Origin of the sequence: Streptomyces sp. NBC_01618 (assembly GCF_045209435.1) — a bacterium.
Classification (GTDB): Bacteria; Actinomycetota; Actinomycetes; order Streptomycetales; family Streptomycetaceae; genus Streptomyces.
In genome coordinates this window covers 2,803,545-2,915,252 of the sequence record NZ_CP109297.1, presented here as the reverse complement: position 1 = coordinate 2,915,252, position 111,708 = coordinate 2,803,545, and the positions used below count along the sequence as shown (strand labels likewise).

The 111,708-nt window shown below is 69.3% G+C and carries 103 protein-coding genes, 1 tRNA gene, 8 pseudogenes and 1 riboswitch (2 of these 113 running past the window's edge); of the genes and pseudogenes, 68 read left to right on the top strand and 44 right to left on the bottom strand.

Features of this window, described 5'->3' with window-relative positions:
- Positions 1–564, bottom strand: partial view of an ABC transporter permease gene (locus OH735_RS13695; protein ID WP_406381764.1) — the 5' portion only. It extends 84 nt beyond the left edge of the window; 564 of the gene's 648 nt are visible here — the first part of the coding sequence; it begins with the start codon at positions 562–564; its stop codon lies beyond the left edge, outside the window.
- A 15-nt stretch (positions 565–579) separates the two neighbouring features.
- The gene (locus OH735_RS13690) at positions 580–1,053 is read right to left on the bottom strand and encodes an Lrp/AsnC family transcriptional regulator (protein ID WP_266746451.1); all 474 of its coding nucleotides are present in this window, start codon (positions 1,051–1,053) and stop codon (positions 580–582) included.
- Between the two features lie 134 nt (positions 1,054–1,187).
- On the opposite strand from OH735_RS13690, the gene hppD reads away from it, so the two are divergent.
- From hppD to OH735_RS13675, 3 genes are all read left to right on the top strand, one after another.
- A complete protein-coding gene (gene hppD, locus OH735_RS13685) occupies positions 1,188–2,333 on the top strand; it encodes a 4-hydroxyphenylpyruvate dioxygenase (protein ID WP_406381763.1) in 1,146 nt (381 codons plus the stop codon).
- Between the two features lie 218 nt (positions 2,334–2,551).
- Positions 2,552–2,752 carry a hypothetical protein gene (locus OH735_RS13680; protein ID WP_406381762.1) on the top strand — a complete coding sequence of 67 codons (201 nt, stop codon included), beginning with the start codon at positions 2,552–2,554 and terminating at the stop codon, positions 2,750–2,752.
- A gap of 651 nt (positions 2,753–3,403) precedes the next feature.
- Positions 3,404–3,967, top strand: coding sequence for a Uma2 family endonuclease (locus OH735_RS13675; protein WP_406381761.1), 564 nt, complete (start codon positions 3,404–3,406; stop codon positions 3,965–3,967).
- A 31-nt stretch (positions 3,968–3,998) separates the two neighbouring features.
- Here the strand turns inward: OH735_RS13675 and OH735_RS13670 are convergent.
- Positions 3,999–4,205 (bottom strand): annotated as a pseudogene (locus OH735_RS13670) (site-specific integrase); the annotation flags it as partial.
- Positions 4,206–4,322: 117 nt separating this feature from the next.
- Positions 4,323–5,894 carry a tetratricopeptide repeat protein gene (locus tag OH735_RS13665; protein ID WP_406381760.1) on the bottom strand — a complete coding sequence of 524 codons (1,572 nt, stop codon included), beginning with the start codon at positions 5,892–5,894 and terminating at the stop codon, positions 4,323–4,325.
- Positions 5,895–5,991: 97 nt separating this feature from the next.
- Between OH735_RS13665 and OH735_RS13660 the strand changes: the two genes are divergently transcribed.
- A complete protein-coding gene (locus OH735_RS13660) occupies positions 5,992–7,359 on the top strand; it encodes an FAD-binding oxidoreductase (RefSeq protein ID WP_406381758.1) in 1,368 nt (455 codons plus the stop codon).
- A 29-nt stretch (positions 7,360–7,388) separates the two neighbouring features.
- Here the strand turns inward: OH735_RS13660 and OH735_RS13655 are convergent, their stop codons facing one another.
- On the bottom strand, positions 7,389–7,865 hold the full coding sequence (locus OH735_RS13655; protein WP_406381757.1) for an SsgA family sporulation/cell division regulator: 477 nt from the start codon (positions 7,863–7,865) through the stop codon (positions 7,389–7,391).
- 212 nt (positions 7,866–8,077) lie between these two features.
- On the opposite strand from OH735_RS13655, the gene OH735_RS13650 reads away from it, so the two are divergent.
- Together OH735_RS13650 and OH735_RS13645 are read left to right on the top strand one after the other, a co-directional pair.
- Positions 8,078–9,808 carry an RDD family protein gene (locus OH735_RS13650; RefSeq protein ID WP_406381756.1) on the top strand — a complete coding sequence of 577 codons (1,731 nt, stop codon included), beginning with the start codon at positions 8,078–8,080 and terminating at the stop codon, positions 9,806–9,808.
- Positions 9,809–9,943: 135 nt separating this feature from the next.
- Complete coding sequence (locus tag OH735_RS13645; protein WP_406381755.1) at positions 9,944–10,717, top strand: RDD family protein; 774 nt, start codon at positions 9,944–9,946, stop codon at positions 10,715–10,717.
- A gap of 105 nt (positions 10,718–10,822) precedes the next feature.
- On the opposite strand, the gene OH735_RS13640 is transcribed toward OH735_RS13645, so the two are convergent.
- On the bottom strand, positions 10,823–11,188 hold the full coding sequence (locus tag OH735_RS13640) for a hypothetical protein (protein WP_406381754.1): 366 nt from the start codon (positions 11,186–11,188) through the stop codon (positions 10,823–10,825).
- Between the two features lie 371 nt (positions 11,189–11,559).
- Between OH735_RS13640 and OH735_RS13635 the strand changes: the two genes are divergently transcribed.
- Both OH735_RS13635 and OH735_RS13630 read left to right on the top strand, forming a co-directional pair.
- Positions 11,560–13,959: an immune inhibitor A domain-containing protein gene (locus OH735_RS13635; protein ID WP_406381753.1), complete on the top strand. Its 2,400-nt coding sequence runs from the start codon at positions 11,560–11,562 to the stop codon at positions 13,957–13,959.
- Between the two features lie 123 nt (positions 13,960–14,082).
- Positions 14,083–14,397: a hypothetical protein gene (locus OH735_RS13630; RefSeq protein ID WP_406381752.1), complete on the top strand. Its 315-nt coding sequence runs from the start codon at positions 14,083–14,085 to the stop codon at positions 14,395–14,397.
- 195 nt (positions 14,398–14,592) lie between these two features.
- Here OH735_RS13630 and OH735_RS13625 read toward each other — a convergent pair whose 3' ends face one another.
- Both OH735_RS13625 and OH735_RS13620 read right to left on the bottom strand, forming a co-directional pair.
- The gene (locus tag OH735_RS13625) at positions 14,593–15,177 is read right to left on the bottom strand and encodes a nicotinamidase (RefSeq protein WP_406381751.1); all 585 of its coding nucleotides are present in this window, start codon (positions 15,175–15,177) and stop codon (positions 14,593–14,595) included.
- 203 nt (positions 15,178–15,380) lie between these two features.
- Positions 15,381–16,709 (bottom strand): nicotinate phosphoribosyltransferase, encoded by a 1,329-nt coding sequence (locus tag OH735_RS13620; RefSeq protein WP_406381750.1) that lies wholly within the window; start codon positions 16,707–16,709, stop codon positions 15,381–15,383.
- Between the two features lie 78 nt (positions 16,710–16,787).
- On the opposite strand from OH735_RS13620, the gene clpS reads away from it, so the two are divergent.
- The 7 genes from clpS (at position 16,788) to OH735_RS13585 (ending at position 21,644) form a co-directional block, all read left to right on the top strand.
- Positions 16,788–17,102, top strand: a complete 315-nt coding sequence (gene clpS / locus OH735_RS13615; protein WP_266746437.1) for an ATP-dependent Clp protease adapter ClpS — start codon at positions 16,788–16,790, stop codon at positions 17,100–17,102.
- Between the two features lie 87 nt (positions 17,103–17,189).
- Positions 17,190–17,771 carry a DUF2017 domain-containing protein gene (locus OH735_RS13610; RefSeq protein WP_406381749.1) on the top strand — a complete coding sequence of 194 codons (582 nt, stop codon included), beginning with the start codon at positions 17,190–17,192 and terminating at the stop codon, positions 17,769–17,771.
- Between the two features lie 281 nt (positions 17,772–18,052).
- Positions 18,053–19,492: an amino acid permease gene (locus OH735_RS13605; RefSeq protein ID WP_406381748.1), complete on the top strand. Its 1,440-nt coding sequence runs from the start codon at positions 18,053–18,055 to the stop codon at positions 19,490–19,492.
- Between the two features lie 91 nt (positions 19,493–19,583).
- Complete coding sequence (locus OH735_RS13600) at positions 19,584–20,015, top strand: Mov34/MPN/PAD-1 family protein (RefSeq protein ID WP_406381747.1); 432 nt, start codon at positions 19,584–19,586, stop codon at positions 20,013–20,015.
- 156 nt (positions 20,016–20,171) lie between these two features.
- The gene (locus OH735_RS13595; RefSeq protein WP_384458230.1) at positions 20,172–20,297 is read left to right on the top strand and encodes a putative leader peptide; all 126 of its coding nucleotides are present in this window, start codon (positions 20,172–20,174) and stop codon (positions 20,295–20,297) included.
- A gap of 118 nt (positions 20,298–20,415) precedes the next feature.
- Positions 20,416–20,694, top strand: coding sequence for a MoaD/ThiS family protein (locus OH735_RS13590; protein WP_406381745.1), 279 nt, complete (start codon positions 20,416–20,418; stop codon positions 20,692–20,694).
- Positions 20,694–21,644, top strand: a complete 951-nt coding sequence (locus OH735_RS13585; RefSeq protein ID WP_406381744.1) for a PLP-dependent cysteine synthase family protein — start codon at positions 20,694–20,696, stop codon at positions 21,642–21,644. Before OH735_RS13590 ends, OH735_RS13585 begins: the two co-directional genes overlap by 1 nt.
- Positions 21,645–21,826: 182 nt before the next feature.
- Here the strand turns inward: OH735_RS13585 and OH735_RS13580 are convergent, their stop codons facing one another.
- The gene (locus tag OH735_RS13580) at positions 21,827–22,327 is read right to left on the bottom strand and encodes a type II toxin-antitoxin system PemK/MazF family toxin (protein WP_406381743.1); all 501 of its coding nucleotides are present in this window, start codon (positions 22,325–22,327) and stop codon (positions 21,827–21,829) included.
- Between the two features lie 177 nt (positions 22,328–22,504).
- Here OH735_RS13580 and OH735_RS13575 point away from each other — a divergent pair, with 177 nt between their 5' ends.
- Positions 22,505–23,257: an MBL fold metallo-hydrolase gene (locus tag OH735_RS13575; protein ID WP_406381742.1), complete on the top strand. Its 753-nt coding sequence runs from the start codon at positions 22,505–22,507 to the stop codon at positions 23,255–23,257.
- A 78-nt stretch (positions 23,258–23,335) separates the two neighbouring features.
- Here the strand turns inward: OH735_RS13575 and OH735_RS13570 are convergent, their stop codons facing one another.
- Together OH735_RS13570 and OH735_RS13565 are read right to left on the bottom strand one after the other, a co-directional pair.
- On the bottom strand, positions 23,336–24,601 hold the full coding sequence (locus tag OH735_RS13570; protein WP_406381741.1) for a PTS transporter subunit EIIC: 1,266 nt from the start codon (positions 24,599–24,601) through the stop codon (positions 23,336–23,338).
- A gap of 257 nt (positions 24,602–24,858) precedes the next feature.
- Positions 24,859–26,169, bottom strand: a complete 1,311-nt coding sequence (locus OH735_RS13565) for a PTS transporter subunit EIIC (RefSeq protein WP_406381739.1) — start codon at positions 26,167–26,169, stop codon at positions 24,859–24,861.
- 198 nt (positions 26,170–26,367) lie between these two features.
- Here OH735_RS13565 and OH735_RS13560 point away from each other — a divergent pair, with 198 nt between their 5' ends.
- From OH735_RS13560 to rdgB, 4 genes are all read left to right on the top strand, one after another.
- Positions 26,368–26,625 carry a glucose PTS transporter subunit EIIB gene (locus OH735_RS13560; protein WP_406381738.1) on the top strand — a complete coding sequence of 86 codons (258 nt, stop codon included), beginning with the start codon at positions 26,368–26,370 and terminating at the stop codon, positions 26,623–26,625.
- Positions 26,626–26,818: 193 nt separating this feature from the next.
- Complete coding sequence (gene rph, locus OH735_RS13555; RefSeq protein ID WP_406381737.1) at positions 26,819–27,556, top strand: ribonuclease PH; 738 nt, start codon at positions 26,819–26,821, stop codon at positions 27,554–27,556.
- Between the two features lie 102 nt (positions 27,557–27,658).
- Complete coding sequence (locus OH735_RS13550; protein ID WP_406381736.1) at positions 27,659–28,057, top strand: hypothetical protein; 399 nt, start codon at positions 27,659–27,661, stop codon at positions 28,055–28,057.
- Between the two features lie 21 nt (positions 28,058–28,078).
- Positions 28,079–28,681, top strand: coding sequence for an RdgB/HAM1 family non-canonical purine NTP pyrophosphatase (rdgB, locus tag OH735_RS13545; RefSeq protein WP_406381735.1), 603 nt, complete (start codon positions 28,079–28,081; stop codon positions 28,679–28,681).
- Positions 28,682–28,745: 64 nt separating this feature from the next.
- Here the strand turns inward: rdgB and OH735_RS13540 are convergent.
- Positions 28,746–28,829, bottom strand: a tRNA-Leu gene (locus tag OH735_RS13540).
- Between the two features lie 221 nt (positions 28,830–29,050).
- Positions 29,051–29,518 carry a thioredoxin-dependent thiol peroxidase gene (gene bcp, locus OH735_RS13535; protein WP_406381734.1) on the bottom strand — a complete coding sequence of 156 codons (468 nt, stop codon included), beginning with the start codon at positions 29,516–29,518 and terminating at the stop codon, positions 29,051–29,053.
- Between the two features lie 129 nt (positions 29,519–29,647).
- On the opposite strand from bcp, the gene OH735_RS13530 reads away from it, so the two are divergent.
- The 3 genes from OH735_RS13530 (at position 29,648) to OH735_RS13520 (ending at position 30,876) form a co-directional block, all read left to right on the top strand.
- Positions 29,648–29,968 carry a DUF3618 domain-containing protein gene (locus OH735_RS13530; RefSeq protein ID WP_406381733.1) on the top strand — a complete coding sequence of 107 codons (321 nt, stop codon included), beginning with the start codon at positions 29,648–29,650 and terminating at the stop codon, positions 29,966–29,968.
- A 76-nt stretch (positions 29,969–30,044) separates the two neighbouring features.
- The gene (locus tag OH735_RS13525) at positions 30,045–30,383 is read left to right on the top strand and encodes a co-chaperone GroES (protein WP_030923137.1); all 339 of its coding nucleotides are present in this window, start codon (positions 30,045–30,047) and stop codon (positions 30,381–30,383) included.
- A gap of 74 nt (positions 30,384–30,457) precedes the next feature.
- Positions 30,458–30,519, top strand: a riboswitch (guanidine-III (ykkC-III) riboswitch).
- 36 nt (positions 30,520–30,555) lie between these two features.
- On the top strand, positions 30,556–30,876 hold the full coding sequence (locus OH735_RS13520; protein WP_406381732.1) for a DMT family transporter: 321 nt from the start codon (positions 30,556–30,558) through the stop codon (positions 30,874–30,876).
- Here the strand turns inward: OH735_RS13520 and OH735_RS13515 are convergent.
- Complete coding sequence (locus tag OH735_RS13515) at positions 30,870–33,374, bottom strand: transglycosylase domain-containing protein (RefSeq protein ID WP_406381731.1); 2,505 nt, start codon at positions 33,372–33,374, stop codon at positions 30,870–30,872. The two genes, OH735_RS13520 and OH735_RS13515, sit on opposite strands and share 7 nt — an antisense overlap.
- Positions 33,375–33,543: 169 nt before the next feature.
- Between OH735_RS13515 and OH735_RS13510 the strand changes: the two genes are divergently transcribed.
- The 4 genes from OH735_RS13510 (at position 33,544) to OH735_RS13495 (ending at position 37,190) form a co-directional block, all read left to right on the top strand.
- Positions 33,544–34,344 (top strand): ABC transporter permease, encoded by an 801-nt coding sequence (locus tag OH735_RS13510; protein WP_406381730.1) that lies wholly within the window; start codon positions 33,544–33,546, stop codon positions 34,342–34,344.
- Positions 34,345–34,384: 40 nt separating this feature from the next.
- The gene (locus OH735_RS13505) at positions 34,385–35,230 is read left to right on the top strand and encodes an ABC transporter permease (RefSeq protein ID WP_406386546.1); all 846 of its coding nucleotides are present in this window, start codon (positions 34,385–34,387) and stop codon (positions 35,228–35,230) included.
- Between the two features lie 68 nt (positions 35,231–35,298).
- Positions 35,299–36,381 (top strand): ATP-binding cassette domain-containing protein, encoded by a 1,083-nt coding sequence (locus tag OH735_RS13500; protein WP_406381729.1) that lies wholly within the window; start codon positions 35,299–35,301, stop codon positions 36,379–36,381.
- 119 nt (positions 36,382–36,500) lie between these two features.
- Complete coding sequence (locus OH735_RS13495) at positions 36,501–37,190, top strand: DUF1707 domain-containing protein (RefSeq protein ID WP_406381728.1); 690 nt, start codon at positions 36,501–36,503, stop codon at positions 37,188–37,190.
- A gap of 123 nt (positions 37,191–37,313) precedes the next feature.
- On the opposite strand, the gene OH735_RS13490 is transcribed toward OH735_RS13495, so the two are convergent.
- Positions 37,314–38,564, bottom strand: coding sequence for an SGNH/GDSL hydrolase family protein (locus OH735_RS13490; protein WP_406381727.1), 1,251 nt, complete (start codon positions 38,562–38,564; stop codon positions 37,314–37,316).
- Positions 38,565–38,710: 146 nt separating this feature from the next.
- Here OH735_RS13490 and OH735_RS13485 point away from each other — a divergent pair, with 146 nt between their 5' ends.
- Entirely contained in the window at positions 38,711–40,096 is a 1,386-nt protein-coding gene (locus OH735_RS13485) for a DUF445 domain-containing protein (RefSeq protein ID WP_406381726.1), read from the top strand.
- 113 nt (positions 40,097–40,209) lie between these two features.
- Here OH735_RS13485 and OH735_RS13480 read toward each other — a convergent pair whose 3' ends face one another.
- Positions 40,210–40,512, bottom strand: a complete 303-nt coding sequence (locus tag OH735_RS13480; RefSeq protein ID WP_406381724.1) for a hypothetical protein — start codon at positions 40,510–40,512, stop codon at positions 40,210–40,212.
- A gap of 203 nt (positions 40,513–40,715) precedes the next feature.
- Here OH735_RS13480 and OH735_RS13475 point away from each other — a divergent pair, with 203 nt between their 5' ends.
- Genes OH735_RS13475 through OH735_RS13465 form a run of 3 tightly spaced genes read left to right on the top strand, consistent with a single transcriptional unit; the run spans position 40,716 to position 43,618 of the window.
- Positions 40,716–42,248 carry an MFS transporter gene (locus OH735_RS13475; protein WP_406381722.1) on the top strand — a complete coding sequence of 511 codons (1,533 nt, stop codon included), beginning with the start codon at positions 40,716–40,718 and terminating at the stop codon, positions 42,246–42,248.
- Positions 42,245–42,991 (top strand): TetR family transcriptional regulator, encoded by a 747-nt coding sequence (locus OH735_RS13470; protein ID WP_406381721.1) that lies wholly within the window; start codon positions 42,245–42,247, stop codon positions 42,989–42,991. The genes OH735_RS13475 and OH735_RS13470 overlap by 4 nt, the downstream gene beginning before the upstream one ends.
- A gap of 60 nt (positions 42,992–43,051) precedes the next feature.
- Positions 43,052–43,618, top strand: coding sequence for a hypothetical protein (locus OH735_RS13465; protein ID WP_406381720.1), 567 nt, complete (start codon positions 43,052–43,054; stop codon positions 43,616–43,618).
- A 70-nt stretch (positions 43,619–43,688) separates the two neighbouring features.
- Here OH735_RS13465 and OH735_RS13460 read toward each other — a convergent pair whose 3' ends face one another.
- Positions 43,689–44,036 carry a hypothetical protein gene (locus OH735_RS13460; RefSeq protein ID WP_406381719.1) on the bottom strand — a complete coding sequence of 116 codons (348 nt, stop codon included), beginning with the start codon at positions 44,034–44,036 and terminating at the stop codon, positions 43,689–43,691.
- A 358-nt stretch (positions 44,037–44,394) separates the two neighbouring features.
- Between OH735_RS13460 and OH735_RS13455 the strand changes: the two genes are divergently transcribed.
- A complete protein-coding gene (locus tag OH735_RS13455) occupies positions 44,395–44,739 on the top strand; it encodes a hypothetical protein (RefSeq protein WP_406381718.1) in 345 nt (114 codons plus the stop codon).
- A 19-nt stretch (positions 44,740–44,758) separates the two neighbouring features.
- Positions 44,759–45,292: a chloramphenicol phosphotransferase CPT gene (cpt, locus tag OH735_RS13450; RefSeq protein ID WP_406381717.1), complete on the top strand. Its 534-nt coding sequence runs from the start codon at positions 44,759–44,761 to the stop codon at positions 45,290–45,292.
- Positions 45,293–45,450: 158 nt separating this feature from the next.
- On the opposite strand, the gene OH735_RS13445 is transcribed toward cpt, so the two are convergent.
- Together OH735_RS13445 and OH735_RS13440 are read right to left on the bottom strand one after the other, a co-directional pair.
- Positions 45,451–46,281, bottom strand: a complete 831-nt coding sequence (locus OH735_RS13445) for a hypothetical protein (protein WP_406381716.1) — start codon at positions 46,279–46,281, stop codon at positions 45,451–45,453.
- 289 nt (positions 46,282–46,570) lie between these two features.
- Positions 46,571–47,014: a 2-hydroxyacid dehydrogenase gene (locus tag OH735_RS13440; protein ID WP_406381715.1), complete on the bottom strand. Its 444-nt coding sequence runs from the start codon at positions 47,012–47,014 to the stop codon at positions 46,571–46,573.
- A 152-nt stretch (positions 47,015–47,166) separates the two neighbouring features.
- Between OH735_RS13440 and OH735_RS13435 the strand changes: the two genes are divergently transcribed.
- Positions 47,167–49,944 (top strand): CDP-glycerol glycerophosphotransferase family protein, encoded by a 2,778-nt coding sequence (locus tag OH735_RS13435; protein WP_406381714.1) that lies wholly within the window; start codon positions 47,167–47,169, stop codon positions 49,942–49,944.
- A gap of 542 nt (positions 49,945–50,486) precedes the next feature.
- Complete coding sequence (locus tag OH735_RS13430) at positions 50,487–51,296, top strand: LPXTG cell wall anchor domain-containing protein (RefSeq protein WP_406381713.1); 810 nt, start codon at positions 50,487–50,489, stop codon at positions 51,294–51,296.
- 26 nt (positions 51,297–51,322) lie between these two features.
- Here the strand turns inward: OH735_RS13430 and OH735_RS13425 are convergent, their stop codons facing one another.
- Both OH735_RS13425 and OH735_RS13420 read right to left on the bottom strand, forming a co-directional pair.
- Positions 51,323–52,594 (bottom strand): MFS transporter, encoded by a 1,272-nt coding sequence (locus OH735_RS13425; RefSeq protein ID WP_406381712.1) that lies wholly within the window; start codon positions 52,592–52,594, stop codon positions 51,323–51,325.
- A gap of 86 nt (positions 52,595–52,680) precedes the next feature.
- Complete coding sequence (locus tag OH735_RS13420; protein ID WP_406381711.1) at positions 52,681–52,992, bottom strand: ArsR/SmtB family transcription factor; 312 nt, start codon at positions 52,990–52,992, stop codon at positions 52,681–52,683.
- Between the two features lie 252 nt (positions 52,993–53,244).
- Between OH735_RS13420 and OH735_RS13415 the strand changes: the two genes are divergently transcribed.
- Positions 53,245–54,279, top strand: coding sequence for a hypothetical protein (locus OH735_RS13415; protein ID WP_406381709.1), 1,035 nt, complete (start codon positions 53,245–53,247; stop codon positions 54,277–54,279).
- A gap of 320 nt (positions 54,280–54,599) precedes the next feature.
- On the opposite strand, the gene OH735_RS13410 is transcribed toward OH735_RS13415, so the two are convergent.
- A complete protein-coding gene (locus tag OH735_RS13410; RefSeq protein WP_406381708.1) occupies positions 54,600–55,580 on the bottom strand; it encodes an MBL fold metallo-hydrolase in 981 nt (326 codons plus the stop codon).
- A 129-nt stretch (positions 55,581–55,709) separates the two neighbouring features.
- Here OH735_RS13410 and OH735_RS13405 point away from each other — a divergent pair, with 129 nt between their 5' ends.
- Complete coding sequence (locus tag OH735_RS13405) at positions 55,710–56,342, top strand: AraC family transcriptional regulator (protein ID WP_406381707.1); 633 nt, start codon at positions 55,710–55,712, stop codon at positions 56,340–56,342.
- 228 nt (positions 56,343–56,570) lie between these two features.
- On the opposite strand, the gene OH735_RS13400 is transcribed toward OH735_RS13405, so the two are convergent.
- On the bottom strand, positions 56,571–57,710 hold the full coding sequence (locus OH735_RS13400; RefSeq protein WP_406381706.1) for a diaminopropionate ammonia-lyase: 1,140 nt from the start codon (positions 57,708–57,710) through the stop codon (positions 56,571–56,573).
- A 150-nt stretch (positions 57,711–57,860) separates the two neighbouring features.
- Here OH735_RS13400 and OH735_RS13395 point away from each other — a divergent pair, with 150 nt between their 5' ends.
- The 12 genes from OH735_RS13395 to OH735_RS13340 all read left to right on the top strand — a co-directional run bounded on the left by OH735_RS13395 (position 57,861) and on the right by OH735_RS13340 (position 68,813).
- Positions 57,861–58,766 carry a LysR family transcriptional regulator gene (locus tag OH735_RS13395; protein WP_406381705.1) on the top strand — a complete coding sequence of 302 codons (906 nt, stop codon included), beginning with the start codon at positions 57,861–57,863 and terminating at the stop codon, positions 58,764–58,766.
- A gap of 103 nt (positions 58,767–58,869) precedes the next feature.
- Positions 58,870–59,628 carry a LamB/YcsF family protein gene (locus OH735_RS13390; RefSeq protein WP_406381704.1) on the top strand — a complete coding sequence of 253 codons (759 nt, stop codon included), beginning with the start codon at positions 58,870–58,872 and terminating at the stop codon, positions 59,626–59,628.
- Complete coding sequence (locus tag OH735_RS13385) at positions 59,628–60,266, top strand: allophanate hydrolase subunit 1 (RefSeq protein WP_406381702.1); 639 nt, start codon at positions 59,628–59,630, stop codon at positions 60,264–60,266. Before OH735_RS13390 ends, OH735_RS13385 begins: the two co-directional genes overlap by 1 nt.
- Positions 60,263–61,153 (top strand): biotin-dependent carboxyltransferase family protein, encoded by an 891-nt coding sequence (locus OH735_RS13380; protein ID WP_406381701.1) that lies wholly within the window; start codon positions 60,263–60,265, stop codon positions 61,151–61,153. Before OH735_RS13385 ends, OH735_RS13380 begins: the two co-directional genes overlap by 4 nt.
- A 35-nt stretch (positions 61,154–61,188) precedes the next feature.
- Positions 61,189–61,527, top strand: coding sequence for a hypothetical protein (locus OH735_RS13375; RefSeq protein WP_406381700.1), 339 nt, complete (start codon positions 61,189–61,191; stop codon positions 61,525–61,527).
- 86 nt (positions 61,528–61,613) lie between these two features.
- On the top strand, positions 61,614–62,594 hold the full coding sequence (locus tag OH735_RS13370) for an LLM class flavin-dependent oxidoreductase (RefSeq protein ID WP_406381698.1): 981 nt from the start codon (positions 61,614–61,616) through the stop codon (positions 62,592–62,594).
- The gene (locus OH735_RS13365) at positions 62,591–63,559 is read left to right on the top strand and encodes a CoA transferase subunit A (protein ID WP_406381697.1); all 969 of its coding nucleotides are present in this window, start codon (positions 62,591–62,593) and stop codon (positions 63,557–63,559) included. The genes OH735_RS13370 and OH735_RS13365 overlap by 4 nt, the downstream gene beginning before the upstream one ends.
- Positions 63,556–64,395, top strand: a complete 840-nt coding sequence (locus OH735_RS13360) for a CoA-transferase subunit beta (protein WP_406381696.1) — start codon at positions 63,556–63,558, stop codon at positions 64,393–64,395. Before OH735_RS13365 ends, OH735_RS13360 begins: the two co-directional genes overlap by 4 nt.
- A gap of 38 nt (positions 64,396–64,433) precedes the next feature.
- Entirely contained in the window at positions 64,434–65,303 is an 870-nt protein-coding gene (locus OH735_RS13355) for an FAD binding domain-containing protein (protein ID WP_406381695.1), read from the top strand.
- Positions 65,300–65,797 (top strand): (2Fe-2S)-binding protein, encoded by a 498-nt coding sequence (locus OH735_RS13350; protein WP_406381694.1) that lies wholly within the window; start codon positions 65,300–65,302, stop codon positions 65,795–65,797. The genes OH735_RS13355 and OH735_RS13350 overlap by 4 nt, the downstream gene beginning before the upstream one ends.
- A complete protein-coding gene (locus tag OH735_RS13345) occupies positions 65,794–68,157 on the top strand; it encodes a xanthine dehydrogenase family protein molybdopterin-binding subunit (protein WP_406381693.1) in 2,364 nt (787 codons plus the stop codon). The genes OH735_RS13350 and OH735_RS13345 overlap by 4 nt, the downstream gene beginning before the upstream one ends.
- Positions 68,154–68,813 (top strand): SRPBCC family protein, encoded by a 660-nt coding sequence (locus OH735_RS13340; protein ID WP_406381692.1) that lies wholly within the window; start codon positions 68,154–68,156, stop codon positions 68,811–68,813. The genes OH735_RS13345 and OH735_RS13340 overlap by 4 nt, the downstream gene beginning before the upstream one ends.
- Positions 68,814–68,922: 109 nt before the next feature.
- Here OH735_RS13340 and OH735_RS13335 read toward each other — a convergent pair whose 3' ends face one another.
- Entirely contained in the window at positions 68,923–70,569 is a 1,647-nt protein-coding gene (locus tag OH735_RS13335; protein WP_406381691.1) for a PucR family transcriptional regulator, read from the bottom strand.
- Positions 70,570–70,723: 154 nt separating this feature from the next.
- Here OH735_RS13335 and npdG point away from each other — a divergent pair, with 154 nt between their 5' ends.
- The 3 genes from npdG (at position 70,724) to OH735_RS13320 (ending at position 73,288) form a co-directional block, all read left to right on the top strand.
- On the top strand, positions 70,724–71,392 hold the full coding sequence (gene npdG / locus OH735_RS13330) for an NADPH-dependent F420 reductase (protein ID WP_406381690.1): 669 nt from the start codon (positions 70,724–70,726) through the stop codon (positions 71,390–71,392).
- Complete coding sequence (cofC, locus tag OH735_RS13325; protein WP_406381689.1) at positions 71,389–72,045, top strand: 2-phospho-L-lactate guanylyltransferase; 657 nt, start codon at positions 71,389–71,391, stop codon at positions 72,043–72,045. Before npdG ends, cofC begins: the two co-directional genes overlap by 4 nt.
- A 118-nt stretch (positions 72,046–72,163) precedes the next feature.
- Complete coding sequence (locus OH735_RS13320; RefSeq protein ID WP_406381688.1) at positions 72,164–73,288, top strand: XdhC family protein; 1,125 nt, start codon at positions 72,164–72,166, stop codon at positions 73,286–73,288.
- Between the two features lie 271 nt (positions 73,289–73,559).
- Here the strand turns inward: OH735_RS13320 and OH735_RS13315 are convergent, their stop codons facing one another.
- The 3 genes from OH735_RS13315 to OH735_RS13305 all read right to left on the bottom strand — a co-directional run bounded on the left by OH735_RS13315 (position 73,560) and on the right by OH735_RS13305 (position 75,873).
- Positions 73,560–74,981 (bottom strand): purine-cytosine permease family protein, encoded by a 1,422-nt coding sequence (locus tag OH735_RS13315; protein WP_406381687.1) that lies wholly within the window; start codon positions 74,979–74,981, stop codon positions 73,560–73,562.
- 275 nt (positions 74,982–75,256) lie between these two features.
- The gene (locus OH735_RS13310) at positions 75,257–75,640 is read right to left on the bottom strand and encodes a hypothetical protein (RefSeq protein WP_406381685.1); all 384 of its coding nucleotides are present in this window, start codon (positions 75,638–75,640) and stop codon (positions 75,257–75,259) included.
- The gene (locus OH735_RS13305) at positions 75,637–75,873 is read right to left on the bottom strand and encodes a hypothetical protein (protein ID WP_406381684.1); all 237 of its coding nucleotides are present in this window, start codon (positions 75,871–75,873) and stop codon (positions 75,637–75,639) included. The genes OH735_RS13310 and OH735_RS13305 overlap by 4 nt, the downstream gene beginning before the upstream one ends.
- A 539-nt stretch (positions 75,874–76,412) precedes the next feature.
- Between OH735_RS13305 and OH735_RS13300 the strand changes: the two genes are divergently transcribed.
- Positions 76,413–77,963, top strand: coding sequence for a M20/M25/M40 family metallo-hydrolase (locus tag OH735_RS13300; protein WP_406381683.1), 1,551 nt, complete (start codon positions 76,413–76,415; stop codon positions 77,961–77,963).
- Positions 77,964–78,222: 259 nt separating this feature from the next.
- Positions 78,223–78,387, top strand: a pseudogene (locus tag OH735_RS13295) (IS5/IS1182 family transposase); the annotation flags it as partial.
- Here OH735_RS13295 and OH735_RS13290 read toward each other — a convergent pair.
- The 4 genes and pseudogenes from OH735_RS13290 to OH735_RS13275 all read right to left on the bottom strand — a co-directional run.
- Positions 78,384–78,658 (bottom strand): annotated as a pseudogene (locus OH735_RS13290) (transposase); the annotation flags it as partial. The pseudogenes OH735_RS13295 and OH735_RS13290 sit on opposite strands and share 4 nt — an antisense overlap.
- Before the next feature lie 430 nt (positions 78,659–79,088).
- Positions 79,089–80,612 carry a S8 family peptidase gene (locus OH735_RS13285; RefSeq protein ID WP_406381682.1) on the bottom strand — a complete coding sequence of 508 codons (1,524 nt, stop codon included), beginning with the start codon at positions 80,610–80,612 and terminating at the stop codon, positions 79,089–79,091.
- 170 nt (positions 80,613–80,782) lie between these two features.
- Positions 80,783–80,974: pseudogene (locus tag OH735_RS13280) on the bottom strand (hypothetical protein); the annotation flags it as partial.
- A 248-nt stretch (positions 80,975–81,222) separates the two neighbouring features.
- Positions 81,223–81,416 (bottom strand): annotated as a pseudogene (locus OH735_RS13275) (transposase family protein); the annotation flags it as partial.
- 131 nt (positions 81,417–81,547) lie between these two features.
- Here OH735_RS13275 and OH735_RS13270 point away from each other — a divergent pair.
- Complete coding sequence (locus OH735_RS13270) at positions 81,548–83,470, top strand: ATP/GTP-binding protein (RefSeq protein WP_406381681.1); 1,923 nt, start codon at positions 81,548–81,550, stop codon at positions 83,468–83,470.
- 145 nt (positions 83,471–83,615) lie between these two features.
- On the opposite strand, the gene OH735_RS13265 is transcribed toward OH735_RS13270, so the two are convergent.
- Together OH735_RS13265 and OH735_RS13260 are read right to left on the bottom strand one after the other, a co-directional pair.
- Complete coding sequence (locus tag OH735_RS13265; protein WP_406381680.1) at positions 83,616–83,807, bottom strand: DUF397 domain-containing protein; 192 nt, start codon at positions 83,805–83,807, stop codon at positions 83,616–83,618.
- Complete coding sequence (locus OH735_RS13260) at positions 83,807–84,652, bottom strand: helix-turn-helix domain-containing protein (RefSeq protein WP_406381679.1); 846 nt, start codon at positions 84,650–84,652, stop codon at positions 83,807–83,809. The genes OH735_RS13265 and OH735_RS13260 overlap by 1 nt, the downstream gene beginning before the upstream one ends.
- A 198-nt stretch (positions 84,653–84,850) precedes the next feature.
- Here OH735_RS13260 and OH735_RS13255 point away from each other — a divergent pair, with 198 nt between their 5' ends.
- The 6 genes from OH735_RS13255 to OH735_RS13230 all read left to right on the top strand — a co-directional run bounded on the left by OH735_RS13255 (position 84,851) and on the right by OH735_RS13230 (position 89,982).
- Positions 84,851–85,507, top strand: a complete 657-nt coding sequence (locus tag OH735_RS13255; RefSeq protein WP_406381678.1) for an ATP-binding protein — start codon at positions 84,851–84,853, stop codon at positions 85,505–85,507.
- Positions 85,504–85,878, top strand: coding sequence for a hypothetical protein (locus OH735_RS13250; RefSeq protein ID WP_406381677.1), 375 nt, complete (start codon positions 85,504–85,506; stop codon positions 85,876–85,878). Before OH735_RS13255 ends, OH735_RS13250 begins: the two co-directional genes overlap by 4 nt.
- A gap of 176 nt (positions 85,879–86,054) precedes the next feature.
- The gene (locus OH735_RS13245) at positions 86,055–87,038 is read left to right on the top strand and encodes a YDG/SRA domain-containing protein (RefSeq protein ID WP_406381676.1); all 984 of its coding nucleotides are present in this window, start codon (positions 86,055–86,057) and stop codon (positions 87,036–87,038) included.
- A 200-nt stretch (positions 87,039–87,238) separates the two neighbouring features.
- Complete coding sequence (locus tag OH735_RS13240; protein ID WP_266532010.1) at positions 87,239–87,841, top strand: transposase; 603 nt, start codon at positions 87,239–87,241, stop codon at positions 87,839–87,841.
- Positions 87,796–88,539 carry a transposase gene (locus OH735_RS13235; RefSeq protein WP_406386545.1) on the top strand — a complete coding sequence of 248 codons (744 nt, stop codon included), beginning with the start codon at positions 87,796–87,798 and terminating at the stop codon, positions 88,537–88,539. Before OH735_RS13240 ends, OH735_RS13235 begins: the two co-directional genes overlap by 46 nt.
- 288 nt (positions 88,540–88,827) lie before the next feature.
- The gene (locus tag OH735_RS13230; protein ID WP_397858525.1) at positions 88,828–89,982 is read left to right on the top strand and encodes a lipid II:glycine glycyltransferase FemX; all 1,155 of its coding nucleotides are present in this window, start codon (positions 88,828–88,830) and stop codon (positions 89,980–89,982) included.
- Positions 89,983–89,997: 15 nt separating this feature from the next.
- Here OH735_RS13230 and murF read toward each other — a convergent pair whose 3' ends face one another.
- The 7 genes and pseudogenes from murF to OH735_RS13195 form a co-directional block, all read right to left on the bottom strand.
- Positions 89,998–91,359: a UDP-N-acetylmuramoyl-tripeptide--D-alanyl-D-alanine ligase gene (murF, locus tag OH735_RS13225; protein ID WP_406381674.1), complete on the bottom strand. Its 1,362-nt coding sequence runs from the start codon at positions 91,357–91,359 to the stop codon at positions 89,998–90,000.
- A gap of 153 nt (positions 91,360–91,512) precedes the next feature.
- The gene (vanX, locus tag OH735_RS13220) at positions 91,513–92,136 is read right to left on the bottom strand and encodes a D-Ala-D-Ala dipeptidase VanX (protein WP_397858530.1); all 624 of its coding nucleotides are present in this window, start codon (positions 92,134–92,136) and stop codon (positions 91,513–91,515) included.
- Entirely contained in the window at positions 92,129–93,196 is a 1,068-nt protein-coding gene (gene vanA, locus OH735_RS13215; RefSeq protein WP_266532018.1) for a D-alanine--(R)-lactate ligase, read from the bottom strand. Before vanA ends, vanX begins: the two co-directional genes overlap by 8 nt.
- On the bottom strand, positions 93,189–94,175 hold the full coding sequence (locus OH735_RS13210; protein ID WP_266532020.1) for a D-isomer specific 2-hydroxyacid dehydrogenase family protein: 987 nt from the start codon (positions 94,173–94,175) through the stop codon (positions 93,189–93,191). Before OH735_RS13210 ends, vanA begins: the two co-directional genes overlap by 8 nt.
- Positions 94,176–94,493: 318 nt before the next feature.
- Positions 94,494–95,681, bottom strand: a pseudogene (locus OH735_RS13205) (IS30 family transposase).
- A gap of 258 nt (positions 95,682–95,939) precedes the next feature.
- Complete coding sequence (locus OH735_RS13200) at positions 95,940–97,031, bottom strand: ATP-binding protein (protein ID WP_397858532.1); 1,092 nt, start codon at positions 97,029–97,031, stop codon at positions 95,940–95,942.
- Positions 97,024–97,719, bottom strand: coding sequence for a response regulator transcription factor (locus OH735_RS13195; protein ID WP_266532024.1), 696 nt, complete (start codon positions 97,717–97,719; stop codon positions 97,024–97,026). Before OH735_RS13195 ends, OH735_RS13200 begins: the two co-directional genes overlap by 8 nt.
- A gap of 7 nt (positions 97,720–97,726) precedes the next feature.
- Between OH735_RS13195 and OH735_RS13190 the strand changes: the two genes are divergently transcribed.
- The 3 genes and pseudogenes from OH735_RS13190 (at position 97,727) to OH735_RS13180 (ending at position 99,759) form a co-directional block, all read left to right on the top strand.
- Complete coding sequence (locus OH735_RS13190) at positions 97,727–98,062, top strand: transposase family protein (protein WP_397858535.1); 336 nt, start codon at positions 97,727–97,729, stop codon at positions 98,060–98,062.
- Positions 98,002–98,151 (top strand): annotated as a pseudogene (locus tag OH735_RS13185) (IS5/IS1182 family transposase); the annotation flags it as partial. The gene OH735_RS13190 and the pseudogene OH735_RS13185, both read left to right, overlap by 61 nt.
- A gap of 231 nt (positions 98,152–98,382) precedes the next feature.
- Positions 98,383–99,759, top strand: a complete 1,377-nt coding sequence (locus OH735_RS13180) for an IS1380 family transposase (RefSeq protein WP_406381673.1) — start codon at positions 98,383–98,385, stop codon at positions 99,757–99,759.
- A gap of 162 nt (positions 99,760–99,921) precedes the next feature.
- On the opposite strand, the gene OH735_RS13175 is transcribed toward OH735_RS13180, so the two are convergent.
- A complete protein-coding gene (locus OH735_RS13175) occupies positions 99,922–103,062 on the bottom strand; it encodes a DUF3427 domain-containing protein (RefSeq protein ID WP_406381672.1) in 3,141 nt (1,046 codons plus the stop codon).
- Positions 103,063–103,152: 90 nt separating this feature from the next.
- Between OH735_RS13175 and OH735_RS13170 the strand changes: the two are divergent.
- Positions 103,153–103,302: pseudogene (locus tag OH735_RS13170) on the top strand (RidA family protein); the annotation flags it as partial.
- 657 nt (positions 103,303–103,959) lie between these two features.
- On the opposite strand, the gene OH735_RS13165 reads toward OH735_RS13170, so the two are convergent.
- Positions 103,960–107,391, bottom strand: a complete 3,432-nt coding sequence (locus OH735_RS13165; RefSeq protein WP_406381670.1) for a S8 family serine peptidase — start codon at positions 107,389–107,391, stop codon at positions 103,960–103,962.
- Between the two features lie 234 nt (positions 107,392–107,625).
- Between OH735_RS13165 and OH735_RS13160 the strand changes: the two genes are divergently transcribed.
- Both OH735_RS13160 and OH735_RS13155 read left to right on the top strand, forming a co-directional pair.
- Positions 107,626–108,177, top strand: coding sequence for a SigE family RNA polymerase sigma factor (locus OH735_RS13160; protein ID WP_406381669.1), 552 nt, complete (start codon positions 107,626–107,628; stop codon positions 108,175–108,177).
- Complete coding sequence (locus OH735_RS13155; protein WP_406381668.1) at positions 108,174–108,986, top strand: hypothetical protein; 813 nt, start codon at positions 108,174–108,176, stop codon at positions 108,984–108,986. The genes OH735_RS13160 and OH735_RS13155 overlap by 4 nt, the downstream gene beginning before the upstream one ends.
- Positions 108,987–109,168: 182 nt before the next feature.
- Here the strand turns inward: OH735_RS13155 and OH735_RS13150 are convergent, their stop codons facing one another.
- Together OH735_RS13150 and OH735_RS13145 are read right to left on the bottom strand one after the other, a co-directional pair.
- Complete coding sequence (locus OH735_RS13150; RefSeq protein WP_406381666.1) at positions 109,169–109,675, bottom strand: GNAT family N-acetyltransferase; 507 nt, start codon at positions 109,673–109,675, stop codon at positions 109,169–109,171.
- A 203-nt stretch (positions 109,676–109,878) separates the two neighbouring features.
- The gene (locus OH735_RS13145) at positions 109,879–110,880 is read right to left on the bottom strand and encodes an SEC-C metal-binding domain-containing protein (protein WP_406381664.1); all 1,002 of its coding nucleotides are present in this window, start codon (positions 110,878–110,880) and stop codon (positions 109,879–109,881) included.
- A gap of 78 nt (positions 110,881–110,958) precedes the next feature.
- Here OH735_RS13145 and OH735_RS13140 point away from each other — a divergent pair, with 78 nt between their 5' ends.
- Positions 110,959–111,708, top strand: the 5' portion of a protein-coding gene (locus tag OH735_RS13140; protein WP_406381663.1) for a class E sortase. 69 nt of this gene lie beyond the right edge of the window; the window shows 750 of its 819 coding nt (coding positions 1–750); it begins with the start codon at positions 110,959–110,961; the stop codon falls past the right edge of the window.

Below are 111,708 nucleotides of genomic sequence, written 5' to 3'. Positions count from 1 at the left end.
GAGCGTGCCCGCGAGCACCTGATTGATCGCGTTGGCGCTGCCCAGCGAGGCGATGCCGCGGAAGATCTCATTGCCCAGGCCCGGGCCGGACGCGTATGCGGCGATCGCGGCGATGCCCATCAGCATCTGGGTGGAGACCCGGATGCCGGTGAGGATCGGCGGCCAGGCGAGCGGCAGCTCCACCCGGAACAGCCGGGCGGGCCGCGACATCCCGATGCCCTTCGCCGCGTCGACGAGCGCCGGATCGACCCCGCGCAGCCCTACGATGGAGTTGCGGACGATCGGCAGCAGCCCGTACAGCGTCAGAGTGATCACCGTCGGCGGGACCCCCAGCCCGACCAGCGGGATGAGCAGACCGATCGCGGCGAGGGACGGAATGGTGAGGATCGTCGCCGTCGACGTGATCGCCAGCGACCCCGCCCATCCGCTGCGATAGGTGACGACCCCGATCAGGATGCCCAGCGCGGTGGCGATGACCATGCACTGGAATACCGCGCTCACGTGCTGGAACGCGTCGGTGAGCAGCTGTTGGTGCCGGTTGCCCAGATACTCCCAGAAGCTCACACGCCACTCCTCGGCTCAGTCGTCGTCCTCCGCGGCCTGCTCGACGAGCGGGATGACGCGCAGCGGGACCGGGTTCTCCATGACGATGGCCGTGGAGGCCCGGACGATGCCATCAAAACCGACAACCCGGTCGATCACCCGCTGAAGATCGGCGTTGGAACGCGCCACGAGCCGGCAGAGCATGTCGCCGTGCCCGGTGGTGGTGTGCAGCTCCAGCACCTCCGGAACACCGGCCAAGTGCGCCCGTACATCGGCCCCTTGACCCTGCTTGATCTCCAGCGTGGCGAACGCCGTGACCGGGTAGCCGAGCGCCGCCGGATCGACGGTCGGGCCGAATCCGCGGATGACTCCATTCGACTGAAGGCGGTCGAGGCGCGCCTGCACCGTTCCGCGCGCCACACCGAGCCGGCGCGAGGCCTCCAGGACGCCGATGCGGGGTTCGCGCGCCAGCAGTACGATGAGCCGGCCGTCCAGATGATCGATCGCCATGGTGCGCCTCCGGGGGGTCACTGTGGTGGTCATCATGTACAGATAGCCCGGCCATCATCCCTATCCGCTATGCAGATTGCCCAGCGGATTCGCGAACTGTTGCGCACCTTGCGAAGCGGCGAGAGCCTTCGGACATGACTGAGACTCTGCACACCACCCCCGACACTGCCCGGCAGGCCGACCCCTTCCCGGTGAAGGGAATGGACGCGGTCGTCTTCGCCGTCGGCAACGCCAAGCAGGCCGCGCACTACTACTCGACGGCCTTCGGCATGAAGCTGGTCGCCTACTCCGGACCGGAGAACGGCAGCCGTGAGACGGCGAGTTACGTCCTGACCAACGGCTCGGCCCGGTTCGTCCTCACCTCCGTCATCAAGGCGTCCACCGACCACGGCCGCTTCCTCGCCGAGCACGTGGCCGAGCACGGCGACGGCGTCGTCGACCTGGCCATCGAGGTCCCGGACGCCCGCGCGGCCTACGCGTACGCGGTCGAGCACGGCGCCCTCGGTCTCGCCGAGCCGCACGAGGTCAAGGACGAGCACGGCACGGTCGTCCTCGCCGCCATCGCCACGTACGGCAGGACCCGCCACACCCTCGTCGAGCGCACCGGCTACGACGGCCCGTACCTTCCCGGTTTCGTCGCCGCGGCCCCGATCGTCGAGCCGCCGGCCAAGCGTTACTTCCAGGCCATCGACCACTGCGTCGGCAACGTGGAGCTCGGTCGGATGAACGAGTGGGTCGGCTTCTACAACCGCGTCATGGGCTTCACCAACATGAAGGAGTTCGTGGGCGACGACATCGCCACCGAGTACTCCGCCCTGATGTCCAAGGTCGTCGCCGACGGCACGCTCAAGGTCAAGTTCCCGATCAACGAACCGGCCGTCGCCAAGAAGAAGTCCCAGATCGACGAGTACCTGGAGTTCTACGGCGGCGCGGGCGTCCAGCACATCGCGCTCGCCACGAACGACATCGTCGCCTCGGTACGCGCGATGCGGGCGGCCGGCGTCCAGTTCCTGGACACCCCCGACTCGTACTACGACACCCTCGGCGAGTGGGCGGGCGAGACCCGGGTCCCCGTGGAGACCCTGCGCGAGCTCAAGATCCTCGTCGACCGCGACGAGGACGGCTACCTGCTGCAGATCTTCACCAAGCCGGTCCAGGACCGCCCGACCGTCTTCTTCGAGATGATCGAACGCCACGGCTCGATGGGCTTCGGCAAGGGCAACTTCAAGGCCCTGTTCGAGGCGATCGAGCGCGAGCAGGAGAGGCGCGGCAACCTCTGAGCCCCCCGGCCGGGACAGCGGAACGGGCTCCCTCCGGGGAGCCCGTTTCTGCTGTCCGGGGGTCTCGGACATCCCTCGGAGCTCGGGCGGCCAGTCGGCTGCCGGCAGGGGGAGCGGTCCGGTGGCGGACGCCCACCGACCGCTCGGACCGGGGCCTCCGGTACGCCCGAGACTCCGGCCCTGGGTGCCCGGCCGGAGCGATGCACTACCGCGTCCGCTTGGCCTTCGTAAGGAAAGCGGCCTGTGTGGTGCGGGTGTGGCGCGGCGACCTGGTGTGCGTACACGGGACATGGCATGAGGTGGCGACACTCCGTTTCGACCGCTACGCCTCCGGCGGCTCGGCCGTGGTGCTCACCTTCACCTCCGGCTGCTCACTGCGCGTACCCGCCGACCGTCTGGTCCGGGTGTACCGAAGCTGAACCGGTTCGTGGCCGGGCCGGGCGTCGTCGAGGAACGTCCCGGCCCGGCCCGCGAGGGGCCCGCACCGTTCGCACGTGGCGCAGCCCACCCCGACCTGGAAGCCGCCCCCGCTACGCCACCGCTCCCGGCGAGCCGGTCCGGGCGGCATGGAAGGGAAGTCGCCGGAGGGCCCGCGCCTCGCGGGTCGTCCGGCGACTGAACCCGTCGCCCGCCGTCAGCGGCGACTCGGCGCCGCTGAAGCGCGCTACGGCTTCGCGGGTCCCATGCCCGGCGGGCCGCCCGGTCGATAATTTCTATGCGGTTTCAAGGCGGGCCCGCTGACGCGGACCCGCGCGCGGCCGGGACGCGGGCCCGGCCACTACGGCGCCGCCCCGCTCACCCGAACCCGGACCCCTGGCCGCGCAGAACAGCACCCAGAGCAGCCGGTCGACCGCAGGATCTCCGGACGCGCCAGCACTCGGCTGCCTAGGTCAGCCATGGGCGAGCCTTGCCGACGCCGTTCCGGCGGAGGGCTTCATGGCACGCGCGTTCGGGGTCTCGCTCGTGCCAGCGAGACCTGGTGTCGGGAGGTGGGAGCGCCCGTATGCTGGCCGTGTACCGCCTGTCGGGGTCACACCGCGGCTGCCGGGCGGACGAGGAGGTGAAAGGGAATGAGCGTTGCCATCGACCACACAGGGCCCTGGACCGTCGCCGACGTCCTCGCCCTGCCCGAAGACCGCACCATGCGCTACGAACTGCTGGGGGAATCCCTCGTAATGTCCCCCGCGCCTGGAGTTCGCCATCAGCGGGCTTCGTTCCGCCTCCATGTCGCCCTGGACGCGGCCGCCCGGGCCGTCGGCGCACCGGTGGAGATCCTGGAGGGCGTCAATGTCGTCCTGCCGTCGGGCCTGGTCGTTCCTGACTTGGTTGTGGCCGACGCCGGCGCGACCGCCGACGACCCCGTCACCGTCGACATCGAAGCGGTCCAGCTTGTCGTCGAACTCGTCTCCCCGGGCAACAGCACCATGGACCGGAAGGTCAAGCCCATGCTGTACGCCGAGGCCGCCATCCCGCACTTCTGGCGCCTGGAGTTCGACCCCGCCCCCATGCTCGCCATCTACGAGCTGCAGGGCGGCCGGTACGTGGAGCGGACGACTGCACTCTCCGGCGCGACCACGCACCTGGACGCCCCGTTCTCCATCGCAATCGACCCCGCTGGACTCGCACGGCAGTAGATGCCGTCTGACGGCAACGCTAACGGCAACGTCAGCGGACGACTGCCGCGGCGGGTGGGTCGTCAGGGTCGTCGTCCGTCGGGCTGAGCGCGTCGTTGAGGGTGTCGATGGCCTGGCGTTGGAGGCGGAGTCGGACGTCGGCGTAGACGGTGGCGGTGACGCCGATGTGGGCGTGGCCGAGGAGTTCTTTGATCACGACGAGGTCGACGCCCTGTTCCAGGAGCCGGGTGGCGGTCGAGACGGGCAGTCAGGGAAGCCGCCGGTGGGCCCGCGCCTCGCGGGCCCACCGGCAACTGTCGGCGTCGCCCGAACCCGTCGCCCGCCGTCAGCGACGACTCGGCGCCGCTGAAGCGCGCTACGGCTTCGCGGGCGCCATGCCCGGCGGGCCGCCCGCCGGAGGGCCGCCCAGCAGATCCAGGGCCTCCTTGGCCGCCGAGCCCTCCAGCGGTGAGAAGTGCGGGTTGGTGCGCAGGGCCTCCGTCAGGTTGCGGCGCGCCGGGTCGTAGTCCTTCAACGCCTGCTGGATCGCGCCCAGGTGGGACGCGTACGAGGCGATCCGTCCCCCCGTGGCGACCGCATGCGTCGCGTACGGCAGGGCACCGGACGAGTCGCCGGACAGGTGCAGCGCCCAGCCCAGCGCGTCCGCCACCGCCGCGCTGCGGTGCTGCCGGTCCCACTCCGCCTTCAGCACCTCCACCGCCACCGCCGGATCCCCGTGAGCGGCCTCGAAACGGCCGCGCAGGAGCGCGTTGTCCACACCGCCCTGGCCGTCGCCCCGCGCGAGAGCCTCGCGGAGCCGCGCGTACTGGCTTCGGGCATCCTCGTCCCGGCCCAGCGACTCGTACAACTCGCCCAGGTCCAGCAGGTATTCGGGCCGGGGCAGACCGGCCAGCGCCGCCTTGTAGTCGCGTTCCGCCTCGTCCGTACGGCCGAGCGCCGCCAGCGCTGCGGCCCGGCCCGCGAGCGACGCGTAGTGGTCGCGGTCGGTCCGCAGCGCCGCGCTGTACTGCGTGACCGCCTCCTGGGGCTCGCCCCGCTCCCAGGCCAGTTCGCCCAGCAGATGCAGGCACTGCGCCTTCTGGGCCGCAGTGGTGGCCCGGTCCGCCGCGTCCTGCGCGCCCGCCAGCGCGTTCTCGCGCCAGCCGCGGTCCCGGTACATCCGCGCCGAACGCAGGAGCGCCGCGGCGCCGGGGCGGAGCGCCGCGAACCGCTCCACCGCCGTGCGCGAGGCCTTGTAGTCGCCGAGGCCGTTGTACGCGTCGATCAGCGCCGGGTACACCGTCCACTGCTTCGGCTGCCGCGCCCGTACCGTCTCGCCCCACTTCTTCGCCAGGGCGAAGTCGCGCCGGGCATTGGCGAGCGTCGCGAGCCCCACCCAGGCCGTCGTGTTCCCGTTCTCACCCGGCTCGACGTTCAGCGAGCGCTTCAGCGCCTCCTCGGCCCGGCCGAAGTACGCCTCGTCCGCGGACCGCTGCCCCCACTCCACGAAGGCCGTGCCGAGCAGCGCCCACGACTTCGCGTCGGTAGGATGCGTACCCACCCACTGCTGCCGGTCCCCGATCAGCGCCGTCAGATCGGAGAGCGAGGCGGGATAGCCCATGTCCGACGCCTGCAGGGCACGCGAAACCGGACCCGGCGCGGGCGGCGGCGCGGACTTCTTCTCGTCCTCCGGCACGGCCACCACCGCGCCCGTCACCAGCACCGCACCCGCCACCACACCCATGGCCGCCCTGCGCAGCGTCGTACGCAGCGAGACGGGCGGCAGCTCGGCCGACGACGCCGGGTCCATAGGCGCCGGGTCCAGCGGCGCGGGGTCCATGGGTACGGGGTCGGTTCCTGCGAGCTCAGGGGGAGGGCCAGGGGGAGAGTCAGGGGGAGGCTTCGTCGAATCGACGGACTCCGGGGGCTCCTGCGGCATGACATCCATGCCGATCACTCTGCGTCAGTACGATGAGCACACCGCGTCTTGTGAAGGCTGCCGCAGACGGGTTCACACCAATGGGCCCGGGTGCCACGCTTTGATCATGAATGGTCTTCTCGAACAACTGCGTGCGGGGCTTCCGGCCGAGGCCCTGATCACCGATCCGGATGTCACTGTCTCGTACGCCCACGACATGGCGAGCTTCTGCGAGGCGGGCACGCCCGCCGTCGTCGTGCTCCCGCGCACGGTCGAGCAGGTCCAGCACATCATGCGCACGGCAACGGCCCTGCGCGTCCCGGTCGTCCCGCAGGGCGCCCGTACCGGTCTGTCGGGCGCGGCCAACGCCTCCGACGGCTGCATCGTGCTGTCCCTCGTGAAGATGGACCGGATCCTGGAGATCAACCCGGTCGACCGGATCGCGGTCGTCGAGCCCGGTGTCGTCAACGCGGTGCTTTCGCGGGCGGTCGACGAACAGGGTCTGTACTACCCGCCGGACCCCTCCAGCTGGGAGATGTGCACCATCGGCGGCAACATCGGCACCGCGTCCGGCGGGCTGTGCTGCGTGAAGTACGGGGTCACCGCCGAGTACGTACTCGGCCTGGAGGTCGTCCTCGCCGACGGGCGCCTGCTCACCACCGGGCGTCGCACCGCGAAGGGCGTCGCGGGATACGACCTCACCCGGCTCTTCGTCGGTTCGGAGGGCAGCCTCGGCATCGTCGTCAAGGCCGTGCTCGCGCTGAAGCCCCGGCCGCCGCAGCAGCTGGTGCTGGCTGCCGAGTTCCCGAGCGCGGCGACCGCGTGCGACGCGATCTGCCGGATCATGGAGCGCGGTCACACTCCGTCACTCCTCGAACTGATGGATCGTACGACGATCCGCGCCGTCAACAAGATGGCCAACATGGGCCTGCCCGACACCACCGAGGCGCTCCTGCTCGCCGCCTTCGACGCCCCGGACCCGTCGGCCGACCTGGCCGCCGTCGGCGAGCTGTGCACCGCGGCGGGCGCCACCGAGGTGGTCCCGGCCCAGGATGCCGCCGAGTCCGAAATGCTGCTCCAGGCCCGGCGGATGTCGCTCACCGCGCTGGAGACCGTCAAGTCGGCCACGATGATCGACGACGTCTGCGTACCGCGCTCGAAGCTTGGCGCGATGCTCGAAGGCACCGCCGCCATTGCCGAGAAGTACGGCCTCACCATCGGCGTCTGCGCGCACGCGGGCGACGGCAACACCCACCCCGTCGTCTGCTTCGACCACACCGACGCCGACGAGTCCCGGCGGGCCCGCGAATCCTTCGACGAGATCATGGGCCTCGGCCTGGAACTCGGCGGCACGATCACGGGTGAACACGGCGTCGGCGTACTGAAGAAGGAGTGGCTCGCGCGCGAGCTCGGTGAGGTGGGCGTCGAACTGCACCGGGGCATCAAGCAGGCCTTCGACCCGCTGGGGCTGCTCAACCCGGGCAAGGTGTTCTGACGGCCGGCGGGGAGCGCGCCCGCGCCTGCTCATGCGTCGCCGTCCTGCGACTCGTCCGGCCACCACAGGTCATTGAGCCACAGGTCGTCGGCCGGCAGCGGCGCGAGCAGCTCGGCGAGACCTTCGTCGATGCCGAGCCGCTCAGTCTCCGTGCCCGGCGGAACCAGCCGCAGGGTCTGCTCCAGCCAGGCGGCCACGGCGGCGGACGGCACCTCCAGCAGGGCGTCGCCGTCGGGCGAAGTCAGCGCCACGAAGATGACGTCGCACCGGTCGACCTCGGTCGGCCAGATCCGCACGTCCCCGTGACCGCACGGCCGGAACACGCCCTCGACGAGCAGATCGCGGGCGAACGTCCAGTGGACGGGGAAGTCGGAGCCGATGTGAAAGGCGACGTGCACGGCGTACGGATCCTCGGTGCGGTACGTCAGCCGGGCAGGGACGGGGATGCTGCGCTCGGGCGCCAGAACCAGCTTGAGCTCCAGCTCGCGCTCCACGACGGTGTGCATGAGTGCGTCCTTTCGGTGCCTGTGGGCCGGTCCCGCGACCGGTCCGCACAGGGAGAGAGCGCCCTCCACGCCAACTATGACGCGACTTCCGGAAAGAATTTCCGGGTGACCGAAAAGTGGACCAAACCCCTGGACCGGCCCAGGGGCGGGCGGGCGTCTGATAGATGTGGACCCGTTGTATTGAGGCCTCGAAGAGATACGGGACCACGGTGATGAGCGCCCCAACCCCGGCACCCGGTGACGAAAGCCCCCATGAGGGGTATTACCCCGACCCGTCCATTCCCGGATACGTCCGGTACTGGAACGGCGCTTCGTGGGTTCCCGGCACGAGCCGGCCCGCCCCGCAGCAGGGCGAGTCGATGCCCGGTTCGCCCGCCGGAGCGGCGGCCGAACCGCAGCCGAGCCCACAGCCGCAGCCGCAGCCGTCGGTCGCGGCGTCCGCGCCGGCCGACGCGCCGGTGGACGAGACCGGTCCGGTCTACCTCGACGAGGAGCCGCGCGCGGACAACCACCCGGAACCAGCCACCGCCTGGCAGGCCGACGCCTCCCGGCAGACCGGCTTCGGCGGGGAACGCGACCGACGGGTCTCCTGGGGCGGCACCGGTCAGCCCGGTACCGCCCGGAGCGAGCCGGGCCGGAAGGGCGACCAGGGCGGTCAGGGCGGTCAGGGCGGGGCGTCGGTGCCGGAGTCCGGCCCCGCGGCGGAGTCCGGACGGGATCCGCGTACGCCTGCGGACCGCACCCCCGCCGACCGTGCCCCGGCCGACCCGGTCCCGGCCGACCGCGCCCCCGCGCTCCGGACACCCGCCGACCGCGCCCCCGCGCTCCGGACACCCGCCGACCGCGCCCCCGCGCTCCGGACACCCGCCGACCGCGCCCCCGCGCTCCGGACACCCGCCGACCGCGCCCCCGCGCTCCGGACACCCGCCGACCGCGCCCCCGCGGACCCGCGTCGGCCGGCTTCCCCGGACCCGGCGGGCGGTGCGCTGCCCGCCATGCGCGACGCCGGGGGCCGGACCCCCGAGAACACCGTCGCGATCCGGGTCGACCGCCCGGGCCGCGCACCCGCTTCCCGGTCGACGGAGTCGACGCAACAGGCGCCCGCGGACGGGACGATGGCGATCCGCGCGATCGGCCCCGGCACCCCCGCGCAGACACCACCGCAGACGGCGGCCCAGCCCCCCGCGCAAACCCCCGCCCCGGCCCCCGCCCCCGCCCCCGCCCCGGCTCCTGCCCCCGCTCCCGGCCCCGGCGGTGCCACCCCCTGGGCGCAGCAGGTCCACCAGCTCGCCCAGCCCGACCAGATGGCCCGCCCCCAGCCCCGGACTCACCAGCCCCAGCAACCCCACCTCCCGCCCCAGTCCCAGCTCGGTGCGCAGGGTGGGCAGCCGGATCAGCCCGTCGTGCCCTGGAAGCCGCCGGTCGACGACCCCTTCCAGCGGCTCGCGCAGGCCCAGGCGTCGGCCAGGCCCGCCGGGCTCGGCAAGCGGTTCGCCGCGCGGCTCGTCGACACGGTCGTGCTGGGCGCGCTCGCCGGCGCGATCGGCTTCCCGCTCCTCTCGCGGGCGATGGACCACATCGACGAGAAGATCAACGCGGCGAAGCTGTCCGGTGAGACGGTGACCGTCTGGCTGGTGGACTCCACCACGGCCGGCCTGTTCGGTGCGGTGCTCGGCGCGTTCCTCGTGCTCGGTGTGCTGCTGGAGGCGCTGCCGACCGCGAAGTGGGGCCGTACGCTCGGCAAGAAGCTCTGTGGACTCGACGTACGGGACATCGAGTCCCACGAGACCCCGTCCTTCGCCGCCGCGCTGCGCCGCTGGCTGGTCTACGGCCTGCTGGGCGTCCTGGTGCTCGGGGTGCTCAACGTGCTGTGGTGCCTGTTCGACCGGCCGTGGCGCCAGTGCTGGCACGACAAGGCGGCGCACACCTTCGTGGCCGGCTGACCGCGCGGGCCCCGGGCAGCGGAGGGCACTCCTCCGGCTGACGGCCCATCGGGTGAGGCCCGGCGGAGGACGTCCCGTTCCCCCGAACGCACCTGAGCCGTTGCGGGCGCCCCCGGGCCGCGGTGCACTGCCCCCATGAGCAACGATCAGCCGACGTCCGGTCAGCCGCCCGAGGACGACCCGTTCCTCAAGAAGCCTCAGGCGCCTCAGGGGCCTCATGGGTCTCAGGGGGCGGAAGGGCCGCAGGGGCCTCAGTGGCCGCAAGAGCCGCAGGGGCCGTCGTCGGGCTCGCCCTACGGCGGCACCCCGCCGCCTCCGCCCGGGCCGCCGCCTGGGCCGCCCGGGCCGCCTCCGCCGCCCGGGCCGCCGCCGTACGATCCCGGTGCCTACGGCGGCGGTGGCCCGTACGGGGGCGTGGATCCGCTGGCCGGCATGCCGCCGCTGGGCGAGCCCGGCAAGCGGATCCTGGCCCGGCTGATCGACTTCCTGATCATCTTGATCCCGCTGTATCTGATCTCGCTGCCATGGGGCGGTGCGGTCGAGATGAACGACAACAGCAGCAACAACGGCGTCAACAATGTCTTCAGCCAGACGTACAGCGGGCACCAACTGCTCTGGTCGCTGATCGGTCTGGTGGCCTACGTCGCGTACGACACGTACTTCACGCACAAGGACGGCCGGACCATCGGCAAGCGGCTGCTGAAGCTGCGGGTCGCGATGCTCAACGACGGCCGGGTGCCGGACACCGGGACGGCGTTCCTGCGGGGCGTGGTGCTGTGGCTGCCGGCGCTGCTGTGCTGCCCGTGCCTGTGGTGGCTGATCAACATCGTGCTCATGTTCACGGACAAGCCGTACCGGCAGGGCCTTCACGACAAGGCGGCGAAGACGGTGGTCGTCCAGACCGACTGAGTCGCTGCCAAGCCCTGCTGCCTCGGTCTTCGTACCAGCTGCTGCCTCGGTCTCCGTACCGGCTCGGTCATCGAGCCCGTACGGAGACCGAGGCCGTATCCGTACTCAGCTCCGCAGGGAATGCTCGCCCAGCAGCTCGTCCACGCGCGCCGCGGCGCGCTGTCCGGCCGTGCGGGCCTGCGGGATCGGGGCCCGGGCGCCGTCGCGGGCGAGGCCCTCGGCCTCGACGGCGGCGGAGACCGGATCGTGGTTCGTGCGCGCCGCGGCCCTGGCCTTCGCGGACTTCGCTGTTTTCGCCCGGGAGGGGTGGGGTACGGTCACGGCCACCAGCAGGCCGAGCGCGAGCGCCGCGGTCCCGATGACGGCGACGCCGAGGCCCGAATCCGTACGGGAGAGCAGCAGCATGGCGAGGGTCGAGAAGACGACGGTGACCGAACCGTAGGAGAGCTGTGCGGCAGTGATACGCGGCATGGCGGTATCCGTCCTCGGGGCATCGGATGGGCAGTCTCTCGACACGCTCGCACTGTCAAGCGACTCTACGACGGTGGATGCCCGAGCGGAACCAGTAGTAAGCATCACCTAACCCACGGTACCGGTGCACGGGGGGCGCACGGAGTCATTCCGTGCTGCAACCCTCGGCCATGACGCTCCGGTTGACCGTACGGGGAGCGTTCGGATATCGGAAACGCGATCCTGCGTAGTGCACTTGCTCTCTTCAAGTCAAGGTCTGTCTTTTCTCTCGTAACTCCGGTCAAATGTCGTCACTTGTGACGCGTATCCGCGCGCGGCCTCTCCACACCACGCCAGGCCGCTGCCGCGGGCGCCGGGGAGGACTGCATCAAGTGACCACTAACAGACGGGCGCTTCGCGCCGCTGCGGTTGTCGTGGCCATGGCCGCGACTGCCGCTACGGCGTCAGCTTTCGCCACAGCCCAGGCGGATGACCACACGTCGGGGGCGAAGGCATCCGCGGTCGAGCGCCGCGATCCGGGTTCGGCCAAGGGCAACTCGCACGACCTGCAGGGCCCCTTCAGCAAGCAGCAGGACGCCCAGCGTCAGGCCGCCCTGGAGCAGGTCATGGCGGGCGACAAGAAGGTGTCGACGCGGAACGGCTCCAAGGTCGTCAAGCTCGACGACAAGAAGTACGTCGAACTCGGCCGCGAGAAGACCGACAAGATCTTCACGGTCCTGGTCGAGTTCGGCGACAAGGTCGACAACACGACCATGTTCGACCCGGACGGTGACGGCCCCGAGCCGGCCGTTTTGAAGTACGGCGGCACGCCCGGCCCGGCGCACAACAAGATAGCCAAGCCGGACCCCAAGAAGGACAACAGCACCGCCTGGCAGGCCGACTACAACCAGGCGCACTTCCAGGACCTCTACTTCGGTACGGGCGCCGGCAAGAACTCGCTGAAGACGTACTACGAGAAGACGTCCTCCGGGCGCTACTCGGTCGACGGCGAGGTCTCCGACTGGGTCAAGGTGCCGTACAACGAGGCCCGTTACGGGTCCAACTACTGCGGCTCGTCCAACTGCGCCAACGCCTGGGACATGATCAAGGACGGCGTGAACGCCTGGGCCGCCGACCAGAAGGCCAAGGGCCGTACGCCCGAGCAGATCAAGGCGGACCTCGCGCAGTACGACCAGTGGGACCGTTACGACTACGACAACGACGGCGACTTCAACGAGCCCGACGGCTACATCGACCACTTCCAGATCGTGCACGCCGGTGAGGACGAGTCGGCGGGCGGTGGCGTCGAGGGCGAGAACGCCATCTGGGCGCACCGCTGGTACGCGTACGGCACCGACGTCGGCGCGACCGGCCCGGCCGGCAACAAGGCGGGCGGCACCCAGATCGGTGACACCGGTCTCTGGGTCGGCGACTACACCGCGCAGCCCGAGAACGGCGGCCTGGGCGTCTTCGCCCACGAGTACGGCCACGACCTGGGCCTGCCCGACCTGTACGACACCACCAACCGCGCCGAGAACTCGGTCGGTTTCTGGTCCCTGATGTCGGCCGGCTCCTGGCTCGGCACCGGCAAGAACCAGATCGGTGACCTGCCCGGCGACATGACCGCCTGGGACAAGCTCCAGCTGGGCTGGCTCGACTATGCCGAGGCCAAGGCCGCGACGGACTCCACCCACGAGCTGGGCGTGTCCGAGTACAACACCAAGAACAAGCAGGCGCTCGTCGTCACGCTGCCCGACAAGGCCGTCACCACCCCTGTCACGAAGCCCGCCGAGGGCTCCAAGCAGTGGTGGAGCGACATGGGCGACAACCTGAACAACACCCTCTCCCGCTCGGTCGACCTGACCGGCAAGTCCAAGGCGTCCCTGGACCTCGCGGGCTTCTGGGACATCGAGAAGGACTACGACTACCTCTACACCGAGGTGTCGGACAACGGTGGCACCAGCTGGACCGCGATCGACGGCACGGCCGACGGCAAGGCGATCCCGCGCGACGCCAGTGACAAGCCGGCCCTGACCGGCGTCTCCGGCAAGTACCAGAAGCTCTCCTACCCGCTGGACGCCTACGCGGGCAAGAAGATCGACATCCGCTTCCGTTACTCCACCGACGGCGGCGCGGGCGGCATCGGCTTCGCGGCCGACACCATCTCGGTCAGCGCCGACGGCGCCGTGATCTTCTCGGACAACGCCGAGGGCGACGACAACGGCTGGACCGGCAAGGGCTTCTCCCGCGTCGGCGAGTCGTTCACCAAGGACTACCCGCAGTACTACATCGCGGAGAACCGCCAGTACGTCAGCTTCGACCAGACCCTCAAGGTCGGCCCGTACAACTTCGGCTTCTCCAAGACCCGTCCGGACTGGGTCGAGCACTACCCGTACCAGAACGGTCTGCTCATCTGGCTCTGGGACACCTCCCAGAAGGACAACAACGTCTCCAGCCACCCGGGCAAGGGCCGGATCCTGCCGATCGACGCGCACGCCAAGCCACTGAAGTGGGCGGACGGCACGGTCATCCGCAACAAGATCCAGCCCTTCGACGCAACCTTCAGCAAGTACCGGACCGACGGCTTCACGCTGCACAACGCCGACGTGCCGGTGCAGATCAAGTCGCAGCTCGGCATCCCGGTCTTCGACGACCACAAGGGAACCTACTGGTACGCGGAGAACGAGACCGGAAGTGTTCAGGTCGCTGACACGAACACCCGGATCACGATCGTCAGCGAGCCGCGCGACGGGTCGACGATGATCGTCAAGGTTGGTGCCTCGCACAAGTAATCCAGCATCACCGCAGGTCAGAGCTTGATCGGCCGTCGCCCTCTAGCGGGCGGCGGCCGATCGTGTTTAGGTGCGTCTTGTTCAGATCCTTATTGACGCGACGTCTCACGGGGGAGTGCGGACATGGCAGGCGGAGGGTTCGACAAGTTGCCGAACGGCAGTGTGGTCGTCGCGATCACCCTGACCGGCCCGACGGACGGAGCGGGTCCGGGCGCCCCGATCCGGGTCCTGGTGCACGCGGCCAACCGGGCCCGCGCGCTGACCCGGCTGCGCAATCTGGGCCTGCGCGCCGTCTACCTGCGGGGCAACGCCGAGCCGCCCACCCCGGACGAGATCACCGCCGTGCTGCACCACCCGGACGGGGTGCTCTGGCGAGCGAGACCGGAGCGGGCCCAGGAGCTCTGGCACCCGATCCGCGCCCTGCTCCGACCGGCCTGAGGCGCCGCGGGGGCGCGGGCGGCGCTGCGAGGGCGCGGGCGGCGGCGCGGCGCGGGGGCGCGGGCGGCGGCGCGGCGCGGGGGCGCGGGCGGCGGCGCGGCGTGGGCGGTGGCGCAGGCGGCGCTGCGGTGCGGGCGGCGCTGCGAGAGCGCGGGCCGGCGCTGCGGCGCGGGTCGTGCGGGTCGTGAGAGGGCTCTACACCACCGGCTTGCCGGAGAGCTTCACGCCCGCCCTGCGGAGCTCCTCCAGCGCCCGGTCCGTGGTCGCCTCGGCGACCCCCGCGGTCAGATCGAGCAGCACATGCGTGGTGAAGCCCGCCCGGACCGCGTCCAGCGCCGTCGCCCGCACGCAGTGGTCGGTCGCGATGCCGACCACGTCGACCTCGGTGACCCCGCGGTCCCGCAGCCAGTCCGCCGGCCCGACGCCGTTCTCGTCGAGGCCCTCGAAGCCGCTGTACGCCGCGGCGTAGGCACCCTTGTCGAACACCGCGTCGATCGCACCCGACGCGACCGCGGGGGCGAAATTCGGGTGGAAGCCCACCCCCTCCGTACCGGCGACGCAGTGCGGCGGCCAGGAGTGCTCGAAGTCGGGCTGGTCGGAGAAGTGGCTGCCCGGGTCGATGTGGTGGTCACGGGTGGCCACCACGTGGCGGTACCCGGCCGGGGCCTCGCCGATCAGGTCGGTGATGGCGGCGGCGACATCGGAGCCCCCCGGCACGGCGAGACTGCCGCCCTCGCAGAAGTCGTTCTGAACGTCCACGACGATCAAGGCGCGGTGCATGGCGGGTGTCCTTCGGTGGGGGACGGTCGTCGGTCATTGGGGGGCATATTCGAGCCTAGAGACTCGGGAGCGGCTTCGGGAGGGGACGTAATCAAGCGTCTTTGGTGATTGCGGCGATCAGGGACGAACCGGCCACGCAACGGCCCCGGTCACAGCCCCCTCACCCGCCCCGTTCCCGCTCACCGGACCCGATACCGGCTCCGTCAGATGTACTCCGTGGGAATGACGGGCTCCCCGCGGGACAGCTGCATCGCGGACATCGGCAGCCCCGCCCGCGCCGCCGTGTGCCGCTCGCGCGCCGCGTCCAACGGCTCGCGGGCGATCACCTCACCACCCCTGACCAGCTCGACCAGCAGCTGCCGCTCGGCCAGCTCCGCCGGTATGGGACCGGTGCCGATCACCTCCGCCTCGGCCACCCCGTTCTCGTCCAGCCGGCGTGCCGCCCACTTGCGACCGCCCACCGACGACTTCGAGCTGAGCGACTTCTTGGCGACCGGACGCAGCGGCTCCGCGGGGTCGGCGGACACGGCGCGGGCGACCATCTTGTAGACCATCGAGCAGGTCGGCTGCCCGCTGCCGGTCACCAGCTGCGTGCCCACCCCGTACGCGTCGACCGGGGCGGCGGCCAGCGAGGCGATCGCGTACTCGTCCAGGTCGGACGTCACCACGATCTTCGTTTCGGTGGCGCCCAGCTCGTCCAGCTGCTGCCGCACCCGGTGCGCGACCAGCAGCAGGTCCCCGGAGTCGATCCGTACCGCACCCAGCTCCGTCCCGGCGATCTCGACCGCCGTACGGACCGCCTCGGCGACGTCGTACGTGTCGACCAGCAGCGTCGTGCCCCGGCCCAGCGAGTCCACCTGCGCCCGGAACGCGTCGCGCTCGGTGTCGTGGAGCAGCGTGAAGGCGTGGGCGCTCGTCCCGACGGTCGGGATGTTGTAGCGGAAGCCCGCGGCCAGGTCGGAGGTGGTGTCGAAGCCGCCGATGTACGCGGCACGCGCCGAGGCCACCGCCGACAGCTCATGGGTGCGCCGTGCACCCATCTCGATCAGCCCGCGGCCGCCCGCGGCGGCGGACATCCGCGATGCCGCGGCGGCGATCGCCGAGTCGTGGTTGAGGATCGACAGGATCACCGTCTCCAGCAGCACGCACTCGGCGAAGGAGCCCTCGACCCGCAGGATGGGCGAGCCGGGGAAGTACACCTCGCCCTCCGGGTAGCCCCAGATGTCACCGCTGAAGCGGTAGTCGGCCAGCCAGGCGAGCGTGGGCCCGTCGACGACGTCCTGTTCGCGCAGGAAGTTGAGTATCTCGTCGTCGAAGTGGAAGTTCTCCACCGCGTCCAGCACCCGTCCGATGCCCGCGACGACGCCGTAGCGCCGCCCCTCCGGCAGCCGGCGGGTGAACGCCTCGAAGACCGAGTGCCGCTCGGCCGTACCGGCCTTCAGCGCGGCCTGCACCATCGTGAGCTCGTACTGGTCGGTGAAGAGCGCGGTCGACGGCACACCGACCCGTCGCCCAAGGTCCGCAGAATTCATGGTCCGGATGCTACCTCTATTTCGTCAGAGTGACGAGATCTCGGGTCGTTTGTGCGATGACCCCTCCCGAGTGGCAGCATGGGGTGGGTGAGCGTCGCCCCCACAGAGATCGAGCGTCCCGAATCGGCCGAGGACAGCCGCGTCGTCCCCGAGCCCGACGTCCCCTGGGTGACGCTGGTCCACAACGACCCGGTCAACCTCATGAGCTATGTGACCTATGTCTTCCAGGCCTACTTCGGCTACTCCAAGGACAAGGCCCACAAGCTGATGCTGGACGTCCACCACAAGGGCCGCGCCGTCGTCTCCAGCGGCAGCCGCGAGGAGATGGAACGCGACGTCCAGGCCATGCACGGCTACGGACTGTGGGCCACCCTCACCCAGGACCGCAACTAGTGCCGTGACCGGCCAGGCGTGCCCCGAGGGGCGCCGGACCGGTCCGATCCTCCTCTGCCCCGCCCGACCCACCATCGGAGAGAACCCATGGCCGGCCACTTCAAGGCCACCCCCGACGGCGGCGCGGCCGTCGCGCTGGACGAGGTGGAGATCGCGATCCTGCGCTCCCTCGCCGTCCAGCTGCTGGAACTGATCGGCCCCGGCGACGAACCCGCCGAGGGCGAGGACCCGCTCGCCGCGCTCTTCGTCGAGGGGCCCAGCGAACCGCCCGCCGACCCCGCCCTCGCCCGCCTCTTCCCCGAGGCGTACGGCAACGAGGACACCGAATTGCGCGCCGCGTCCGCCGAGTTCCGCCGCTTCACCGAGAACGATATGCGCGCCCGCAAGCGCGAGGACGCCCTCACCGTCGTACGCACCCTGGACGCCCTCGCGGCCGAGGGGGACGGCGGCGCCGTGCTCACGCTCTCCGCCGACGAATGCCGCAACTGGCTCGGCGCCCTCAACGACCTCCGGTTGACCATCGGCACCCGCCTGGAGGTCACCGACGACGAGGGCGAGGCCGACTCCCTCTACCGGCTGCCCGACAGTGATCCGCGCAAGCCGATGGTCATGGCCTATCTCTGGCTCGGCGCGCTCCAGGAAACCCTCGTGGAAACCCTTATGCCGTAGTTTCGCAGTTTTCCGTGGTGCCGTAGTTCCGCATTTTCAGGATCCGCACAGGTATCCCCGAGGTCGCGCTACGGGTGCTCGTGCACGCCATCGGCGTACGCGTCACCTGAACGGCCACCTTCACGGCGACCGGAAATTCCCGGTCGTTTTCCCCTGGGCGTAAGACCGGACCACGTCCGGCGCGTCACCCGTCTGCCTCCGACAAGTGTTCACGGTTGCCCGCGGACACCCACCCTGTTCCCAAGGGCAGGGCGCGGAAGGTGGGGAGAAAGGCGCGGCACATGACATCGGCGCAGGTGGACGAGGGACAGGACGGCCGACCGGCCGCGGCGGTCACGGACGCCGGCCCGGCGGGCGAAGGGTACCGGCGGGCCCTCGGCGCCCGGCAGATCCAGATGATCGCCATCGGCGGAGCCATCGGAACCGGCCTCTTCCTCGGCGCGGGAAAGGCGATCTCGAAGGCCGGGCCCAGCCTCGTCCTGGCCTATGCCGTAGCGGGTCTGGTGATCTTCTTCATCATGCGCGCCCTGGGCGAACTCCTCATGTACCGCCCGGTTTCGGGCTCCTTCTCGGAGTACGCCCGCGAATTCATCGGCCCCTTCGCCGGCTTTGTCACCGGCTGGACCTACTGGCTTTTCTGGGTCGTCACCGGAATCACCGAAGTCACCGCGGCCGCCCAGTACATGACCTTCTGGTTCGCCATTCCGCAATGGGTCTCGGCGCTGATCTTCACGGTCATTCTGTACGGGGTGAACCTGATCTCCGTAAAGCTCTTCGGGGAACTCGAATTCTGGTTCTCGATGGTCAAGGTGACCGCCATCGTCGGCATGATCCTCATCTGCGCCGGGATTCTCACCCTCGGCTTCTCCGACGCCGGGGACACCGCGTCCGTCACCCACCTCTGGGCCGACGGCGGCTTCTTCCCGCGCGGCATCAAGGGCACCCTGATGACCCTGCAGATCGTGATGTTCGCCTTCCTCGCCGTGGAACTCGTCGGCGTCACCGCGGGAGAGTCCAAGGACCCGAAGGCCGTCCTACCCAAGGCCATCAACACCGTGCCGTGGCGCATTGCCGTCTTCTACGTCGGCGCTCTCGTCATGATCCTCTCCGTGGTCCCGTGGACCGCGTTCAAGCCCGGCATCTCACCGTTCGTCGCCGCGTTCGAGGAAATGGGCCTCGTCGTCGGCGCCGGAATCGTCAACTTCGTCGTGCTGACCGCGGCCCTCTCCTCCTGCAACTCCGGCATGTACTCGACCGGCCGCATGCTCCGCGACCTCGCGCGGAGCGGCCAGGGCCCGCAGCTCTTCACCCGGCTCACCAGGAGCGGCACCCCGCTCATCGGCACCACGTTCTCCGCCGCCCTGATGCTCGTCGGCGTCTGGATCAACTACCAGTGGCCCGGCGACGCCTTCACCTACGTCGTCTCCTTCGCCACCATCTCCGGCATGTGGGCCTGGATCATGATCCTCTGCTGCCAGCTCCGCTACCGCGGCCTCGCCGACCGCGGCGTGCTCCCGCGGTCCACGTTCCGGGCCCCCGGCGCCCCGTACACCAGCGTCTTCGCGCTGGCCTTCATCGGCCTGGTCGTCGTGATGATGGGCATCGACGAGGACACCAGGATCTCGCTGTACTGCGCCCCGCTCTGGGCGCTCCTGCTCGGCGTCTCGTACATGGTGCGGGGGGCCCGCAACCCCGCGAACAAGGCCTTCGAGAAGAGCTGAGAGCACCCGCCACCCCACAGCCGTGTCCACCATGCGGGCCGCCCCGTACCACTCCTCGGTACGCGGTGGCCCGCATGCCTATCCTGGCGCCATGCTGACCATCACCCAGTCGCTCTACGACCAGATCGTCGCGCACTGCCGCGCCGACCACCCCGACGAGGCGTGCGGCGTGGTCGCGGGCCCGGCCGGAACCGGCCGGGCCGAACGGTTCATCCCCATGCTCAACGCCGCCCGCTCGCCCACGTTCTACGAGTTCGACTCGGCCGACCTGCTCAAGCTCTACCGCGAGCTGGACGACCGCGACGAGGAGCCGGTGATCATCTACCACTCCCACACCGCGACCGAGGCCTACCCCTCCCGCACCGACGTCACCTACGCCAACGAACCCGGCGCCCACTACGTCCTCGTCTCCACCGCGGACACCGACGACGCGGGCCCCTTCCAGTTCCGCTCCTACCGGATCGTGGACGGCGAGATCACCGAGGAGGACGTCGAGGTCGTCGAGGCGTACGAACCCGCCTGACCTCGCCGCACAGCCCGCCCCGGCACACCGCCGGCCGGACGGGACCGGCCCCAGCGAGGTCCCGTCCACCACGGCCGGTCCACCCACCGAACGCCCACCATCCACCAGGTGAGATCACACTCCAGATTGCGGACCGGGAATCGATACGATGACCGCATGGTTCCCCATGACGTGAGCGACAGGACGCCGGGCACACTGCTCGTCGCGCGGCTGCACGTCGACCTGTGCAGGCTCTCCAGCGCGATCTGTACGTGCCGCCTGCCCGCCGGCCGCAAGGCCTGAGCAGGGCTCGCGGCACCGCGAACACATATGCGTCATGCACCAACCCCCGCGCGGGGGCAGAGCCGCGCGCCCCACGCCACCTCCCCGCTTCGATCCGCTTTCGACAGGAGCCCACGCCATGGCCATCGAGGTCCGCATCCCGACCATCCTCCGCACCTACACCGACGGCGCCAAGGCCGTCGAGGGCAACGGAGACACCCTCGCCGACCTCTTCACGGACCTGGACAGCCGGCACAAGGGCATCCGTGAGCGCATCGTCGACGGGGACGAGCTCCGCCGCTTCGTGAACGTCTACCTCAACGACGAGGACGTCCGCTTCCTCGACGGCATCTCGACCAAGCTCAGCGACGGCGACAACGTCACCATCCTCCCGGCCGTCGCCGGCGGCATGAACTGATGCGCTACGACAGCCCGCTCGCCGCGGTGGGCAACACCCCGCTCGTCCGCCTGCCGCGGCTGTCACCGTCGGACGACGTCCGCATCTGGGCCAAGCTGGAGGACCGCAACCCCACCGGCTCGATCAAGGACCGCCCCGCGCTCCACATGGTCGAACAGGCCGAGAAGGACGGCCGGTTGACCCCCGGCTGCACCATCCTGGAACCCACCAGCGGCAACACCGGCATCTCGCTCGCCATGGCGGCCAAGCTCAAGGGCTACCGCATCGTGTGCGTCATGCCGGAGAACACCTCCCAGGAACGGCGCGACCTGCTCGCCATGTGGGGCGCCGAGATCATCTCCTCCCCGGCGGCGGGCGGCTCCAACACCGCCGTACGCGTGGCCAAGGAACTGGCCGCCGAGCACCCCGACTGGGTCATGCTCTACCAGTACGGCAACCCGGACAATGCGGGCGCCCACTACGCCACCACCGGCCCGGAGATCCTCAGCGACCTCCCGTCCGTCACCCACTTCGTGGCCGGCCTCGGCACCACCGGCACCCTCATGGGTGTCGGCCGCTACCTGCGCGAGCACAAGCCGGACGTCAAGATCGTCGCCGCCGAACCCCGCTACGACGACCTGGTCTACGGGCTCCGCAACCTCGACGAGGGCTTCGTTCCCGAGCTCTACGACGCCTCGGTCCTCACCACCCGCTTCTCCGTCGGCTCGGCGGACGCCGTCACCCGCACCCGCGAACTCCTTCAGCAGGAGGGCATCTTCGCGGGCGTCTCCACCGGCGCCGCACTCCACGCCGCGATCGGCGTCGGGAACAAGGCCGTCAAGGCGGGGGAGTCGGCCGACATCGTCTTCGTCGTCGCGGACGGCGGCTGGAAGTACCTGTCGACGGGCGTCTACACCGCCCCCACGACGGAAGAGGCCATCGAAACCCTGCACGGCCAGCTCTGGGCATAACCCCAGCTCTGGGCATTACCCCAGCTCTGGGCATTACCCCAGCTCTGGGCATTACCCCAGTTCTGGGCATTACCCCAGCTCTGGGCACAACCCCGGCACTCGAACGCCGGACGAGCCGAACCACCGGCCCGTCCGGGGTTCGAGCCGAACCACCGGCCCGTCCCACCTCGCCCCACCCCGCCTCACCCGAGCTTCCGCACCCGTTCCCAGACCCCCGCGTCCACCACCCCCACCAGCCGCCGGAACCCCAGCAGGGCGACCTCCCGCAGCTCATCCGTCTCCAGGAAGCTCGCCCGCCCCCGCGCATCCCCCACCGCACCCGCGGGCAGCGCGATCACCCCCTGCCGCTCCTCGTGATGCCGACTGGTGATCTTCGCGACGAGCGCCGAGTCACCCCGTACCGACAGCACCAGACAAGGCCGGTCCTTCGTCCCCGGCCCGTCCTCGTACGGCACCTCGGCCCACCAGATCTCACCCGGCCTCGGCCGCCGCTCCGGCGCACGCCCCGGCCCCGCCGGCGGACGCGTCCGCCCGCCCGGACGCCCGCCCGGACGCCCGCCCGGACGCCCGCCCGGACGCCAGTCCGAGCGCCGCCCGCCCCGCCCCCGCCCATCGGCAACTACCGCGACGAGCGCGAACAGCACGACAACCGCAAACGCGATCCACCACCACGACATGCTCATGTCCCGACCGTACCGGCGCCCCGGCCTCTTCCATCGAACCGGTGACAGAGCAGGTGAGTTCCCCCACAACGGACGGCCATGGAGGAGCGACCGGCTGTTTTGCGCCTTACGCTCGACAAACCGCTCAACAGACCGCACGAACCCTCCCCGTTCCCACGTCTCGGAGGTTCACGCTCCATGAAGCTCACCGTCGTCGGCTGCTCCGGCTCGTTCCCGTCCGCGGGATCGGCATGTTCGAGCTACCTCGTAGAGGCCGACGGCTTCAGGCTGCTCCTCGACATGGGCAACGGCGCCCTCGGCGAGCTGCAGCGCCATGTCGGTCTCTACGACCTCGACGCCATCTTCCTCAGCCACCTCCATGTCGATCACTGCATCGACATGTGCGCGTACTTCGTCGTCCGTTACTACCGGCACGACGGGGGCCGTCCCAGCCCCATCCCTGTCTATGGCCCCGACGGCACCGAACAGCGGCTGACCACCGCCCACGGCGACACCCCGTCCGAGCGGGCGATGAGCGAGGTCTTCGACTTCCACACCCTCAAGCCCGGCTCGTTCGAGATCGGCCCCTTCTCGGTCCGTACGGAGAAGGTCTGCCACCCCGTCGACTCCTTCGCCATCCGGATCGAGCACGGCGGCCGCACGCTCACGTACTCCGGCGACACCGGTGTGTGCGAGGCCCTGGACGAGCTCGCCGAGGGCGCCGACCTGTTCCTCTGCGAAGCATCGTTCACCCATGGCAAGGAGGACATCCCGGACCTCCACCTCAACGGCCGCGAAGCGGGCGACATCGCCGCCCGCGCCGGAGTGGGACGGCTCGTCCTCACCCACATCCCGCCGTGGACCGACGCCGACCGCAACCTGGCCGACGCCCGCATGCTCTTTTGCGGACCGGTGGAAGTGGCGGCACCGGGCGCGGTGTACGAGATCTGACGGCCCGCCCATCCGGGGCACGACGAAGCCCTCACCTCCCGCAGGGAAGGTGAGGGCTTCGTCGTGACCGGGGTGAGGCTACTTCGCCTCGGCCTTGAGGAGCTCGGCAAGCTCCTCGTCGGACTCGCGGCCCGGAGTCGGCAGGTTGAACCTGGTGATCGCGAAGCGGAAGACCACGTAGTAGACCACCGCGAAGCAGAGGCCGACCAGCACCAGCAGCCACGGCTTGCTCGCGATGCCGAGGTTCAGGACGAAGTCGACCAGGCCGGCCGAGAAGCCGAAGCCGTCCTTGATGCCGAGCGCCCAGGTCAGGGCCATGGACACGCCCGTAAGGACCGCGTGGATCGCGTACAGCACCGGGGCGATGAACATGAACGTGAACTCGATCGGCTCGGTCACACCGGTGACGAACGAGGTGAGCGCGAGGGAGAACATCATGCCGCCGACGACCTTGCGGCGCTCCGGACGGGCACAGTGGACGATCGCGAGGCAGGCCGCCGGAAGGGCGAACATCATGATCGGGAAGAAGCCGGTCATGAACTGTCCGGCCTGCGGGTCACCGGCCAGGAACCGGGCGATGTCTCCGTGGGCGCCGTTGTAGTCGCCCGCCTGGAACCACGGGAACGAGTTCAGCAGGTGGTGCATGCCGACCGGGATCAGCGCACGGTTGGCGACACCGAAGATGCCCGCGCCTACGGCGCCGGAACCGACCAGCCACTCACCGAAGTTGTGCAGACCGGTGCCGAGGACCGGCCAGATCAGACCGAAGACGATGCCGATGATCAGGCCCGCGAAGGCCGACAGGATCGGGACGAGGCGACGGCCGCTGAAGAAGCCCGCCCAGTCGGGCAGCTTCGTCCGGTAGAACCGCTGGTAGATCAGGGCCACGACGATGCCTATCACGACGCCGCCGAGCACACCGGCGTTGACCGGTGCGTCGTTCATGACGATCTTGCCGTCCACGACGCTCGCGACCTGGGGCAGGCTGCTGTCGGTGAAGGTGGCGAGCACCTTCTGGAAGACCAGGTAGCCGGTGACCGCGGCGAGGGCCGTCGAACCGTCCGACTTCTTGGCGAAGCCGATCGCGATACCCACGGCGAACAGCAGCGCCATGTTGTCGAGAATGGCACCGCCGCCCGCGGCCATGTAGCCGGCGAACTTCGTGATGAACGTCGGGAACGAGTCGCGGCCGAGCATGTCCGCGTTGCCGAGCCGGACCAGCAGCGCGGCCGCGGGCAGCACCGCGACCGGCAGCATGAGGCTGCGGCCGATGCGCTGCATGACCGCCATCACGCCGGCGCCCTTCTTCTTGGTGACCGCGGATGCGGTGTCTGCCGTGGACATCAACTTCCTCCATGGGGCAAGGCGCCGCCCAGGTCATTGACGGGGGGAGGCGACGACTCGAGAAACGCGGCAGAACGCACGCGGTCTGGACCACTCAGTGGTGTAGACCAGTTGTAGCACGGTGTGGGATGGATAAGGAACCTGCGATTTGCGACTACTTCGCATGAGCCATCACCCACGCTCGGTGACATAACGAAGACCCCCGGGCCACAAGGTCCGAGGGTCTGCTTCCGCCAGGTCCGAGCCCGGCCGATGTGCTATTTAGTGAGGTTTCTCTCGATCTCGTCCTCCACCTCGTCGGGCTCCCGGCCCGGAGTCTGGAGATTGAACCTGGTGATTGCGAACCGGAAGATCGCGTAATAGACGCCGGCGAAGACCAGGCCGATCGGAATGATCAGCCACGGTTTCGTCGCCAGACCCCAGTTGATGACGTAGTCGATCAGGCCCGCGGAGAAACTGAAGCCGTCCTTGACCCCGAGCGCCCAGGTCACCGCCATCGAGACACCGGTGAGCACCGCGTGGATCGCGTACAGCACCGGCGCGATGAACACGAACGAGTACTCGATCGGCTCGGTGATGCCCGTCACGAACGACGTCAGGGCGACCGACAGCATCATGCCGCCGACCGCCTTCCGTCGATGCGGCTTGGCGCAGTGGTAGATCGCCAGCGCCGCGGCCGGGAGGGCGAACATCATGATCGGGAAGAAGCCCGAGGTGAACTGGCCGGCCGTCGGGTCACCCGCCAGGAACCGGTTGATGTCACCGTGCACGACGGTGCCGTCCGGCTTGGTGAAGTCGCCGAACTGGAACCAGACGAACGTGTTCAGGAACTGGTGCAGACCGATGACCAGCAGCGCGCGGTTGGCGACACCGAAGATGCCCGAGCCCGCCCAGTCCAGGTCCACCAGCCACTTGGAGAAGCTGGTCAGACCGTCACCGATCGGCTGCCACACCCAGGCGCACAGCGCCGCGAAGAGCAGGCCGACGAACGCCATGATGATCGGGACGAGCCGGCGGCCGTTGAAGAAGCCCAGCCAGTCCACCAGCTTGACCCGGTGGTACCGCTGCCAGAACCAGGCGGACAGCAGACCCATCACGATGCCGCCGAACACCCCGGGGTTCTGGTAACCGGCCTGCGTGACCGTGGTGTCCGGCAGTACGCAGACCCCCGACCACATACCGGCGCCGCTGAACCTGGCCCCAGGGGCGCAGCCCACCGGGAAGGCGTGCAGGACCGCGTAATAGACGAGAAAACCGGTCACCGCGGCGAGCGCCGTCGAACCGTCCGACTTCTTCGCCATGCCGATCGCCACACCGATGCAGAACAGCAGCGGAAGACCGAGCCCCGAGTCGAGCAGCGCGCCGCCCGCCGCAGCGAACACCTTGGCGACATCGCCCCAGTGCAGCCCCTCGTCGCCGAATACGTCCGGCTGGCCCAGCCGGTTGAGAATGCCTGCCGCCGGCAGGACGGCGATCGGGAGCTGGAGGCTGCGGCCCATCTTCTGGAGGCCCTGGAAGAGGCCGTTCCACCACGTTCTCCGTGGCACTGCGGCACTGCTCGAGCTCATCGGCGTCCTCCCGGAACAAAGTGCGGTCGGGGGTCGTTGCAGACTGGTGTAGACCAGTTGGGGTACGGTGCGTAACCCGCCTGGAAGACAGGTCACCGATGATCGTCATCATTGGGGACGGTCCAGTCACTCGCCCGCGAAGCTGGGCCAAACGTGCGTTACGTTGACGAAACGGACCCGTGGTGGGCCGTCGTATGCATGGGAACAATCAGGGAGAAGGCCATGGCCAGCAAGGCTGAGAAGATCGTCGCCGGGCTCGGCGGTATCGACAACATCGACGAGATCGAAGGCTGCATCACGCGCCTGCGCACCGAGGTCCACGACCCCAGCAAGGTCGACGAAGCCGCGCTGAAGGCCGCCGGAGCCCACGGCGTCGTCAAGATGGGCACCGCGATCCAGGTCGTCATCGGCACCGACGCCGACCCCATCGCCGCCGACATCGAAGACATGATGTGACCGGCCGCCGAATCACCGGCTGACCTCCCGGCCGCCCCCGCCGGACCCCGCTGGGCCCGAACGAACCAACGCGGCACCACACCACCCCCACCCCCCACTAGCACCAGCACCCCGCAGGCCCCGTCCGCCCGCCCGGACGGGGCCTGCCCCGCACCCGAACGGGTGCCGCCCCGCACCCGATAGGGTCGATGGCATGTCTCGTATCGACGGCCGCACCCCCGAACAGCTCCGCCCCGTCACCATCGAACGCGGATGGAGCAAGCACGCCGAAGGCTCCGTACTCATCTCCTTCGGCGACACCAAGGTCTTCTGCACCGCCTCCGTCACCGAAGGCGTCCCCCGCTGGCGCAAGGGCAGCGGCGAAGGCTGGGTCACCGCCGAATACTCCATGCTGCCCCGCGCCACCAACACCCGCGGCGACCGCGAATCCGTACGCGGCAAGATCGGCGGCCGCACCCACGAGATCAGCCGGCTCATCGGCCGGTCCCTGCGCGCCGTCATCGACTACAAGGCCCTCGGCGAGAACACCATCGTCCTCGACTGCGACGTCCTCCAGGCCGACGGCGGCACCCGCACCGCCGCCATCACCGGCGCCTACGTCGCCCTCGCCGACGCCGTCACCTGGGCCCAGCACAAGAAGCTCGTCAAGCACGGCCGCAAGCCGCTGACCGACACCGTCTCCGCGGTCAGCGTCGGCATCGTCGACGGCACCCCCCTCCTCGACCTCTGCTACGAGGAGGACGTCCGCGCCGAGACCGACATGAACGTCGTCTGCACCGGCGACGGCCGCTTCGTCGAAGTCCAGGGCACCGCCGAGGCCGCCCCCTTCGACCGCAAGGAACTCGGCGCCCTCCTCGACCTCGCCACCGCGGGCTGCGCGGACCTCAAGGTCCTCCAGAACGAGGCCCTCGCCCGCACCCTGGGCGAGTAAAGAAGCAACCAAATACGCACCACAACGCGTCGTTACGGGCACGGGCGCACGGGTCGAACCGTGCGCCCGTCCGCGTATCCGCACCCGGGGAGGAACCGCACCATGGCCAAGGCCGCCCGCCACCGCCGTACCACCGTCGCGCTGACCCTGACCGCCCTCACCCTCACGCTCACCGCGACGGCCGGCTGCGGCGCGGTCGACAAGGCACTCGACTGCGTGCGAACCGCCGACGCCATCGCCACCAGCGTCGACAACCTCCAACAGGCCGTCTCCAACGCGTCCAACGACCCCACCCAGGCATCCGAAGCCCTCGACGACATCGAGAAGGAACTCGGCAACCTCGGCGACGAGACCGACAACGCCGACCTCGGCAAGGCCATCGACCACCTCCGGACCGGTATCGGCAACGTCCGCGACTCGATCGACAAGGGCGACGCCACCCCCGACATCACCCCGGTCACCGACGCCGCCAAGGAGATTGGCAAGGTCTGCAGCCCCTGACCACCACCGATACTGGGTGACATGACCCGCCTCATCCTCGCCACCCGCAACGCCGGGAAGATCACCGAACTCCACGCGATCCTCGCCGACGCAGGCATCGACCACGAACTCGTCGGCGCGGACGCGTACCCGGACATCCCCGACGTCAAGGAGACCGGCGTCACCTTCGCGGAGAACGCCCTGCTCAAGGCCCACGCCCTCGCGAAGGCCACCGGCCACCCCGCCATCGCCGACGACTCCGGCCTCTGCGTGGACGTGCTCGGCGGCGCCCCCGGCATCTTCTCCGCCCGCTGGTCCGGCGCCCACGGCGACGACCGGGCCAACCTGGACCTGCTCCTGGCCCAGCTCTCCGACATCGATGACGCCCACCGCCGGGCCCACTTCGCCTGCGCGGCCGCCCTCGCCCTCCCCGACGGCACGGAACGCGTGGTCGAGGGCCGCCTGACGGGCACCCTGCGCCACACCCCCTCCGGCACGAACGGCTTCGGCTACGACCCGATCCTCCAGCCGGACGGCTCCACCCGCACCTGCGCGGAACTGACCCCGGCGGAAAAGAACGCGATCAGCCACCGAGGCAAGGCGTTCCGGGCGCTGGTGCCGGTGGTGCGGGAGCTGATGGGGTGACAACCTCTCGGTGAACGCGACAGGCCCGGCTCGCTGCAGAAGCGAGCCGGGCCTGTCACCGGGGTACGCGAGGAGGGACTCGAACCCTCACGCCGCTAGGGCACTGGTACCTAAAACCAGCCTGTCTCACCAATTCCAGCACTCGCGCGTCTCCGACAGTCTACAAGGGAAGGCTGTCGGAGACCCGAAGACCTATCTGGCGGCCGATGAAGCAGCGCGCCGGTTCCGGCACCATGTGTCAGTGAGCGTGTGGCAGTTGGGGCAGAGGCGGCGAAGGTTCTCGGCCACCTCAAGTCCGAGTGCACGCATGACGTCCGCGTAGCCGGCAGCTCGCGTTCAGTTGTGCGGGGCAGTGCCGACGGGCCTGGTTCAGATGCCGAGATCCTTGATGATTTTGGCTACGTGGCCGGTGGCCTTGACGTTGTAGAGGGCTCGCTCGACCTTGCCGTCCTCGTCCACGACGATCGTGGAGCGGATGACGCCCGTCACCGTTTTGCCGTAGAGCTTCTTCTCGCCGAAGGCGCCGTATGCCTCCAGGGTCTCCTTGGAGGGGTCGCCGACCAGGGTGACCTTGAGGTTTTCCTTTTCGCGGAACTTGGCGAGCTTCTCGGGCTTGTCGGGGGAGACGCCGATGACGTCGTATCCGGCGCCTGCGAGGAGCTCCAGGTTGTCGGTGAAGTCGCAGGCCTGCTTGGTGCAGCCGGGGGTGAGGGCGGCCGGGTAGAAGTAGACGATGACCTTGCGGCCCTTGTGGTCGGCGAGCGAGATGTCGTTGCCGTCGGCGTCGGGGAGGGTGAAGGCGGGGGCGGTGTCGCCGGGCTGGAGTCGCTCGCTCATGGTTCTCCTCAGTTGGACACGTGGGGTGTATGGGACCGAGCGTAGTAGGGGTGCCGCCGGGTGCGTGGGCGGTGGAGCTGACAGACTGTCGATGAAGGTTTACCGGACGAGGACCACGGAGGCGGCGCAGTGTCGGATGCCAGGACCCCTGCGCAGATCGAGGCGGACATCATCAGCAGGCGTGAGCAGCTTGCGGTGGTGCTCGATGAGATCGGGGTGCGGGTGCACCCGAAGACGATCATGGGTGATGCCAAGGCCAAGGCTGCCGAGGCCGTGGACCGGACGGCCGGGCGGGCTTTTGTCGCGGTGAACCGGGCGGTGTCGGACGTGAAGGCGCGGTTCGTGTCCGAGGACGGTTCTCCGCGTCTGGAGCGGGTGGTCCCGGCGGCGTTGCTCGCGGTGGGCGTCGTGGGTCTGCTGACGGTGTCGAAGCGGCGCCGGAAGAAGTGATGGTGCGGGCCGTGTGCTCCGCAGGTGTGTACCCCGGAGGCGTGTGGAGTCGCGGTGGACAGGTAGGTTGCGGGGCGTGAGTGAGAACACCGACGACAAGCTGCCCATCCGCATGTTGCACGACCGTGTGCTGGTCCGGTCCGATACGCCTGAGGGCGAACGGCGTTCCGGTGGCGGCATCCTGATTCCGGCGACGGCTGCGGTCGGTCGTCGGCTGGCCTGGGCCGTGGTGGTCGCAGTGGGCCAGAACGTGCGGACGGTGGAGCCGGGTGACCGTGTGCTGTACGACCCCGAGGACCGTGCGGAGGTCGAGGTGCGCGGTGTGGCGTATGTGCTGATGCGCGAGCGGGATCTGCATGCGGTGGCGGCGGACCGGTTCGAGGGGTCGGTGGATTCCACCGGGCTGTATCTCTGAAGTCGGCGGTAGCGACAGCAGCAGTGGCGGTGTGGCCTGGTGACCGGAGTCACCAGGCCCTTTGCTTGTTCTTTGCTACGGTGGGCTGACCCCCCGACGAGATGCGCCGTACCGGGTTATGCAAAGACGACGCACCGTGTTGTTCGTGTTCTGTCTCGTCGGAGGTGCCGTCATGGCGTGGGTTCTGCTGCTGGTCGCCGGTCTGCTGGAAGTGGGCTGGTCGATCGGGATGAAGTACACCGAGGGGTTCACCCGGCTGTGGCCGAGCGTGTTCACGGGTGCCGGGATCGTGGCGAGCATGTTGTTGCTGTCCCAGGCGGCGAAGACGCTGCCGATCGGGACGGCGTACGGGGTGTGGGTCGGTATCGGCGCGGCGGGGGCGGCGGTGCTCGGCATGGTGGTGCTGAACGAGCCGGCGACCGCTGCCCGGATCTTCTTCATCTGTCTGTTGCTGGTGGCTGTCGTCGGGCTGAAGGCGACCTCGGGTCACTGACCCGGGGCCGGGGGAGCCGTGGGAGCCGTGGGTGGCGGAGGCGGTGCGGGGGCCGGGGTGCCTCGGGCGCCCGGGAGGAAGTCGTAGCGGTCCCTGCCGCCGTTGTCCTCGCCGCGGGGGCCGCCGCCGTTGTCCGGCCCGCCGTTGTCCGGCCCGCCATTGTGCTGTCCGCCGTCCTGCCGTCCGCCGCCGACCGGGTTGCCCATGTCTGCGCCGCCGGTGGTGGCTTCGCCGCTTCCGGGGCTCGGCGGGCTGCTGGGTGCGGTGCTTCCGGAGCTGCTCGGCGGCGTGCCGGAGGGGAGATTTGACGGCGCCCCGGTTTCGCCGGGGACGGTGCTTTCCCCGGTGGGCGGGGCGGTTTCCTCGGCGCCGCTTTCGAGGTTGAGGGCGAACTCCTCGACCGTGGTGCCGCGCAGCGCGGCTTCGGTGTACTGGGCCCAGGCCTGGGCGGGGGCGCCGCCGCCGTTGATGCGGGCCAGTCCGAGCGCTCCGTAGAGGGGCTTCTGTACGCCGGTGTCGGGGTCCTGGCCCATGACGGCGATGACGGTGGTGAGGTCGGGGGTGTAGCCGGCGAACCAGGCTGCCTTGTCGTCCTCGGCGGTGCCGGTCTTGCCGGCGGCGGGGCGGCCGGCGGCCTGGGCGGCGCTGCCGGAGCCGTTCTCGACGACGCTCCGGAGGATCGCGGTGGTGGTGTCGGCGGCTTCGCGGCTGACGGCCTGCTCGGTGTTCCTGCCGGGGAGTTCCAGGTCCGTGCCGCCCTTGCTGACCTTGTCGACGAGGACGTACGCGCCGTGCCTGCCGTGGTCGGCGAGGCTGGCGTACGCCTCGGTCATGTCGAGGACGCTGGCCGTGGCGACGCCGAGTGCGATGGACGGGGTGGCGGTGAGGTCGGGGGTGTTGCGGGGGATGCCGAGGCCGACGGCGGTCTGTTCGACCCTTGCGGGGCCGACGTCTTCGGCCATTTGGGCGTAGACGGCGTTGACGGACTTGTCGGTGGCTTCGCGGACGGTGATGGGTCCGTAGCTGATGTCGTCCTCGTTGGCGGGGGCGTATCCGGTGGGTCCGTTCGGGCCCTCGACCATGCGTTTGTTGGTGCCGTCGTACACGGTGTTGGGGGTGATGCGCCGGCCGTCCTGGGTGGTGGAGCCGTTCGCGACGGCGGAGGTGAAGACGAACGGTTTGAAGGTGGAGCCGACCTGGTAGTCGCGGCGGGTCGCGTTGTTCACGTACTGCTTGGTGTAGTCGACGCCGCCGTACATGGCGACGACGCGGCCGGTGCCGGGGTCGATGGAGGCGCCGCCGACGCGGACGTTGCGGTCGGCCTCGCGGTCGCTGCTCGTCTGGGACATGACGTTGTCGTCGACGGCTTTGACGAGTGCGTTCTGTTTCTTCTTCTCCAGTGTGGTGGTGATCCGGTAGCCGCCGGTGGCCAGGGTGTTCTCGTCGATGACCTTGTTGGTGGTGAGGTAGTCCTCGACGGCCTGGATGATGTAGCCGCGTTGTCCGGAGAGCCCGGTGGGCGGCTTGACCTTGCCGGGTACGGGGAACTTCATGGTGGCGCGGGTGCGGGCGCCGAGCCACTTCTCCTTGACCATGCCGTCGATTACGTAGTTCCAGCGTGCGAGGGCGTCCGCCTTGTTGCCGGGGTGGACGACGACGTCGTAGGCGCTGGGGGCGTTGAGGAGGGAGGCGAGGTAGGCGCCTTCGGCGGTGGTGATGTTGCCGATGTCCTTGCCGTAGTAGGCCTGTGCGGCGGCCTGGATGCCGTAGGCGTTGCGGCCGAAGTAGCTGGTGTTGAGGTAGCCCTCGAAGATCTGGTCCTTGGATTCCTCGCGGTTGAGTTTGACCGCGATGAAGAACTCCTTGATCTTGCGGGTGATGGTCTGTTCCTGGCCGAGGTAGTAGTTCTTGACGTACTGCTGGGTGATGGTCGAGCCGCCCTGGGTGCCCTTGCCGGTGAGGGTGTTCCAGGCGGCTCGGACCATGGCTTTGACGTCGACCGCCCGTTCGGAGTAGAAGTCGCGGTCCTCTGCGGCGAGTACGGCGTGCTGGACGGTGAGCGGCACCTGGGCGAGTTCGACGTTCTCGCGGTTGATCTGGCCGGAGCGGGCGAGGACGCTGCCGTCCTTGTAGAGGTAGACGTTCGACTGCGCGGTGGCGGTGGCGTTGGCGGGCGGGATGTCGACGAGTTCGTACCCGGCGATGAAGCCGCCGATCAGGAGCAGGGCGACGGCGAGGACGCCGCCGAGGACCATCCGCCAGGTGGGGACGGCGCGGCGCCAGCCGGTGCGTCTGGGCCGTCGGGGTCGTTCGGGCTGCGCCGCGGTGCCGCCCTGGTGTCCGCCGTGACGACCGACCGGTTCACCGCCGTGGTGACCGACCGGTTCACCGCCTTGCTCTCCCCTGTTGCCGCTGTTGCCGCCGTGGGCGGACGGGTCCCTGGGGACCCAGCCCCGGGGTTCGTTCTCCCCGCCCGGCTGCTGTGGCTCGTCGCTCATGTCCGTGCAGACTCCTCGGCCGCGGTCAGTTCCCCCATAGTGCCCTTTTCTAGGGAATAAGCACCGGATCGACCGCCAAAAGCGGTCGCGGCGGCCTGTCCGCTGGACTAGGGTTCTGCGCTTTGGTGTCCAACGCCGTTGGGCGCCCGAGCGCAGGGGGTGAATTGCGATGCGGCTGTACGCGGTGGTGGCGGCGGGTGGGTTCCGGCGCTATGCCACATACCGGATGGCGACGGCGGCGGGAGTCTTCACCAACACCGTCTTCGGGTTCATCATGGCGTACGCCTATGTGGCGCTGTGGGACGAGCGTCCACAGCTCGGCGGTTATGACATGTCCGAGGCGCTCACCTATGTGTGGCTGGGGCAGGCGCTGCTGATGACCTGCGCCATGATGGGCGGCGGTTTCGAGGACGAGCTGATCGAGCGGATTCGTACCGGCGATGTCGCGGTCGATCTCTACCGTCCGGCGGACCTCCAACTGTGGTGGATGGCAGGCGACTTGGGGCGCGCCGCGTTCCATCTGCTGGCCCGTGGCATCGTGCCGATGCTGCTGGGTTCGCTCGCTTTCGATCTGGCGTTGCCCGCCTCGCCGGGGATCTGGCTGGCCTTCCTCGTTTCGGTGGCGCTCGGTGTCGTGGTCAGTTTCGCGATCCGCTTCCTGGTGGCGCTCTCCGCGTTCTGGCTGCTGGACGGGGCGGGGGTCTCTCAGATGTCGTGGCTGGCCGGGTTGTTCTTCTCCGGGATGCTGCTCCCGCTGACGCTGTTCCCCGGGGTGCTGGGCGACCTGGCGCGGGTGCTCCCGTGGTCCTCGCTGCTCCAGGTGCCGGCCGATGTGCTGCTCGGGAAGCGGACGGGCTGGGGGCTGGTGGAGGCGTACGCCTTCCAGGGCGGCTGGGCGCTGACCCTGCTGCTGGTGGGCCGGCTGGTGCAGTCGGTGGCGACGAGGAGGGTGGTGGTCCAGGGTGGCTGAGACGGCCGGTGCGGTGGAGGTGGAGGCGGCGGGGGCCGGGGTGGCGGATGCGCCCGGGGTGGTGTTCGTCGAGCGGTCGAGGCTGGTCGAGGGAGTCCGGGCGTACGGGCTGATCGCGGCGATGTGGCTGCGTTCGACGATGGCGTACCGCGCCTCGTTCGCCATGACGGCGTTCGGGAACTTCGTGGCGACCGCCTTCGACTTCGTCGCGATCTTGCTGATGTTCTCGCACGTGGACGCGCTGGGCGGTTACACGCTGCCGGAGGTCGCGTTGCTGTACGGGGCCGCGGGCACCGCGTTCGGCCTCGCCGACCTGGTGCTGGGGTCGATGGACCGGCTCGGGCGGCGGGTGCGCGACGGCACGCTGGACACGCTGCTGGTACGTCCGGTGCCCGTGCTCGCCCAGGTCGCTGCGGACCGGTTCGCGCTGCGCAGGCTGGGGCGGATCACCCAGGGCGGGCTGGTGCTCGGGTACGCGCTGGTGACGCTGGACATCGCGTGGACGCCGCTGAAGTTGGTGATGATCCCGCTGATGCTGCTGAGCGGGGCGGCGATCTTCGCGGCGGTGTTCGTGGCCGGGGCGGCGTTCCAGTTCTTCGCCCAGGACGCCTCGGAGGTGCAGAACTCGTTCACGTACGGAGGGAACACGCTGCTCCAGTACCCGCCGTCGATCTTCGCGAAGGACCTGGTGCGCGGGGTGACGTTCGTGGTGCCGCTGGCATTCGTGAACTGGCTGCCCGCGCTGTACGTGCTGGGCCGGGACTATCCGCTGGACCTGCCGGACTGGGTGGCGTTCCTGCCTCCGGTGGTGGCGGGCCTGTGCTGGGTGCTCGCGGGCCTGGCCTGGCGCGTGGGGCTGCGCGCGTACCGCAGCACGGGCAGTTGACGAAACACCGGAGCAGGGCAGAGCAGGGCAGAGCAAACACAACGGCAGGGGCAGGGGCACCGGACGACATGAACACCGACACCGACAGTGGCAGCGATACCGGCTTCGGCAGCGACCACCACAGTGGCAGCGAATCCGGCACCGACCACCACAGTGGCAGCGATACCGGCACTGGCACCGGCACCGACTTCATCGAGCTCGACAACGTCGAAAAGGTCTTCGACGTGCGTCGCAGGACCGGCTTCATGCGGGGTGAACGTCGCCAGGTGCGGGCGGTCGACTCCATCAGCTTCCGCGTCGCGCGCGGCGAGATGGTCGGCTACATCGGCCCGAACGGCGCCGGGAAGTCGACCACCATCAAGATGCTGACCGGCATCCTCACCCCGAGCGGCGGCCGGCTGCGGGTGGCGGGCATCGACCCGTCCAGGGAGCGGACGAGGCTGGCGCACCGGATCGGTGTGGTGTTCGGTCAGCGCACCACGCTCTGGTGGGACCTGCCGCTGCGCGACTCGTACCGGCTGATGCACCGGATGTACCGGATTCCCGACGCCCGCTACCGCGAGAATCTGGGACGTTGCGTCGAACTCCTCGACCTGGACGAGCTGTTGGACGTGCCCGTACGGCAGCTGTCGCTGGGGCAGCGGATGCGCGGGGACATCGCGGCGGCGCTGCTGCACGATCCCGAGGTGTTGTACCTGGACGAGCCGACGATCGGCCTGGATGTCGTCTCCAAGGCCAAAGTCCGGGGATTCCTGCGGGACTTGAATGCCGACCGCGGTACGACCGTGCTGCTCACCACCCACGATCTGACGGACATCGAGCAGCTCTGCAAGCGCGTGATGGTGATCGACCACGGGCGGCTCATGTACGACGGGGCGCTCGCCGGGCTGCACGAGGTGGGCGAGAGTGAACGGACGCTGGTCGTCGATCTGGAGCGCCAACTGCCGCCGATCAGGCTGGAGTCGGAGCCCTCGGTGCGCACGGTGAAGGTGGAGGGGCCGCGTCAGTGGCTGGCCTTCCCGGCCTCGGAGTCGGCCGCGCCGCTGGTCGCCCGGATCGCCGCGGAGTATCCCCTGGTCGACCTGTCGGTGCGGGAGCCGGACATCGAGGCCGTGATCGCGAAGATGTACGAGTCGGCAGGCGGCAGGTAGGCGCATGCGGATGCGATGGATCGGCGGATTGATGGATCGGGGGATCGGTGGATCGGTGGATCGGTGACGGGAGCGTGGGCGTTCAATAGGCTGAGCGTATGACAAGTGACCTCCCGGACATGCGTGCTTCCGATGCCGAGCGCGAGCGAGTCGCCGAGACCTTGCGCGAGGCGGTGGCCGAGGGCCGGCTGGAGATGGACGAGTTCGAGCACCGGCTCGATGCGGCCTACAAGGCGCGTACGCACGGGGAGTTGGAACCGCTCCTCCGTGACCTCCCGGTACCGGGCGCGGCGGTGGCCCCGTTGGGGTCGGCCCCGGCAGGCCCGGCGACCGGTTCGGCGGTGCGCTGGGCGGACCGTATCGGCAAGCCCGCCACGTCGGGTGGTGCGTTCGCGTTCTGGGGCGGTTTCGGCCGTCGGGGAAACTGGACGGTGGGCCGGAAGTTCACCGCGTTCGCGATGTGGGGCGGCGGCGAGATCGACCTGCGCGAGGCCAACTTCGAGGATCGCGAGGTGGTCATCCGCTGCATCACGATCATGGGCGGTATGCATGTGACGGTCCCGCCGGAGCTGAATGTCCAGGTCCGGGGCATCGGCATCATGGGCGGCTTCGGGGACCGCTGCTCGAATGACGGCGGCACGCCCTCGCCCGACTCCCCGCGGGTGCGGATCACCGGGCTTGCGCTGATGGGGGGTGTCGGCGTGACACGTAAGCGGAGCAAGGCGGAGAAGCAACGGCTGAAGGACGCGGAGCGGGAGCGCGGGCGCGAGCGGGGCCGGCTGGAGAAGGGCGAGGGAGACCGCTACTAGCATTCCTCTCCGGATGACGCGGATTCCGCCGCTGCCGGGCGGGGTACGGATTCTGCGGCTCCGTGCACAGGTGCCCGCGTGCGGCCCGTGCCCACGCTCTCGCGGCCGGCCCCCGACCCGCCGTCAGAACTGGTCCGAGGCGGGCCCGCCGTGGTGCAGGGCCGCCGGGTCCACCCGTGACCCCAGCCGCCGGTAGCCCGTGTCGTTCAGGTGGAGGTGGTCGCCGGAGTCGTACGCGGGCAGCAGCCGGGTCGGGTGGAACGGGTCGCGGGCCGCCTCGTCGAAGTCGATGAACGAGTCGAAGACCCCGCCCGCCCGGATCAGCTCGTTGACCCGTTCCCGTACGGCGTTGCGCGCGGGGGTCCAGGTGTGGAACCCCTCGTACGGCGTCAGCGTCGCCCCGACGACCCGCAGTCCTCGTGCGTGGGCGCGCCGGGTCAGGGAGTGCAGGGCGTCCACGATGCGCTGCGGGTCGGTTTCCTGCGGGAACTGCTGCACGTCGTTGATGCCGAGTGCGATGACGACCGTCTTCACCCCGGCGACGTCGAGTGCGTCGCGGTCGAAGCGGGCGCTCGCCCGTACGCCGCGGCCGTCGCGCAGGACGCGGTTGCCCGCGATGCCCGCGTTGACCACTCCGTACCGGCCGCCGAGCCGGTCGGCGAGCACGTCGGGCCAGCGGCTGTTCGCGTCGAGGGTGGAGCCGGTGCCCGCGGTGAGCGAGTCGCCGATCACGGCGATTGTTCCGGCGGCGGACCCGTTGCGCACGTCGACGGCGGTGAGGTAGCGCCAGTCGGCGGTGCGCCAGGTGCCGTGCCCGTCCTCCACGTACGACGTCTGGTGGCTGCCCGGGTGGACGGTGACGGGGCCCTCGGCGGTGGGGGTGCGCAGGGTGACGAGGAGATCGGAGTCGGCGGCGACCGGGACGAGGACCGGGTCGCTGACGATCTGTCCGCCCGCGGCGACGGTCACGGCGCCCGCGCCCCGGAACGTCACGGGGCGGGTGTTCACCGTGGCGTGGTCGATGACCAGCGGGTACGTACCGAAGAGGTTGGAGAGGGTGATGCGGGCCGCGTCGCCGCCGATGCTGGTGTGCACGACGTTACGGATGGTGCGCCGGCTCAGGTCGCTGTCGTGGTAGGTGTCGATCACCCCGGCGGTGGGGGCCGCCGCCCAGGTGCCGAGCCAGAGGTCGGTGGAGTGGGCCGGTGCGGCGGGCGTACGGGCGACGCCCCGCGGGTCGGGTGCGGCGATCCGCTGCGACCGGGCGCCGGAGCCGGAGAAGAGCAGGGATCCGGCGAACGCCACCCCGGCGGCGAGCGCGGCGGTGCCCGCCACGAGGGTGATGAGCAGGGCGTACCCCTGGCGCCTGGGCATGGGCGGTGGTTCTCCTCGCGGTCGGTCGGGCTGATCCCATGATGAGGCAGGGCGTCGGGAACTCGACGTGCGGCCCGAGAGTAGGACAGGTAGGGACAATGCGTACGGGACACCGGGGGCGATGCGTACGCGGACGGGTGGAGCGGATGGAACGGATCGATCGGACCGGACCCGGGGAACAGGGTGCGGGGCAGCAGGAGCGTGCCCGGGAGCGGGTGGTGGGTGCGGCCCGTCCGGTGCCCGGTGGTGGCCGTCCGGCCTCCCTCGCCTCGTTCGCGTACACCGCGGCCGACGAGGAGAAGCGGCGCGGCGTACGCCGGATGAAGACCACGGCCACGGGCCTCCTCCTGCTGGTCGCGCTGGTGTACGTCCTCGCCACCTGGGCGAAGAACGAGGGTGTGGGCGGCTGGCCGGGTTTCGTCGCCGCGGCCGCCGAGGCGGGGATGGTGGGTGCGCTGGCCGACTGGTTCGCCGTCACGGCGCTGTTCAAGCGTCCACTCGGCCTGCCGATCCCGCACACCGCCATCATCCCCACCAAGAAGGACCAGCTCGGCGCCTCGCTGGGTTCCTTCGTCGGCGAGAATTTTCTCTCCGGTGATGTCGTACGCAGCCGCATACACGCTCTCGGTATCGGTGGCCGGGTCGGGGCCTGGCTGGCCGAGCCGGCCCACGCCGACCGGGTCACCGCGGAGCTGTCGACCGCGCTGCGCGGCGCGCTGACGGTGCTGCGGGACTCCGATGTGCAGGCTGTGGTGGGTGAGGCGATCACCCGGCGGGCCAACGCGGCGGAGATCGCTCCGGGCCTCGGCAAGATGCTGGAGAAGATCGTCGCCGACGGCGGCCACCGCAGGGTGGTGGACCTGATCTGTGTGCGCGCCCACGACTGGCTGGTGCTGCACGGCGATTCGGTGATGAACGCGGTGCAGGGCGGGGCGCCGGGCTGGACGCCGCGGTTCGTCGACAAGCGGGTGGGGGAGCGGGTCTACAAGGAACTGCTGCGCTTCGTCACGGAGATGCGGGACATGCCGGGGCACCCGGCGCGCGCCGCGATCGACACGTTCCTGACGGACTTCGCGGCCGACCTCCAGACGGATGACGACACCCGGGCGCGGGTGGAGCGGCTGAAGTCGGAGATCCTGGGGCGCGCTGAGGTCCAGGAGGTCATCGCTTCGGCCTGGTCGTCCGTACGCACGATGATCATCACGGCGGCGGACGACGAGCAGAGCGAGCTGCGGCTGCGGGCCCGGGCCTCGTTGCTGACGTTCGGCGCGCGCCTGGCGACGGACGGGCGGATGCAGGCCAAGCTGGAGGGCTGGCTGGAGGACGCGGCGGTCTATGTCGTCACGACGTACCGCGCGGAGATCACCTCGCTGATCAGCGACACGGTCGCGGGCTGGGACGCCGCCCAGACGTCGAAGAAGATCGAGGCGCACATCGGCCGTGACCTGCAGTTCATCCGGATCAACGGCACGGTGGTGGGTGCGCTGGCGGGGCTGCTGATCTATACGGTGTCGCGGGCGCTGGGGGCGTAGCGGAGCCCGGACAGCAGGGGCGGGGGCTCTCGGAGCCCCCGCCCCTGCTTCGTACCCTGCTTCGTACCCCCGTACGTGATTCAGGCGGCCCGGTTCGTACTCCCGTACGTGATTCAGGCGGCCCGGCGGGTGACCGCCCACGACGCGGCGGCCACGCTTCCCGCGACGGTGAACACGGCGGGCCAGGCGCCGACCTTCTTGGCCAGCGGGTGCGAGCCGGCGAACGCGGCGACATACGCGGTGGTCAGCCCGACGGCCGCGCGCGGTCCGGCCTGCCGGTTCCACTGGTACGCGGCGACGCTGCCCGCGGCGGCGAGGGCGACCCCGCCCAGCGGCCGCTTCTTGGTCCATCGTGCGACGGCGTACCCGCCGACCAGTCCGCTTGCCGCCACCGCCGCTGCCGGAACCTTCGCCATCGCAGCCACCTTCGCCTTCTTGTCCGAGTCGTCCGGGCCCGGAGCCCGGGTTTTCGAGGCTAACGCGGTGCCGGGACAAACGCTCGCCGAGGGGGTGTACATGCGTTTACCCTGGGGGTGAACGCATGTACACCCCTGCGTCGTGCCCTCGCGCCCGGCGCCCGCGCGCGACACCCTTGCCGCCGAGCACCGTACGGAGAGCCATGCCCGCGGACATACCCGCCCCGACCGCCGCCACGCACGAGGCCCCACACCCCCGCTTCGCTGTCGGCGTGCTGGCCTTCTGCGGTGTCGTGGTCGCGGTGATGCAGACGATCGTCGTACCCCTGCTCCCGCACATCCCGGCCCTGACCGGCGCCACCCCGGCCGCCGCCAGCTGGCTGGTCACCGTCACCCTGCTCACCGGCGCCGTGTTCACGCCCGTCCTGGGCCGGGTCGGTGACATGTACGGCAAGCGGCGCGTCCTCATCGCCTCGCTCGTGGTGCTGGTGGCGGGTTCGGTCCTGTGCGCGGTCAGCTCCCACATCGGCGTACTGATCACCGGCCGCGCCCTGCAGGGTGCGGCGCTCGCCGTCGTCCCGCTGGGCATCAGCATCCTGCGCGACGAACTCCCGCCCGAGCGAGTGCTGTCCGCCGTGGCGCTGATGAGCTCGACGCTCGGCATCGGCGCGGCGGTCGGGCTGCCGGTCGCGGCGCTCGTCGTCGAGAACTTCGACTGGCACACGATGTTCTGGGTCTCGGGAGCGATCGGCGTCATCGACATCGTGCTGGTGCTGTGGTGCGTACCGGAATCCTCGCTCCGCACCCGTGGCCGCTTCGACGCCATCGGCGCGCTGGGGCTGTCCGGGGCCCTGGTCTGTCTGCTGCTCGCGGTCACCCAGGGCGCCGACTGGGGCTGGACGTCGGCCCGTACGGTGGGTCTGCTGGCGGCCGCCGTGGTGGTGGCGCTGCTCTGGGGAGCGTACGAGCTCCGCGTGCCGACGCCCATGGTCGACCTGCGGGTCTCGGCCCGCCCGGCCGTCCTGCTCACCAACGTCGCCGCCCTGCTGATCGGCTTCGCCTTCTACGCCAACTCCCTGGTCACCGCGCAGATGGTGCAGGAGCCGAAGGCGACGGGGTACGGGCTCGGCGCCTCGCTCGTCGTCAGCGGGCTGTGTCTGCTGCCGGGTGGCGTGATGATGGTGGCGCTCTCGCCGGTCTCGGCGCGGATCTCCGGAAGGTACGGCCCGAAGGCCAGCCTGGCGCTGGCGGCGGCTGTGATCGCGGCCGGATACGTGGTGCGGTACTTCACCAGCCACAGCCTCTGGCTGATCATCGCGGGTGCGACGGTCGTCGCCTCGGGCACGGCCATCGCGTATTCGGCGCTGCCCGCGCTGGTCATGCGCGGCGTGCCGGTCAGCGAGACGGGCGCGGCCAACGGCCTCAACACCTTGATGCGGTCGATCGGGCAGGCCTTCTGCAGCGCGACGGTGGCCGCGGTCCTCGCCGGCATCACGTTCGTGGCGGGCGGCAGGACAGCCCCGACGCTCCACGCCTACCAGGTGGTCTTCCTGATCGCGGCGGGCGCGGCGTTCGCGGCGCTGCTGGTCACGCTGTGTCTGCCGGGCGGCCGTAAGCCCGTGGCGATGGGTGCGGGTACGGTCGAAGGGAACAGCCGCAACGTCGCGGGCGACCGGAAGGACGGTGTGCGGACGATGCCGGTCCAGGAGATCCGGGAGACCCAGGAGGGCGCATGATCAGCGGCCAGGCCACCGTACCCGGACCGGCGCCGGCGCCAGGACCGGTGCCGGGACCGATCGCCGCCGCCCCGGCCCCCGGACCGGAGCCGACCACGGCGACCGCGCGTACCTCGGCCACCGATTCCGCCACGGCCACGGCTACGGCCACCACGGCCACCACGACCGGCGCGGCCACCGCCACGGCCACCTCCGACGTCGCCGATGCGGGCACGGGCCGGGACGCGATCCTGCGCGCCGCGCGCCGGGCGTTCACGCAGCGTCCGTACGCCGACGTGACCATCAGGGGCATCGCGGCCGACGCCGGAGTGAGCCCGTCCCTGGTCGTGAAGCATTTCGGCCGCAAGGAAGAACTCTTCAACACCGTCGCCGACTTCGGCCCCGCCGCCGCCGCCGAACTCTTCGACGCCCCCCTCGACATGCTGGGCCGCCACATGGTGGTGACGCTGGTGCGCCGCCGTCGCGAACTGCAGTCCGACCCACTGCTGCGGGTCGTCTTCTCGCTCGGCAACCGCGACGAACGCTCCCTGCTGCGGGACCGTTTCCACGAGCAGGTCACCGACTCCCTGGCCGCCCGCCTCCCCGGCCCCGAACCCGCCCTGCGCGCCGAACTGATCGCCGGACACCTCCTCGGCCTCGGCGCCACCCTCAGCCTCCACCGCGAGGGCGCCGGAGCGGACGCCACTCCCGAACACATCGCGGACCTGTACGCGCCCGCGGTGCAGGCCCTGATCACGGGGTGAGGGACCGGCGGCGCCGGACCGGGCATGTATGGTCTGGGCCATCCGGACGAGGGGGGCCTCATGTCTATCCGCACCAATGTGCGCGCCACCGCAACGGCCATGGCCGCGGCAGCAGTTCTCGGGGCGGCCCTGGCCGGCTGCACCGGCGCGACCACGTCGCAAGGGCCGGGTGACGACGTCCCGTACGTCGCGCCGTCCGTGAACGCGTCGGCCATGGCCAAGGCGGCCGAGGTCGGCGCCGCCGAGCGGAGCGCCTCGGACGCGGCGAGCGCGGCCGCGGAGGCGAACGCAGCGCTCGAGGAGGCTGCCAACAGACCGGAGGCCGTACGCGACGCCTTCGCGGGCCTCCAGGCCACGCTGAACGACACCTGCACCCCGGGATCGTCGAACTGCGCATACTTCCTGGGCCGGGTCCACGACGAACTGGTGCGTCTGGAGAAGGCGATGAAGGCGGACGGTCAGGGCCCCGCCCACTTCAAGGAGCCGCTGGCCCGGATCAGCGACCTGCGCAGGACGCTGAACGGTGACACCTCCACGGACAACCTGGAGAAGCACCGCTCCGAACTGATCGGCACCCGCGACCGCATCAACACCTGGATGCAGGGCCACCCGAAGGACTACCGCTGACGTGACGACACCACCCCGGCACGAGCGCGGCGCGGCTCGTACCGGGGTGGGTGGGTCGGGGGGGAGGGGATCAGCTGAAGACGACCGAGCGGAGCTTCAGCCGGCTGGAGGCGTGGCCGCCTTCGGGCCGGAGGGTGAAGTAGTCGCCCAGGCAGTCGGCGCCGGTGAAGACCGTCGCGCTGGAGTCGGTGAAGTTCCACGGGCTGTGGGCCGGGTTCGACGAAGCGGGGTCGGCGACCTCGGGCAGGGCGATGCACATCAGGCTCGGCGGGTCGATGAGGAAGCCGAGCCGCGGCGAGCCGTCGAGACCGGTGTACGTGTACGCGAAGTCACCGGAGGCCGCACCGGCCGAGGCCGGCACGGCCACGATGAGCGCGAGCGCGCCGAAGGCGGCAGCCACGGTGGAACGAAGACGCATGGGGCACTCCTTGTGCGGGGGGGAAGCGGAAACGGCCCAAGTGTGAGCTGCTGACCTGCGGTTGCTGCCGAATGCGGGGTGCTGTCACCCGGACGGGAGCTGCCGAATCGGTTCTGCCGACGGCCATGTGGGTCATGTGTGCGACCTGCGGAGTTGACCACCGAGGGGCGGGGGCCGTCGATGGGCGGCTTCGGCGCGCTGAAGTACGCGGCCAAGTACTACGGCATTCCGCTCCGCGCTCCAGCTGGAGCAGTGGAGATGTTCGGGGTTGACCGGACCGGATGCCTTCCTGTCTCGCGACGGAGAATCGTGCGGTTCTCCGGGAACTCCCGCGCAGTAGCCGACGTCTCTAGTGATCGTGAGGGAAAACGTTGAAGCGCTGAGTGGTACCGGGGTGGCCCTGGCCGGTGGATTCGTAGGGCTGTTGGGATGGGCCGCGGATGCCGAACCCCGGGCGCGCGCCGGATTCGAAGCAGGGCCGGACTGGAGCGTGCTGTACGCGGAGCTTCCGCTGACCGTTCTCGTCGGAGTGGTAGCCGCTTTGTCAGTGTGGTTGCTGCCCCGGCGATGGATGAGCAGGCCGTCCGTTGCCGGCTACGCAGGCCGCGTCGCGCTCGTCGCCGTGGTGCTGGCCGGATTCTGGCTGGCCGTCCAGGGCTGGTACGCAGGACTGCCCGAGTCAGTGCCGGACCACAAGCCCTAGATACACCTAGTGTGGCCCGATGAAGACGCAGATGATTGTGCTCAACGGCGGCTCCAGCTCGGGGAAGTCCGGGATCGCCCGGTGCCTTCAGGCGGTGTTGCCGGACTCGTGGCTGACCTTCGGTGTCGACACACTGGTCGACGCGATGCCTGCGGCCATGCGCGCTTCGGACGCGGGCATCGAGTTCACTCCCGACGGGGAGGTCATCGTCGGTCCCGAGTTCCGTACGTTGGAGACGGCGTGGATAGAGGGCGTCGCCACAATGGCGCGGAGGGGAGCCGGAGTCATCGTCGACGAGGTGTTCCTCGGCGGCGCGGCCTCCCAGCAGCGATGGCAGAAGGCACTCGGGGAGCTGCGGGTGCTGTGGGTCGGTGTCCGGTGCGAGAGCGCTGTCGCGGCGGCCCGGGAGATCGCGCGAGGTGACCGGGTCCCCGGCATGGCGGCCGCACAGGCGGACGTGGTCCACCGGGGCGTGACCTACGACCTGGAGGTGGACACGACGCGGAGCGAGTCCATGGAGTGTGCGCGGATCATCGCCGCCCACGTGGAGTGACCGGGCGCGGCCCACCACCCCACTGATCATTTCCAGCCACAGCACTACAGTTCGCAGGGTTGCAGCCCTGACCGTGACGGCCTTCGCCCCCGTGACGGCCAGCGGGCCGTGACGGGGGCGGTTTTGAACGATTGCTTCTGATGCCCTTGCGGGAGGAGTCAGTTGGCGGGTGCCTGGTAGAGACCACGGCCGGCGCGGTGGGCCCGGGAGGTGGCGACGAGCCGGTCGAGGGTGCTGCGTACCGTGTTGATGCTGTTGGGGGTGAGCTCACGCCCCAGCGCCTTCGTGACTTCGCGGGCGCGGACGGGCGTGTCGCCGAACTTCGCCAGTACCTTCATGGCCAGCTCGGTGAGGCTGCCGCTGTCGTCGACGGCCGGTGCGGCGGGCGCCGCCTTCTTCGGCGCCTTGGCCTTGGCGGGCTTGGTGGCGGCCTTGGTGGTCTTGCCGGCCGCAGCGGGCTTGGCGGCGGGCTTGGCAGCGGCCTTGGTGTCCTTGGTGTCCTTGACGGCGACGGCCTTCTTGGCCTGGCCGCCCGTGCTCTTCGGCTTGGCCGGAGCCTGCTTGCCGGCCTTGGGTGCGGACGTCTTACGGGCGGTGCGGCGCGCCGGAGCCGCCGCCGCTGCCTGCTCCTGCGGGGCTTCTGCCCGGACTGCGGTGTCGATGGACTCCTGCGCCTGATGCGGAATCCGGGCAATGACAACGCTCTCCGCCCCGGCCTCGGCTTCTGCCGTCACGCCCCCCGCCGGGACGTCCGCAACCTTGGTGCCCTCGGCCCGGATGTCCTCCGCCTCCGTGTTCGAGGAGGGAACAGGAGCAGTGGACAGCACACGCAGAGCCGTCAGCGCGGTACGCACCGACTCCAGGCGCTCGGTGACTGTCGCGAGTTCCTTTTCGAGGGTCTGCTGGTGCTGCTCCAGACGCGGAAGTTCCGCCTGCAGTACGGCAGTTGTGGCTTCGATGGTGTCGAGTGTCTTGGTCTCGGAGGTCATGTTGTCGCCCTTCTCTTCCGGCCGACCGTTGGTGACCGATATGTTGCAGCGTAAGGGGTGTTGTGTTGTGGCCGGAAATCGACGCGTCGGCGCGACCGACTCGAAGTCACATTCCGCACCGACGACCGGTCTCCGGAAACACCCCGCCGGGCGATACCGGCCCGCGTACGGGTGTGCGGTCTGCCAGCCGGACAGGAACCGGCCGGACTTGTTCGTACGCGAGGTGCCGTCCAGCTCACGGTGCAGACGCAGTAGTTCCGCAGGCGAAACGCTCATTCCAACCCCCCAGTCAGACGATCCGGTGGGCCGGTTGGCCCGCCAGCGCACTTTCGACCGTGCCGATCCATGTGTCCGCTCGCCGGTGCACACTCTCGGCGGTGTACCAGCCGTGGGCCGGTGTCAGTACGGTGTTGGGCAGCCCGGTGTAGGGAGCAGGCGAGCCGATGACATCGAGGCCCGCTCCGGCGATGGTGCCGTTGTGCAGAGCGTCCGCCGGCGCCTGCGGATCGATGAGTTCGTCCGAGGAGATGTTGACGACGTACGTCGTGGGCTTCATCAGGGCGAACGTCCGCCGGTTCAGCAGATGGTGGCTTTCCGGCGTCAGCGGCAGACACAGGAACACCACGTCGGCGGTTTCGAGCAGTTCCTCCTGCCCGACCTGCGTTGGCTCGGTCGTCGTCAGCCGTGCCGACCTGTTCTCCATGGCTGCTTCCGTCGACAGCGATTGGAGCATCCTGCGGCTACTGCGGCACGTCCTGGCCTGGGGCAGCGGATCCAAGCTGCATGTGCCCGCACTGTTATCACGCGAAGCGTGCGGCACACGAGTGACTCGGTTAACGTGCGATTGCTTAGATTTTACTGGCACGTTAATGAAGGGCGTTACTCATGGCGCAGTCTCTCGCCGATCTCACGTCGGCAGGAGTGCGGAGGATCTTGCGATACTTTCCCGAGAGCTCGCAGGACGAGCGCGAGGAGTTGCGTGCCACTGCGCGGGAACTGCTCGACATCCACGGCGAGGGGGTGCTCACCAACCTCCCTCCGCTCGAGCGCGTCATATGGTATCTCGCTGCCGAGGGGCGCGCCGAGGATCTTGTCGAGGTGGTCCGGCACCAGCGCAGGGACCCGGGCGGCTTCCTCGTGGCAGGCGCCCGGCGCCCCCGGCTGGTGCTGCCGGGGCTGCGGGGCCTGACGCTGCCTGAACGGATAGCCGCGCTCGCGCATCGCGACTTGCCGGTGACGGCGCAGCTCACCTCGGTCGGCTGGCGCGGCGACGATCTGGTATGGGAAGGGTACGCGTTTGTCGCGAACCTGCCGCGTCCATCGAGCCGCGTCATCGGCCGATTCGCGGTGCTGGAGGACGGCGAGACCGGCCGCCGCATCAGACTGCGCATGCGCCGCACCCGCAGCGAGCAGGCCACCGTCGCCTCCGGACAGGCCCTGCACTGCTACGACCACACGGGCTTCGAAGTCGTCGTCTCTGCTCGTCGGCTGCGCGAGCTCGCCAAACACGGTGCCGGCCAGTGGTTTCTGCAGGTCGGGATCGCGGGACCGGGCGGGATCTACGGCGCGCGGGTGCGCCAGCACGACGCGGGCACGGCCGGGCACAACCAGGTTCGTCATCTGGCGGACGGCTCACGTCTCGTGGTCGGCTTCACCAAGAATGCCGTGAGCATCACGGTGCAGCAGCCCCCTGTCGAGGTCGAGTCCTGCACCGTCGCGGACGGCGAGCTGCGACTGGTCACCAGGGCGCGGAGCGGCGCCAAGGCCCCCACCGCCATGAGCGTCGTCGAAGGCGACACCGGACTCGACAGCCCGCTCACTCCCCTGTCCGGTTCCCCTGACGCGTTCCGGCGCTACCAGTCGGTCTTCAGTCTTGCCCGGCTGGCCACGAACGACCTGCCGGGAACCAAGACCCGGCAATTCAAGGTGACCTTGAGGGGAGCCGACGGCCGGGGCCAGGCGGCCCTCCTCGCCGAGGGCTTCACGACCGGCAGGCACCGGCTTGCCCCCGGCCGCGAGCTGGCCGTCCACCGCGACGGGCCCGGCAGGCTGGTGCTGGCAACGCGAGCCGTCCGACCCGTGGTTGACGCGATGACCGTGACGGGGTCGGGGGAGCTGGTGCTCGAGGGTACGTATCCCGGTGAGGAAGCGGTCGGGAAGAAGGTCATCCTGCGGCACGGGGTCCGCTTCGAGGAGAAGGAACTGCCGGTCGAGCTTGCCGACGGGCGGTTCACGATCCGGATCAACCCCGAGGCGGCCCCGCAGGCGTACGGTCCCGAGTTGCCCCTGTGCCCCGGTCGCTGGTACCTGTACTTCCGCGACGCGGACGCCTGGGACAAGTCCGAGGACGTCCCGGTGACCTTGCGTCCGGAGCAGGTGCAGGAGCTGCCCATGTGCTTCAGTGGCCCGCAGCGTGCTTACACCGTGGACCGCCGCCACTTCGACCGCATCTTCATCGAGCCGGAACGGCTGCTCGGCCCCGGTGAGCACGGCGCCTACCGGCAGCGCATGCTGCGCGAGGTGTACTTCCACGAGCAGCGCGAGCTCCCCTTGCGCGACGCGGTGCTCTACATGAGCCTCAGCGGCAAGCAGTTCTCGGACTCGCCGCGGGCGGTCTACGAGGAGCTGGTGCGCCGGGGGGTCGACGTCGAGCACATCTGGACCCAGGACGGGGGGCTGCCCGAGATGCCGCCGGGAGCGCGTGTGGTGGGCCTGCGCAGCCGCGAGTGGTACGAGGCACTGGCGCGCAGCCGCTACGTCGTCGTCAACTCGGCGGTGGGCGATTGGTTCGTCACCCGCCCCGGGCAGCAGGTCGTGCAGACCTGGCACGGCACGCCGCTGAAGAAGATCGGCAAGGACCTCCAAGGCGCTACCAAGTCGAATCCCGCCTATATCGCCAGCCTGCCGCACAGCTACCGGCAGTTCGACTTCGTGGTGTCGCCGAACGCGTACACCACAGAGATCATGCGCAGGGCGTACACCATCGAAGGCGAAATGCTCGAGAGCGGTTATCCGCGCAACGACGTCTTCCACGCCCCCGACCGCGACGCGCGGGCCGTGCGGGTCAGGGAGCGGCTCGGCCTGCCCGAGGGCAAGAAGGTGGTGCTCTACGCTCCTACCTGGCGGGAAGACCAGAAGCACGCGAGCAAGCTGTACAAACTCGATCTGCGGATCGACCTGGCCGCGGCCCAGGCCGAACTCGGTCACGACCATGTGCTGCTCTTCCGCAAGCACCCGAGGGTCCATGGCAACGTACCGGGTGCCGGCCGGGGCTTCGTGTGGGATGTCACCCGCTACCCGGACATCGCCGATCTGTACCTCGTCGCCGATGTGCTGGTCACCGACTACTCCTCGGCGTTCTTCGACTTCGCGCACTCGGGTAAGCCGATGCTGCTCTTCACCTACGACCTGGAGCACTACCGGGACACGCTGCGCGGCTTGTACTTCGACCTCACCACCCGGGCGCCCGGCCCGCTGCTGGAGACCTCCGAAGACCTGGTCAAGGCCCTGCGCGACGTCGATGCCGTCGAAGCGGAGTACCGGGAGAAGTACGCTCAGTTCATAAGGGACTTCTGCGAGCCCGGGGACGGTCTCGCGACAGCGCGGGTCATAGACCGCATGCTCGTCGGCGGACCGCACGCCGCAGCCCCGACCGACGGCTGAGCGTGCCGCGCAGGGCCGGGCGGGACCGGCCCTGCGCGGATGTGACGCGCGGCGCGAGGGCGTGACGCGCATCTCTTGGGTCTTCCAAGATTTTCATAGCTGGGGAAGGTGCGGTCCCGGACGTGGTGGAGAAGATTTTCGATCTCCAGTGGCCGCGGATCCAGGCGGCGAGTTGGGCGCGCGCACGGGTCCGCCGCCGGAGCGCGTGGGCTGCTCTCAGGTGGCAGGAGAGGACTTTGAGAGCGCATCAGCCCTGGTTCGGTCCCTGTCTGTTGAGGTCGGTCGATGTCGGTGTTCCGACGGTGGCGCCGAGCGTTCCTCCGCCTCTGCCGCTGCCACGACCCCAAGGCCGGGGCTGCCCGGCGTCCTTGCGCCGCAGCCGGCCGGGGTGCGGTTCCCAATCGTTATGCGGGACTAATGGGACAAGCGATGCACCATGTGACACAAGTGGTCAGAGGTGCATTGACGGGGCGCGCCCAGTCGCAGGAAGCTGATCGATCAACCCCCCACGGCAGCCCTTTCAATCAACCGTTGGATTGCCCATGCGCACAGTTGCTTCCGCAGGCACGCTCACGGCCGCAGTTACCGCGGCCCTGCTGCTTGCCCCTACGGCGTACGCCACCGCACCCGGCGACAACGGCACCGTGAAGATCCACGATGCCGCGACCGGTGAGGAGCTTCGTAAGAACGAGCCTCACGTGTGCACCTTCTATCTCGACGCCTTCGGTTTCGATGCCGGCCAGAACGCCAACTGGCGCATCGAAGCCTGGGCCCCGACCGCCCACGTCAAGGGCGAGATCGTGAAGACCGGTTCGCTGACGCTCGACGGCAAGGGTCACCTCCGTTCGGAGGACCAGTCCCTGCCCGACGGCCACTACAAGCTGTTCTGGAACTTCGACGGCGAGCACGGCAAGGCCAAGCACAAGGTCTTCTGGGTCGACTGCAACGACGACAAGAAGCCCGGCGGTGAAAAGCCCGGCGGTGAAGAGCCGGGCGGTGAAGAGCCGGGCGGTGAAAAGCCGGGCGGTGAAGAGCCGGGCGGTGAAGAGCCGGGCGGCGAGAAGCCGGGCGGTGGCAAGCCCGGTGAGGTCACCCCGTCGGAGTCCGTCACCCCGTCCACCCCGACGGAGCCGGGCGAGGCGGGCGCCTCGTCCGCCCCCGAGGGCACCACCGGGGCACCGTCGGCTGCGGCTTCGGCCGCCGCCTCGTCGTCGCCGTCCGCCAACACCGGCGGCGACCTCGCTGAGACCGGTAACGGCGCGCCTGTTGCCCTGCTGTCCGCAGTGGCCGCAGCGCTCGTCGCGGCCGGCGGCTTCCTGGTGATCCGCCGCCGCAAGGCTCAGCAGCACTGACACACCGGTGCCCCCGTGCTCAGCAGTCACGAGCGCGGGGGCACCGTCGTGCGCTGGATCGCCCCGGCCGGGGCGGTGGCCCGGCCGTCTCGGACTCGAACCTCTCCGAGTGTCCCTACGTCCGGATCGGTGAGCGCCGCCTGTCGGCCTCCGACACCGTCCAGGCCCAGCCGCAGAGCTGTGACGATCAGTGCGGCAACGGCGAATCCCGTCCCCGCCCAGGTGAGTTGACGGGCGCCGTACGCGGCAAGGACCCAGCCCCCGACCGCGGTTCCGACGGTGATGCCGAGGTTCGAGAACGAGATGAAGAGGCTGTTGCCGAACTCGGGCGCGTCGACGGTGTCCCGCCCCAGCCAGCTCTGGCTCACGACGAGCCCGCCCGAGTGCACGGCCCCCCAGACCAGCACGGCCACGACCATCGGTGCGAACAGCGGGCCCACGGCGTACAGGAGCACGTACACCAGCAGGCACAGCACCGGGTAGCCGACCACCGTGCGAATCAGGTTGCGCCGCAACAGCCCACCGAAGGCGAAGTTCCCGAGGACCATCACCATGCCGAACGCCATCAGCATGGCGCTGACCCAAGTGCCGTCCATGTGCGTGACCTGGCCCAGGTACTCGGCGAAGTAGCCGTAGACCGAGAACATCGCTGCGAAGACGAGGACGACCGACGCGATGGTCAGCCACAACCGGGAGCGCTTCAGAACGCTCAACTGGGCACCATAGGAGACCCGTTGACCGACCGGCATCGGCGGGACGAACCGCAGGACGCCGAGGAACGCGATCAGGTTGACGAGCGCGCCGAACCAGAACGCCGACGCCAGGGACACGTGCTCGGCGAGGTACGAGGTCAGCGGCACCCCGAAGGCGAAGCCGACGGTGACTCCGCCGAACACGGTGGTCGTGGCCCGGGTGGCGTCCTCGGCGGGCACCAGCCGTGCGGCGGTCGCGAGCGCGACGGCGAAGAACACGGGATGGAAGAGGGCGGGAACGACGCGGAAGGCGAGCATCACCTCGTACCGCGTGGTGAGTGCGTAGACGGCGTTGGACACGGCGAACACCGCGATCGCGGCAGCAAGTATCTTCTTGCGGTCGATGCCGGAGGCGAGCAGCGTGGTGAACGGCCCGGACACGGCGATGACCAGGGCAAACACTCCGACGAGCCAGCCGGCGGTGGACGGTTGGACACCGAGCTCGGCCGAGACCTGGGGGAGTACGCCGACCATGCCCATCTCGGTAGTGATGATCCCGAACACGCCCAGGGCGAGCACCAGGACGGTGAGGGATGCCTTTCTCATGGCGACCTTTCGTCAAATCTGGAAAAGTAGATACATGCGACTGGGGAGAAGCTGTGGAAGGGCTCAGGCGTGGGATCCGGGCGGGTCTACAGCTCGTCGCGGACGTGTGCGGCGAACTCCGCGATCACCGACTCATTGCGCCGGTAGTACGTCCACTTGCCGATGCGTTCCGAGGTGAGCAGCCCCGCGTCCTTCAGGGTCTGCAAGTAACCGGACACCACCGACTGCGCCAGCCCGGCACGCTTCTGGATGTCGCCGACGCACACCCCGATGTGGAAGCCGAGCCCCTGCTGTCGGTAGGAGTCCTCGTCGAAGTACTTCTCCGGCTCCCTCAGCCACTGCATGAACTGCAGGCGCGCGGGGTTGGCGAGCGCCTTGTGTACGGCCAGGGGATCCACCGGTCTTCACCTCTCTGTGCGGCTCATAGGAACACATCTAGCTTTCTCGATATGTAGGGGCAAGTCAAGCTGACTGAATCGACCGCTGCGGCAGTGGCTCGAAGTCCCGTTCGCGTGGTGGGAGATGGGAGTGATGCGGTACGGTGACGAAATCATCACACTCTGTGCGTCACTGTGCACATAGGGCGGCCCCCGGCGGTGCTGGAACACCATCCGAGGGCCTACACCACCAGTGGAAGAGAGCCACCGGGAATGTTGCGTCATGCTATCGCGCCGTCCGCGCGCTATACGAAGGCATCGCACGATGTCGTACGTCACTCGCGTCTGAGCAGTGACGCGAAGATCCTGCTCCTGTACGTCCAGGGCCTGCCCGACGATGCCACGTACAAGCCGTTGAGCGAACTCGCCCGCAAGCTGGGCATCAAGGGACGCGCGTACCAGAAGGCGAAGTCACAGCTCGTCGAGCACGGGTACGTCCACGAGTGGCGCAGCCAGGGCGACGGCGGCCGCTGGCTGACCGAGCAACTCGTCGCGAACAACCCCCTGACGAGTGAGCAGGCACGACACCTGCGAGGCACCTCACCCGCGCCCGCACTCGTACCCGTACTCGCACCCGCGCCCGCGCCCGCGATCGGGCCGCCGAGTGCGCACTTCCCGACGGTCGGAAAACCGGCTCCTCGGACGGCCGGTGGCTATAAACCCGCAGAAGACCACAGTGATAAAACCACTCCCCACCCACCCCCCGAACCCGAGCCCGAGCCCGAGCCCGAGCAAGCACCCAAGCCCACCCCCGAACCGGCACCCGAACCGACCCCACCGGACTCGACACCGCTCCCCGCTCAACTCGCCAAGGCGGAACGGGTCCTGCTCTCCCTGCGCCACTCCCGCCGCGAACTCCACCTGGGTTTACGCGAAGCCCGTGCCCTCGCCGTGGAAGCCGTCAAATGGCTGGAGCGCGGCATGAGCGAATCCGACCTGCGCCACGCCCTGCTCGCCGAACCCCCCGACAACGGCGTCCGCTCAGCCGTCGGCTTCCTGCGCTACCGCCTCATCCAGAAACTCCCCGAACCCCCCGTCCAGCACCAGCCCTACAAACGCCCACCCCTGCCCGAACTTACCGAATGCACCGGCCCCGGCGACCCACACGTCTTCCGCCCCCTGTACGGCGAATCCGAATGCCCCTCCTGCCGCCACGCCGCCGCCCACCCCGAAACCGAACCCCTCACCTGGCGCGAACGCATCGCCCGAATCAACGGCACACCAACACCCCTACCGACCGAGGCGTGACCCGCGTGGCACGGCCTGCCCGAAGGCGAACTCAACGCCGGGCGGGACACGGACGACGCCAAGCACCCCCCGCCGCAGTGAGCGGCCGAACCCGGCTCGCTGTGCCGCCCGCGTCGTGGCGCGGGCGCCGACGGCTACCGTTCCGGCCGCCTCACCCGTTGAACAGCAGAGAGTCAGACACCTGCCCGCTGACATCACAATGCCGAACCACCACCGACAAAAACCCGCAGATCATCAAGCAATTCCCGCCCGCGTCAGCGACCAGGCAACCTGCCGCCGCGCAACGGCGAAACTTCAGGACACTTCGACCGGGGCGCCCGTCAGGGGCGGAGGAACGGTTGGTTCAGGTGGACGGTGGCCAGGAGGTGGCCGCGATCGCGGGCGTCGGCAAGGAGATTCTGCCGGGTGCGGCGGGCCGTGGCCTGGTCGCTCTCCAGCCGGTACGCGACGCTCGGGTCGGCCAGCTGGACAGCGTGTACGAGGACGTCGCCGGTGATCATGATGCGCCCCCGGCCGCCGTCGACGAGCACGGACTGGTGTCCGGCGGTGTGGCCGGGCGTCGGCACCGCGGTCAGTGACGAGCGGCCCGGGCCGCCCTGCACTCTGACTCGCCCGTCGATACGGTGCAGCAGTCCGGCCTGGCGCAGGGGCTCGACCACGTAGGTCATGGCGCTGTCGTCGGCGGCAAGGGCCGCGATCTCCGCCCGCTGGACCACATGTCGGGCGTTGGGGAACAAGGGAGTACCGGTGGTGTCGACCGTCCAGCCGTAGTGGTCCTCGTGGAGGTGGGTCAGGACGACGGTGTCGACATCGTCCCGCTCGATGCCGGCGAGCCGGAGGACCGCCGGCAGGTGGCCCGGCACCGGGGCCCAGCCCGATGCCGGGCTGCCGACCGGACCGATACCGGTGTCGACGAGGGTGACGCGGCCGCCGGGCCTGCGGACGGCGTAGCAGCGGAAGTCGAGTTCCCACGTGTCGCCCGGGCCGAAGGCGGCGGGGTCGAGCCGCTCCGCGCGCGCCCAGTCCGTGTCGCCGGCGTCGGGGAACCAGTCCTGCCGCTTGCCGGGGAAGGTCCCGTGGGCGTCCAGCAGCGCCAGTACCTCGTAGGGGCCTGTGCGGCGGGAGACGATGTGCGCGGTGCCGGTGCGGCGCTGGGATGCGGCCGCCGTGTGGGTGCCGCCCGTGCCGGCCCACGCGGTGAGTGCGCCGATGCCCACGGTGGCGGCGCCCAGCAGGACTCTGCGGCGGCTCGTGGAGTTGTCCGTCGTCGGCGCGTTGGACGGAACGGGACGGTGGGTCATGGGCTCCCCCTGCGCAGTCGGTTTTTGGTGGTGTCCACCATCGTGTGGGGGCCCGGCACGCCGGAGCTTGTACATTCGTGTCCGGTTCGCAGGGGCCTGGGCAAGGGGGCCGCGCCCTACGATGGACGAATGGCCGGGGACCGACGGGTGTACCTGCGCGAGGACGACGTCCACCTCACCGATGTGCGCTGCGGCAGCACGACGCGCGGCTGGTCGCTGCTGCGGCCCGCTCCGGTGTTCGGCCTGGTACTCCTGCGGGACGGGGTGCTGCGCGGCCGGGCCGACGGCGTCGAGCACGTGGTGGACGCCGCCAGCGTGTACGTCGAACGTCCCGGCACCGAGCAGCAGTTCGCGCATCCGCAGGGGCCCGACACGTTCACCGAGATCGTCCTGTCCGAGCCCCGGGTCGCGGACCTGCTGGGCGGCGACCCCACCGTTCCGGAGGGCCTGGTCATGGTGACGCCAGAGCTGGCCCTCGCCCACCGGATGCTGCTCTCCAGCGCCCGCCAGGGCGCTGATTCCTTCGAACTCGGCGAGTACACGGCCCGGTTGTCGGCCGCGGTCTTCGCGCGGCTCGCCCCGGCCCGCGCCGCTTCGGGCCGCCCCGCCTCCGCCGCCGCCCGTCGGCGTCTCACCAACGACGCGCGCGCCGTGCTGGCCGCCGAACCGACGATCGGGCTGGAGGAGCTGGGCCGGACCGTGGGCGCGTCACCGCACCACCTGAGCCGGGTCTTCACGGCCGTCACCGGGATCACGCAGTAGACCGCACTGCCTGGGAGTCGCTCGGGCGAGCCATGTATCAGTCGAGTCCCCCATTCGGGACCAATTCGAGCGCCATCTCTGCTGATACTCGGCGGAGCTTCGCAAAGTCGTCGAGGTTCTTCAGCGCCAGTTGGGGGCGGAGTGAAGTTCAGCAGGGACCGGACTACCGGATACCCCGCAGAGACCCGGATTACCCCCGCATCCTCGCTGCCTTCAACGGGACCCAACTCACTCGGGCAAAACGCTCTTACGGGGCGCGGCTTCGGTGTTGAGCAGGACGACGGTGCTGTCGGGGGTGAGCAGGTGCTCGGTGGCCTCGGCGCCCTTCAGGTACTGCAAGGCGGCCAGCGAGGCCGCACCGCACGGGCCGGAGTCGATGCCGGCGTCGGCCAGGCGCGCGCCGGCCTCGGCCGCCTCGGCGTCGGTCACCCAGATGCCGCCGTCCAAGGTGGCGAGCAGGTCGGGGAACGCGAGCGACGAAGGGGTGCCGCAGTTGAGGCCGGCCATGGTCGTCGTACTCGTCCGCGTGGTGACCGAGTGGCCGGCGGCGAGGCTGGCCGCGATGCAGGGTGCCGCCTCCGGCTCGACGGTGACTGCCCGCCAACCGGGGTTGCGTTGACAGTGCAGCGCCGCCGCGTGGGCGAGCGAGCCCACCCCGGCCGGGACCACCAGCAGCGCCGGGCTGCCGCCGAGCTGTTCCACGGCCTCCTCGAAGAGCGTCGCGTAACCGTCGACGATCCACCGGGGCGCCGTCTCGTAGCCGGGCCACGACGTGTCCTGCACCAGGAGAAGGCCGGCGGAGTCCTCGCACAGCCGGGCGGCCGCCCGCACCGTGGCGTCGTAGTCGTCGGCGAGCACGCGCACGTCGGCGTCCTCGTCGCGGATGGCCTGGATCGCGGCCTCCGAGACGACGTCAGGGATCAGCACCATCGCGTCGAGCCCCAGGTGCGACGCCATCCGCGCCACCGCGCGACCGTGGTTTCCGTCGGTGGCGGTGACCAGTGTTACCGGCGTGTTGCCCTCGATCCGCGCGCGGAGCGCCTCGACCGTCGGCTCCTTGGGCTCGCCGTAGCGTGCCGCCAGCGCGCGGTAGGCCGCCCAGGACGCGCCGAGCATCTTGAAGGCGGGCAAACCCAGCCGCGACGACTCGTCCTTGACCGCGACCCGGGCGACGCCGAGGTCGGCGGCCACCGACGGCAGGTCATGGAGCGGCGTGACGGCGTAGGACGGCAGGTGCCGGTGGAACGACAGTCGGACAGGCCCGGACGCGTCAGGGGCCGACCGATAGGGAGCGCCGCCACTGCGATGCCGGTTCGGCGTCCACCGGGCCGGGGCTGACGGCACGGCGCCGGATACCGCTCCGGTCACGGATGAAAGGGAAGCACGTGAATTGGTCACAGGAACGAAGTTAGGCAGTCCGGAGCCAAACGATAAGCATCGGCTTGTGGAGTCGACCCGGCATGATTGATGCCGATTGGGATGGGGGATTGGGGTTGGGATCGGGATTGGGGTGGGTGCATGCTGGACATGCGGCGGGTTCGCCTGTTGGTGGAGCTGGAGCGGCGGGGCAGCCTCGCCGCGGTGGGTGATGCGTTGCACATGAGCGCGTCGGGAGTCTCGGCGCAGGTCAGTCGGCTTGAGCGCGAGGTCGGCACGCCCCTGGTCGTCAAGGTGGGCCGTGGACTGCGGCTGACCGAGGCGGGCGTCCGCCTGGCCGAGCACGGCCGACGCCTCCTCGCGGAGATGGAGCAGGCGGAAGCCGACCTGCGCGAGCTCTCCGGCCAGGTGGCCGGCACGCTGCGGCTGGCCTCCTTCCAGAGCGCCGCCCTGCTCCTGTTGCCTCAGGTGCTGGCGAACCAGGACTCCCACGCGGGGCTGCGGATCGAGCTCGTCCAAGCAGAGCCGGAGCGAGCGGTGCCCGCCCTGCTCGCCGGTGACTTCGACCTCGTCGTGGCCGAGGAGTATCCCGGCGTGCAGCCGTGGATCCCGGCCGAGACCCACCGGCACGAGCTTGGTCACGACTCCCTGTCCGCCGTCGTGGCCGAATCGCTCCTCGAAGGTCGCGCGTTCAGCGTCGAGGGGGGACGGATCCCGTGGGTGATGGAGGCGCGGGGGAGCGCGTCGCGGGAGTGGGCGGAGCTCACCTGCCGCCGGATGGGTTTCGAGCCGGACGTGCGCTACGAGAGTAACGACCTTCTGGTCCACTTGGAGCTCATCCAACGCGGGCTCGCCGCCGGTATGTTGCCGGCCCTCGTCGCCGCCCGTGCCCGCGACGGCCTGCGGTGGCTGCCGACCGGCGCGGCGCGGACCCTGTTGACTCTGACCCGCCGCGGAACCGAGCGGCGCCCTTCCCTACGGCTCGTCCGGGGGGAGCTGCGGTCGGCCTTCCGGACGCTGCATTCGGCAGTTCCGTTGCCGGATTGAGTGCACTCCCAGATGCTGTTCCTGGACGCTTCCCTCGGTTCATAATCGGCCTCGTAGAGCAGTGCAGTTGGCCGCAGCACAGGACCGAAATGGGAGATCGTCCATGGCTCAGGTAGCGCTCACGACCGACATCGGCGAAGGCTACGGCCGGTGGGAGCTGGCCGATGACGAGGCGCTGCTCGACGTCGTCACGGCCGCCAACATCGCGTGCGGCTTCCACGGCGGCGACCCCGGCATCATGCGCCGCACCTGCAAGCTGTCGGTGGCCAACGACGTCGCTATCGGGGCCCAGGTCAGCTACCGCGACCTCCACGGCTTCGGGCGCCGCTTCATCGCCTGCGGCCGGCAGGAGCTGACCGACGACCTGCTGTACCAGATGGGCGCCCTTGAGGTCTTCGCCCGCACGGCCGGCGACAAGATCAGCTACATCCGCGCCCACGGTGCCCTCTACAACGCGGCCGCCACCGTGACCGAGCACGCGCAGGCCATCGTCGACGCCACCCGCGAGTACAACGCGGACCTGCCACTGCTCGCCCAGGTCGGCACCGAGACCTGGCGCCTGGGGCAGGAGGCCGGGCTCAACATGGTCGCGGAGGCGTTCGTCGACCGCGCCTACACCCCGCAGGGACTGCTGGTTCCGCGCACCGAGCCCGACGCCATGCTGTCCGACCCGGCCCAGGCCTCGGCCCGCGCGGTCGAGATGGTCACGCAGGGCGAGATCACCGCGATCGACGGCAGCCGGATCCCGATCCGCGCCGAGGCGATCCTGGTGCACTGCGACACCGCCGGCTCCGTCGAAATCGCCCGGGCGACCCGCAAGGCCCTCGAGGCGGCAGATGTCGATCTGGTGCGCATCGGCTGATGCGGGCTGTCGCAGTGCGGACGACGCCCACCCTGCGGCCCTGCGGTGACACGGGGCTTCTGCTGGAGCTGCCGGACAACCGCCTGGTGCACGCCTACGCCGCCGCCGTGCGGGCGGCGCGGGTCGCGGGCGTCGTCGACATCGTCCCGGCCCTCGACACCCTGCTCGTCCTGATTGACCCCCGGTCGGGCTCGATGGCGGACGTCGAGGCCCGGCTGCGCGAGATCAACGTGCCCGACGTTGCCGAGGAGTCCCAGCGCGTGCTCGAGTTGCCCGTCCGGTACGACGGCGAGGACCTCGCCTGGGTCGCCGAGCATTGCGGCATGGAGGAGCGCGAGGTGGTGGCGGCGCACACCTCGACCCCCTGGCGGGTCGGCTTCTGCGGCTTCGCGCCAGGGTTCGCCTACCTCGTCGGCGGTGACCCGCGGCTGCACGTGCCGCGGCGGGCGGAGCCACGGGTCGTACCCGCCGGCGCGGTCGCGCTGGCGGGACAGTTCTCATCCGTCTACCCCCGGCGCTCGCCGGGCGGATGGCAATTGCTGGGACACACCGACGTCCCGATGTGGGACACCAGCGCCGAACAGCCGTCACTGCTGCTGCCCGGCGACCAGGTCGTCTTCCGGGAGGTCGCGCCATGACCAGCCTCGCGCGGCTCCGGCCGCCCGGCCGGCTGACGGTGGTCGAGCCCGGCATGCTGTCGCTCGTCCAGGACCGCGGCCGCCCTGGCTACGCCCACCTCGGCGTCGGGCGCGCCGGCGCCGCCGACCTCCCGGCGATGATCCTGGCGAACCGGGTCCTCGGCAACGACGAGTCGGCTCCCGTTGTCGAGGTGACCAATGGCGGTCTGGCCTTCACCTGCGACACCCCGTCCTTCGTGGCGGTCACCGGTGCCCCGTTGCCGGTCAGGGCCGGCGCCCGGCGGCGGTGGACCCACGAGGTCCTCTCCGTGGCCGCCGGCGAGGTCGTCGCGCTGGGCAGGCCACGTCACGGCCTGCGCAGCTATGTTGCCGTCCGCGGGGGCATCCGCGTGCCACCGGTCCTCGGGTCGTGCTCGACCGACCGCCTCTCGGGCCTGGGGCCCGAGAGGTTGCGGGCCGGCGCCACACTCGGCATCGGGCCCGCCCAGGGCCGACTGCCCGTCGCCGACCTCGTGGTCGCGCCACCGCCTCCCGACCCGGCCGACGACGTCCGGCTGCCGGTCCGGCTGGGGCCGCGGGCGGACTGGTTCGAGCCGGAGGCAGTGGGGACCCTGCTCAAGAGCCGCTTCGAGGTCACGCCGGATTCGGACCGGGTCGGCGTCCAGCTCGCCGGGCCGGCCCTGCCGCGGCGGATCCACTCCGAGCTCACCAGTGAGGGCGTGGTCGCGGGGTCACTTCAGGCGCCGCCCGGTGGGCGGCTCACTCTCTTCGGACCCGACCACCCTGTGACCGGCGGTTACCCCGTGATCGCCGTCGTCCGGGAGGGGGCGATGTCCGTCGTCGCCCAGTTGCGCCCCGGCCAGGGCGTGCGGTTCGTACGCGGATGAGGACGTGCTGACGAGGAGGTGCTGACCTGACCGATGTGGCCGAGCCGGCGCCCGACTCCAGCCCCGCGGGCGAGGCCGACGTCGGCACCGCCGTGGCCGTCGTCGTCCGCTACGGCAGGCGCACGAGCGGCGGCGGGGATCACCGAGGCCTCGACCCGGGGGAGGTCCACAGCCGAGCCGTGATGGAACTCAGGTTCAGCGTGCACCCGACGGCGTTCCGTGAGTCCTGGCGCGTGGTTGAGGACGCCGAGGCCGACGAGAACGGCCGCTCGCTCGCCGTCCTGCGTAAGCACGTTCCGGCCGGCGCCCGGCGTTCGTATTGGGTGACAAGGAAGGGCGCGACTCTATGTCAGTCGATGCCATGTCCTTGGTGATCTCTCCCACATAGCGTGTCGCCCGAGCGGGGCTCCCAGCCGCACCACGCCCAGCTCATGACCGGCTCGAGACAAGGGAGCACATCATGTCCGTCAGGTTCGGACTGGCGATCGAGAACTTCACCTCGGCGGAGAGGGCCCCCGACCTCCAGCACCTCGTCGAGTACAGCAAACGCGCCGAGGAGCTCGGCTACACCTCGCTGTGGGCCTGGGACCATCTCTTCCTGGGCAGTAAGCAGCCCTTCCCGCAGCTCGAGGCACTGACCACCCTCGCAGTGCTCGCCGCGAACACCTCCACCGTGACGCTCGGCACGGGCATCCTGGTGCTGCCCATCCGCGACCCTGCGCTGCTGGCCAAAACCGCCGCGACCATCCAGGATTTCTCGCACGGGCGGCTTTGCCTGGGCGTCGCCGCCGGGTGGTACGAGCGGGAGTTCGACGCGACGGGCACGCAGTTCAAGGGTCGCGGCCGGATCTTCGAGCGGACGCTGGAGATCTGCAAGCAGCTGTGGACCGAGGACGAGGTCACCGGTGACTGGGACGACCTGTCCTTCCGCCGGGTGCGCATGCTGCCGAAGCCGCAGCCTCGCCCCGGTCTGCTCATCGGCGGCTACGTCGACCGGGTGCTGCGCCGGGTGGCGACCCTCGGCGACGGGTGGCTGACCTACTTCTACACGCCGGAGGCGTTCGCGGCGTCCTGGGCCAAAATCCGTCAGTACGCCGAAGAGGCCGGTCGCAACCCCGACGAGCTGCGCAACGTCTCCCAACTGCCGCTGTGCATCGGCGAGTCCAAGGAGGCCGCGCTGGCGCGGTCCGGGCCGTGGCTGGCGTCGTACTTCGACACGCCGGCCTGGAGCGACGCCACGCCCGACAGCGCGATCGCCGGCACTCCGGAGCAGTGCGCCGAGCAGCTACAGGGGCACATCGAAGCCGGGGTGCAGGAGATCTGCCTGGTCCCGCACGGCTACGAGCAGGAGCAGGTCGAGCGGTTCGCCGCAGAGGTCAGGCCGCTGCTGGGCGCGGGAGCGCCGGTGGTCGCGGCCGCAGCGCAAGGAGCACAGTCGTGACCCTGAGGTCGGCCGCGGTCCCGGACACGGTCGGGGCCAGGGAGGAGCTCGAGCGGCGCACCCGGCCCCGGGTCGACAAGGTCGTCTCGGCGCGGGATGCCATCGGTGCGTACGTCACCGACGGCGACGTAATCGCCGTCGGAGGAACCAATCACGCCCGTACGCCGATGGCGCTGCTGATCGAGGTGCTCCGCCAGGGGCGCCACGGGCTCTCGCTCGCCCGGCCGCTGACGTGCTTCGAGGCGGAGCTCTTCATCGCCACGGGGATGGCCGACCGGCTGATCACCAGCTGGGTGGGCATCGGCCACGGCTGGGGCCTGGCCAAGGTGCTCAGGGAGTACGCCGAGTCCGGCCGGGTCGTCTACGAGGAGTGGAGCCACCTCGGCCTCGGCCTTCGCTACAAGGCCGGCGGCATGGGCATCCCGTTCCTGCCGTCGTACTCGATGATGGGATCCGATATCGGACACCGGCTCGATGTCGCAGAGGTCACCTGTCCGTGCACGGGGCAAACGCTCAACGCGGTACCGAGCCTCAACCCCGACGTCGCGCTGATCCACGTCCAGCGCTCCGACGTCCACGGCAACGCGCAGATCGACGGCTACGAGCTCATGGACGCCGACATCGCGCGCGCCGCACGACGTGTCGTCCTCTCCACCGAGGAGATCGTCAGCACGGAGGTCATCCAGCGGGACTCGTCGCGCACTGTCATCCCCGCGTTCGCCGTCGACGCCGTGGTGCACCAGCCCATGGGCGCCTACCCGCACGAATGCTACGGACGCTATCTCGCCGACGAGGACGCGTTCCGGGAATACGCCGAACGGATCCGCGCCCAGGGTGCGGCGGGCGCACGCGAGTACGTCACGAGCCTCGTCAAGCACCCCCACCACGACGGTTTCATCGGCTCGGTGCCGTCGGAGCGACTCGACAACCTCGTGCGGGGCGCGAAGGGAATGATGCCGCGATGACAGCCGCGAACGACCAGGTCGCGAACGATGCGCAGCCGCTGCGGCCCTCACCGTCCGAAGTGATGACGGTCGCGGCGAGCAGGATTCTCGAGGACCACAAAGTGATCTTCGCGGGGATCGGGCAGCCGCTGGTCGCCGCGGCACTGGCCCGTCGTCGTCAGGCACCCAACCTGACCGTCGTCCTCGAGGGCGGCATGATCGGTATTGACCTCATGCCGGGCGAACTGCCCGACTCGACCAACGAGATGCGGGCCGCGGTCGGCGCCGAGATGGTCACCTCCGCGACCGACATCTTCCTCCTGGCCCAGCGCGGATTCTTCGACTACGGCTTCCTGGGTGCCGCCCAGGTCGACATGTACGGCAACGTCAACACCTCCGTGATCGGCCACCACGACCGACCGTCCACCCGCCTGCCCGGCCCGGGCGGTGGCAACGACATCGCTTCCCTGTGCAACCAGACCGTCATCGTGACCAACCACGAGCTCCGGCGCTTCGTGGAGAAGGTCGACTTCGTCACCAGTCCCGGGTACCTGACCGGCGGTGACAGCAGGCGATCCGCCGGCCTGAGGCACGGGGGGCCGAGCTGGGTCGTCACGGACCTCGCCTGCATGGACTTCGACGAGGAAACCCGTCGGATGCGGGTGCGCCACCTGCAGCCCGGGGTGACGCTGGCTCAGGTTCGCGCGGCCACCGGATTCGAGCTGCTCGTCGCCGACGAGGTCACCACGCTCGAGCCGGTCACCGAGGGCGAGCTCTCCGTGCTGCGCCGGCTCACCGGCGACCTGGTCGCCGACCCCCGGCCGGACGTGTCCACCAAGAACGGAGCTCTCCGGTGACCACACAACCCAGTCTCCGACAGGCTCACGGTGACCGTGTGCAGCCCACGTCATTCGAGTACCAGCGCGCCGACTCCTGGGACGAGGCCGTCGAACTGCTGCAGATCTGGCAGGGCGAGGCGAAGATCATCGCCGGCGGCCAGAGCCTGGTCCCGATGATGAACCTGCGGCTGACGCTGCCGGCCGCGTTGATCGACGTCAACGGCATCGGCGACCAAGGGGGGCCACGGATCGAGAGCTCGGCCGAGGCACCGGTGCTGGTCATCCCCGCACTGACCCGTCACGCCACGGTCCTGACCTCTCCGGTCGTCGCGGTGCACGCGCCCCTGCTGCGGCACGCGGTGCGCCTGGTCGGCAACGTGCGGGTCCGCAACCGCGGCACGTTCGGCGGCAGCGTGGCCCACGCGGACCCGACCGGCGAGATCCCGTGCAGCGCGCTGGCGCTCGGGGGCGTCGTGCGGATGCAGAGCCCGCGCGGCGTGCGCGACGTCCCGATCACGGAGTTTTTCCGCACCTACCTGACGACGGCCGCCGAGGACGACGAGGTGGTCACCGAGATCCGCATCCCGAGCTCCGCGGGAGAGCCGTGGGCGTTCGACGAGGTGACGCGCCGGTTCTCCGACTTCGCGACCGTCGCGGTCGCGGTGCAGGCCAGGGCCGGCCGGCCGGCCGTCGTGCTGGGCGGCGTAGCCGACCGGCCGCTCCGGGTCGCCGACGACCTCGTCGGCGGCGTCGACGTCCACGACGAGGCCGGGCTCGACAGCACGGCCGGCGCCGTCGCCGACAGCGTGAACCCCGAAAGTGATGTCCACGCCAGTGCGGACTACCGTCGCCGGCTCGTGCGCGTCCTCGTCCGCCGGGCCCTCACCACGGCGCTCGCGCCCCAGGACAAGGGAGTAGGCGCATGATGCGCACACAGGTCCGGCTTCTCGTCAACGGCGAGGAGCACGATCTCTGGATCCGCAGTGACCGCACCCTGCTCAATGCCCTGCACGACGACATCGGCCTGCCCGACGTGCGCTACGGCTGCAACGAAGGGGTCTGCGGCACCTGCACGGTGCTGATCGACGGTCAGCCCACGAGCGCCTGCCTGATGTTCGCCGTGCAGGCCGAAGGGCACGAGGTCACGACGCTGCACGGGCTGGCGGATCCCGCCCGTGAGCTGCACCCCCTGCAGAAGTGCTTCCTGGAGCGGGGCGGCGCTCAATGCGGCTTCTGCACACCCGGGATGCTGCTGACCGCGGCGGCGATGAAGGAGCGCACACCCGACGCCTCCCGCGACGACATCCGCTACGAGCTGGTGGGGAACCTGTGCCGCTGTACCGGTTACACAGCGATCGTCGACTCGGTCGAGGCATGGATGCACGGCGAACACTGCGGCGACGCGGGGGAGCGGGAATGACCGAGACGACCGGGCGCAAGACCACGACCCGCGGGAAGAAGGCGGCCGAGGAGCCCTCCTTCAACATCGTCGGCACCTCGCCGGGTCACCACGACTTCGTGGACAAGGTGCGCGGGACGCTGCACTACGCGGCTGACTGGAAGCTCCCGGGGATGCTCCACGGGAAGATCGTACGGTCCGAGATGGCCTCGGCCCGGATCACCTCGATCGACGTCAGCGCGGCGCGCAAACTCGACGGCGTGGTCGCGGTGCTCACCGCTGACGACGTGCCGCACAACGAGATCGTCGAGCACGCCAGCGGCGGCCTCGGCGAGCTGATCATCGTCCAGCCGGTACTGGCGAGCGACCGGGTGCGCTACGTCGGCGAGCCGGTCGTGCTCATCGCCGCGGTCGACCAGGAGACGGCCGACGAGGCGGCCGACCTCGTCCACATCGAGTACGAGCCGCTCCCCGGGGTTTTCTCGCCCCACGACGCGATGCACGACGACGCACCGCTGGTGCACGATGCCGGCAACGTCCTGGTCAACTGGCGTCTGGAGCGCGGCGACGTCGACGCGGCCTTCGCCGAGGCCGACGTCGTCATCGAGAACACCTACCAGACCCAGCACGTCGAGCACGCGTACCTCGAGACCGAGGCGGGCGTCGGGTGGATCGAGAACGACGTCGTCACGCTCCGGGTGTCCACGCAGGTCATCGAGCACGCCGCCGAGATCGCCCAGATCATCGGTGTGCCGCACCACAAGGTGCGGGTCATCGCGTCGTACATGGGCGGCGGGTTCGGCGGCAAGGAGGACATGACCGTCGAGCCCTACCTCGGCCTCCTGGTCTGGAAGACGCGGAAGCCGGTGCGCATGGTCTGGACCCGTCAGGAGTCACTGATGGCCAGCACGAAGCGGCACCCGTTCACGATGCACTACCGCACGGCGGCGACGCGGGAGGGCCGCATCCTGGCGATGGAGGCCGACATAGTCGGCGACGCCGGCGCCTACCCCTGCCTGAGCGCGCGCATCCTCTTCGCCGGCGCGGCACTGTCCACCGGCCCCTACAAGGTCCCGGCGCTGCGCACGCGCTCCCGAGCCGTGTTCACCAACAACGTGCCGACGAGCGCCTTCCGTGGCTTCGGCGCGATGCAGGTCGTGCTCGGCTACGAGTCCCAGCTCGACCAGCTGGCCGACGCCGTCGACACGAGCCGCACGGCGATCCGGGACCTGAACTATGTCGAGAAGGGTGACGTGATCACCTCCGGCGAGCCGATCACCACGGCGGTGGCGGTGACCGAGACCCGCGAGAAGGCGCTGGCCCGGCTCGGCCCGCCGAGCCCCTCGTCCGGGCCCGGCAAGGTCGTGGGCCAGGGCTTCGGCAACAGCATGCAGCCCTACGGCCGCACGATCTGGTTCCGCGACCACGCCTCGGCGTGGGTGACGCTCCAGGCGGACGGCACGCTGCTGATCCGCAGCGGTGTCACCGACCTGGGGGCCGGCCAGGCCGCGAGCCTGTGCCAGCTCGCGGCCGAGGTGTTGGGCGTGCCGCTGGAAGCCATCAGCGTCTACATCGGCGACACCGCGCTCAACCCGCCGGCCGGCGGCACCTTCGCGACCCGGCAGCTGTACATGTCGGGCAACGCCATCCTGAGGGCCAGCGGCGCTTTGCGTGACCAACTGGCGCCGGTGGCGGCCACTTTGCTCAGCGCGGAGCCGGACACGTTGATCTGGAAGGACGGCAAGGTCACCACGGCCACGGGCACGAGCGAGGTCACTCTCGCCGACGTGGCCCGCGCCGCTCAGGACGCCGCGGTCGACACCTCCGTTCTCTCCACCTGGCGGGCGCCCTCGGGTCGGTTCGACCCCGAGGTCGGCCAGGGCGGAACCTTCCCCGACTACACCTTCGGTACCCACGCGGCCGAGGTGGAGGTCGACCTGGAGACCGGCGTGGTGCGACTCACGAAGTACGCCGCCTGCCACGACGTCGGACGGGCCATCAATCCGGTGCGTGCGACGGGGCAGATCCAAGGAGGCGCGATGCAGGGCATCGGGTACGCACTCACCGAGGAGTGCGTGCTCGTCGAGGGCAACCCGCTCTCGACCCTGTTCGCCAACTACCTGATCCCGTGCTCGATGGACGTCCCGGACGTGCAGGTCGATCTGGTCGAGAGCGGTGAGGGCCGTGGGCCGTTCAACGCCCGGGGAATCGGCGAGCCGCCTATTGGGCCGCCTGCCGCGGCCATCGCGAGCGCGATCGAGAACGCCATCGGTCGCCGGCCGACCACTCTTCCGATCACTCCCGAGCGCGTCCTCGCGCTGCTTGACGACCAGCACGCCGAGGGATCGACTGTGAACGCTGAGGAGGCGTTGGGACGATGAAACTCCACCACACCACGACGGTGCAGGCCAGCCCGGCAGAGGTTTGGCAGTTCCTCCAGGACACCCGCGCGGTCGTCGCCTGCCTGCCCGGCGCGGAGCTCACCGACGAGCTCGAGAACGACCGGTACGGCGGTGCACTCCACATCGCCATCGGACCACTGAAGATGAACTACAACGGTCAGGTCGACGTGCTCCGGCGCGATGCCCAGGCCCGTGAGCTGGAGTTCGCGGCGTCGGGACGCGACCGCCGCGGTGGAGGATCGGTCCGGGCCGACGTACGGGTAGGGGTCGCGAACGCCGGGAACGGGACGAGCCGGCTGGAGTCGGTGACCGACCTGCAGCTGACCGGACGGATCGCCGCGCTCGGACGCGGGGTCCAGGACGTCTCCAACACGATGTTCGTCGACTTCTCCCGTCGCCTCGCGGACCGCATCGCCACGGGAACGGCCGACGTCGGGCAGGTCCACGCCGCCACCGCGACGGCTACCGCCCAGGGGCCCGGACCCGCGCTGGGCAGCGCGGCGCCGGTCGCGCGGCAGGCAGACCGCCAGGCCTCGCTATCCAGCGAGATCAAGCTCACACAGCTGGTCGTGAGCGTGGCTCGTCAGCGACTCGCCACTATGTTCGCGCGCTGGAGCGAGAAGCTGCGCCCATAAGGGACGCGACCCAGATCGTCGGGCGGGGGTCACAGCCGGCTGCCGCAGCGGCCCCCACCCGGCTTCGGCCTACCCCGAAAGGCAGAGGCCATGGCCGGGGCGGTTCCGGCTAACTCTGATGCGTGGATGCGATCGTCGGCATCTGGCGGATCTGGAGGGCGACGAACACCTTCACCGCCGTCGCCGTACTACTGCTGAACGGGCCGAGAAGGCGCTCGAGTTTGGCCAGCCGATAACGAAGGGTGTTGTAGTGGTAGTGCAGGTGCCGCGCGGTCTCGGCCATGTTCATGTTGAACTCGACCAGCGTCTCAAGAGTTTTGAGGAGTTCGTTCCGCTCCTGCTCAGGAAGCTTGGTCAAGGGGCCCAGAACCTCGTCGACGAAGGTCTGCAACTCGGCCTCCTCGACCTGGGCGAGTAGCTTGAACAGCCCCAGATCGTCGTACGCGGCGACAGCGTCCGGGCCGCCGATTTTCCGACCGACGCGCAGGGCGGAACGCGCCTCCTGGTAGGCGACCGGAATACCCAGCGGTCCGCGGTGCACACGGCTCACGCCGACCGCGTACTCGCCGCGGACGAACTGGGCGACCTCGGCCTGAATCGAGCGAACCGCTACGGGAGTTCCATGCTCGGCGCCGACGACAGCCACGAGTTCGGCGCCGAGGCCGGCGGCCGCCGCCTTACGGTCCTTGCCGTGCACGGCCGAGATCCAGAACTCGAGGGCACGCTCGTTCGCGAGGCGTTTCTGGGCGGCGTTGCCATGGTCGTCGGCGCCGTCCTTGCGGCTGACCAGGACGACGACCTCACGATCGAGGTCCCAGCCGAACCCGAAGCCGCGCGCGGCCGAGTCCGCGATCTCGGACTCGGCGCCCGTCATCAACTCGTAGAGCGCGTTGGAGGAGAACTGCCGCTCCCGCGCACTCACGGCGAGGTCGCGGGTGAACTCGAGCGCGGCGATGACGGCAGCCTGGTCGACGGCCACCCGGTCGAACTCGCCGAAGGCGCGGCTGGTCTCGATGGCGACGACGAAGCCGTGCTGGAGGGAGCCGGCGCGGATCGGCCGGATCAGATGGCCCTGCTCGCCCTCGTTCCCGCCGGCCGCGCCGTCGCGGAGCCGCTGGATGATCAGGCGGCCGTCGTGGACCAGGTCCAGCTCGTCGGCCCGGGTGACGTCGCCGGTTCGGGTCCGAACGATGCCGTGCTGGTCGCTGATGAACACCCCCGCGTCACCGAGCAGATGGGAGAGCTTGCGCGCGAGCTGGTTCAGACCGCCACCGGTGAGCGTCACCGCGAGGAACGACTGGTGGAGTTCGTGCGCGCGCTCCAGCGCCGCGGCCTGCCGGTTCACGATCGTCGAGAAGGTGTGACTGAGGATGTCGTCGAACCTGATGTGCTCCGGAATCAGGACCAACGGCAGTCCGAGTTCCTCGGCGGTGGCGACGGCCGTCGTACTGAGGTCGGGCAGGTATCGGTCGATCTTGACCCCGATGCCGGCGAGCCCGAGCCGGCGCAGGCCGCGCAGCAGCTCCGCCTGGCCGACGTCGTCGCGGGGCAGGGGATAGCCGGTGGCCAGCAAGAACTCATCGGGCTTCACCCACGGCCCGATGTCCGGCACCGTCATGACGTTCAGTGCGCAGATGCTGTGGCTCAGGCCCTGACGGCCAGCGACCAGCTCGGCGCCTTCCATCACCTCGTGGCCCAACAGCTCACCAACGGTGAGGCCCTGTCCGAAGTCGCCCGATGGCGCGCTCCCAGTCATGCGCCGTATTTTAGGAGTAAGAGCCAAAAGGTGCACAAGATGTTCGTCGCAATAGCCATACTCCGCGAGTGACGAGACTCGTAGGCTCCGTGGACCGGTGACGGCTCGACGCCTGTCGCCGAGGGCATGTCGTCGGGACACCGGAGGTAGCACGATGAGCACGATCGCGGTCATCGGAGGCACCGGCCCACAGGGGAAGGGGCTCGCCTATCGCTTCGCCCGCGGCGGACACGACGTCGTACTCGGGTCACGCGACGAAGCGCGGGCCGCCCAGGCTGCCGACGAGCTCGCCGCGCGCCTGGGCGGGCGCGGCGGCACGGTCGCCGGGGCGGGGAACGCGGCGGCCGCGACGAAGGCCGAAGTCGTCCTCCTCGCCGTCCCGTACGCCGGTCACGACGCCCTAGTCGCGTCCCTGGCTGCTGAGCTCGCCGGCAAAGTCGTCGTCAGCTGCGTCAACCCGCTCGGCTTCGACCAGCGCGGCCCCCACGGTCTCGACCTGGGTGGGACCTCTGCCGCCGAGACAGCGCAGGGCCTGCTGCCCGACAGCGTGGTGGTCGGCGCCTTCCACCACCTCTCGGCGGTATCGCTGAACGGGGACGCCGACCTGCTCGACCACGAGGACGTACTGGTCTGCGGGGACGACCCGGAGGCGAAGCAGACGGTCATGGAGCTCGCGGCGACCATCACCGGCAAGCCGGGCATCGACGCCGGAGCGCTGCGGCTGGCGCGGCAGCTCGAGCCGCTGACCGCCGTGCTCATCTCCATCAACAAGCGGTACAAGGTCCGCTCCGGTCTGGCCATCCACGGCGTGAACGGGTCATGACCGAGCAACTGCGGTGGTGGGTCGTCGTTCCGATGAAGGACATCCGCCATGCCAAGTCGCGGCTCGGCGGCGACCCGGGCCGGCGGCGGGCGCTCGCGGTCGCCATGGCGCGCGACACACTCCACGCCGCCGCCGGAGCGGTCTGCGTCGACGGCGTCGTCCTCGTCTGCGAACAGCCGGACGACGTACCTGACCTGATGGTCCCGGGCGTGCGCGTCGAGGTGCGGCCCGGCCTCGGCCTCAACGACGCCCTCAGCGCCGGCGCCGCCGTGGTGCGGGCCGACAACGCCCGTCGACACCTCGCGGCGCTGCCCGCGGACCTGCCGTACCTGCGCAGCGACGAGCTGACGGTCGCCCTCGGCCGCGTCGCCCGTCACCCGCGCGCCGTGGTGGCGGACCGCGAGGGCGTCGGCACCGCGCTGCTCACCTCACGCGCCGGAACGCAACTGCTCCCGGCTTTCGGCCTGGACTCACTCACCCGTCACCGCGCCTCGGGCGCCCGGGAGGTCCTCCTCCCGGCACGGTCAGGCCTGCGCCGTGACGTCGACCACCAGGAGGACCTGATGCCCGGGCCCGGCCTCGGTCCGCACACCCACGCGACGTTGCGCGGCGGTCGCGTCCTGGCTGCGGCGGAGGAAGGAGCGCGGTGCTGACCGGCATCCCACGCGGGTCGGGCGCCGGCGCCCCCACCGATGAGGAGATCGCGGGAGATGGACGAAATCAACGACGACTTCCCTGAAACCGAGGTCTGGAACGCCAAGGACGTGATCCATGCGTGAGGTCCTCGGCGAGCTGCTCGCCTCGTGGCGTGCCGGCGAGTCGGTCGCCATGGGGACCGTCGTCGCGACCTTCAGGTCGGCGCCGCGGCCGCCGGGGGCATCGATGCTGGTCTGCCCAGACGGAAGCGTCGTGGGCTCGGTCTCAGGCGGCTGCGTCGAGGGCGGGGTCGTCGAGTTGGGCCAGCAGGTCCTCCAGGACGGCGTACCGGTGTTGGAGCGCTACGGCGTGTCGGACGACGACGCCTTCGCCGTCGGCCTGACCTGCGGCGGGATCCTCGACGTGTACGTCGAGAAGGTCGACCGAACGACCTTCCCGGAGCTTGAAGACCTGGCGGGTGAGGTAGAGGCGGGGCGGCCGGTGGCCGTGGCGACCGTGGTCGCCCACCCCGATCCCGCCGTCCTTGGCCGACGGATCCTGGTGCGGCCGGGCGCAGCGTTTTCCGGAGGCCTCGGCAACGACCGGATGGACGGCGCCGTCGCCGACGACGCGCTGGGCCTGCTCGCGGCCGGCTCCAGCGAGACGCTCGGCTACGGACCCGAGGGTGAGCGCCGGGGCGAGGGGATGCGGGTGTTCATCCGCAGCTTCGCCCCGCGCCCGCGCATGCTGGTGTTCGGCGCCATCGACTTCGCCGCTGCCGTCGCCCGGGTGGGGACCTTTCTCGGCTACCGGGTGACGGTCTGCGACGCCCGGCCCGTGTTCGCGACGCATGCCCGCTTCCCCGACGCCGACGAGGTCGTCGTCGACTGGCCCCACCGCTATCTCCAGGCGCAGGCCGACATCGGGGAGATCGACGACCGCACCGTGATGTGCGTGCTGACGCACGACCCCAAGTTCGACGTCCCGCTGCTCGAGGTCGCGCTGCGGCTCCCGGAGGTCGCCTACATCGGGGCGATGGGTTCGCGGCGGACTCATGAGGACCGCCTCCGTCGTCTGCGGGAAGCCGGCCTGACTCCCTCGGAGATCGAGCGGCTGTCGAGCCCCCTCGGCCTCGACCTCGGCGCGCGGACGCCGGAGGAGACCGCGATCAGCATCGCCGCCGAGATCACCGCCCGCCGCTGGGGCGGCAGCGGCCGACGGCTCGCGACGGTCGACGGGCGGATCCACCGAGAGGACTGATCAGCCGTCGATCGCGCTCATCGGGCGGTCAGGCTGCAGGAAGTCCGGGGCGCCGCCCCTGCGGCCGGCGCGCTTGCCCCACTGGGCGGTCCCGCCTGCGCCCGGCGATCTCGGCGCCCGACGCCCCGCACCGGAGCAGGCAGGCTGTGGAGGTGCGACTCATCGCGTGCGAACAGGCAGTCGCGGACCCGGCCTTCGGCGCAGCGAGTGTCCTGTCCGGCCGGAGCCGGGCAGGACACTGGCCTGTCGTTGAGCCTTCGGGTCGGCGCGGTCAGGCGCGGTCGCGCTCCACGTGGCGTACGTCGATCGCGGCCGGCGGGGCGACTCGAGGACGCCACACGCCGAAGATCAACGCGGCGACGATGGCCGAGACGAAGTAGCTGAAGTCCGCCCCGTGCAGCGCCTCGGCGATCGGGCCCGTGTAGAACTCGGTGCCCATGAACGGAACCGAGATGGCGATACCGACCACCAGCGCGGTGAGTCCAGGGGCTCCGAAGCGCCCGAACACGCCGTCACGCTCATAGAAGTTGCGGATCGCGGGATAGCCACGCCCCGAGCGGTGGACGATGAAGTAGTCGACCAACAAGACGGCCAGCCACGGCGTGATGTAGTACGACACGACGTGCAGGAACAGGCGGAAGTTCGCCTGGAACTCGGCACCTCCGAAAACCAGGGCGAGGAAGAGCCCGAAGAGTCCGGCGATCGTCACCGTCACCCACTGCGGGAGCCGCAGGTCGCAGGTCAGAGTCGCCATCGCACCGCTGTAGAGGTTCACCGCGTTGTGCGGGATCGCCGAGATGCCGAGCGTCAGCAGCACCACGTAGCGCAGCCAGTCGGGCAGGGCGACCTCGAGGGCGCTGAGCACATCCCCGTTCGGTGCGAGGGTGATGAGTCCGGCACCCAGCACCATCATCCAGGTCGTCGACGCGAACAGTCCGGCGGTCGCCGCCTTGACGACCGACGACGGCTTGCTGGCCTCGGGCAGGTAGCGCGAGTAGTCCGACGCGTACGGTGCCCAGCTCGCGGTGTAGCCGAACACGACCGTGAACATCACGAGCCACGCCAACCAGTAGTCGCTGCCCGAGGCGCTCGGCTCTACGCCCGGGCCGCCGCCGTGCGCGATCAGCACGATCGAGACGACTGTCAGCAGAACGAAGCTGAGCTTCGTGATCCAGTCGCCGAGAATGTGCAGGATGCGGTAGCCGTAGATGCCGATCACGATGTTCAGCGCGGCGACAACGACGACCGTCGGCTCGTACGGCGTCTTGAACAGGTCGGCCAGAGACTGCGCGCCGAGCACGGTCCCGACGGTGTAGTACCCGACGAACACCAGGAGGGAGAGCAGTGCCGGAAGGAAGTTGCCGAAATAGCCGAACGCCGCACGTCCCATGGGGAGTTGCGGCATGCCCAGGCGAGGGCCCATCGCAGCGCACAGACCGGTACCGACCGAGCCCAGGAAGTTTCCCATCACGATGGCGGTTACGCTGCCCCAGAAGCCGAGCCCGAGCACCCCGCCGCTGGAGCCGACGAAGATGCCTGCCAGGTAGATCACGGGTGCGAACCGCACGGTGAACTGGTTGCTGGGGCGACCGTATCGGCGACTCGGTTCGACATAGGCGATGCCATGGCGTTCGAGTGCCAGAGTCGCTCTGTCCGCCGGCTCGGCTTGAGCCGACGTGGGATTGTCCTTCATCACAGATCCTCGGTTCCTCTGTCGGGCCGGCACGACAACCAAGACGCACACGGCCTTGGGTCCGAGTGCCCGGGGGTGGCCTTATTTCGAAGCTCGGGAGGCATCGCTGGCTGCCTCGGCGGCGTGACCCGCCTTCTCGCTCTCTCAAGCCCATCGGGTGTGACATCGGCAACATTAGGGAGCCGTGTCACCCGATGCCCATGGCACCAAGCGCCAAGGCAGAACACCCAGCCTTAGCTGAGACCGCCATCTGAAGTTCCCCCAAGGCCGGGTAGTTAGCGTTTTCGCAGGTCACGCAAGGGATTCGTCATCTGGCTGATAGTCGTGTAGCGGCCCGTGCGGACTCTCTTGATCATTCCTCTCTCGGTCCAGCGAGCGAGTTGTCGATAGGTTGCGACGAGTGTGACGTCGCCGAGCAGCTCGGCGATCTCCCGTGCGCGCCAGAGCCGTTCGGGCTCTGCCTGCAGGATGGCCAGGACACGTACCATGCGGCTGCCGGTTTTGCCGGGGCCGGTGTTCTCCCGGACGGTCGTCGCGGGCAGTGCGGGCTGCGGCAATGGGGGCGGCAGGAGAGTGATCGTCGTTGAGGTCACACCCCGGCTGCCGTCAGGGCGGCCGTCCAGTTTCCTTTCCGCGTATCGAGAGATGGGTGACTTCACCTTGCGGGTGCTGACGCGGGATCGCCGTGCGGGCGACAGTGCCGACAGGACTCGGCGCCGATCTCTCCGATGTCCTGCTCGAAGACTCCTTCCGCACATACCAGCAGGTCGCGAGCGGGTTGGAGGGCGATGGTGAAGCCGCAGCGGTCGGGATCGGTGCCCGGTCTGGACTCCGCCGCCTCGACCATGGTGCGGCGCAGGAGCTGGTAGGAGATCACGTCGATGGTCCCCAAGTTGCCAAGGCAGAAGCACTGTTGGGGCTTCGCGGCTTGGCATCCATCTCCGCGCATTCACGTCAGGGGCGACTGAGCCCGGCCGTGGGCAAGGACACGGTGATCGACCTCGTCGCCGACTTCTCCACTGGCTCCGTGCCCATGGGTACGACCCGGACGACGCTTTGGATCGCGCCCAGGCGCACTTCGAAGCGAGCTGACGGAGACAATGCAGCACGTTCTGACCCCGAGTTATCAGTGGGCCAGGACGCGATTGCTCGGCCGCGGGGCCCCCACATCCTTGCGGGCCGCGCGAGGCCGGGCACCCCGGAACCCCACGCTCTCTGAAAGCCGCCTTCCTGCCGCGGCGTTTGCGGTGGTCGGTCACGCCGCCCCCGCGCGTGAGGGCTCCCTGGCATTTGCGTCATGGAGGCAGGGCGTACGCCGTTCGTCGCAGATTAAAGACCGCTCGTCGACTGCGACGCCCCTCACTCATTGCCCCTGAACCAGGTTGATCGCGAACCTCTGACACCAGCCACCCCCGCAACAAGGAGGAGAACATGGACGACTCACGTGACGTGACCGCCGTGCCCCGGGTGCCGCTCGGCCGACGCACCTTCCTTGGCGGAGTGGGCGTCGCCGCCCTTGGCGCCGCCGGTCTCGGGGGCATCAGCCTGTTCACCGGCGCCACCCTGAGTCCGGCGGCGGCTGCCACCGCGGTGCCGGAGGCGGACAAGGACCCGCTCAACCTGCTCCAGCGGATGCTGTCCTACGACACACAGAACCACGGCAAGGGCGCGAACACGCGCCCGCACGCGGAGATGCTCAAGGCGGTGTGGGAGAACGCCGGGGTGCCCGCGGAGATCATCGACACTCCTCAGCCGAACAACGTGCACCTGATCGCGCGGATCCCCGGGACCAGTTCCGCTGCACCGCTGCTGATGCTTGGCCACTCCGACGTGGTGCCGGTCGAACGGGAGGCATGGTCCGCCGATCCGTTCTCCGGCACGGTGCGCAACGGGGAGGTGTACGGCCGCGGCGCCCTCGATATGAAGGGCGCGAACTCGGCGACGATCAGTGCTCTGCTGCGGCACATCTCCGAGGGGTCCCGGTTCGAGCGCGACATCATCGTGCTCACCGACTGCGACGAGGAGGCCGGATCGTTCGGGTCGGGTTGGCTGGCGGCCAACCACTGGAGCAAGGTGGACGCCGGCATGGTCCTCACCGAGGGCGGCTGGTTCCTGGCGCAGAAGGACAGGACCACCCCGATGCTGATCACCGCCACCCGGCAGGACAAGGTCTACTTCAACCTGGACCTGACCGCCGGCGGCACCGCCACGCACTCCTCCAAGCCCAACCCCGACTCCGCGATCGTGACTTTGTCCCGGGCGGTCGCCGAACTCGGCAGTTGGCTCGCGCCGGTGCACCTCACCGAGGTGACGCGCGAGTATTTCGCGGCGCTGGCGAAGGCAACCGACGACGCGGAGTTCGCCCGCGCCGTCAAGCTCATGCTCTCCGCACGCAGCCAGAACGCACGGGAACGGGCCGCGCGCGTCGTTGTGTCGAAGTCCTCCTACCCGTGGCTGCACCGTGCCCTGCTCCGGACCACGCACGCGTTCGTCATCGAGGACTCCGGCTACAAGGAGAACGTGATCCCGTCCTCGGCGCATGTCCGGCTCAACTGCCGTGGCATCCCCGGTGGTCAGAAGCCTCGCGAGTTCCTCGCCCAGGTCCGTGAGATGACGGCCCGCCGCGGCATCCAGGTGGCGCTTGCCGCCCCGGAGGGCAAGACCGAGGCGCAGTACCTCGACGAGCTCGACGGGAGGTGGGCGACGGCGCCTGCCGACATCGACACTCCGCTGTTCCGCGCTCTCGCCGGAGCCGCGAGCGAGACCTACCCCAACGCGGTGTTCGCGCCGGCTCTGTTCGAAGCAGGTACCAGCCTGGCGCCGTGGCGCGAGCGCGGCATCCCCGGATACGGGGTCTACCCGTACGTACTCGACAACGACCAGCTCATCACGATGCACGGCAACGACGAACGGATCTACGTCGAGGCACTGCGGCAGGGGACCGCGTTCATGTACCGGACGTTCTCCCGCTTCCTCAGCTGACGGGCCGGTCACCAGCGGGCATGCGCCTACGGCCGCGCGGGCGCTGCCTGTCCACCCCCACGCGCCACCGGCCGAGATGATCCGCTGCGCGACGCCCTGCACCGGGGCGGGCCCTTCCCCGACGGTCCCTGCTTGGAGCTCGGATCAGGTACCGGCCTGTTCACCCCGCTGCTCGGCAGCGTGTTCCCACACGTGATCAGCATGGACCTGTCGGAGCAGATGCTGCGCCAGGCCGCCGAGCGCTCGCCACCAGAACACCCGCGCCCTGGGCGTCTTCAAGCAGGCGGTGCTGGTGCTGCGGTGGTTCGTCGACGGAACACGGCTGGCCCAACTCGCCCGCGACAACGGTATCTCGGTCCCCACCGCCTACCGCTACCTGCGCGAAGGGCTGACCGTGCTCTCCGACCACGCCCCGGATCTCCGGCGCATCGCCAGGCCGGGCAGGTAGGCGACCTGGCAGCCCGCGTCCCGGGCCACGGCCAGCGGGAGAGCGCCGATGGAGGCGGGCTGGTCCACGATCACCAGGACGGTGCCGAACTTCGCGGTCAGCTTGTCGAACACGGCCCGCAGTTTCGGTTCGCTGTTGGGCAGCTGTTTGTCGAAGACCTTCTTTCCGGCCGGGGTGCGTGGCCGTGATGAGCGCTCTTGCCGACGTCCAGGCCGAGGAACACGCCCACGTCTTCGGTATCGAACATCGCGCCCCTCCAGGCGAGTTGAACGTGCCGGCCTCGGCATGGGTGTCGTACGCGCGCATCCACGTTATGCAGACCTGCCGCCCGCGAACTGTCCGGCATTGCGCCGGACCGGGCGGTGGCCGGACCTCTCATCAGCGTCTCCGACGGCACCTCCCGGGCCCGGTGACACCACCCCCCCAGGTCATGTCTTCGACAGGGGGCAACAGTCATGCCGGGCCCGGAGGCCAGCGGTCCCGTTACAGGACCGCGAAAAACATAACGGGGCGTGCGCTTCGGGTGCGTGACTTGGACGTGCGACGGCCCCGCCCAGGCAGTTGGAATTCCGGAGACGACGCAACGGCGTGCCTCTCGTTCCGCACCCTGCCGGACGGTGAGGGGGGCGAGGTCTCGGTGTGCATCACTCCCCCGAGGCGCGCGGGCCGCGGGTACTTCAGCGGGTGACCGCCCGGAGTGCGTTGACCAGGCCGTGCCCGTAGAAGCCGTTGTAGGGCCTGCCGCCCTGGCAGACGGCGTTACCGTCGATGTCGTACGGCACCGGGCAGCTGAGGGCGTCCGCCTGCTGCTCCAGCATCTTCGCGATCTGGTGCGGCGGGGCGTCCGGGTGAGTGCTCTTCAGCAGCGCGGCCACCCCGGCGACGTGCGGGGACGCCATGGAGGTGCCGTTGAGGTGGCCGTAGTCGCCGTCCGGCATGGTGGACAGGATGCCTCCGCTGACCGCCGGAGCCTGCGGCGGCTGGTAGAAGGTCCAGTCACCGCCGGGCGCGGCCACGTCGATGACGGTCTGACCGTAGTTGGAGTACGACGACTTGAGGTTCAGGGCGCCGGTGGCCGCGACGGTCACCACACCGGGCAGGCCGGAGGGCACGGCCAGGCATTTGCGCGGGTCGACCTCCCGGTTGACGGGGGTGCCGTCGTTGGGGCTGTAGGTGTCGGTGATGGACCTGGCCGCCAGGTCCCAGTTCTTGTTTCCGGCCGAGGCGACATGGAGGGTTCCGCGGTCGGTGGCGTAGCCGGCAGCACGGCGCACCGCCTCCCTGGCGGCCTGCTGGTCGAGGCCGTCGAGGCAGTTGAAGTACCAGGGGTCGATGTAGTAGCTGTTGTTGGTGATGTCCACGTGGTGTTCGGCGGCCCAGACGAAGCCGCAGACCACGCTCTCCGGGTAGAAGGCGCTCTTGGTCGGCTCGGACACCTTGATGGCGGCCAGTCGGACGCCTGGGGCCACTCCGGTGACGCCGATGCCGTTGCGGGCGGCGGCGATGGTTCCGGCGACATGGGTGCCGTGGTAGTAGCCCGGGGCTCCCGCGGTGGGCCGCCAGGCTCCGGGAGTGGTGTCGGGGGCGCCGCTGACGCAGCTGACGGAGTCCGCGGCGTCGAAGTTGGGCGCCAGGTCGGGGTGGGTGTCGTCCACGCCGGTGTCGATCACGCCCACCAGGACGCGTCTGCTGCCGAGGCTGACGGCGTGCGCCTGATCGGCCTTGATGGCGCCGATGTCCCACTGCAGGGGCTCCAGCGGCTCCTGCCCGGCATCGGCCGCGCTGTCGGCAGCGGCGGCCTCCTCGGCGCTCAGCCCGACCGGGTTGCTCTCCAGGGCCGGGGCGAGGGGGGCGGTGCGGGTGGCGCCGACCGAGTCGAAGAGGCGGGTGGCGCGCAGCGTCCCCGCGAAGGCGGGGTTGTCGGAGTGCGCGACCACCACGCCTATCTGCTCGTAGGAGTGCACGACGGTGCCGCCGGCCTGCGCGATCTGCTGCTCGGCAACGAGGGCGGCGGCATGTCCGGGATAGGTGTTGACGAAATAGCTTAGGAGCGGGCCGGTGGCAGCCTGCGGGGCTGCGAGGGATGGTGTCGCTGGTAGCGCGGTGAGGGCTGCGGCCATGGTGAGGCCGAGCAATGCAGACGCCGTTCGGCGGTACCGCGGGTGTGCGGGCCGGGGTGAGAAGACAGAGCGCAGATCCATGCGTGGCCTCCACTTCGACGCGCAAACGGCCGCGGGCCTGTTGCCCGCGGCCGAGCGCATGACAGATGAAGCTAAAGCAGAGACCTGGTGTTGATCAATAGTTCGTACGTAGTGTGCGTGTACGGAAAAGCCCAGCTCGGACATGCCGAGCCGGGACGTCTGCCGGTGCGTCAGGCGCCGCGCAGGACGGCGCCGGTGCGGGCGACCGCCTCGGCGACCGCGGCCTCGCGGGCCGCACTGGCCTCGTCGACGGTCAGCGTGCGGTCCGGGGCACGGAAGCGCAGCGCGTAGGCCAGCGACTTGCGACCCTCGCCGAGCTGCTCGCCAGTGAAGACGTCCAACAACCGCAGAACCTCGTGGAGTTACCTGCAGACCGGTTCCGCACACTCGAGCTGCTCAGCACTACGTCCGGCGCCCATCGCCGCACGCAGGTTGTCTGGTTTCAGACATACCCGGTTTCGGTCAGTCAGAAGGCATTCACCACTGGGCCACTGGGCTTACACACTGGGCGACGCCCGCCGTCACCCTTGCGGGCACCTTCGAAAAGGAGTCCCTGTGAAGAAGACTGAACCCTTCTCCGTAACGTCTCGTGACGGTTGGTGATCTTCGGTCAGGTGGTGCGGCCGTGCTCCAGCTGGAGCAGGACGAGGGCGGCTCGGGCGATCCGGGTGATGCTGCCGGGGTCGAGGCTGACCCGGCGCAGGGCCTTGAAGGTGACCTGAGCAGAGCGTTGGCGCGCTCGGCGACACCGTGGATGCCGCGGATCACCTTGTTGAACGTGTGCTGCTCGGTGGTGAGTTGGCTTTAGTGTCGGAGCCGTCGTCCGGGCCCTGCGCGAACACCGGCAGCAGGTACGCGCACTCGCGGAATGCCGTCGCCTGGCCGACCTGCTGGAGGCCGACCCCGACCTCGAGGCCCTGAGCTACTACTCACACTTGCTCGCCTGGGACCTCAGCCGGGTGCCGGAGAAAAAGCGGGCCACGCTCGTCGTCCTGCTGGACACCTTCGAGGATGTCGGCGACCGAGTCCACCGCGATCTGGAACGGTTGATCCAGCGCATGGTGTGGCTCATGCCGAATGTCCTGTTCGTCATCACCGGTCGTAATCGCCTCCAGTGGGACGACCTCAAGCTCGAAGGTCAGCTCGACTGGGCGGGTCCGGAGTGCTGGCCGCTGCTGGTGGGCGGCGCCACCGAGGAACCGCGTCAGCACACGGTCGGCTACCTCTCGGCGGAGGACTGTGAGATCTACCTGCGTGAGCGGCTGACCGTCGCCGGCCGACCGTTGATCGACGACCGGACCCGCCACATGATCACGGCGAACTCCCACGGCCTGCCGCTCTATCTGGACCTTGCGGTGATGCGGTTCCTGGATCTTTACCGCCGTAACGACCGTGCCCCGGTGCCCGGTGAGTTCAATCTCGACTTCTCCGCCCTCGTCGCACGTACGTTCCGTGACCTCACTCCGGATGTACGCCGTGTGCTGCGCGCGGTGAGTCTGCTGGATTCCTTCTCGGTCGAACTGGCCACCGCCGCTGCCGGTCTCGATCGCGACGCCCCTGCCCTCGACCTCGTCGAGCGCCCCTTCGTCGACATGGACCCTGGTGCGCCGTGGCGGCACCGGCTGCACGATCTCGTGCGGGAGGCAGTCCGCGAGGCCGACGACACGAGTGAGGACCGGTGGAGCGAGGCGGACTGGAAACGAGCGGCCCGCCGTACGTTCACCGCCCTCGGCCGCGAAGCGGCGAATGACGACCGGGCTCGCCTCGTGGCTGCCCTGCGCCAGGGGCTGCGTCTGGCCCGCGACTACCAGTTGGACCTGGACTGGCTGGCCGATGCGGCCTTCCGCTACGTGGACGACTTCGTCTGGGAACCCATCGAGCTGCCGGCACAGGATGACGGCGGTGGCGACGCGATCAGTACGCCGGCCGAGGCCCTGGCCGTGTCGCTGTCGGCCATCGCCCAACGTCAGCGCGAACACCGTGGTCGCACGGCGGAGCGCCTGCGCTCGGTTCTCGACTCCGGGCAGCTCCCCGACCGGCTGCTGGAGCTGCCGCGATACTTCCTCGCGGAATGCGACCGTGATCTGGGGAACTTCGACGCGTCGCTGGACGGGATGCGTCAGGTCGCCGACGACGGAGGCCGCCTCGCACCCACGGCGGCACGAGGTCTGGTGCACCTGGCCCGCCGGGTCGGCCGCTTCGAGCGCGTACGTACGGCAGTCGAGGCCCTGGGACCGGAAGGCCGAGCCGACCGGGCCCGTGGTGACCTCTGGTGGACGCAGGGCAACATCGGACCCGCATGCTCCGCCTACGCCGCTGGACGAGACGAAGCACTCCACCGCGACCAGCCGGGCGAAGCAGCGCTCGCCCAGGCGTGCCTGGCCTTCGCCGCGGCCTTCCAGGACCGTCCCCGCGCAGCTGAGCAGATCGCCCGCGCCGAGGACATGCTCGGCGGTGTCTCGATCCGTTGGGCGGAGATCCAGACATCCATCGCCACACTCGTACGGGACGCCGGTGTCGCCGCGGATCTCCCACAGCGCGCCGAGGACACCGCCTCACGCGCCCGGGAAGCGGGACTCACCTCCTCCATCGCCTACATCCGCCTCGCGGTCTGCCTCCACTTCCTGGTGCTCGGGAGCTTCGACCTGCTGGATGAGGCGAGGGAGCGGTTGCGAGAGTGCGTAAAGGGAGAAGAGTTCGCCTATCTTGCGGAACTCTCCTACCTGATGGCCGACGAGGTGCCGTCGGCCGATCTACCCTGCGCGCAGTGGCTGGACGGGCAGGCTGCCGTGCAGGCACGCTGGGTGGCGATCGTCGAAGACCGGCGCCGGGAGGCTGCCGCGATCAGAGGAGAATGAGCAGGTGGCGAAATACACCACGCTGGAACAGATCGACCTGCCGGTCGTGGCAGACCGCTATGGGCTCAAGGAATCGCGGCTCGCTCCGCTGGCGGGCGGCGCGGCCAAGCCGCGGTGATGGCGGCCTTCGCTCTCACCGATCGGATCAGAGCTGTTGCAGACGAACCGACGCGATGAACCCGGCCCATGCGTCTCGCTGTACGGCGATGTGGCGACCGTTCGGCCGCTTCGAGTCGCGTACACCGATGGCGGTCATCAGGTCGGCGACCTCGATGCACTCGGTGCCGCTACCGCCGCTGTACGACGACTTGAACCAGCGCGTGCGTTCGTGATCCATCAAAGCTCCCCACAGACTTGATTCAGAAACGCGGCAGACAGGTCGATATCCAACGCCTGCGCGCGCAGGTACTCGAACGCCAATTTATAGCGCGCGAGCTCCTGCGGCTTCTCCATAAAGAGCCCGCCGCCGATGATGTCCACATACACGACGTCGAGTTCGGGCGCGGGGCCGCCGAGGACGACGAAACTGCCCACCGCTGCGGCGTGAGCGCCCGCTTCGAACGGCAGTATTTGAACCGTAATGTGGGGCTGGGTGGCCTGCGTACAGAGATGCTTCAACTGCTCGCGCATGACGGCGCGGCCACCCACGATGCGCCGGACGACCGCTTCGTCAATCACTGCCCAAATGTGCGGAGGCTCGGCCCGACCGAGGAGCTCCTGCCGTTTCATGCGGATGTCCACCATGTGGTGGATTTCCTGGTCCGTACACCGCATCTCTGAGGCGCGATGAACCGCTTCTGCGTACGCGCGCGTCTGGAGCAGGCCAGGCACGTACATACAGGCGTAGTGGTCCTCGCTGACCACTTCGTCTTCCAGGGTCAACATGAGATTCATCGACTCGGGGATTGGATCAGCGAGGGACCGCCACCATCCCTGGATCCGTGCGCCCTTGGCCAACTCGACCAGCGACGCGCGTTCCTGATCCGAGGCGCCGTACTCACGGCAGAGGGCGTCGACTGCTGGCCACTTGACCGTGCCCTCTTTCGTCTCGTAGCGGCTCAAGGTCGCCTTGGAGATGCCGACCCGAGCCCCGGCCTCCTCCAGTGTGAGGCCCTTGCGCTCGCGGAAACGGCGCAGATCTGCGCCGAGTTGACGTCTGCGGGTGGTTGGTCCGACTGGCATGGTTGTGGTCCTTCACGTTGATCCCCAAGAGCGTGCATCGTGCGGGGTGCATCGAGCAAGACAGCGCACTCCGGGGGCGCGCGTCAGTTCGTGTGCTCCCATTGCTTCTACATGAGAGTTCCATTTTGAGAGTTCCACTGCCACCGTATGAGAGGCAACGGGCACACACGGTGACCGTCTGGTGGAGGAGTGGTCGGCTTGGATGAGTGTCGTTTCGGCGTGGACAGAAAAGCTTGGGATCTGGCGTTTCTGGCAGAAGCAGAGGAGCTCGCCGGCCTGCGGCGAGTGATGCGGTTACACCTGGAGCTCTGGGGGTTGCCGGGAGTCGTCTACGCGGCGCAGGTCTGCGTCACGGAGCTAGTCGCAAATGTGGTCAGGCATGTAGGCCCCGGCACCCCGTCGTGTCTCGCCGTATCCATGAACGGAGACCGTCTTCGCATCGAGGTAAGCGATCCCGATCTGCAAGCACTCCCTACGCTCATCACGGCAGCGGGGGAGAGTGAGGCGGGGCGGGGCATGGCGCTTGTGGACGGTATCGCAGATCGCTGGGGTGTCATCCTGCGCGGTGACTCCAAAGTCACCTGGTGCGAGCTGGTCACCGGCCTCCGGTCATCAACCGATCACGTCGATGGTCCCCAAGTCGCGAAGGCGGAAGCACTGCTGGGGCTTTGCGGGCTCGGCGGCCTCCCAGCGAATTCCCGTCGTGAACGGCTGAGCCTGACCTTGGGGAAGGAGATGGCGATCGATCTCATCGTTGACCTCCTCCATTGGCTCCGTGCTCACGGCTGCGACCCGGACGACGCCCTCGACTGCGCGCAAACGCACTTCGAAGCCGAGGTGGCTGATCCGGCGTGAAGCAGCCTTCGTCTGAGGAACTTGTCGAAATCGCCGAAGAGCTGGATGACTTGGAGGGGGACTGCGACTGGGCGGAGTCGTACAACCTGTGGTGCCTCGTGTGTGCTGCACAGCATTGTGGCTTCTTTCCCGGAGTGTCGGTGCACCAACTCGTGCCCCTCGGTCGGCGGGTCGACTTCTTCCTCATCACTGTTGAGGTGACGCCGACGATCGTGTTGGCCACAGCCCCCATTCACTGGCGTGAAATCGAACCTCCAGCTCCGGGTACCGGGACGGCGGCGATTGGCCATCTGTTGGCGAGGATCGGCGAAGAGTGCTCGAATTTGCTCGTGGCCTTTCATGGGAACGCTGCGAGTCGTCCCGATGAGTAGCCAAACCGATCGCCGACCTCCCCATCGGCTGTGTTCGCGGCCATGACCCGACGAGGTGCCGGATCGGGCCCATCCAGTGGTCACCTTCAGGTCAAGTGTAGGAGAAATCAGGCCACTTAGCCTCACAAGGCGTCATGAGTGATCGAAAATGATCAAATGGCGGGAAGCATGTTCGCATGGCTGCGTACAGAGCTTTCTTCGGGCATGTGGATGAGTGCCTTCCAGGTGTCCATTTCGAATCCCGGCAAGCCGTCAAGGATGCCAAGCTTCACAAAGAGCGCGAGGCAGGCATCTCGTGGGGGCTTGATGCCAGCGGGGAGAGGGCTGCCGATGCGATCGTGCTGAATCAGGGCTATGAAGACGATCTCGACATGTGGGATGAGGTCGTTTATACAGGTGCTGGTGGTCGAGATCGCAACACTGGTCGGCAGATAGAGGATCAGACTTGGGAGAACCGTGGGAACGCGGGTCTCCGGAGAAGTCGGATATTGGCCAACCCCATACGGGTCATCCGAGGTAGTGAAGGTGAGCGAGATTATTCACCTGTAAGTGGATACCGGTATGACGGCCTCTACCAGATTGTCGAAGAGTGGACCGAAGTTGGTAAGGCTGGCTTTCAGATCTGCCGGTTTAGGCTGCGTCGCCTCCCAGCTGAAACGCAGGAACTTACGCCCGTTGAGCAGCAGGTCCGAGACATCCTAGACCGGCAAGACCAAGATGCAGCTGACGAGAACAGTGCTGACGCGCCTGAGGTGACTACCCAGCGACGGACGACCACGGTCGAACGCATCGTCCGCGACACGGCTGTTGTCCGCCGGGTTAAGCGGTGGCACGAGTACACGTGTCAGATCTGTGGTCTAGCGCTGACAGTTGGGGCTGAGGGTAAGAGCTATGCCGAGGGGGCGCACATACAAGCGCTTGGGGGCTCGGCAGGGGGTCCCGATGTCGAAGGGAATGTGTTGTGTCTGTGCCCTAACTGCCATGTTCGACTTGACCGTGGTGCCCTTTATCTGACCGATGATTTTCATGTGGTGGATCGCTACGCAGAAGGCCCGACCTCGCGAACGATCCCGTTGAGGACGATGGAACAGCATCGCATTGGGAAGCGATTCCTGCGAGCGCACCGCCGCTTCTGGCGTATAAGTGATCTGAATCGCTAACCTCGCGCTTTCATGAGCGCGCCCGTCCCTGCCTTGATCAAATAAGCAGAGAGCGCTCCTGACCTGCAACGATGGGACTTGTCTAGGATCCTATCGGCTGCATGGGAAGAAGCACTCTCCAGGTGAGCAAGCGTATCGGGTTGTAGCCGCGTGTCCGTGTCGAGGGCGGTGGCAGCGGCACGGTCTGGCAGGCCGGGACGGTGCTGCTGGCTGAGACCGTCCGCAGGACGGGTCTGGACACCGCGATATCGGTGGCGCTGGCGTCTGGGCGCAAGCCGCGGGCGGTGCACGACCCGGGCAAGACCCTGCTGGATGTGGCCCTGGCGGTCGCACTGGGCGGGGACTGTCTCGCGGACGTGGGCGTGCTGCGGGCCGAGCCGGGTGTGTTCGGCCCGGTGGCATCCGACCCCACGGTCTCCCGGCTCATCGCCACCCTCGCCGCAGCCGGACCGAAGGCCCTCGCTGCGATCCGCTCCGCCCGAGCCGACATACGCTCACGGGTCTGGGGACTGGCCGGGACGAACGGTCCGGCCGCCGACGGCCAGGTGACCGTGGACATCGACGGCGTGCTGGTCCTCGCGCACTCCGAGAAGCAGGACGCCACCGCGACCTGGAAGAAGACCTTCGGCCACCATCCGCTCGTCGCGTTCGTCGACCACGGCCAGGCCGGGTCCGGAGAGCCGGTGGCCGCCCTGCTGCGGCCCGGCAACGCAGGCTCCAACACCGCGAGCGACCACATCACCACCACCCGACTCGCCTGGCGCAACTGCCCGGACCCCTGCGACGGGGACGCCGGACACTGATTCGCACCGCCTCCGCGGGTGGCACCCGCGCCTTCCTGGACTGGCTCTCCAAGCCGGGCCGGTGGCTGTCGTATTCCGTCGGCATGACCATCACTGACGCCATCCACCAGGCCGTGCTGAAGATCCCGAAGAAGGCATGGACGCCGGCCTACGACGCCGACGGCACCGAGCGGCCCGGCGCCTGGGTCGCGGAGATCACCGACATACCCGACCTGAGCACCAGGCCCAAAGGCATGCGGCTGATCGTCCGCAAGGAACGGCCGTACCCCGGTGCCCAGTTGCGCTTCACCGACCTCGACGGACTACGGCTTACCTGTTTCGCGACCAACACCCAAGGCGGCCAGCTCGCCGACCTGGAACTACGTCACCGCCGCCGGGTCCGTTGCGAGGACCGCATCCGAAACGCCCCGCGACACCGGCCTGCGCAACCTGCCCCTGCACGAAACCGCCCAGAACCGGATCTGGCTGGAGATAGTCAGATCGCACTCGACCTCCTCGCCTGGATGCCGATGCTCGCCCTGACTGCAGAAACCCGCCGCTGGGAGCCCAAACGGCTTCGCCTGCGGCTGTTCTCCGCCGCCGCCCAACCGGTCACCGCCGGCCGCCGCCGCTGGCTCCGCTTCACCGCCCGATGGCCCTGGACGGATGTGATCACCCGCGCGATCCAGCGACTTGCAGCTCTGCCGAACCCCGGCTGACCAGCGAATCCGACCGCCCCGACAAGCCATAGCAACATCCCGGAGCCGTGGAACCCGGCGCGACAGCCGGGCCACCAACATGCCCCAGCCCACGAAACTCTGCACCTCACAAGCACGGAGTCCCCGCCAGCGAACCGACGAGGACTCATGAAAGATCGAGGTTAGGGCGCGCGGCTGTGGCGCCGGGACGCTGAGCAGTATCGTCTGGGGCGGCCTCAGCGGCGCATATTGTCGGTGTATCGAAAAGCGGATATGCGTCGGCAACACGGGGCAGACTTGGATGGCGTCATGTCCTATCGTGAACCAGCACCCATGGCCCTCCCTGCGACGCTGAGCGTCGCGCCGATCAGCGACGCCGAGCACCTGGCTTTCGTGCGGGCGCGGCGGTCGGTGAACTTTGTGCAGACCCCAGCGTGGGGGCGGGTGAAGACGGAGTGGCGCAGTGAGTCGCTCGGATGGTTCGACGGCGGGCGGCTGGTGGGGGCGGGGCTTGTCCTTCACCGGCCGGTGCCGGGACTGCCTCGGTTCACGCTCGCATATCTGCCGTGGGGTCCTGACATCGACTGGTCCGGGGACATCGGTGCGTGGCTCGATCCACTGGCGGCACATCTCAAGGCCGGCGGCGCGTTCGCGATCCGGCTGTGCCCACCGGTGCGGACGCACACCTGGGATGCGGCGCAGGTCAAGGACGGTGTGGCCGATCCGGGGGCGCGGCGGCTGGCCGAGCTCCCTGATGGGCATGTCGCCCCGGTCGGTGCCGGGGTGAGCCGACGGCTGCGGGCGGCCGGCTGGCTGCCGCAGAGCCCTGAGGACGGGTTCGGGGCCGGGCAGCCGCAGTTCACGTACGAAGTGCCGCTGGCGGGACGGTCCGAGGACGATGTCCTGAAGGGCATGAACCAGCAGTGGCGCCGCAACATCAAGAAGGCCGCGAAGGCGGGGGTCGAGGTCACGGTCGGTGGCGCGTCGGACCTCGCGGCGTTCCACGAGCTCTACGTGCACACCGCCGCACGCGACGGATTCACGCCGCGCCCGCTGGCGTACTTCGAGACGATGGTCGCGGAGTTGAGCGCCGAGGATCCCGGGCGGATCGCGCTCTATCTAGCGTGCCACGAGGGCGAGTTGGTGGCCGCGACGATCCTGGCGCGGGTCGGCGGACACTCCTGGTACGTGTACGGTGCCTCCTCGACGGCCAAGCGTGAGGTGCGGGGTTCCAACGCGTGCCAGTGGGCGATGATCCGCGATTCACTGGCGGCGGGCTGCGACGTGTACGACCTGCGGGGCATCACGCCGACGCTCGACGCCGCTGATCCGCAGGTGGGCCTGATCCGGTTCAAGGTGGGCACCGGGGGGCGTGCGGTGCGGTACGTCGGGGAGTGGGATCTGCCGCTGCGCCCGTTCGTCTACCGCGCCTTCGACCTGTACATGCGGCGGCGCGGGCGCTGAGCCCGCGCCGCACGGTCACCCGAGTGCGGCGGCCACCTCGTCGAGGCGGGCGCCGCGCGACGCCTTGACGAGGACAACGTCGCCGTCGGTAAGGATCTCGTGCAGCCAGGCTGCGGCCGCTTGGTTGTCGGTGAACGTGACCGCCCGCTCCCCCGCGGCGTCGGCGACGGGACGGGCGGTTTTGCCGACGACGGCCACCAGGTCGGCGTGTGCGGCCGCGTACTCGCCCACCGCTCGGTGTTCGGCCTCGCTGTCGGCGCCGAGCTCGAGCATCGCGCCGAGTACGGCGATGCGGCGCCGGCCCGAGATCGCGGCGAGCGTGTCCAGGGCGGCTCGGGTGGAGTCGGGGTTGGCGTTGTAGGCGTCGTTGAGCAGGGTCGCGCCGCAGGCGAGGGTGCGCAGCTCCATGCGCCATTTGGACAGTGAGGCGGTACTGAGGGCCACCGCCGAGGTGACCAGGGGGATGCCGGCCGCGAGTCCCGCCGTGGCGGCGGCCGCCGCGTTGAGTGCCTGGTGGGCACCCACGATCGGCAGCGCGACCCGGGCCCAGGCGTCGGAGGTGCGCAACGTGAAGGCCGCCCGGCCCAGGCGGTCGAGGGCGAGGTCCTGGATGCGCACGTCGGCGTGTTCGGCGCGGCCGAAGGTCAGGACCGGCCCGTCGGTCAGCGCGCACATCGCGATGACGCGGGGGTCGTCGGCGTTGAGGACGGCGGTGCCGCCGGGGGCGAGGCCGCAGACGAGTTCGGCCTTGGTCCGTGCGATGGCCGCGCGCGAGCCGAACTCCCCGATGTGGGCCTGGCCGACGTTGAGGACGACCGCGATGTCGGGCGCGACCAGGCCGGTGAGGTGGGCGATGTCGCCGAGGTGTCGGGCGCCCATTTCAAGGGCGAGGAAGCGGGTGTGCGCGTCGGCGCACAGCATGGTCAGGGGCACGCCGAGTTCGTTGTTGTACGAACCGTGTGTGGCGACGGTCGGCCCGGCGCCCGGAAGGACCGCGGACAGCAGGTCCTTGGTGCTGGTCTTGCCCTGCGAGCCGGTCACCGCGACGACGGTCATCCGCTCGCGCAGCCGGGCCACGGAGTGGGCGGCGAGTGTCTGCAGTGCGGTCGGTACGTCGTCGACGACGACGGTGGGCAGCGGTGTCGGCCGCGAGCCGAGTACGGCGGTCGCACGGGTGCGGCCGGCGTAGTCGTGGCCGTCGACGCGCTCACCGGTCATGGCGACGAAGAGACCGCCCGGTTCGCCGTGCCGGCTGTCGAGGACGGCCGGTGCACTCACTGTGACGGTCGCATCCCCCGCGACCCGGCCGTCGACGAGCGTGGCGATCTCGGCGAGGGAGAGTGGGTGCGGGGCGAGGGGTGGCTGGGTCTGAGTCATGACTTCAGTGAAGGCGGCCGGGTGTTGCCGGGGCGTATGCGGTTCTCGATACGCCGGCAATACGTGGTTGGGTCCGGATGGGATGCCGCCCCTGCCGCTCGACGTCGGGGGACGGGGTGCGGCTCCGGTTGGACCGCCGGAGCCGCGCTGTATTCATCCCAGACTCACCTGCGTGATGGGAAAGTCGAAGTAGGTGTCCGGGTAGGGCTCGTCCGTGAGTGTGTAATGCCACCATTCGCAGGCATAGGAGCTGAATCCGCTGGTCTCCATGATGGAGCGAAGACGCCTGCGGCTGTCTGCCGCGACCTGCGAGATTCCTAACGCTTCGTGGTGCGAGACCGAGTCCATCAGGTCGTGGTCGCCGCCCATGTCGGCGAGGTCGCCGCTTTCCAGGTGATACAGCGTCAGGTCGACGGTGCTGCCACGGCTGTGACCCGACCTGGCGGCCACGTATCCATTCTCGAACATCTCGGGCCGGTCGATATGGGGATAGTGGCGCTGCTTGGTGCAGCCGTCCTCCGGCTGCTGGGACCAGCGCAGGAAGGAGTCCACGGCACGTTGGGGGCGGTATCCGTCCCAGAGCAGCAGGCCGAATCCATGCGAGGCCGCCTCTTCTCGGGCGCTCTGCAATGCCGCGCACAGGGCCCTGGTGCCGACGACGCGATTGGCCAGGTATCCGGCGACCGGTTTTCCGGTGAAGTTGTCCCAGGTGGCGTACTTGGCGTCCCAGCGGATCCCGGGCATGAACTCATCTATGAAGACGAAGTCTTTACGCATCGGCCTGCTCCGTCGAAGGCAGGGGCCGGGCGAGCGCCCCGGTCACCAGACGGTCGATCACTTCGGAAAGCGGAATCCCGGCGGCGGCCATCATCCTCGGATAGCGGCTGTAGGAGGTCATTCCGGGGAACGTGTTGACTTCGTTGAGGACGACCTGTCCGTCGTCCTTGAGGAACAGGTCCACGCGGGCGAGTCCACTGCAACCCAGGGCGCGGTAGACGGCCTTCGCCACGTACTGGACGCGGGCCCGGGATTCAGCCGGAATATCGGCGGGGACGATCGGCGTCGAATTGTCGGAGCCGGTCTCGGGTGCGTCCTCCTGGTGGATCCGGAAGAACCCATGGGACAGGGCGATGCGGTCGACTTCCCCCGCGGTCAGGTCCGTTCCGCCGCCCAGGATGGCGCATCCTACCTCGCTGCCGACGACCGCCTCCTCGACCAGGACTTTCGTGTCGTACCGCCGGGCGACGTCCAGCGCGGCCGGCAGTTCTTCGGCATGCGCCACCTTGCTGACCCCGAAGGAAGATCCCGAGCGGGCCGGCTTCACGAAGACGGGATAGGTGAGCCGGTCGGCGTCGATGTCCTCGCCCACCGTGACCGTCCAGAAATTCGGCGTGGCGATTCCGGCGCCAGCGGCAACGACGTAAGCGAGGGACTTGTCCATGCCCAGCGCGGAACTCTGCACGTCGCAGCCCACGTATGGGATTCCGGACAGCTCGAGCAGGCCCTGGATCGCGCCGTCCTCACCGAGTTTGCCGTGCAGCACGGGCACCACGACATCCAGGCCGACCGTCTCGTACTTCCCCTCATCGAGGACGAGCAGTCCGCGCACATCGCGGTCCGGGGACAGCACGGCGGACCGGCAAACGCCGCTCTCCCAGTCCGCGGCGGGGCCCTCGCAGAGCTTCCAGGCGCCGTCGCGCGTGATCCCGATGAAGTACGGCTCGTACGTGTCCGGGTCAAGGTTTCGTACGACCTCCTGCGCGGACTTGATGGAGATGGGGTGTTCCTCTGAGCAGCCTCCGAAGAGGATTCCGACCCGAAGCTTGGACTTAGGCATGCTGATTCCTGCTTTCGAATTCCAGGCAGTTGGTGATCGAGTTCTCGACCGTGTCGCTCAGGGCACGGTCCGTGTAGTACGCGGTGTGCGGACTGATGAACGCGTTCGGCATTTCCTGCAGCCGCAGCAGCGGCTTGCTGTCGATGGGCGCGTTCCGTCGGTCGGCGTAGAACACGCCTTCCTCGCCCTCGACGACGTCAAGGGCGACACCGCCCAGACGCCCGTCCTCCAGCGCCTCGACCAACGCGACCGTGTCGATGAGGGCGCCACGCCCGGTGTTGACCACGAACGCGCCGGGTTTCATCCGCTGGATACGCTCACGGTCGAGGAGGTGGTGCGTTTCGGAGTTGAGCGGCGCATGGAGCGTTACGACGTCGCTCGACCTCAGCAATTCATCGAGCGACACCTCGTCGCCGGATTCACCGGATTCACCGGCACGATTTCGGTGCGCCAATATCCGGCATCCGAAGGCGCGGAGCCTTTCCATGACGGCCGTGCCGATGCGCCCCGTCCCGACCACGCCGACGGTCAGGTCGCGCAGTGCCTTCCCCCGTACGTCGTGCAGACGGTAGTCATGCACATCCGCGCGGCGGACAGTGGACTTGGCGTGGCGCACCGCCATCAGCAGCATCATCACCGTGTAATCAGCGACGCCGTCGGAGGAATAGGAGACGTTCCCGACGGAAATACCGACACGGTCCGCATAATCGACGTCGATGTGGTCGTACCCGATGCTCCTAGTGGAGATGTAGGACACACCGGCTCGGCTCAGCGCACGAATTGTCGCCGGCATGATCCGGGTCTTGTGCCCGACGCTGATACACCGGTTTCCGGACGCTAGGTGGACGTTGTCCTCCGACACGGCGAATTTGGTGATCGTCGGCGTCACCCCGAAGCGAGGCGCCAGCTCACGGAACCGTGCCGCTTCGTCCCGCCCGCATCCGAAAGCGGTGATTCCCACCGGTTCGCTGTAGGTCATGTCTCCATTCAAGGAAACATGGTGTTGTCGGCGCGTATGCAGTTTTCGATACGCTGTCGATACGTTGTCGGTTCCGCTTTGTCGGCCCGCGCGAGCAGATGGCGGAGCTGGCGCGATCCGTCAGCAGGACACCCCAGGAGGCCAGGCCGAGCTCTTCGCGAAGGTGTCGATGCAGGTCACCCGGCCATTGTCGGCGGGCGACGCTTCGACGCCGGTGTGCAGCACGCGTGGGAGATCCGGCGGCTCCTGGCGTACGTCGACATGGCCGCCCCGCCCGCGTGGGGCGGATTCTCGGGGGTCCTCGCAACACCTGATGGCCTATGCGGTCGTCAGTAGATCACGCAGGCGCTCGGCTGGGGTTCTCCAGTCGAGCGTTTTGCGTGGTCGGCCGTCGAGTCGCTGGGCGACGTGTTCGAGGTCTTCGGCGCTGTGCACGGACGGGTTGGTGCTCTTGGGGAAGCACTGCTGCAACAGGCCGTTGGTGTTTTCGTTCGATCCGCGCTGCCAGGGTGAGTGCGGGTCGCAGACCGGCACTCCCGTGGCCACCGTGAACTGCTGTGCGCGGTCATCTCACAGCCCTGGTCCCAGGTCAGCGAGCCGCGCAGGTGCTCGGTCAGGGTCTGGATCAGCGGCACCAGCACGTCGCGGACCTCCTCGGCGGTGTGCCCGCCGGGCAGATGCCCGAGCATCACGTAGCGGGTGGAGCGCTCGACCAGGGTCACGATCGCGCTCTCGCTGCGGGGACCGACGATCAGATCGCCTTCCCAGTGACCGGGCACCGCCCGGTCCTCGACCTCGGCAGGACGCTCGGAGATCATCACTATCTCGTCGACGAACCGGCGCGTGCGCCGGTCCTGGCTGCGGTGCGGCTTGCGGCGGGAGGCGCCCAGTGCGCAGCGCGGCCGCGACCTCGCGTCACAGCCCGCCACGGGCCTGGACGTAAATCGCCTGGTAGATCGTCTCTACGCTCACCCGCATGCTCTCGTCGTCGGGGAATTCGATGACCAGAGCGTGGCAGATCTGCTTGGGCGACCACCTCTCGCGCAGCCCGTCCGCGACGAACTGCGCAGTGGACCTGCCTGGGCGAGCTTGGAGTCCTTGGGACGCGACCGGCTCCCCGCCCACGCCCGCTGAGCGCGGTGCGGCCGGTAGGTGCCCTTGACCGACCGGGCGTCGATCTCACGTTTGACAGTGGAGGCCGGCCTTCCCAGTGCCCGCCCGATCGCGCGCAGCGACCGGGCCTTCGCGTTGCAGATCAGCGATCAGCTCCCGCTCGGTCAGCGTGAGGAAGCGAGAGTGCAGGCCGGTCTCGACCGTGGCGAGGGACGGCTCCGGAGAGCTGGCGGCGGCGGCGGTCACACCGGTCTTGTAATCGATGCGGCGCCCGTCGGGGTGCAGGCGCGAGTGGCCGATCTGCCGAATACCACGGTCCCGGTCCTCAGCCGTGCGCTCGTGGACGCCGGCCTGCGCGGCGGTAACGCGGCGCCGAACTCCCGACGCACGCAGCCGCTCATACTCCGCCCGACCCGGCTGACCGAGTTTGCGGGGCCTGCCGCGACCGCGGACACCGGCCTGACGGGCCCATCCGAACGCCGTATTGCGGTTCACACCGACTGCCAGAGCAGCAGCGGTGATGCTGCCGTCCCGATCCAGCGTCGAGAAAAACCTCGCCTTCACCCCTCAAAATCCATGATCCCCGCAACACCCTGAACTTCAGGGTGTTGCGGGGATCAATAGAACCCGCCGTGGTCGGCGGGGCAGGTATCACAACCGCGGGGACGTATGCGCGGGCAGTTCCACCGTGATGCGCAGGCCGCCGGTGTCGCGCGGGGTGAGGGTGAGGGCGCCGTCGTGTGCGCGAGTGATGGTGGTGACGATGGCCAAACCGAGGCCGACGCCCGTCTGATCGGCGTGGATGCGCTCGGCGCCTCTCTGGAAGGGTTCGGTGAGCGTCGAGACCAGGTGTGGAGCCAGCATCTCGCCGGTGTTTTCGACCGTGAGTATCACGGTGCCGGGGTGGGCGCTGGTAGTAACCCACACCCTGCCCTGTTCGGACAGATTGTGGACAATCGCGTTGTGCACGAGGTTCGTGGTCAGTTGCAGCAGGAGTGCCGGTGATCCGCTCGTGGGCGTGATGTCGCCGCGGGTCTCGATGGTGACGCCGTTCCTTTCCGCGAGGGGAAGCAGTGTTTCGGTGGCTTCTTCCGCCATGAGGGACAGGTCGACCTGTTCTCGGGTGAAGGATCGCTGGTCGGCCCGGCTGAGCAGAAGCAGTGCTTCAGTGAGGTCGATCGCTCGGGCATTGACAGCTTGGAGGCGGTCGAGAACCTTGCCGGTGTCGTGTGATGGATCGGAACGGGCCACCTCGACCAGTGACTTCGAGATGGCCAGCGGGGTGCGTAGTTCGTGCGAGGCGTTTGCCGCGAACCTCTGCTGCGCGGCGACGTGTGCTTCAAGCCGTTCGAGCATCGCGTCGAAGGCGTCGGCGAGTTCACGGAACTCGTCCTGGCGGCCCGGCATCTGGATACGGTGCGAGAGCGATCCTGTAGCGGCCGTGCGGGTGGCGTTCGTGATGCGAGCCAGGGGCGCGAGCATACGGCCCGAGAGAACCCATCCTCCCAGGGGGCCGAACACGAGGAGGAACACCATGACCGCGGCTGCCGTTGGCGCGAAACCCTGTACGAAGTCGATGACCGGGTTGCTTTTCCATGCCCCCTCTTCGTTGGACTGCAACCACCCTTGTCGCACGAGGAACACTCCTACGGCGGCGAGCAGCAAAACACCGGCGAGCATGAGGAAGCCGGCGTAGCTGAGGGTGAGCTTGAGGCGGGCACTCATTCCAGGCGCTCTATCCATGATTCTCTCCCCCGCCTCCGGCCTGCGGCTGTGCATCGATTCGGTAGCCGACGCCGGAGACCGTGGCGATGATCCACGGCTCACCCAGACGCTTGCGCAGTGCCGAGACGGTGATTCGGACAGCATTGGTGAACGGATCAGCGTTCTCGTCCCAGGCGCGCTCCAGAAGTTCCTCGGCGCTGACGACGCCACCCTCGGCGGCGATCAGGACCTCGAGTACGGCGAACTGCTTGCGTGTCAGCGCGACGTATAGGCCGTCCCGGTAGACCTCGCGTCGGAACGGATCCAGCCGCAGCCCCGCGATCTCACGGATCGGAGGCCGGCTGTGGGCACGCCTGCGGTCGAGCGCCCGGAGCCTGAGGACGAGTTCCCGCAGATCGAACGGTTTCGTGAGGTAGTCGTCGGCGCCGAGTTCGAAGCCGGATGCCTTGTCGTCGAGCCGGTCGGCCGCGGTCAGCATGAGGATCGGCATGCCGCTGCCCGAGGCGATGATCCGCTTGGCGATCTCGTCACCGGAAGGGCCGGGAATGTCGCGGTCGAGGACGGCGATGTCGTAACTGTTGATACTCAGCATTTCCAGGGCGATGTCGCCGTCGCCCGCGAGGTCGGCCGCGATCGCCTCCAGGCGCAGGGCATCGCGGATGGCTTCCGCCATGTAAGGCTCGTCCTCGACGATCAACACACGCATACTCTCGATGCTACGAGCGGGCACCTATCGTCCGCGTATCCAAACCACATACGCAATTCGGCAACACCGCGTCGCCTCTGTCACTGACCTCTGGGGCTGTCTTCCGCCTGACCGGCGAACACTGGTCGGTCTGGTGTCCCTGCGCCGGCGCGACACGCTCGCCCGACTCGCCGCCACGTTGCGTATTTCCGTCGACACGGCGCACGCCTGCACGACGGCCGTTGTCGACCTGCTCGCCGACTGCGCACCCGGCCGGGACGCGACCTCGCCCCGGCCCAGCAAACCGTCAACCGAGCTCCGGCCACCGCACGGACTCCGGTCGAGCGCGGCGACGCACGACTGAAGTCGTGGTGGATCTTCCGCAGGTCCCGATGCAGCCCGAACCAAATGACGTCAATCGCCGCCGCCGTCCTCACCCTGGAGTGGCAACGATGGAAGATCTCAGTGAACACGACGGAGTGTCATGGCAACCGCTGGAGCGAAGGTTGGCCGGAATGACCTTCTTCGACATCGTAGCTCTTGCCAACCAGTGGAGAGGCTAGCCTCGGGCTCTCGCGTGGCTGGGTGTCCGATGCGTGATCGGAAACGCGAAGAGTGCTCCTGACCTGCAATGATGGGACTTGTCTAGGGTCCGGGTCGTCGCATGAAAGAAGCACTCCTCAGGTGAAGAAGCGTATCGGGTCCTATCCGCATGTCCGCATCGAGGGCTGCGGGAGCGGGGTGGTCTCGCAGGCCGGCGGAGTACTGCTGATCGAGACCGCCCGTAAGACCGGCCTGGACAGGGCGATATCGGCGGCACTGACGCCGTGGCGGCGGCCTCGGGCTGTGCATGATCCGGGCAAGATCCTGCTGGACATGGCTCTCGCGGTCGCGCTAGGCGGAGACTGCCTGGCTGATGTGGGGATGTTGCGGGCCGAGCCTGCGGTGTTCGGGCCGGTGGCCTCTGACCCCACGGTCTCCCGGTTGATCGACACCCTCGCCGCGGCGGGGGACAAGGCCCTGACCGCGATCCGCTCGGCCCGGGCCGAAGTACGCGAGCACGTCTGGACGTTAGCCAAGGACGCAGCGCCGGATGCGGCAGGTCAGGTAATCGTGGACCTGGACGGAGTGCTGGTGCTGGCCCACTCCGACAAGCAGGACGCGGCCGCGACCTGGAAGAAGTCGTTCGGACATCACCCCCTGCTGGGCTTCGTCGACCACGGAAGCGGCGGTACCGGAGAGCCGGTGGCAGCCCTGCTGCGGCCCGGAAATGCGGGATCCAACACCGCCGCCGACCACATCACCGCCGCCCAGATCGCCCTGGCCCAGCTCCCCAAGCGCCACCGTCGCGGCCGGTCCACACTGATCCGTACCGACTCCGCGGGCGGCACCCACGAGTTCCTCGCCTGGCTCACGAAGCGAGGAAGGTGGCTGTCGTACTCGGTCGGAATGACCATCACCGAGCAGATCCATCAGGCCGTGCTGAAGGTCCCGGCCTCCGCCTGGGCCCCGGCGGTCGAGCCGGGCGGTGAGATCCGCGAGGGCGCCTGGACCGCCGAACTGGACGGCGACGCTCTCAAGGGCTGGCCGAAAGGGATGCGGCTGATCGTCCGCAAGGAACGGCCCCACCCCGGAGCCCAGTTGCGGTTCACCGACGCCGACGGACTGCGGCTCACCTGCTTCGCCACCAACACGACAGGATCGAAGATCACCGATCTGGAACTGCGGCACCGCCGTCGGGCCAGGGCAGAGGACCGCATTCGCAACGCACGGGCCACCGGCCTGCGGAACCTTCCCCTGCACCAGACCGCGCAGAACCGGATCTGGCTGGAGATCGTCCAACTCGCCCTCGACCTGCTCGCCTGGATGCCGATGCTCGCCCTGACCGGCAAGCCCCGCCTCTGGGAGCCCCGCCGACTGCGGCTGCGCCTGTTGTCCGCCGCAGCCCAACTCATCACCACCGCTCGCCGACGGCACCTGCGATTCGCCTGCCACTGGCCATGGACCGACGTGATCACCAACGCGATCAGACAGCTCGACGCCCTCCCGAGCCCAGGCTGACCAGCAACGACCCGCCCCGACGAGCAGAAGAGCCACCCACCGGGACCGTGGAACCCGGCGACCACCCGATACGACGATCGGGCCACCTGCACGCTCGCACACCCTCCACAACGATGAATCGGTCGCCAGCCGAAGCTGATGACCGATCACGAAAGATCGAGGCTAACCCGCAGCAATCGATGAGTAGGTCCATACATCAGCAGGAATCTCGTGACGGAGCTTCCAGATAATGCCCATGGGCTTGCTGCCCTTGTGTTCGACGTACTCGGCGGGGCCAAGAAGCATCCACGGCTGGGGCCCGCCGATGTCCGTCTTCTTGTAGCGGCGGACGAAGAGTAGGACGTGGGTGTCCTTCTCCTTGTGGATCTGGTAGCGGGCGCCGGTGGGGGATGCCTCGGAGGTCTGGTTCTGCGATTCCCAGTGGAACAGGGACTCGTTCAGGGCGTAGTCCTTGTAGCGGGTCTCTGGCGAGAAGTCCTTCTCGTTCTTTTCGAGGGTGATGAGTAGCGCGTCAGTCTGGATATTTTCGCACCACTTCACACCTTCGCGGAAGTGTCCCGGCATGAAGCCGCCCACGTGGGACTGCCCCAGGGCGGGGAGGATCTCTTCGCGGCTGTACGAGGAGTGCACTGTCAGCGGCAGGCTTGCATGCCCGCCGAGCAGCGGGACGGGTACGTGGTCGGCCTGGTCTAGGACGTGGGTGAGGACCTGGCGGAGCTCGTCGCGGAAGGCGTGCTGAGGGCGAAGGGTGTTGAAGCCCGCCTGGTAGCTGTTGAAGTCGCCGCCCAACGGCCACAGCGAGAAGAAGAACATGCGTGCGTACGCCTGTTCCTGCTCGCTGAGGTCATCGTATGTGGGGGCGTCGTCACCGAGGAGCTTGCTGTACGCGGCGACTCGGAGCGGGTCATCGACGTGAAGGAACGCCGATACGCGCTTCAGCAGCGATGCTTCACCCTCCGGCCCGGTCTCAGGGAGGAGATTGGCTCGGCGGAGTAGACCCGTCCATGAGTTCCCGTTGCCTCGGTAGAGCTCCTTGAGCTCACGACCGCTCTCCTTGAGGTAGTCGGCGAGCTGCGGCTCGGCGTACTTGGCGACCTCGCGGGCAAGTTGAGTGACGTTGACGCTGATCTGGCTGCGGATGTTCTCAATGATCAGCTCCTTGGCCTTCGACTCAAGGATGATCTGGCAGCCAGACGGCAGCTGCGGAAAGTCGTGTTCGATGTTGGCGAGCAGGCGATTGCGAGTGAGGTTGGTCAGTGCGCGGAACTGTTCCTCGAAGCGGAACTCCTTGCGGTGTTGACCGATGAAGTCCAGGACAGTGAGGACGGCCTTGTCTTCGGTTCGACGCAGGCCTCGTCCCAGCTGCTGGAGGAACACCGTGGCGCTGGAAGTAGGGCGCAAGAGGAGCAGCGTGTCGACGTCTGGGATGTCGAGTCCCTCATTGAACAGGTCGACAGAGAAGATGACTTGGAGCGCCCTTGCCTTGAGTTGATCCAGGGCTTCCTTGCGCTCATGGCGTGAGGTCTCGCCGGACAGCGCGATCGCGTTGAGGCCGGCTCGACGGAAGAAGTCGGCCATGAAGACTGCGTGCGCAACTGACACACAGAAGCCCAACGCACGCATCGAGCCCGGGTCGGCAACCTTGTCCTTCACGGCCTGCACGACGAGCCTGGCTCGTGCGTCATTGCCAGTGAAGAGATTACTGAGGGCCGCGGCATCGTACGACCCCCGCTTCCAGGAGATGGCGCTCATGTCGGTGTTGTCGGTGACGCCGAAGTAGTGAAAGGGACTGAGTAGGTCGTTTTCCAGGGCTTCCCAGAGACGCATCTCTGCGGCGATCCGGCCCTCAAAGAACTCGTCCTGGATGTTCAGCCCATCCATGCGTTCCGGGGTAGCGGTGAGTCCCAGCAGTTCCTTTGGATCGAAGTGATCCAGAATCCGGCGGTAGGTGGGGGACGTGCCGTGATGGAACTCGTCGATCACGATGACGTCAAAGTGGTCCGGAGTAAAGCGGTCCATTGCACGGGAGTTGAGCGACTGGACGCTGGCGAACACATGCGTCCAGTTGTCAGGGATATCCCCACCGACGAAGAGCTCGCCGAAGTTCGGGTCAGTCAGCACGTTCTGGTAGACGCGCAGAGACTGTTCCAGGATCTCCTTGCGATGGGCGACGAAGAGCAGCCGCGGGTCACGGCCCAGCGTCCGCCGTAGTCGCTTGAAGTCAAGAGCTGCCATCACGGTCTTGCCGGTGCCGGTCGCCGCAACGAGGAGGTTGCGGTGCCGACCGTGGACGGTGCGCTCCACTTCGAGACGTTCCAGCATGTCGCGCTGGTGCGGATAAGGGCGGACTTCAAGTCCGGAGAGCGTGATGGTGGTGCCGCTGTTTTGGCTGGACCCGCCAGCGTGAGACAGCGCATCGTCCAGTCGCTGTGCGTCGCTGTCGGGGTCGTATGGCTCGAAGGAGCGCTCACTCCAGTACGCGTCGAATGTTGCTTCGAACTTGCGGAGGACGGATGGTGTGGCGACTGACGACAGCCGAACGTTCCATTCGAGCCCGTCTAGAAGCGCGGCCTTGGACAGGTTCGAGCTGCCGACGTACGCCGTGTCGAAGCCGCTCTTGCGACGGAAGAGCCAGGCCTTGGCATGAAGGCGTGTTGAGCGGATCTCGTAGTTGACCTTCACCTCGGCACCGAACTCGCGGACCAGACGATCCAGCGCGCGACGCTCCGTGGCTCCGATGTAGGTCGTTGTCAACACGCGGATAGGTACGCCGCGATCGCGTGCGGAGGAGAGCGACTGCTCAAGGACTCGCAGTCCGTGCCACTTCACAAAGGCGCAGAGGAGGTCTACACGGTCCGCCGTGGCCAACTCGGCGCGTAGTTCAAAGCCCAGGCTCGGATCATCAGGCGAGTTGGTGATCAGTGCCGTCTCGGAGAGGGGCGTTGCTGGGCGAATGGCGTAGACGCCAGGAGCTTCTTGTTCCGCGACTGCGAGCAATTGCCGAGGGCCCTCGATGACGAGATCGACCCACTCGGTCGCACCTTCGATGGTGTTGAGCGAATCCAGGATGTGGTTGGCGGCGACCACCTGCTCTGCGGGTGAGAGGCCCTGGAGGACCTGCCGCACGACGCTCCCGATGTGGCGTGACAGCACGTGAGGTGCAGATTCAGCGCCGACTATTTCATCGATGGAGCGCCAGCCTGTGGAGTCGAGTTGCTTCATACGCTCTTCGAGACGATGGGTGATCAGCGTCTCGTAGAGCCCAGCAACCGGAGCTGCGTCGCCTGCAAAGTCGTTGGGCATCGCCGAGTCCCCCTCATCTCGTCAGCTATGCATGCAGTTCTATCAAGCAGGACTGACGAAGCCGCCCTCGCATGCGCCTGCCAGTGTTGGGTGGAGGGTCTTCAGAAGGCGCTGCACGGCGCCTGGGCCGACCGGCTGCCCGCCCAGACGCTCAGCGGGGTCGCTTCGCTCGCGCTGTCCGGGATGCTCTTCGAGATCGACGCGGTCGCGGTCCGTCCGGCCGAGGGATCCGAAAGCTAGGAGCGTGGGTCGGTAACGGGCAACCGCCTTGCCGGGATCGGTCCGCAGCTTGCGGGGCATGCGTTCCTTGAGCTGACCGCACGCGTGTCTCACACTTTGCGGCTCTTCAGCGGAGCGAAGGCGGAGCAGTTCCTACGGAGTTGATGGCTTCGGGCCCCTTAGAGCTTTGCCGATTTCGGATGGCCAAGCGGGCCTGTATCGGGCAACGAAATCGGCGAAGTCCTCGCACAGGTACCGCGGATCAGCCGGCTTCAGCCGTACCTGCTGGTGATCACTGTGCACGCACCAGACCTCGAAGTCGGTCACAGTCCCCTCGACAGGCCAGTCCTCGCTTCGCCCACGAGGCAGAAGCACGACGTCGACGAACCCTTCGACACTGAGGCCAATGTCCACGAAGACACCGATCACCCCGGGCTTGGGCACCCGGACGACTGTGCCCGTGAAGACCTGACCGTAGCGCAGCTCACCTTGAACTCGCTCCCACTCCGCCTCCGTCACCATTCACGCATCCTCGCACGAGCACCTGCCTGGACAGGAGGGCCCGGTGCGAGCTTGAAGCTCGCACCGGGCCCAACATCTGGATTCGCCAACAGCCTCAGAGTCTGCCGGGGCGACTCGGAGAGCGGAAGGTGTGTTGCCCGGGGCGGTTCGCCGCGGTCAGGGAGCCAGACGGTAGGCGCGCAGGATGGTTTGTTCCACGGTGCCGCCGTCGGTGCTGCGTGCCGTGGCCTTCAGGGAGACGAAGGAGCCGGAGCCTGCGGGCGGGGTGATGGCGACGCGGTTGCTCGCGCTGACGTCCGAGGTGACCGGGGCGTCCTGCCATGTCGCGCCGTCGTCGAAGGAGACCTGGACGGTGAGGCTCTTGGTCTTGGATGCCGCGGCGCCGGCCTGCCGTTCCACCCGTGCGGTCAGTGTGTGCTTGGTCCGGGCGGTCTGGTTGGTGGTGTCTACGGGGGCGATGAAGCGTACGACGTCCAGTGGCAGCGCGTCGGTGCGCACCGCGCCGTCGGGGCCGGGTGCGACCGCCGCGGAGCGGAAGGTCCATGCCGTTTCCACTGTCGTCGACAGCGACGCCCACGGCTCCTCGCGGGTGGCCCGGGCGGTCAGCCGGTAGGTGGCCGCGTCCTCGGGGACGGCGAAGGTGGCACTGGGGGAGTCGCTGGAGCCGAGCTTCTGCCCATCCTTCGCCAGGGTGAGGTGCACGGTGTCCTGCTGCCAGTAGGGCATCGGGCCGCCGTAGTGCCCGGGGGCCGCGTCGCTGAACAGCTGCGGTTCCGCGCTGATGGTGCCGTCACTGGCGCGGCGAAACGACGGCGCTTCGTTCTTGACGGGCGCCAGGCCCGGGCCGATGACGGAGGCGTTCCATCGGTCGGCGCAGGTGCTGCCGGCCGTGCACGAGACGATGCCGGTCTGGGTGACGGGCAGCGGCACGAACTCGCCACCCTCACCGGCCTGCTGGCTGAAGTACATCTCGCGCTGCTGGCCGCGCACGGTCAGGTACTCGGTGCGTGCCGCGGGCAGCGCGAAGTCCGGTTCGGCGAAGCTCATCCCGCCCAGATCGGACTCGGTGGGCCAGCTGGACGTGCTGCCGGCGGTACCGGGCCCCTGCGCGTAGTAGTCGTTCTTGACGGCGGCCAGGTCCTTGCGGGCGAGGCGGAAGGCCGGGTCGGGGAGGGAACCGGTGGTGAGCAACAGCAGGTCGTAGTGGTCGGGCAGGCGTCCCTTCGGTGCCTGCGCGCCGTTCTGGATGCTGCGGACGTAGAAGCCGAGCGTGCCGTCGGACACCTGCTTGCCGGGTACCACGTAGAGCCGTCCGGGCCTGCCGAGCAGGGCGCCCTCGTCCGCGCACGTCTGGTCGCCGGCCGGGCGGTAGCAGTAGCCGGCCGACAGCGAGTAGGGCTGTGCCCCGGGGTCCGGGACGGCGACGGTGATCGGCTTGCCCTGTCGGGCGTCCACCGTGCGTTTGCTGTCCTGGCGGACGTCCAGCTCGGGCTGGAGGAACATGGTCGACGTCGGTGCGGCGTCGTCGGTTCCGGGTGTGACCAGGGTGCCGCCGAGGTTGTAGCGGCCCTCCGGCACGCGGGCGGTGGCCGTGCCGTCGTCGAAGGTGAGGTCGAACGTCCGGCCGTCGGCGAGGTTCTTCAACTGTACGGAGGAGAAGCCGTGTTCGCGTGAGCCCGGGCCGAGGGGTGCGCCGTTGCGGTCGACGGCCTCGACCGTGACCTGGCGGTGTACGGCCTCCTTGGTGACCGCGAAGGCCGGGCCGGTCACAACGGTGCCGTCCTCGGCGGTCGAGGTCAGACGTCCGCTGAAGGAGGTGCCGGCCGCTGCGGCGCCCGGGTCGATGGTGACCGTGGCCCGGGCCGTGCCCCCGGCGGGGACGGTCAGACCGGTCGGCGACACGGTGAGCAGACCCTTCGGTCCTGGCTCGCCGGCCCGGCCGGTGGTGGCGGCCACGGTGAGGGAGACCTTCGCCGTGCCGGTGTTGTGGTACGTGACGGTGCGGGTGACCGGCTCGGTGGCCTTCGGGTCGGTGAAGTACACGCCGGTGTCCTCGGCGGTGGCGAACACGCTCTGGGCGGTGGCCCGTGCCACGTCCAGGCGTCCGGCGCCCTGCTCGTACGCCCCCTGCCCGGCGATCGGCTTCGCCGAGGAGGTCAGTGCGGCCTTGAGCTGCGGCCCCTTCCAGTCCGGGTGGGCCTGGGCGAGCAAGGCGGCGGCGCCGGCGACGTGCGGCGTGGCCATCGAGGTGCCCGACAGGGCGGTGTAGCGGTCGTTGACCGGGTTGTCGCCGTCGGTGCCGGCTGCGCGGGCCGCGACGATGCCGATGCCCGGCGCCGTCAGGTCGGGCTTGACCGCGTGATCGCCCAGGCGCGGCCCCTGGCTCGACAGGTCGGCGAGCGCGTCATCGCGTTCGACGGCGCCCACGGTCAGTGCGGCATCGGCCGTACCGGGCGTGCTGACCGTACCGGGGCTTCCGAGGTTGCCGGCCGCCGCGACGAACAGTGTGCCGTGGCTCGCGGAGAGGTTGTCGACGGCCTGCGAGAGGGGGTCGGTTCCGTCGGTGACGCCACCGGACAGGCTGAGGTTGACGATGGGCGCCCGCGCCGCGGCCCACTCCATGCCCTGGAGGACCCACGACTCCTGCCCGCCGCCGTTGTCGTCCAGCACCTTGCCGACCAGCAGTTCGGCGTCGGGGGCCATGCCCCGGTAGCGGCCGTCGGACGCGGTGCCGTCCCCGGCGACGGTGGAGGCCACGTGCGTGCCGTGACCGTCGCCGTCGGAGGCGGTGCTGCCGACGGCGCCGTTGTCCTGCGTGAAGTCCGCCGACTCGCCGATCGAGCCGGAGAAGTCGGGGTGAGTGGAGTCGATGCCGGTGTCCAGCACCGCGACCTTCACGCCCTTTCCGGTCCAGCCGGACTTCCATGCCTGCGGCGCACCGACCTGGGCCGTGCTGCGGTCCAGGCTGGCGCCGACCTTGCCGTCGAGCCACACCTTGGCCACACCCGGGGCCAGAGCGGCCGCCGACTTCCGCTTCGATGCGGCGGGGCCCCACTCCTTCCAGACCTCGGACACCCGCTTCTTGTCGGCCCGCAGCGCGGCGCCGTGCACGCTCGCCAGGGCACGCACGGCCGGTGCCCCGGCCGGCGGCTGCGGAGCGGCTCTCCCGACGGCTGCCTTGTCGTAGGTGACGATCAGCGGCAACTGCGGGCTGTGGGCGTCGTCGTACCCCTGGGCCACGAGCCCCGTGATGTCGAACAGCCGCGGGTCCAGGTGCCCGGCGCGCAGCGGCGCCACCGCGTCCTGCGGCACCAGCGACACCGAACCGCCGGAGCCCTGCTGGGTGAACGCGATGTCCTCGCGCCCGGGGCCGGGCCGTACCGTGACCACGGACACCGTGCCGTCGGCGCCGACCCGGGCGGTGACCTTGTCGCCCGTGATGAGCGTCATCTGCAGCAGTGACCCCGCCCCGGCCGCCGTGGCCGCGCGGGGCGGGGCCGCCCCGGCGGGCGGTACGGCCGCCGTACCGATCAGCAGTGCGCCCAGCACGACGGCGGTCGGCGGACCTGCCGTACGTATGCCTCGCATACGTGTCCTCTCGATCGCGCGGCCCCGCGGGAGCGCCCGCCCGCATCGCAGGGGCGGAAGCTCCGGACGCGGGCGCCGCTCACTCCCATGTCTCGAAAGGAACGACGGAGCGGACGGGGTGCAGGGAGGTCACGGGGCGTCAGAAAAAAATTATTCGGAGAGATCTCATGGCCCGTGACATCCCCGCGCCCGGTCCGCTCCGTCGAAGGGGGCAGAGACGAAAGGAGGCACACATTGCGTACCGGTGACCTGGAGGAATTCCGCGGCTTCGCCCAGGAGCGGCTGGTGCACCTGCGCCGCACCGCTTACCTGATGTGCGGTGACTGGCACCACGCCGAGGACATCACGCAGACGGCGCTGGCGAAGCTGTACTCCGTGTGGGGGCGGCGGCGCCAGATACGGAACATGGAGGCGTACGCCCACCGCGTACTGACCCGGACCTGCGTCGACCACATGCGGCGGCGCTGGCGTCGCGAACAGCCCTCCTGCGTACTGCCCGACCGCGCCGAGCCCTGCGCGGACCCGGCACTGGGACTCCAGATACGCGCCGCGCTGGCCGTCCTGCCGCCGCGGCAGCGGGCGGTGGTGGTGCTGCGCTACTGGGCCGATCTGGACATTGCCGCGACCGCCGCGGCCATGGGCTGCTCCACCGGCACGGTGAAAAGCCACACCGCGCGGGCACTGGCCCGCCTGCGTTCCCTCCTGGGGGACGACGCGGACTCCGACACGTTCGGGGCGTTCGCCCCGCCAGCCGATTCCACCCGAAAGAAGGTCGTACTGCGATGAACAACCACGATGTCAAGACCCTTCTGGAGGCCGGGCTCCATGACGAGCCGCCCCTGCGGACCAGCGTTGACACGGCCGTCGCGGCCGGACGGCGCAGCCGTGTCCGCCGCCGCGGAGCACTTGCCGGAGTGGGCCTGACCGCGGGGGCGGCGGTGGCCACCCTGGCACTGGTCACGCCCGGCGCCGGCCCGGGCGCGACCCCGTCGGCCGCGGCCGACCCGCTCGTCGGCCCGCTGGTGCCCGCCGCGGCCGACAGCGCGGCGCCGCAGACCCTGCGGCCCGACGCCTTCGAGTCGGGAACCGAGCACACGACCCGGTGGAGCAGCCAGCAGCTCGCCGACACCCTGGTCAGGCTGCTCCCGCCGGGTGAGGCGACCGTCCGGGAGGGAGACTTCCCCGGCCGGACCTACCGCGTGCAGTGGGACAGCGGCACCGGCCCGGTGGAGTTCGTCGGCGGAGCGGAGTACACGGCCAAGGCCCCGCAGGTGCCGCTCTGCGCGACCATCAAAATGCCGAAGGTCGCACCTCGGCCGGGCGCACCGGCTCCGCGCGACGCCGCCCCGACGAGCGACTGCCAGGTGGTCGAACTCCCCGACGGCGCACGGGCAGAGGCCGTGACGCTGCGGTTCCCCCAGGACGGACAGCCGTCCTGGTACGTCCGGGTGCTGCGCAAGGACGGCCGAACGGTGACCCTTCAGCAGTGGGCCGGCCGGCCGGACGCGAAGGGGGCGCGCAACGCGCGGTCACAGCCGCAGCTGGACACCACCGCACTGCTGAAGATCGCGAACGACCCCGCCTGGAAGTTCTGACCTGCGGCATGGCCCCGCCCCGCTCCGCCCCGGCCGCTGCCGGTGCGGACCGGGGTGGGGCGGGACCCGGGGCGGCTACACCGGCAGGAGGCAACGGGAGCGCGTCGTCGCCGGGCGGCCCGACGGCAGAACGACCGGCGGTCCGGCGGCGCGAGGTAAGGCCCGCAGATCTCGGCGCCCGCTCAGACCTCGGCCGTCGTACTCCGTACGTAACCGAGTCCCGGGCGGTCGCCCAGCAGGAGTTCTTCTCCGGTGGGGACGAACCCCGTGCGGGTCAGGACTGTGCGAGAGGCCGTGTTGTCGAGTGCGGCTCCTGCGCGCAGTGTGGTCAGGCCGTACTCGGTAGCGGCCAAGGTGCAGATCTGGCGGACGGTGGCCGTGGCCAGGCCCCGGTGGGTGGCCTTTTCGGCTATACGGAAGCCCAGTTCGGCGGAGCCGTCCGCCACGTCGACCAGGTTGAACCGGCCCAGGATTTCGCCCTCGCCGCCGGAATCCGTGTCCACCAGGACGTGGAAGTGGCAGGTTCCCGCGGCCTGTTCGGCGAGCAGCGCGGCGTGGCGGGCGGCGAAATGGGCGAAGTAGTCGTCGCCGCGGTCCGGTACCGAGGCGGCGAAGAAGGTCCGGTTCTCCTGCTCGAACGCGAGCAGGGCCGGGGCGTGGTCGGCGCGGAGGCGTTGGAGTTCGGGCATGGCAGAACCCTACGGATTCCGGGAGCAGGGTGCCGCCTCCGGGGCCGGGGGTACCCCGTCGCGACAACGTGACACTCGCGGGCCGGTGTGTCACGTTCGCAATCACCCCCACCCACCCGCCGCCGTGGCTGTGCGGTCACTTCCTGCGGTACGGAGACGGCCCGGGCCGGGGTGAATGCGAGGGGGCGTCTCCGTACCGGCGTTCACGCGGCGCCGTGGCACTCCTGGTACGTCCGGCCCGAGCCGCACCAGCAGGCGGCGGTCCGGGCCGGGGGCCAGGGGGCGGCGCGGCCGCGGGCGGCGAGGGTGGTGGCGTACTGGGGGAGGAGGTCCGGGTCGGCGGGGGACGTGGCTTCCGAGGCGGCGAAGGCCTCGTACGACGGGACGGTGCCGGTCACGATGCCCAGGTTCGGGGTGCCGGCCTGGTGGAGGTCCCGGAGGGCGGCCTCCAGGCGGGCCAGGTGGTCGGGGCGGGAGGGGTACTCGCTGCGCAGGTTCGGGTACGCGGTGAGGAGTTCGTCGAACTCGGCGGCCGGCCAGTGCAGCACCGCCACCGGGAAGGGGCGGGACAGCGCGGTGCGGTACGTGCCCAGCTCGGCGCGGAGGCGGGTGATCTCGGCCCGGAGCTCGCCGGGGTCCGAGGAGCCCAGCGCCCACAGGCGTTTCGGGTCGTGCAGCTCGTCCAGCGGGACGGCGGCTGTGTGGACGGTGTCCGCCAGCTCGTCCCAGATGTCGTGGTCGGCGCCCATCAGCCTGCGCACACGGTGGCGGCCGATCAGCAGCGACTGCACGGCGTACGGGACCTCCTCGCCCGGCGTCAGGAGGAGCGTCAGCGCGGTCGTGAAGCAGTCGTGCGCCGCTTCCAGTTCGTCGTGCGATTCGAGGGTCTCGGCCGCGATCTCCCAGGGCGCCGGGTCGAGCGGGCCCGCGGCGCGGATGCCGTCGATGATCGCGCGGGCCTCGGCCTCGTGGCCGTATTCCCACAGGTTGGCCGCGTTCAGGGCCTTGACCAGGTGCGGGTGGTCGAGGTCGGGGGAGCCGAGCAGCTCGTCGTAGAGGGTGGTGGCGCGGGCGCGGTCACCGGCGAGCTCCAGATGGGCCGCGGCCTGGAGGAGCAGCGGCTCACGGTCCTCGGGGTACTGCGCCGCGGTGCGCAGCAGGCGCTCGGCTTCGGTGGTGTGATCAGCAGGCGTGTCGGGGCGCATGAACCACACCGTACTGCTGTACGGCATCTGGACGGAGGCTTGTTCCGGCCCTGGAGAGTTACGGGACATGGCCTTATCGTGCGGGCCGTGCGGGAGCGGATACCGGTCGTGGTGCAGCGGAACTCGCGGGGGCGGCGGATCGCCGCGCGCGGGCTCTGGACGGGCGCGGAGGTGGTGGTGACCCTCGGGGTCGTCCTGTTGTTGCTCGTTGTTCATCAGCTGTGGTGGACCAACCGGCAGGCCCGCGCCGACGCCGAACACCGGGTTCAGGCCCTGGAGAGGGAGTGGAGCGCGCCACAAGGACTCCAGGACGGGGGAAGCGGAGACGGCGACGGAGACGGAGGCGGAGGCGGAGACCGGGCCGGGAGCGGGCGTGCGGCGGACAGCGGGGCCTCGGGCGGCCGTTCGTCCGCGGGCCGTACCGCGCCATCCGCCGCGCCGCGCTGGGATCAGGCGTACGCCGTCATCCGCATCCCGCGGCTCGGGCTCACCGCCCCCGTCGCCCAGGGCATCAGCAAGCACGGCGTCCTGGACAGGGGATACGTCGGGCACTACCCGGGCACCGCGCAGCCCGGCCGGCCGGGCAACTTCGCGCTCGCAGGGCACCGCAACACGCACGGCGAGCCCTTCCGGTACATCAACCGGCTGCGGCGCGGCGACCGGATCGACGTCGAGACCCGGGACGCCGTCTACACGTACACAGTCGACCGGACGCTCGGGCAGACCAGCGCCCGCGACAGCGGTGTCATCGCGGCGGTCCCGCGCAGCAACGTGAAGCCGTACGCGGGGTACGGAACGCCCGGTTCCTATGTGACGCTCACTACGTGC

Bases quoted from the DNA above. Each gene is read 5' to 3' on its own strand.
- OH735_RS13690 (WP_266746451.1), bottom strand. From the start codon at position 1,053: ATGGCGATCGATCATCTGGACGGCCGGCTCATCGTACTGCTGGCGCGC.
- hppD (WP_406381763.1), top strand. From the start codon at position 1,188: ATGACTGAGACTCTGCACACCACCCCCGACACTGCCCGGCAGGCCGAC.
- OH735_RS13675 (WP_406381761.1), top strand. From the start codon at position 3,404: ATGAGCGTTGCCATCGACCACACAGGGCCCTGGACCGTCGCCGACGTC.
- OH735_RS13665 (WP_406381760.1), bottom strand. From the start codon at position 5,894: ATGGATGTCATGCCGCAGGAGCCCCCGGAGTCCGTCGATTCGACGAAG.
- OH735_RS13660 (WP_406381758.1), top strand. From the start codon at position 5,992: ATGAATGGTCTTCTCGAACAACTGCGTGCGGGGCTTCCGGCCGAGGCC.
- OH735_RS13655 (WP_406381757.1), bottom strand. From the start codon at position 7,865: ATGCACACCGTCGTGGAGCGCGAGCTGGAGCTCAAGCTGGTTCTGGCG.
- OH735_RS13650 (WP_406381756.1), top strand. From the start codon at position 8,078: ATGAGCGCCCCAACCCCGGCACCCGGTGACGAAAGCCCCCATGAGGGG.
- OH735_RS13645 (WP_406381755.1), top strand. From the start codon at position 9,944: ATGAGCAACGATCAGCCGACGTCCGGTCAGCCGCCCGAGGACGACCCG.
- OH735_RS13640 (WP_406381754.1), bottom strand. From the start codon at position 11,188: ATGCCGCGTATCACTGCCGCACAGCTCTCCTACGGTTCGGTCACCGTC.
- OH735_RS13630 (WP_406381752.1), top strand. From the start codon at position 14,083: ATGGCAGGCGGAGGGTTCGACAAGTTGCCGAACGGCAGTGTGGTCGTC.
- OH735_RS13625 (WP_406381751.1), bottom strand. From the start codon at position 15,177: ATGCACCGCGCCTTGATCGTCGTGGACGTTCAGAACGACTTCTGCGAG.
- OH735_RS13620 (WP_406381750.1), bottom strand. From the start codon at position 16,709: ATGAATTCTGCGGACCTTGGGCGACGGGTCGGTGTGCCGTCGACCGCG.
- clpS (WP_266746437.1), top strand. From the start codon at position 16,788: ATGGGGTGGGTGAGCGTCGCCCCCACAGAGATCGAGCGTCCCGAATCG.
- OH735_RS13610 (WP_406381749.1), top strand. From the start codon at position 17,190: ATGGCCGGCCACTTCAAGGCCACCCCCGACGGCGGCGCGGCCGTCGCG.
- OH735_RS13605 (WP_406381748.1), top strand. From the start codon at position 18,053: ATGACATCGGCGCAGGTGGACGAGGGACAGGACGGCCGACCGGCCGCG.
- OH735_RS13600 (WP_406381747.1), top strand. From the start codon at position 19,584: ATGCTGACCATCACCCAGTCGCTCTACGACCAGATCGTCGCGCACTGC.
- OH735_RS13595 (WP_384458230.1), top strand. From the start codon at position 20,172: ATGGTTCCCCATGACGTGAGCGACAGGACGCCGGGCACACTGCTCGTC.
- OH735_RS13590 (WP_406381745.1), top strand. From the start codon at position 20,416: ATGGCCATCGAGGTCCGCATCCCGACCATCCTCCGCACCTACACCGAC.
- OH735_RS13585 (WP_406381744.1), top strand. From the start codon at position 20,694: ATGCGCTACGACAGCCCGCTCGCCGCGGTGGGCAACACCCCGCTCGTC.
- OH735_RS13580 (WP_406381743.1), bottom strand. From the start codon at position 22,327: ATGAGCATGTCGTGGTGGTGGATCGCGTTTGCGGTTGTCGTGCTGTTC.
- OH735_RS13575 (WP_406381742.1), top strand. From the start codon at position 22,505: ATGAAGCTCACCGTCGTCGGCTGCTCCGGCTCGTTCCCGTCCGCGGGA.
- OH735_RS13570 (WP_406381741.1), bottom strand. From the start codon at position 24,601: ATGTCCACGGCAGACACCGCATCCGCGGTCACCAAGAAGAAGGGCGCC.
- OH735_RS13565 (WP_406381739.1), bottom strand. From the start codon at position 26,169: ATGAGCTCGAGCAGTGCCGCAGTGCCACGGAGAACGTGGTGGAACGGC.
- OH735_RS13560 (WP_406381738.1), top strand. From the start codon at position 26,368: ATGGGAACAATCAGGGAGAAGGCCATGGCCAGCAAGGCTGAGAAGATC.
- rph (WP_406381737.1), top strand. From the start codon at position 26,819: ATGTCTCGTATCGACGGCCGCACCCCCGAACAGCTCCGCCCCGTCACC.
- OH735_RS13550 (WP_406381736.1), top strand. From the start codon at position 27,659: ATGGCCAAGGCCGCCCGCCACCGCCGTACCACCGTCGCGCTGACCCTG.
- rdgB (WP_406381735.1), top strand. From the start codon at position 28,079: ATGACCCGCCTCATCCTCGCCACCCGCAACGCCGGGAAGATCACCGAA.
- bcp (WP_406381734.1), bottom strand. From the start codon at position 29,518: ATGAGCGAGCGACTCCAGCCCGGCGACACCGCCCCCGCCTTCACCCTC.
- OH735_RS13520 (WP_406381732.1), top strand. From the start codon at position 30,556: ATGGCGTGGGTTCTGCTGCTGGTCGCCGGTCTGCTGGAAGTGGGCTGG.
- OH735_RS13515 (WP_406381731.1), bottom strand. From the start codon at position 33,374: ATGAGCGACGAGCCACAGCAGCCGGGCGGGGAGAACGAACCCCGGGGC.
- OH735_RS13510 (WP_406381730.1), top strand. From the start codon at position 33,544: ATGCGGCTGTACGCGGTGGTGGCGGCGGGTGGGTTCCGGCGCTATGCC.
- OH735_RS13500 (WP_406381729.1), top strand. From the start codon at position 35,299: ATGAACACCGACACCGACAGTGGCAGCGATACCGGCTTCGGCAGCGAC.
- OH735_RS13495 (WP_406381728.1), top strand. From the start codon at position 36,501: ATGCGTGCTTCCGATGCCGAGCGCGAGCGAGTCGCCGAGACCTTGCGC.
- OH735_RS13490 (WP_406381727.1), bottom strand. From the start codon at position 38,564: ATGCCCAGGCGCCAGGGGTACGCCCTGCTCATCACCCTCGTGGCGGGC.
- OH735_RS13485 (WP_406381726.1), top strand. From the start codon at position 38,711: ATGGAACGGATCGATCGGACCGGACCCGGGGAACAGGGTGCGGGGCAG.
- OH735_RS13480 (WP_406381724.1), bottom strand. From the start codon at position 40,512: ATGGCGAAGGTTCCGGCAGCGGCGGTGGCGGCAAGCGGACTGGTCGGC.
- OH735_RS13475 (WP_406381722.1), top strand. From the start codon at position 40,716: ATGCCCGCGGACATACCCGCCCCGACCGCCGCCACGCACGAGGCCCCA.
- OH735_RS13470 (WP_406381721.1), top strand. From the start codon at position 42,245: ATGATCAGCGGCCAGGCCACCGTACCCGGACCGGCGCCGGCGCCAGGA.
- OH735_RS13465 (WP_406381720.1), top strand. From the start codon at position 43,052: ATGTCTATCCGCACCAATGTGCGCGCCACCGCAACGGCCATGGCCGCG.
- OH735_RS13460 (WP_406381719.1), bottom strand. From the start codon at position 44,036: ATGCGTCTTCGTTCCACCGTGGCTGCCGCCTTCGGCGCGCTCGCGCTC.
- cpt (WP_406381717.1), top strand. From the start codon at position 44,759: ATGAAGACGCAGATGATTGTGCTCAACGGCGGCTCCAGCTCGGGGAAG.
- OH735_RS13445 (WP_406381716.1), bottom strand. From the start codon at position 46,281: ATGACCTCCGAGACCAAGACACTCGACACCATCGAAGCCACAACTGCC.
- OH735_RS13440 (WP_406381715.1), bottom strand. From the start codon at position 47,014: ATGCTCCAATCGCTGTCGACGGAAGCAGCCATGGAGAACAGGTCGGCA.
- OH735_RS13435 (WP_406381714.1), top strand. From the start codon at position 47,167: ATGGCGCAGTCTCTCGCCGATCTCACGTCGGCAGGAGTGCGGAGGATC.
- OH735_RS13430 (WP_406381713.1), top strand. From the start codon at position 50,487: ATGCGCACAGTTGCTTCCGCAGGCACGCTCACGGCCGCAGTTACCGCG.
- OH735_RS13425 (WP_406381712.1), bottom strand. From the start codon at position 52,594: ATGAGAAAGGCATCCCTCACCGTCCTGGTGCTCGCCCTGGGCGTGTTC.
- OH735_RS13415 (WP_406381709.1), top strand. From the start codon at position 53,245: ATGTTGCGTCATGCTATCGCGCCGTCCGCGCGCTATACGAAGGCATCG.
- OH735_RS13410 (WP_406381708.1), bottom strand. From the start codon at position 55,580: ATGACCCACCGTCCCGTTCCGTCCAACGCGCCGACGACGGACAACTCC.
- OH735_RS13405 (WP_406381707.1), top strand. From the start codon at position 55,710: ATGGCCGGGGACCGACGGGTGTACCTGCGCGAGGACGACGTCCACCTC.
- OH735_RS13395 (WP_406381705.1), top strand. From the start codon at position 57,861: ATGCTGGACATGCGGCGGGTTCGCCTGTTGGTGGAGCTGGAGCGGCGG.
- OH735_RS13390 (WP_406381704.1), top strand. From the start codon at position 58,870: ATGGCTCAGGTAGCGCTCACGACCGACATCGGCGAAGGCTACGGCCGG.
- OH735_RS13385 (WP_406381702.1), top strand. From the start codon at position 59,628: ATGCGGGCTGTCGCAGTGCGGACGACGCCCACCCTGCGGCCCTGCGGT.
- OH735_RS13380 (WP_406381701.1), top strand. From the start codon at position 60,263: ATGACCAGCCTCGCGCGGCTCCGGCCGCCCGGCCGGCTGACGGTGGTC.
- OH735_RS13370 (WP_406381698.1), top strand. From the start codon at position 61,614: ATGTCCGTCAGGTTCGGACTGGCGATCGAGAACTTCACCTCGGCGGAG.
- OH735_RS13360 (WP_406381696.1), top strand. From the start codon at position 63,556: ATGACAGCCGCGAACGACCAGGTCGCGAACGATGCGCAGCCGCTGCGG.
- OH735_RS13350 (WP_406381694.1), top strand. From the start codon at position 65,300: ATGATGCGCACACAGGTCCGGCTTCTCGTCAACGGCGAGGAGCACGAT.
- OH735_RS13345 (WP_406381693.1), top strand. From the start codon at position 65,794: ATGACCGAGACGACCGGGCGCAAGACCACGACCCGCGGGAAGAAGGCG.
- OH735_RS13340 (WP_406381692.1), top strand. From the start codon at position 68,154: ATGAAACTCCACCACACCACGACGGTGCAGGCCAGCCCGGCAGAGGTT.
- OH735_RS13335 (WP_406381691.1), bottom strand. From the start codon at position 70,569: ATGACTGGGAGCGCGCCATCGGGCGACTTCGGACAGGGCCTCACCGTT.
- npdG (WP_406381690.1), top strand. From the start codon at position 70,724: ATGAGCACGATCGCGGTCATCGGAGGCACCGGCCCACAGGGGAAGGGG.
- cofC (WP_406381689.1), top strand. From the start codon at position 71,389: ATGACCGAGCAACTGCGGTGGTGGGTCGTCGTTCCGATGAAGGACATC.
- OH735_RS13320 (WP_406381688.1), top strand. From the start codon at position 72,164: ATGCGTGAGGTCCTCGGCGAGCTGCTCGCCTCGTGGCGTGCCGGCGAG.
- OH735_RS13315 (WP_406381687.1), bottom strand. From the start codon at position 74,981: ATGAAGGACAATCCCACGTCGGCTCAAGCCGAGCCGGCGGACAGAGCG.
- OH735_RS13300 (WP_406381683.1), top strand. From the start codon at position 76,413: ATGGACGACTCACGTGACGTGACCGCCGTGCCCCGGGTGCCGCTCGGC.
- OH735_RS13285 (WP_406381682.1), bottom strand. From the start codon at position 80,612: ATGGATCTGCGCTCTGTCTTCTCACCCCGGCCCGCACACCCGCGGTAC.
- OH735_RS13265 (WP_406381680.1), bottom strand. From the start codon at position 83,807: ATGGATCACGAACGCACGCGCTGGTTCAAGTCGTCGTACAGCGGCGGT.
- OH735_RS13260 (WP_406381679.1), bottom strand. From the start codon at position 84,652: ATGCCAGTCGGACCAACCACCCGCAGACGTCAACTCGGCGCAGATCTG.
- OH735_RS13245 (WP_406381676.1), top strand. From the start codon at position 86,055: ATGGCTGCGTACAGAGCTTTCTTCGGGCATGTGGATGAGTGCCTTCCA.
- OH735_RS13230 (WP_397858525.1), top strand. From the start codon at position 88,828: ATGTCCTATCGTGAACCAGCACCCATGGCCCTCCCTGCGACGCTGAGC.
- murF (WP_406381674.1), bottom strand. From the start codon at position 91,359: ATGACTCAGACCCAGCCACCCCTCGCCCCGCACCCACTCTCCCTCGCC.
- vanX (WP_397858530.1), bottom strand. From the start codon at position 92,136: ATGCGTAAAGACTTCGTCTTCATAGATGAGTTCATGCCCGGGATCCGC.
- vanA (WP_266532018.1), bottom strand. From the start codon at position 93,196: ATGCCTAAGTCCAAGCTTCGGGTCGGAATCCTCTTCGGAGGCTGCTCA.
- OH735_RS13210 (WP_266532020.1), bottom strand. From the start codon at position 94,175: ATGACCTACAGCGAACCGGTGGGAATCACCGCTTTCGGATGCGGGCGG.
- OH735_RS13200 (WP_397858532.1), bottom strand. From the start codon at position 97,031: ATGGATAGAGCGCCTGGAATGAGTGCCCGCCTCAAGCTCACCCTCAGC.
- OH735_RS13195 (WP_266532024.1), bottom strand. From the start codon at position 97,719: ATGCGTGTGTTGATCGTCGAGGACGAGCCTTACATGGCGGAAGCCATC.
- OH735_RS13190 (WP_397858535.1), top strand. From the start codon at position 97,727: ATGCTACGAGCGGGCACCTATCGTCCGCGTATCCAAACCACATACGCA.
- OH735_RS13175 (WP_406381672.1), bottom strand. From the start codon at position 103,062: ATGCCCAACGACTTTGCAGGCGACGCAGCTCCGGTTGCTGGGCTCTAC.
- OH735_RS13165 (WP_406381670.1), bottom strand. From the start codon at position 107,391: ATGCGAGGCATACGTACGGCAGGTCCGCCGACCGCCGTCGTGCTGGGC.
- OH735_RS13155 (WP_406381668.1), top strand. From the start codon at position 108,174: ATGAACAACCACGATGTCAAGACCCTTCTGGAGGCCGGGCTCCATGAC.
- OH735_RS13150 (WP_406381666.1), bottom strand. From the start codon at position 109,675: ATGCCCGAACTCCAACGCCTCCGCGCCGACCACGCCCCGGCCCTGCTC.
- OH735_RS13145 (WP_406381664.1), bottom strand. From the start codon at position 110,880: ATGCGCCCCGACACGCCTGCTGATCACACCACCGAAGCCGAGCGCCTG.